At 44.3% G+C, this 115,343-nt stretch carries 92 protein-coding genes (1 of these 92 running past the window's edge); 44 read left to right on the top strand and 48 right to left on the bottom strand.

Going from position 1 to position 115,343, the window contains the following annotated elements:
- Positions 1-798, bottom strand: the 5' end (the start) of a protein-coding gene (gene thrS, locus MSG35_RS21645) for a threonine--tRNA ligase (RefSeq protein ID WP_016768282.1). 1,131 nt of this gene lie to the left of the window's left edge; the window shows 798 of its 1,929 coding nt (coding positions 1-798); it begins with the start codon at positions 796-798; its stop codon lies beyond the left edge, outside the window.
- 461 nt (positions 799-1,259) lie between these two features.
- Between thrS and MSG35_RS21640 the strand changes: the two genes are divergently transcribed.
- Complete coding sequence (locus tag MSG35_RS21640) at positions 1,260-2,183, top strand: DUF3187 family protein (RefSeq protein ID WP_050651889.1); 924 nt, start codon at positions 1,260-1,262, stop codon at positions 2,181-2,183.
- 114 nt (positions 2,184-2,297) lie between these two features.
- Here the strand turns inward: MSG35_RS21640 and MSG35_RS21635 are convergent, their stop codons facing one another.
- Positions 2,298-3,041 carry a sporulation protein gene (locus MSG35_RS21635; protein ID WP_248384989.1) on the bottom strand — a complete coding sequence of 248 codons (744 nt, stop codon included), beginning with the start codon at positions 3,039-3,041 and terminating at the stop codon, positions 2,298-2,300.
- 447 nt (positions 3,042-3,488) lie between these two features.
- Here MSG35_RS21635 and hutC point away from each other — a divergent pair, with 447 nt between their 5' ends.
- The 6 genes from hutC (at position 3,489) to MSG35_RS21605 (ending at position 10,868) form a co-directional block, all read left to right on the top strand.
- Complete coding sequence (gene hutC / locus MSG35_RS21630; protein ID WP_052879113.1) at positions 3,489-4,202, top strand: histidine utilization repressor; 714 nt, start codon at positions 3,489-3,491, stop codon at positions 4,200-4,202.
- A 113-nt stretch (positions 4,203-4,315) separates the two neighbouring features.
- Entirely contained in the window at positions 4,316-5,566 is a 1,251-nt protein-coding gene (hutI, locus tag MSG35_RS21625; protein WP_248384988.1) for an imidazolonepropionase, read from the top strand.
- Complete coding sequence (gene hutG, locus MSG35_RS21620; RefSeq protein ID WP_248384987.1) at positions 5,553-6,602, top strand: formimidoylglutamase; 1,050 nt, start codon at positions 5,553-5,555, stop codon at positions 6,600-6,602. The genes hutI and hutG overlap by 14 nt, the downstream gene beginning before the upstream one ends.
- Positions 6,603-6,674: 72 nt before the next feature.
- A complete protein-coding gene (gene hutU / locus MSG35_RS21615) occupies positions 6,675-8,369 on the top strand; it encodes a urocanate hydratase (RefSeq protein ID WP_248384986.1) in 1,695 nt (564 codons plus the stop codon).
- 14 nt (positions 8,370-8,383) lie between these two features.
- Complete coding sequence (gene hutH, locus MSG35_RS21610; RefSeq protein WP_086969618.1) at positions 8,384-9,916, top strand: histidine ammonia-lyase; 1,533 nt, start codon at positions 8,384-8,386, stop codon at positions 9,914-9,916.
- A gap of 226 nt (positions 9,917-10,142) precedes the next feature.
- A complete protein-coding gene (locus tag MSG35_RS21605) occupies positions 10,143-10,868 on the top strand; it encodes a DUF3581 domain-containing protein (protein ID WP_010438254.1) in 726 nt (241 codons plus the stop codon).
- Between the two features lie 99 nt (positions 10,869-10,967).
- Here the strand turns inward: MSG35_RS21605 and MSG35_RS21600 are convergent, their stop codons facing one another.
- Both MSG35_RS21600 and MSG35_RS21595 read right to left on the bottom strand, forming a co-directional pair.
- The gene (locus tag MSG35_RS21600; RefSeq protein WP_048607122.1) at positions 10,968-11,429 is read right to left on the bottom strand and encodes an isoprenylcysteine carboxylmethyltransferase family protein; all 462 of its coding nucleotides are present in this window, start codon (positions 11,427-11,429) and stop codon (positions 10,968-10,970) included.
- A gap of 66 nt (positions 11,430-11,495) precedes the next feature.
- A complete protein-coding gene (locus MSG35_RS21595; RefSeq protein ID WP_248384985.1) occupies positions 11,496-14,531 on the bottom strand; it encodes an FAD-binding and (Fe-S)-binding domain-containing protein in 3,036 nt (1,011 codons plus the stop codon).
- Between the two features lie 222 nt (positions 14,532-14,753).
- On the opposite strand from MSG35_RS21595, the gene MSG35_RS21590 reads away from it, so the two are divergent.
- The 7 genes from MSG35_RS21590 (at position 14,754) to MSG35_RS21560 (ending at position 20,790) form a co-directional block, all read left to right on the top strand.
- Positions 14,754-15,437 (top strand): DUF3334 family protein, encoded by a 684-nt coding sequence (locus tag MSG35_RS21590; protein WP_050635104.1) that lies wholly within the window; start codon positions 14,754-14,756, stop codon positions 15,435-15,437.
- Positions 15,438-15,646: 209 nt separating this feature from the next.
- Complete coding sequence (locus MSG35_RS21585) at positions 15,647-16,336, top strand: DUF2786 domain-containing protein (RefSeq protein WP_017059769.1); 690 nt, start codon at positions 15,647-15,649, stop codon at positions 16,334-16,336.
- A 113-nt stretch (positions 16,337-16,449) separates the two neighbouring features.
- Positions 16,450-17,115, top strand: coding sequence for an OmpA family protein (locus MSG35_RS21580; protein WP_048607125.1), 666 nt, complete (start codon positions 16,450-16,452; stop codon positions 17,113-17,115).
- 156 nt (positions 17,116-17,271) lie between these two features.
- Entirely contained in the window at positions 17,272-18,357 is a 1,086-nt protein-coding gene (locus MSG35_RS21575; RefSeq protein ID WP_248384984.1) for a tetratricopeptide repeat protein, read from the top strand.
- A gap of 165 nt (positions 18,358-18,522) precedes the next feature.
- Positions 18,523-18,711 (top strand): hypothetical protein, encoded by a 189-nt coding sequence (locus MSG35_RS21570; protein WP_004733419.1) that lies wholly within the window; start codon positions 18,523-18,525, stop codon positions 18,709-18,711.
- Positions 18,712-19,054: 343 nt separating this feature from the next.
- Positions 19,055-19,462 carry a SulA-like leucine-rich domain-containing protein gene (locus MSG35_RS21565; protein ID WP_017055178.1) on the top strand — a complete coding sequence of 136 codons (408 nt, stop codon included), beginning with the start codon at positions 19,055-19,057 and terminating at the stop codon, positions 19,460-19,462.
- A gap of 224 nt (positions 19,463-19,686) precedes the next feature.
- Positions 19,687-20,790 (top strand): phosphoribosylaminoimidazolesuccinocarboxamide synthase, encoded by a 1,104-nt coding sequence (locus tag MSG35_RS21560; protein WP_017055177.1) that lies wholly within the window; start codon positions 19,687-19,689, stop codon positions 20,788-20,790.
- Between the two features lie 167 nt (positions 20,791-20,957).
- On the opposite strand, the gene MSG35_RS21555 is transcribed toward MSG35_RS21560, so the two are convergent.
- Both MSG35_RS21555 and MSG35_RS21550 read right to left on the bottom strand, forming a co-directional pair.
- Positions 20,958-21,335: a hypothetical protein gene (locus tag MSG35_RS21555; RefSeq protein WP_019821854.1), complete on the bottom strand. Its 378-nt coding sequence runs from the start codon at positions 21,333-21,335 to the stop codon at positions 20,958-20,960.
- 203 nt (positions 21,336-21,538) lie between these two features.
- Positions 21,539-23,917, bottom strand: coding sequence for a helicase-related protein (locus tag MSG35_RS21550; protein WP_248384983.1), 2,379 nt, complete (start codon positions 23,915-23,917; stop codon positions 21,539-21,541).
- Positions 23,918-24,101: 184 nt separating this feature from the next.
- Here MSG35_RS21550 and MSG35_RS21545 point away from each other — a divergent pair, with 184 nt between their 5' ends.
- The 3 genes from MSG35_RS21545 to MSG35_RS21535 all read left to right on the top strand — a co-directional run bounded on the left by MSG35_RS21545 (position 24,102) and on the right by MSG35_RS21535 (position 28,310).
- Positions 24,102-25,790: an NAD-dependent malic enzyme gene (locus MSG35_RS21545; protein ID WP_019821850.1), complete on the top strand. Its 1,689-nt coding sequence runs from the start codon at positions 24,102-24,104 to the stop codon at positions 25,788-25,790.
- Positions 25,791-25,941: 151 nt separating this feature from the next.
- The gene (locus tag MSG35_RS21540) at positions 25,942-26,742 is read left to right on the top strand and encodes an ElyC/SanA/YdcF family protein (RefSeq protein WP_248384982.1); all 801 of its coding nucleotides are present in this window, start codon (positions 25,942-25,944) and stop codon (positions 26,740-26,742) included.
- 197 nt (positions 26,743-26,939) lie between these two features.
- Positions 26,940-28,310 (top strand): DASS family sodium-coupled anion symporter, encoded by a 1,371-nt coding sequence (locus tag MSG35_RS21535; RefSeq protein ID WP_048607137.1) that lies wholly within the window; start codon positions 26,940-26,942, stop codon positions 28,308-28,310.
- 222 nt (positions 28,311-28,532) lie between these two features.
- Here the strand turns inward: MSG35_RS21535 and MSG35_RS21530 are convergent, their stop codons facing one another.
- Positions 28,533-28,883 (bottom strand): GlpM family protein, encoded by a 351-nt coding sequence (locus MSG35_RS21530; protein WP_048659546.1) that lies wholly within the window; start codon positions 28,881-28,883, stop codon positions 28,533-28,535.
- Between the two features lie 123 nt (positions 28,884-29,006).
- Entirely contained in the window at positions 29,007-30,302 is a 1,296-nt protein-coding gene (locus MSG35_RS21525) for a GGDEF domain-containing protein (protein WP_248384981.1), read from the bottom strand.
- Between the two features lie 302 nt (positions 30,303-30,604).
- On the opposite strand from MSG35_RS21525, the gene MSG35_RS21520 reads away from it, so the two are divergent.
- Entirely contained in the window at positions 30,605-31,429 is an 825-nt protein-coding gene (locus MSG35_RS21520; RefSeq protein WP_017063586.1) for a DUF2797 domain-containing protein, read from the top strand.
- A gap of 132 nt (positions 31,430-31,561) precedes the next feature.
- Here MSG35_RS21520 and MSG35_RS21515 read toward each other — a convergent pair whose 3' ends face one another.
- Both MSG35_RS21515 and MSG35_RS21510 read right to left on the bottom strand, forming a co-directional pair.
- Entirely contained in the window at positions 31,562-32,812 is a 1,251-nt protein-coding gene (locus MSG35_RS21515) for a sensor domain-containing diguanylate cyclase (RefSeq protein WP_248384980.1), read from the bottom strand.
- 349 nt (positions 32,813-33,161) lie between these two features.
- Positions 33,162-34,046 (bottom strand): LysR family transcriptional regulator, encoded by an 885-nt coding sequence (locus MSG35_RS21510; RefSeq protein WP_248384979.1) that lies wholly within the window; start codon positions 34,044-34,046, stop codon positions 33,162-33,164.
- 213 nt (positions 34,047-34,259) lie between these two features.
- Between MSG35_RS21510 and MSG35_RS21505 the strand changes: the two genes are divergently transcribed.
- Entirely contained in the window at positions 34,260-34,931 is a 672-nt protein-coding gene (locus MSG35_RS21505) for a type 1 glutamine amidotransferase domain-containing protein (protein ID WP_048669269.1), read from the top strand.
- A 196-nt stretch (positions 34,932-35,127) separates the two neighbouring features.
- Here MSG35_RS21505 and MSG35_RS21500 read toward each other — a convergent pair whose 3' ends face one another.
- The 4 genes from MSG35_RS21500 to MSG35_RS21485 all read right to left on the bottom strand — a co-directional run bounded on the left by MSG35_RS21500 (position 35,128) and on the right by MSG35_RS21485 (position 41,281).
- Complete coding sequence (locus MSG35_RS21500) at positions 35,128-36,363, bottom strand: cysteine desulfurase-like protein (protein WP_248384978.1); 1,236 nt, start codon at positions 36,361-36,363, stop codon at positions 35,128-35,130.
- Entirely contained in the window at positions 36,347-37,003 is a 657-nt protein-coding gene (locus MSG35_RS21495) for a 2OG-Fe dioxygenase family protein (RefSeq protein WP_048607150.1), read from the bottom strand. The genes MSG35_RS21500 and MSG35_RS21495 overlap by 17 nt, the downstream gene beginning before the upstream one ends.
- A 910-nt stretch (positions 37,004-37,913) precedes the next feature.
- Complete coding sequence (aspT, locus tag MSG35_RS21490) at positions 37,914-39,806, bottom strand: aspartate-alanine antiporter (protein ID WP_248384977.1); 1,893 nt, start codon at positions 39,804-39,806, stop codon at positions 37,914-37,916.
- 89 nt (positions 39,807-39,895) lie between these two features.
- Entirely contained in the window at positions 39,896-41,281 is a 1,386-nt protein-coding gene (locus tag MSG35_RS21485) for a glutamate decarboxylase (RefSeq protein ID WP_017110925.1), read from the bottom strand.
- A 749-nt stretch (positions 41,282-42,030) separates the two neighbouring features.
- On the opposite strand from MSG35_RS21485, the gene MSG35_RS21480 reads away from it, so the two are divergent.
- The 5 genes from MSG35_RS21480 to MSG35_RS21460 all read left to right on the top strand — a co-directional run bounded on the left by MSG35_RS21480 (position 42,031) and on the right by MSG35_RS21460 (position 48,959).
- Positions 42,031-42,882, top strand: coding sequence for an HlyD family secretion protein (locus MSG35_RS21480; RefSeq protein WP_102280523.1), 852 nt, complete (start codon positions 42,031-42,033; stop codon positions 42,880-42,882).
- Positions 42,879-44,708 (top strand): FUSC family protein, encoded by a 1,830-nt coding sequence (locus MSG35_RS21475; protein ID WP_248384976.1) that lies wholly within the window; start codon positions 42,879-42,881, stop codon positions 44,706-44,708. The genes MSG35_RS21480 and MSG35_RS21475 overlap by 4 nt, the downstream gene beginning before the upstream one ends.
- Before the next feature lie 398 nt (positions 44,709-45,106).
- On the top strand, positions 45,107-46,117 hold the full coding sequence (locus MSG35_RS21470; RefSeq protein ID WP_248384975.1) for a phospholipase A: 1,011 nt from the start codon (positions 45,107-45,109) through the stop codon (positions 46,115-46,117).
- A 28-nt stretch (positions 46,118-46,145) separates the two neighbouring features.
- Positions 46,146-47,003, top strand: coding sequence for a pyridoxal kinase PdxY (pdxY, locus tag MSG35_RS21465; protein WP_248384974.1), 858 nt, complete (start codon positions 46,146-46,148; stop codon positions 47,001-47,003).
- Positions 47,004-47,297: 294 nt separating this feature from the next.
- Complete coding sequence (locus tag MSG35_RS21460) at positions 47,298-48,959, top strand: winged helix-turn-helix domain-containing protein (RefSeq protein ID WP_145568973.1); 1,662 nt, start codon at positions 47,298-47,300, stop codon at positions 48,957-48,959.
- Positions 48,960-49,048: 89 nt separating this feature from the next.
- Here MSG35_RS21460 and MSG35_RS21455 read toward each other — a convergent pair whose 3' ends face one another.
- Complete coding sequence (locus tag MSG35_RS21455) at positions 49,049-49,453, bottom strand: glycine zipper family protein (protein WP_248384973.1); 405 nt, start codon at positions 49,451-49,453, stop codon at positions 49,049-49,051.
- Positions 49,454-49,943: 490 nt separating this feature from the next.
- On the opposite strand from MSG35_RS21455, the gene tolC reads away from it, so the two are divergent.
- The 4 genes from tolC to MSG35_RS21435 all read left to right on the top strand — a co-directional run bounded on the left by tolC (position 49,944) and on the right by MSG35_RS21435 (position 53,109).
- Positions 49,944-51,266, top strand: a complete 1,323-nt coding sequence (gene tolC / locus MSG35_RS21450; protein ID WP_248384972.1) for an outer membrane channel protein TolC — start codon at positions 49,944-49,946, stop codon at positions 51,264-51,266.
- Positions 51,267-51,356: 90 nt separating this feature from the next.
- On the top strand, positions 51,357-51,722 hold the full coding sequence (locus MSG35_RS21445; protein WP_248384971.1) for a hypothetical protein: 366 nt from the start codon (positions 51,357-51,359) through the stop codon (positions 51,720-51,722).
- Between the two features lie 514 nt (positions 51,723-52,236).
- On the top strand, positions 52,237-52,602 hold the full coding sequence (locus tag MSG35_RS21440) for an HdeA/HdeB family chaperone (RefSeq protein WP_248384970.1): 366 nt from the start codon (positions 52,237-52,239) through the stop codon (positions 52,600-52,602).
- A 9-nt stretch (positions 52,603-52,611) separates the two neighbouring features.
- Positions 52,612-53,109 (top strand): DUF1269 domain-containing protein, encoded by a 498-nt coding sequence (locus MSG35_RS21435; RefSeq protein WP_248384969.1) that lies wholly within the window; start codon positions 52,612-52,614, stop codon positions 53,107-53,109.
- A 443-nt stretch (positions 53,110-53,552) separates the two neighbouring features.
- Here the strand turns inward: MSG35_RS21435 and MSG35_RS21430 are convergent, their stop codons facing one another.
- Positions 53,553-53,939 carry a DUF6575 domain-containing protein gene (locus MSG35_RS21430; RefSeq protein ID WP_248384968.1) on the bottom strand — a complete coding sequence of 129 codons (387 nt, stop codon included), beginning with the start codon at positions 53,937-53,939 and terminating at the stop codon, positions 53,553-53,555.
- Between the two features lie 310 nt (positions 53,940-54,249).
- On the opposite strand from MSG35_RS21430, the gene trxB reads away from it, so the two are divergent.
- The 4 genes from trxB (at position 54,250) to MSG35_RS21410 (ending at position 60,498) form a co-directional block, all read left to right on the top strand.
- Positions 54,250-55,209, top strand: a complete 960-nt coding sequence (gene trxB, locus MSG35_RS21425; RefSeq protein WP_050052961.1) for a thioredoxin-disulfide reductase — start codon at positions 54,250-54,252, stop codon at positions 55,207-55,209.
- 161 nt (positions 55,210-55,370) lie between these two features.
- Positions 55,371-57,155 carry a cysteine/glutathione ABC transporter permease/ATP-binding protein CydD gene (gene cydD, locus MSG35_RS21420; RefSeq protein WP_248384967.1) on the top strand — a complete coding sequence of 595 codons (1,785 nt, stop codon included), beginning with the start codon at positions 55,371-55,373 and terminating at the stop codon, positions 57,153-57,155.
- Entirely contained in the window at positions 57,148-58,869 is a 1,722-nt protein-coding gene (gene cydC, locus MSG35_RS21415) for a cysteine/glutathione ABC transporter ATP-binding protein/permease CydC (protein ID WP_102416836.1), read from the top strand. Before cydD ends, cydC begins: the two co-directional genes overlap by 8 nt.
- Positions 58,870-59,094: 225 nt before the next feature.
- On the top strand, positions 59,095-60,498 hold the full coding sequence (locus MSG35_RS21410) for a hypothetical protein (RefSeq protein ID WP_248384966.1): 1,404 nt from the start codon (positions 59,095-59,097) through the stop codon (positions 60,496-60,498).
- Positions 60,499-60,579: 81 nt separating this feature from the next.
- On the opposite strand, the gene MSG35_RS21405 is transcribed toward MSG35_RS21410, so the two are convergent.
- The 9 genes from MSG35_RS21405 to MSG35_RS21365 all read right to left on the bottom strand — a co-directional run bounded on the left by MSG35_RS21405 (position 60,580) and on the right by MSG35_RS21365 (position 72,617).
- A complete protein-coding gene (locus MSG35_RS21405; protein WP_248384965.1) occupies positions 60,580-62,463 on the bottom strand; it encodes a methyl-accepting chemotaxis protein in 1,884 nt (627 codons plus the stop codon).
- 321 nt (positions 62,464-62,784) lie between these two features.
- A complete protein-coding gene (locus MSG35_RS21400; protein ID WP_048607163.1) occupies positions 62,785-64,356 on the bottom strand; it encodes a BCCT family transporter in 1,572 nt (523 codons plus the stop codon).
- Between the two features lie 271 nt (positions 64,357-64,627).
- On the bottom strand, positions 64,628-66,226 hold the full coding sequence (locus MSG35_RS21395) for a BCCT family transporter (RefSeq protein WP_048607166.1): 1,599 nt from the start codon (positions 66,224-66,226) through the stop codon (positions 64,628-64,630).
- Positions 66,227-66,395: 169 nt separating this feature from the next.
- Positions 66,396-67,034 carry a response regulator transcription factor gene (locus MSG35_RS21390; RefSeq protein ID WP_017060961.1) on the bottom strand — a complete coding sequence of 213 codons (639 nt, stop codon included), beginning with the start codon at positions 67,032-67,034 and terminating at the stop codon, positions 66,396-66,398.
- Positions 67,027-68,382: a cache domain-containing protein gene (locus MSG35_RS21385; RefSeq protein ID WP_248384964.1), complete on the bottom strand. Its 1,356-nt coding sequence runs from the start codon at positions 68,380-68,382 to the stop codon at positions 67,027-67,029. The genes MSG35_RS21390 and MSG35_RS21385 overlap by 8 nt, the downstream gene beginning before the upstream one ends.
- Before the next feature lie 104 nt (positions 68,383-68,486).
- The gene (locus tag MSG35_RS21380; protein ID WP_019821215.1) at positions 68,487-69,770 is read right to left on the bottom strand and encodes a TRAP transporter large permease subunit; all 1,284 of its coding nucleotides are present in this window, start codon (positions 69,768-69,770) and stop codon (positions 68,487-68,489) included.
- Positions 69,771-69,779: 9 nt separating this feature from the next.
- Positions 69,780-70,325 (bottom strand): TRAP transporter small permease subunit, encoded by a 546-nt coding sequence (locus MSG35_RS21375; RefSeq protein ID WP_248384963.1) that lies wholly within the window; start codon positions 70,323-70,325, stop codon positions 69,780-69,782.
- Positions 70,326-70,576: 251 nt separating this feature from the next.
- Entirely contained in the window at positions 70,577-71,671 is a 1,095-nt protein-coding gene (locus MSG35_RS21370) for a TRAP transporter substrate-binding protein (RefSeq protein WP_017060957.1), read from the bottom strand.
- 553 nt (positions 71,672-72,224) lie between these two features.
- On the bottom strand, positions 72,225-72,617 hold the full coding sequence (locus tag MSG35_RS21365) for a hypothetical protein (protein ID WP_017060956.1): 393 nt from the start codon (positions 72,615-72,617) through the stop codon (positions 72,225-72,227).
- 220 nt (positions 72,618-72,837) lie between these two features.
- On the opposite strand from MSG35_RS21365, the gene MSG35_RS21360 reads away from it, so the two are divergent.
- Positions 72,838-73,638 carry a DUF2982 domain-containing protein gene (locus MSG35_RS21360; protein WP_248384962.1) on the top strand — a complete coding sequence of 267 codons (801 nt, stop codon included), beginning with the start codon at positions 72,838-72,840 and terminating at the stop codon, positions 73,636-73,638.
- 111 nt (positions 73,639-73,749) lie between these two features.
- Here MSG35_RS21360 and MSG35_RS21355 read toward each other — a convergent pair whose 3' ends face one another.
- From MSG35_RS21355 to nrfB, 15 genes are all read right to left on the bottom strand, one after another.
- Positions 73,750-74,403, bottom strand: coding sequence for an MBL fold metallo-hydrolase (locus MSG35_RS21355; protein ID WP_010438163.1), 654 nt, complete (start codon positions 74,401-74,403; stop codon positions 73,750-73,752).
- Positions 74,404-74,623: 220 nt separating this feature from the next.
- On the bottom strand, positions 74,624-75,172 hold the full coding sequence (locus MSG35_RS21350) for a YcbK family protein (RefSeq protein WP_102432394.1): 549 nt from the start codon (positions 75,170-75,172) through the stop codon (positions 74,624-74,626).
- Between the two features lie 198 nt (positions 75,173-75,370).
- On the bottom strand, positions 75,371-76,909 hold the full coding sequence (locus MSG35_RS21345; RefSeq protein WP_248384961.1) for a L,D-transpeptidase family protein: 1,539 nt from the start codon (positions 76,907-76,909) through the stop codon (positions 75,371-75,373).
- 80 nt (positions 76,910-76,989) lie between these two features.
- Positions 76,990-78,078, bottom strand: coding sequence for a DUF1513 domain-containing protein (locus MSG35_RS21340; protein ID WP_248384960.1), 1,089 nt, complete (start codon positions 78,076-78,078; stop codon positions 76,990-76,992).
- Positions 78,068-79,129, bottom strand: a complete 1,062-nt coding sequence (locus tag MSG35_RS21335) for an imelysin family protein (protein WP_248384959.1) — start codon at positions 79,127-79,129, stop codon at positions 78,068-78,070. Before MSG35_RS21335 ends, MSG35_RS21340 begins: the two co-directional genes overlap by 11 nt.
- A gap of 159 nt (positions 79,130-79,288) precedes the next feature.
- On the bottom strand, positions 79,289-80,677 hold the full coding sequence (locus MSG35_RS21330) for a di-heme oxidoredictase family protein (protein ID WP_248384958.1): 1,389 nt from the start codon (positions 80,675-80,677) through the stop codon (positions 79,289-79,291).
- A gap of 111 nt (positions 80,678-80,788) precedes the next feature.
- Positions 80,789-82,048 carry an imelysin family protein gene (locus tag MSG35_RS21325; protein WP_017063566.1) on the bottom strand — a complete coding sequence of 420 codons (1,260 nt, stop codon included), beginning with the start codon at positions 82,046-82,048 and terminating at the stop codon, positions 80,789-80,791.
- 177 nt (positions 82,049-82,225) lie between these two features.
- Positions 82,226-82,822, bottom strand: a complete 597-nt coding sequence (ribA, locus tag MSG35_RS21320; protein ID WP_017632055.1) for a GTP cyclohydrolase II — start codon at positions 82,820-82,822, stop codon at positions 82,226-82,228.
- A 249-nt stretch (positions 82,823-83,071) separates the two neighbouring features.
- Positions 83,072-83,248, bottom strand: a complete 177-nt coding sequence (locus MSG35_RS21315; protein WP_017632056.1) for a hypothetical protein — start codon at positions 83,246-83,248, stop codon at positions 83,072-83,074.
- 89 nt (positions 83,249-83,337) lie between these two features.
- Complete coding sequence (nrfF, locus tag MSG35_RS21310; RefSeq protein ID WP_248384957.1) at positions 83,338-83,778, bottom strand: heme lyase NrfEFG subunit NrfF; 441 nt, start codon at positions 83,776-83,778, stop codon at positions 83,338-83,340.
- Positions 83,775-84,329: a DsbE family thiol:disulfide interchange protein gene (locus MSG35_RS21305; protein WP_052879084.1), complete on the bottom strand. Its 555-nt coding sequence runs from the start codon at positions 84,327-84,329 to the stop codon at positions 83,775-83,777. Before MSG35_RS21305 ends, nrfF begins: the two co-directional genes overlap by 4 nt.
- Positions 84,310-86,226 carry a heme lyase CcmF/NrfE family subunit gene (locus MSG35_RS21300; RefSeq protein WP_248384956.1) on the bottom strand — a complete coding sequence of 639 codons (1,917 nt, stop codon included), beginning with the start codon at positions 86,224-86,226 and terminating at the stop codon, positions 84,310-84,312. The genes MSG35_RS21305 and MSG35_RS21300 overlap by 20 nt, the downstream gene beginning before the upstream one ends.
- Positions 86,227-86,354: 128 nt before the next feature.
- A complete protein-coding gene (gene nrfD, locus MSG35_RS21295) occupies positions 86,355-87,329 on the bottom strand; it encodes a cytochrome c nitrite reductase subunit NrfD (RefSeq protein WP_048607198.1) in 975 nt (324 codons plus the stop codon).
- A gap of 2 nt (positions 87,330-87,331) precedes the next feature.
- On the bottom strand, positions 87,332-88,018 hold the full coding sequence (gene nrfC / locus MSG35_RS21290) for a cytochrome c nitrite reductase Fe-S protein (protein ID WP_048607200.1): 687 nt from the start codon (positions 88,016-88,018) through the stop codon (positions 87,332-87,334).
- 3 nt (positions 88,019-88,021) lie between these two features.
- The gene (nrfB, locus tag MSG35_RS21285; RefSeq protein ID WP_019822323.1) at positions 88,022-88,606 is read right to left on the bottom strand and encodes a cytochrome c nitrite reductase pentaheme subunit; all 585 of its coding nucleotides are present in this window, start codon (positions 88,604-88,606) and stop codon (positions 88,022-88,024) included.
- Positions 88,607-89,087: 481 nt separating this feature from the next.
- Here nrfB and nrfA point away from each other — a divergent pair, with 481 nt between their 5' ends.
- Together nrfA and MSG35_RS21275 are read left to right on the top strand one after the other, a co-directional pair.
- Complete coding sequence (gene nrfA, locus MSG35_RS21280) at positions 89,088-90,518, top strand: ammonia-forming nitrite reductase cytochrome c552 subunit (protein ID WP_170930195.1); 1,431 nt, start codon at positions 89,088-89,090, stop codon at positions 90,516-90,518.
- 125 nt (positions 90,519-90,643) lie between these two features.
- A complete protein-coding gene (locus MSG35_RS21275; protein WP_248384955.1) occupies positions 90,644-90,988 on the top strand; it encodes a rhodanese-like domain-containing protein in 345 nt (114 codons plus the stop codon).
- A gap of 39 nt (positions 90,989-91,027) precedes the next feature.
- Here MSG35_RS21275 and MSG35_RS21270 read toward each other — a convergent pair whose 3' ends face one another.
- Both MSG35_RS21270 and gyrA read right to left on the bottom strand, forming a co-directional pair.
- Complete coding sequence (locus tag MSG35_RS21270) at positions 91,028-91,657, bottom strand: tetratricopeptide repeat protein (RefSeq protein ID WP_048607205.1); 630 nt, start codon at positions 91,655-91,657, stop codon at positions 91,028-91,030.
- A 200-nt stretch (positions 91,658-91,857) separates the two neighbouring features.
- The gene (gene gyrA / locus MSG35_RS21265) at positions 91,858-94,518 is read right to left on the bottom strand and encodes a DNA topoisomerase (ATP-hydrolyzing) subunit A (RefSeq protein ID WP_048607208.1); all 2,661 of its coding nucleotides are present in this window, start codon (positions 94,516-94,518) and stop codon (positions 91,858-91,860) included.
- 291 nt (positions 94,519-94,809) lie between these two features.
- Between gyrA and ubiG the strand changes: the two genes are divergently transcribed.
- From ubiG to yfaE, 4 genes are all read left to right on the top strand, one after another.
- Positions 94,810-95,520 carry a bifunctional 2-polyprenyl-6-hydroxyphenol methylase/3-demethylubiquinol 3-O-methyltransferase UbiG gene (ubiG, locus tag MSG35_RS21260; protein ID WP_048613216.1) on the top strand — a complete coding sequence of 237 codons (711 nt, stop codon included), beginning with the start codon at positions 94,810-94,812 and terminating at the stop codon, positions 95,518-95,520.
- Positions 95,521-96,028: 508 nt separating this feature from the next.
- Entirely contained in the window at positions 96,029-98,311 is a 2,283-nt protein-coding gene (nrdA, locus tag MSG35_RS21255; RefSeq protein ID WP_017060992.1) for a class 1a ribonucleoside-diphosphate reductase subunit alpha, read from the top strand.
- A gap of 103 nt (positions 98,312-98,414) precedes the next feature.
- Complete coding sequence (nrdB, locus tag MSG35_RS21250; RefSeq protein ID WP_017063554.1) at positions 98,415-99,548, top strand: class Ia ribonucleoside-diphosphate reductase subunit beta; 1,134 nt, start codon at positions 98,415-98,417, stop codon at positions 99,546-99,548.
- Positions 99,548-99,826: a class I ribonucleotide reductase maintenance protein YfaE gene (yfaE, locus tag MSG35_RS21245; RefSeq protein WP_010438115.1), complete on the top strand. Its 279-nt coding sequence runs from the start codon at positions 99,548-99,550 to the stop codon at positions 99,824-99,826. The genes nrdB and yfaE overlap by 1 nt, the downstream gene beginning before the upstream one ends.
- A 172-nt stretch (positions 99,827-99,998) precedes the next feature.
- Here yfaE and napF read toward each other — a convergent pair whose 3' ends face one another.
- Both napF and MSG35_RS21235 read right to left on the bottom strand, forming a co-directional pair.
- Positions 99,999-100,514, bottom strand: a complete 516-nt coding sequence (napF, locus tag MSG35_RS21240; RefSeq protein ID WP_059020627.1) for a ferredoxin-type protein NapF — start codon at positions 100,512-100,514, stop codon at positions 99,999-100,001.
- A complete protein-coding gene (locus tag MSG35_RS21235; protein ID WP_086969568.1) occupies positions 100,514-101,080 on the bottom strand; it encodes a molecular chaperone in 567 nt (188 codons plus the stop codon). The genes napF and MSG35_RS21235 overlap by 1 nt, the downstream gene beginning before the upstream one ends.
- Before the next feature lie 198 nt (positions 101,081-101,278).
- On the opposite strand from MSG35_RS21235, the gene MSG35_RS21230 reads away from it, so the two are divergent.
- The 3 genes from MSG35_RS21230 to MSG35_RS21220 are packed head-to-tail and all read left to right on the top strand — an operon-like array spanning position 101,279 to position 105,196.
- On the top strand, positions 101,279-103,717 hold the full coding sequence (locus MSG35_RS21230) for a DmsA/YnfE/YnfF family dimethyl sulfoxide reductase (RefSeq protein WP_248384954.1): 2,439 nt from the start codon (positions 101,279-101,281) through the stop codon (positions 103,715-103,717).
- Between the two features lie 11 nt (positions 103,718-103,728).
- Positions 103,729-104,349 carry a DMSO/selenate family reductase complex B subunit gene (locus MSG35_RS21225; protein ID WP_004733360.1) on the top strand — a complete coding sequence of 207 codons (621 nt, stop codon included), beginning with the start codon at positions 103,729-103,731 and terminating at the stop codon, positions 104,347-104,349.
- Position 104,350: 1 nt separating this feature from the next.
- Positions 104,351-105,196, top strand: coding sequence for a DmsC/YnfH family molybdoenzyme membrane anchor subunit (locus tag MSG35_RS21220; RefSeq protein WP_050648578.1), 846 nt, complete (start codon positions 104,351-104,353; stop codon positions 105,194-105,196).
- A 174-nt stretch (positions 105,197-105,370) separates the two neighbouring features.
- Here the strand turns inward: MSG35_RS21220 and MSG35_RS21215 are convergent, their stop codons facing one another.
- Complete coding sequence (locus tag MSG35_RS21215) at positions 105,371-106,609, bottom strand: CinA family nicotinamide mononucleotide deamidase-related protein (RefSeq protein ID WP_086969564.1); 1,239 nt, start codon at positions 106,607-106,609, stop codon at positions 105,371-105,373.
- 210 nt (positions 106,610-106,819) lie between these two features.
- Here MSG35_RS21215 and MSG35_RS21210 point away from each other — a divergent pair, with 210 nt between their 5' ends.
- Positions 106,820-107,728, top strand: coding sequence for a DUF3943 domain-containing protein (locus MSG35_RS21210; RefSeq protein ID WP_048607221.1), 909 nt, complete (start codon positions 106,820-106,822; stop codon positions 107,726-107,728).
- A gap of 281 nt (positions 107,729-108,009) precedes the next feature.
- Positions 108,010-108,522, top strand: a complete 513-nt coding sequence (locus MSG35_RS21205; protein ID WP_017061000.1) for an ACT domain-containing protein — start codon at positions 108,010-108,012, stop codon at positions 108,520-108,522.
- 70 nt (positions 108,523-108,592) lie between these two features.
- Here MSG35_RS21205 and nspC read toward each other — a convergent pair whose 3' ends face one another.
- The 3 genes from nspC to MSG35_RS21190 form a co-directional block, all read right to left on the bottom strand.
- Positions 108,593-109,726 (bottom strand): carboxynorspermidine decarboxylase, encoded by a 1,134-nt coding sequence (gene nspC, locus MSG35_RS21200; protein WP_050621274.1) that lies wholly within the window; start codon positions 109,724-109,726, stop codon positions 108,593-108,595.
- Positions 109,727-109,898: 172 nt separating this feature from the next.
- Positions 109,899-111,149 carry a carboxynorspermidine synthase gene (locus MSG35_RS21195; RefSeq protein WP_050621275.1) on the bottom strand — a complete coding sequence of 417 codons (1,251 nt, stop codon included), beginning with the start codon at positions 111,147-111,149 and terminating at the stop codon, positions 109,899-109,901.
- A gap of 8 nt (positions 111,150-111,157) precedes the next feature.
- Positions 111,158-114,109: a pyridoxal phosphate-dependent class III aminotransferase gene (locus tag MSG35_RS21190; protein ID WP_248384953.1), complete on the bottom strand. Its 2,952-nt coding sequence runs from the start codon at positions 114,107-114,109 to the stop codon at positions 111,158-111,160.
- Positions 114,110-115,343 lie beyond the last annotated feature (1,234 nt).

The following is a 115,343-nucleotide window of genomic DNA, read 5'->3' as shown; positions in this document are numbered from 1 at the left end:
GAACACCATGCCTGGTGCTTCTTGCTGCATGTGGAATAGGTCAAGCGCTTTACCGATTTTACGGTGGTCACGTTTAGCCGCTTCTTCTAGGCGCACAAGGTGAGCTTTAAGTGCCTTCTTGTCGTGGAATGCAGTGCCGTAGATACGTTGAAGCATCTTGTTGTCACTGTTACCACGCCAGTATGCACCCGCTACGTTAAGTAGAGTGAAGTGCTGGCAGAAGCTCATGTTAGGCACGTGTGGACCACGACACATATCGATGTATTCTTCGTGATGGTACAGGCCTGGACGATCGTCTTTAGAAACGTTCTCGTCCAAGATTTCAATCTTGTAAGTCTCGCCGCGAGCTTCGAATGCGTCGCGCGCTTCCTGCCAGCTAACTTTCTTCTTAACAACCTGGTACTTGGTCTTCGCTAGCTCTTTCATGCGCTTTTCGATCTTTTCTAGATCTTCTTGCGTTAGAGAATGCTCAAGGTCGATATCGTAGTAGAAACCGTTATCGATAGTAGGACCGATCGCCATTTTCGCTTCTGGAAAAAGCTGCTTAACCGCGTGGCCTAAAAGGTGAGCACAAGAGTGACGAACGATTTCAAGGCCATCAACTTCATCTTTAGCTGTGATGATTTCTAGGCTTGCATCGTTTTCGATAAGATCACAAGCATCAACACGCTCGCCGTCTACACGACCAGCAATGGTTGCTTTCGCAAGACCAGGACCGATTGATAGGGCAACATCTAGAGTTGATACAGGGTTGTCAAATTGACGCTGACTACCGTCAGGAAGAGTAATAATTGGCATTATTTGTCCTTTACAGTGGTGTTGCACACCAAGCAACACATGAAAATGTTTAATATATGTCTTTCAATCAACGGGTACGCTGATTGGGGATATAGGCATAATAAATATACCCACATAGAAGCAAATACAGATGCCCCACTTGTGAGTAGCCGAACATTGTAACGAAATTATATGAAATGACAATGACAGAGCGAACCCGCAAGCTATCCAACCGCTTCGTTTGGTGAGGTTAACCATGCTGTGGTGACTGACCTACTCTTCTAATCCTCTTGATTACCAAGCTACACCGACTAAACAACTGCACCCTACCAGTTCCGAGTTAACTCATACAACTTACCTCTTACAAACGAGTTATTTAGAACTAAGCTATATAGAAGCAACGGAATGCAGATGAGGTACATATGGAGAAACGGGCTACTTGTATATCGCTCATACGACCTTTACCGCTAATAATAGCCGCCATGTTTTCTGCGCCAAACGCATGGGCCAACAAAGATTACGGCCCCTTAATCAGTTATACCCAAGCACCACTGCAGTCGGTTCGCCTCACCCCGTCGCTCCGTTCAGGCTTCCCTCTTGAAGAGAATAAGGTTGAAGTATTTACAGCCTTAACTGCCGCGAGTATCTGGGCCCACTCCCACGACTATCACTTAGACTATTATCAAAACCAACTTCAAACTGGCTTACGATGGCAATTAACCACAGCCTGGCAAGTAGAGCTCAATTACCGCTGGTTATACGCCGCCAATAATCATCTCGACAAAATCACCATTAACTTTCACGATCTATTTAGCATAGACCAAGCAGGTAGAGACCAGAAAGACAGACACCAATTCGACATCTATGCACCAGACCATGGCGTCAATAATCGAGACTTCTCCGGCGACACATTGACTAGCGCTTTCACGCTCTACACCCAATATCAGATCATAGATATAGAAAACCACGGCTTATCTTTTGGCGTATCCCTTTACCATAACAATGTCAGCCACGGTGCATTTAAAGGAAGCAGCACCGAACAAAGCGCTCAACTCAACTATGCATACCAACTAGACATTAATACCTTCTACACCAGCTTAGGGGTTGCGAATCAGTCCAGTCGAGAAGCGGAGAATAGCTTTTCATATAAGAAGACGACATGGTCATGGATGGGCGGCTATCAACTCACACTATTTGAAAACCATGAGTTGCACCTTGAATACCGTTGGTATGAAGGCGCGGAAGATGGTGACACTGAGTTTTCAGAAGCCGCAAATGAAATGATGTTTGGCTATCGCTATCTGATGCAACGCTCAGCAGTCGAGATATCCATAATCGAGAACATCTTCAACATGGATAATTCCACCGATGTTGCCTTCCAATTGGCCTACCGGCATCAGTGGTAAACCCATTTCAGGACGGGACAGATAGTAGAATCAAAAAAGCCGAATGGTTAAGTTCGGCTTTAGAAGTCGTATTGTCTCTATTAATAGACAGAGCGACTACTTACAGAGAGGGAACTACGCACTCATGATTCTTGATACAGCGTTACGAATGTCTGAGTCGGCAGCGTTAGCAGGTAAGCTGAATGAGATGTATTGGTCGCCACGAAAGCTCATTGAGCGGTCGATTTCTGCTAAGCAGTGAATCATTGAACCTTCAACGATGAATGACAGCTCGATCTCTTTGTTATTCATAAAGCCGCCGCTGCGAAATTCAATCTCTTGGTAACAGCCCGAGCGAGAAGCAAAGCTGTTGCCTTTCAAGAAGCCCTTCTCGACGTCTGCTTTCACCATTGCCATCCCCGATGCTTCCACACCTTGAATGATTTTAGCGACTGTTGGCAGTGGATGAACTGAAATGAAATCACGGTCTTTAGGATCAATCGCGAAGCCGATATCTAGGTTGGTTTCAACCCATACATGGCATTGGTTCATTTGTGCGTTCAACGCTGTGACTGGCGTTTCATCATTTAACTTGAGACGGAATGGCACCAATTTGGTTTCACCCGGTTGGATCACGAAAGGCTCTACCGCTTGAATACGACCTAGTGAAAAAGTTTCGTAGCTGGTGCTGTCTTCCGTTTCGACTTTTACTTCTGTGTTGAGAACCAAGTTAATCAGCTCGATTTGTTGCTCAACGTCGCCACCAACAATGTGAACATTGCCAGACAACTCTCCACCTTGGAAAACTTCAATATTATCTAAGACGGTATCAACTTTTGCTGCACCGATGCCCAACGAGGCCTTTAATTTCTTAAACATATTATTTCCCTTTCTAATTATCTGATTAGCTAGGGCGTGTTGACCTTTCGTGGTTGAGTTTTGTTCGAGATAAAAGCGTTTTAATCGCGGCGAGGGAGAAGTAGCCTAGTCATTCTAAGCAAATCTCCCTCAACAAAGAGTAAAACGCTTTTAGCCGAACCCTTCGGGCAGCGTTTGCTGGTCATTTCTACTGCGTTATCGGCTTCTCATGTAGGCTAGCTACACATCAAAGCCTCTGCCTTGTATAAATACCCAGCAACTCGCTGCAAAAACCAGCTCGAAAGATCAACATGCCCTACTAGTTATTGCGTGACAATTTGCGACACTTGCCTCACAGAATCAAGCAATTTGCCCCATCTATGTTGAATAAGGTCACATTGCCCGAGGAAATGTTGAAATCGTGAAAAATTCCGTTACTCTATTTGTATAGTCAAATAAGGTTTCATTATGTCGAAAGCGCCGCTCTACCTACAGATAAAACAGTTCATAGACGATAATATCAACAATGGTCACTGGCCAGTGGGTTACCAGATAACCACAGAACTCGAACTCACAGAGCAGTTCAATGTGAGTCGAATGACGGTCAATAAAGCCATTCGAGATCTGGTGTCTGAAGGCAAGCTCATCAGGAAACCAAGACTGGGGACTTTTGTTTGTGAACCAGACGAAAAAGCGCAATCTCCGTTGCTTGATATCAACAACATCGCGCAAGAGATCAAAGACCGAGGCCAAACGTATACTAGCCAAGTTATCAAGCACGATAGTATCAAGGCTGATGAAAGCACAGCTACACGGTTAGGTGTGATGATTAACGCAGAGGTGTTCTATAGTGAAATCATCCATTTTGCGGACAATACACCGATACAACTGGAAGCACGTTGGGTGAATTCTCAAGCCGCTCCAAAATATCTAGAGCAAGACTTTTCAACCTCTACACCCAACGAATACCTTTCAAAAAGCTGCCCGTTAAGTGCTATCGAGCATACGGTTGAGGCCATTATTCCAGACTCTCAAATCAGAACCTCACTAAAGCTATCTGAATCAGAGCCTTGCCTTCTTTTGAATAGAAGAACATGGAGCAAAGAGCGCCTCATCAGCTTTGCATTGCTCTACCATCCTGGCTCTAAGTACAAATTAAGCTCCAAGATACTTCTAGATTAAAGAACATCATCCTGATCGCCGATCACATTTTTGCAACATCAACTTGATTCGGGTCAGCGTTTAGCCTATTTATTTGTATATACATTTAATATTTAGCAAAGATCTAGGTGATTATGAATTTGATCCTCAAAAACGCACGAGTGGTCTCCATGAGCTCGGGAACCGATGGTTATCAGCCCTCTTCCGCTCAAGATATCGTTATCGAAGACGGTAAGATCGTGTCTATCTCTTGTTCAAACCATGAGGCTCGTGCTTCTGAGGTAGAACAACCGAGCACTGATGGCTCTGCGGATTACATCACCTATGATTGCAAAAACAAGCTCGTCACCCCAGGGCTGATTGATTGCCACACTCACCTCGTATTTGCAGGCAATCGCGCCAACGAATTTGAACAGCGTTTGAATGGTGTCTCTTACACCGACATCGCCAAACAAGGCGGCGGGATTCTTGCGACAGTCACTGCAACACGCGCAGCCCAAGAGTCTGAACTGGTTGAAATGGCGCTACCTAGACTCGATGGTCTGCTAAGAAGTGGCGTAACCAGCATCGAAGTAAAATCTGGCTATGGTTTAACACTTGAAGATGAACTCAAGATGCTGCGTGCAGCCAAAGCGTTAGAGAATCATCGCCGTATTAAGATCACCACCACTCTCCTTGCCGCGCATGCTGTGCCACCTGAATATAAAGAACAACCAGATCGTTACATAGATCTGGTTTGCCAAGAGATCATTCCTAAAGCTGCAGAGCAAGGGCTCGCCGATGCCGTTGACGTATTTTGCGAATCTATCGGCTTCAACCTAGAACAAACCGAACGTGTATTTGCAGCTGCCAAAGCACATGGGCTGGCGATTAAAGGTCACACTGAACAACTTTCAAATATGGGCGGCAGTGCGCTCGCAGCTAAATACGGTGCACTCTCTGTTGACCATGTTGAATACCTCGATCAAACCGGAGTAAAAGCACTGGCAGAGTCAGGCACAGTCGCCACCTTATTACCCGGTGCTTTCTACTTCTTGAAAGAGACTCAACAGCCGCCCGTCGCCCTACTTCGCGAACACAAGATTCCAATGGCGATCGCGACAGACCTAAACCCCGGCACCTCCCCTTTTGCAGACTTAACGCTGATGATGAACATGAGCTGCACCCTGTTTGGTACAACGCCTGAAGAAGCATTGCGTGGTGTAACTTGTAACGCTGCAGCTGCCATTGGTGAGTTACAAACCAAAGGCAAAGTCGAAATCGGTTATGCCGCAGATTTAGCTATCTGGAATATCGACCACCCTGCCGATCTAAGCTATCAAGTCGGTGTTCCTCATCTGCATAAACGCATTGTTAATGGCGAGGTGTGTCATGACTCAATCTAAATCCAACGGTATCCAAGAAAACACAGAAACCGTACATAACTTTGTTTGGACCGGACGTAATGATCTTGAAGATGGCGCACTCGGTACTCGCGTTCATCACATTACCAAGCAAGTACAAAGTAGTGACTTAAGTGACGAGCTGACTGACAGCGCTATCGTCTTGGTTGGCTTTGCCAGCGATGCCGGTGTTGCAAGAAATAAAGGACGCGTAGGCGCGAAACAAGCACCTAACCTGATTCGCCAAGCGCTGGCGAATATGGCTTGGCACAGTGACGCACGCATCGCCGATCTCGGTGATATCGAATGCAATGACGATCAATTAGAAGTCAGCCAAAAACAGTGTGCATCTGTGATTGCCAATGCTCTATCAACTAACAAAGTGATTACCCTTGGCGGTGGTCACGAAGTGGCTTGGGCATCTTTTCAAGGTCTCGCTGAGCACCTAAATAAAAAAACCGAACACCTTCATAAAAATCAGCCAGAACACAAACCTAAGATCGGCATCGTTAACTTTGATGCTCACTTTGATCTTCGTGAATTTGAAAGCGAAATCGCCGATGTGAAACCGAGCTCAGGCACGCCTTTTAACCAGATAAGTGATTACTGCCACATACATCAATGGCCGTTTCATTACGCTTGTCTTGGCGTTAGCGCGGCTAGTAATACCAAAGCGCTGTTTAACAAAGCTGACCAACTGGGCGTGTGGTATGAACACGACCGCGACATGACCCAAATAAACCAAGTCGCTCAACTGGTTAAGTTGCAAAAATTCATCGCTGAGTGTGATTACCTCTATCTCACTATCGACCTCGATATTTTCCCCGCTGCGACTGCACCGGGCGTAAGTGCACCAGCGGCAAGAGGCGTGAGCTATGAAGCACTCGCTCCTTTTCTAGAACAGATTTTCCAACACAGTGAAAAACTCATTATCGCGGACATTGCGGAATACAACCCAGATTACGACGTTGATGGCCAAACGGCTCGATTGGCGGCTCGTTTATGTTGGGATATAGCCAGTGCAATGGCCAGCGGCTAATCCAGCTATACCGATAACTACAACTACAACTACAACTACAACGATATAACGTGAAACAGAAGGAATTCCAAAATGACGGAACACCACAACAGTGACCCTCGTCTCGACACGACTCGCGAAATTCGCGCACCTCATGGCACCACTTTGCGCGCTAAATCTTGGTTAACAGAAGCACCACTGCGTATGCTGATGAATAACCTAGACCCTGATGTGGCAGAACACCCACATGCACTGGTTGTGTATGGCGGTATTGGTCGCGCTGCGCGTGATTGGAAATGTTATGACAAGATTGTAGAAGTATTAGAGCGTTTAGAAGACGACCAAACGTTACTTGTTCAATCAGGTAAACCTGTAGGCGTGTTCCCGACTCATAAAAACGCGCCTCGCGTACTAATTGCTAACTCGAACCTTGTTCCACACTGGGCGAACTGGGAACACTTCAATGAGCTCGATAAAGAAGGCTTGATGATGTACGGCCAAATGACAGCAGGCAGCTGGATCTACATTGGTTCACAAGGCATCGTTCAAGGTACTTATGAAACATTTGTCGCGATTGCCAAGAAGCACTTCCAAGGTGAAGCGAACGGCAAATGGGTTCTAACGGGTGGTCTTGGTGGCATGGGCGGCGCTCAACCTCTTGCTGCCACGATGGCTGGCTTCTCAATGATCGCCGTGGAGTGTGATGAATCACGAATCGACTACCGCTTACGTACTGGCTATGTAGACAAAAAAGCCACCAGCTTAGATGAAGCGATGGCAATGATTAAAGAGTCAGACACGCCAATCTCTGTTGGCTTATTAGGTAACGCGGCAGACGTGTTCCCAGAGTTAGTTGAACGCAATATCACACCTGATGTAGTGACTGACCAAACATCTGCCCACGATCCTCTTAACGGCTACTTGCCGCAAGGTTGGACGATGGAGAAAGCCGCACAAGAGCGCACCATTGATGAAGCAAAAGTGGTGAAAGCCGCTAAACAATCGATGGCGATTCAAGTACAAGCGATGCTAAACCTGCAATACCGTGGCGCTGCAACCGTAGATTACGGCAACAACATTCGCCAAATGGCACTGGAAGAAGGCGTAGAAAACGCATTTGATTTCCCAGGCTTCGTTCCTGCTTATATTCGTCCTTTATTCTGTGAAGGCATCGGTCCGTTCCGTTGGGCTGCTCTTTCTGGCGATCCAGAAGACATCTACAAAACAGACCAAAAAGTAAAAGAACTGATTCCAGACAACCCACATCTACACAACTGGCTAGATATGGCGCGTGAACGTATTCAGTTCCAAGGCCTCCCAGCGCGTATCTGTTGGGTTGGATTGAAAGATCGTGAACGTTTAGGACAAGCATTCAATGAAATGGTGAAAAATGGCGAACTGAAAGCACCCGTTGTTATCGGTCGTGACCACCTAGATTCAGGCTCAGTGGCAAGCCCGAACCGCGAAACAGAAGGCATGATGGATGGCTCAGATGCTGTATCAGATTGGCCTCTATTGAACGCTCTGCTAAATACTGCAGGCGGCGCAACATGGGTTTCTCTACACCATGGTGGCGGCGTTGGCATGGGCTTCTCGCAACACTCAGGCATGGTGATTTGTTGTGACGGTAGTGAAGATGCATCACAGCGTATTGCTCGCGTACTTCACAATGACCCAGCAACCGGCGTTATGCGTCATGCTGATGCAGGTTACGATATTGCCAAGCAATGTGCCAAAGAGCAGAAGCTTGATTTACCTATGCTAAACGAAGAACTTCGTCGCCTTTAATGTCTGGAGAGAACATGTTGAATTTATTACTTAAGCCCGGACTACTAGGCCTATCTGAACTTCGCAAAATCAGCCGTAGCCCTGTGAACCTATCTCTGGATCTTGCTGCAATCCCTGATATTGAAGCGAGCATGCAGGTTGTTGAGCAAGTGATTGCTGAAGACCGCACTGTGTATGGCATCAACACGGGTTTTGGCTTATTGGCAAACACCAAAATTGCGCCTGAAGATCTCGAAGTTCTACAAAAAAGTATCGTACTTTCTCACGCAGCAGGCATTGGCAAGTTCATGTCTGATGAAACCGTGCGTTTGATGATGGTATTGAAGATTAACAGCTTGTCTCGCGGTTACTCGGGTATCCGCCTCAAAGTGATTAACGCTCTTATCGATCTTGTGAACGCACAGGTTTACCCGTGTGTTCCACAAAAAGGATCAGTAGGCGCATCTGGAGATCTTGCTCCCCTCGCCCACATGAGTACCGTTCTGCTAGGTGAAGGCCAAGCACGCCACAACGGCAAGATCATCACTGGCTTAGAAGCAATGCAGATCGCAGGTCTTGAACCAATCACACTTGCGCCGAAAGAAGGCTTAGCGCTGTTAAACGGCACACAAGCATCGACTGCCTTTGCGTTAGAAGGTCTATTCGCAGCGGAAGACTTGTTCGCTTCTGCGACTGTGTGTGGTGCAATGTCTGTTGAAGCTGCACTGGGTAGTCGTCGTCCGTTTGACCCTCGAATTCATCGCGTTCGTGGTCATCGTGGTCAAATGGATGCCGCGCTTGCTTACCGTCATATGCTTGATCAAAAGAGTGAGATTGGTGAATCACACACTTGCTGTGAAAAGGTTCAAGACCCTTACTCGCTACGTTGTCAGCCTCAAGTGATGGGTGCCTGCTTACAGCAAATTCGTAATTCAGCGGAAACGTTAAACGTTGAAGCGAACTCGGTATCGGATAACCCACTGGTATTTGCTGAAGACGGCGACATTATTTCAGGTGGTAACTTCCACGCAGAACCTGTGGCCATGGCAGCGGATAACCTAGCACTTGCGATTGCAGAAATTGGCAGCCTTTCTGAACGAAGAATGGCACTGCTGATTGATAGCGCACTAAGCAAACTGCCACCTTTCTTAGTCGATAACGGCGGCGTTAACTCAGGCTTTATGATTGCTCAAGTAACGTCTGCTGCTCTGGCAAGCGAGAATAAAACACTGGCACACCCAGCATCAGTAGACAGCCTTCCAACATCGGCAAACCAAGAAGATCATGTATCTATGGCCACCTTTGCGGGTCGTCGACTGCGTGACATGGCAGAAAACACTCGTGGCATCTTGGCCGTTGAATACTTAGCAGCAGCACAAGGCTTGGACTTCCGAGCGCCAAACCTATCTTCACCTCGAGTTGAAGAAGCGAAACAGATTCTGCGTGAAAAAGTGAGCTTCTACGACAAAGACCGTTACTTCTCACCTGATATCGAGCAAGCGAACCTATTGCTCAAATTATCAGTGCACAATCACCTAATGCCTGAAGGTATTCTGTGTAGCTTTTAAGAGAGAAACAATCTGAACAACACCCATTAGAGTGTTATATAAACAAGGGCTATTGATTAGCCCTTGTTGCATTGAGCCAAATACCATATTCCCCTTAAAATCGTCACATACCATCCAACGTATTTATCTAATCGATTGATATATAAGCAAAGTTAACTGGATAGACCATTAGAGCGAAGTTAGTTAGCTATAATCCACCCCAGATTTGATGACTAATAGCGATACTATGTTTCTGACACCTTACTTTTCTACTGAAGACAATCAATTTCAATTCACTCGTGAACAAGCTAGCCACTTTGCTAAAAAAGTAGCCGCTGACTTCAACCCAATTCACGATGAAGACAACAAGCGCTTCTGCGTGCCTGGCGATCTTTTGTTTGCAGTTCTTCTGCAGAAAGAAGGCATCAGCCAAAAAATGCGTTTTGATTTTTCAGGTATGGTTGGTAACGGTATTGCGCTAAGCGTTGACAACAAATGTGAGAAAGAAAGCTCACTGGTTGACGAGAAAGGCAAAGAGTACCTACACATGTCTTGTGAAGGTGAAAAGAGCCACGACCAAGCATTCATCGAGCACGTAGTAACAAACTACGTTAAATTCTCTGGCATGAACTTCCCTCACATCATGGTTCCTCTTATGGAAGAACAACAAATGATGATCAACTGCCAACGTCCTCTAGTGATTTACGAGAGCATGGAAGTTGAATTTACTCGCCTAGACCTGTCTCACCCAGAAGTTGAATTCTCTGGCGCGACTTTTGATGTTGAAGGCAAACGTGGCATCGTGACTCTGAACTTCGATTTCAAAGAAGACGGCGAAGTAGTCGGTAAAGGCGTGAAGCGCATGGTAGCAAGTGGCCTTAAGCCATACGACCAAGCTTCTGTAGACGACCTAGTAAACCGCTTCAACGAACGCAAAGAGATGTTTCTAGCTCAGTTCGCAGCTGCCGCTTAATCAGCTCTAGAACAAGATCAATAAAGCCCAGCTTGATAATCTCAAGCTGGGCTTTTTTATTTCGATTACTAAGCCATTAAGCCTGCACTCAAACCATCACTAAATCCAACGCCTAACCTTTTGTTTGTAATCAACATATTCCGCGCCGAATAATTGTTCTAGTGCTCGCTCTTCGGGTTTGATTTGGAAGTAATTCATGTAGATCACGAAACCAAAGCTGAGTAATACACTAAAGATATTCTGGAAGAAGTAGCCAAAGCAAAACAGCAGGATGAACAACCCTAAGTACATCGGGTTTCGCGTGTAGCCAAAAATCCCACTGTCCACGACGGCTGAAGCGGTTTCGACTTTGATCGGGTTAACGGTGGTTTTCTGTTTTCGAAATTCCAATATGCCGGATATTCCGATCACACCACTCAATGCGACCCCGATACCTAACACTACCATTCCATAAGGTAATGCCAGTGTCCCTTGGCTCAACTGCTGAGCGCAGAAGTATGATGCTACGAATACAATAATGAACAGTGCAACCGGTGGTACTTTTAATTCTAGAAATTTCATACTTTTCCTTATTAACATTCCTTTGTTAGTTTAGAAAAAAGCCCAGCAATTGCTGGGCTAAATGTATTAGAGAATTTTTGCTAGCGCCTGTAATGGGTGAGCAAGCTTCTCACCTTCAAAACGCTTCACTTGGCTACGGCAAGAATAGCCCGTCACCAAGCAACGATCTTTTGGTAAGTCCTGCATTTGAGGCTTCCAGCTTAAACCATATATGTCTTTCGACATTTGTAGCTTATCGACTTCGTGGCCGAAAGTTCCCGCCATACCACAACAGCCGACAGGAACGCTGGTTAACGCCGCCCCAAAGTGTTTGAAGATAGTACCCCACTCTTTTTCAGCGTTCGGCATTTTGGTTTTCTCAGTACAGTGAGCAAACAAGTACCACATATCTTCACTTGCTGAGCGTGCTTCGAACTCACCTAGCGATGGCATTAACCATTCATGCACAGTAAGTACATCAAAGTCGCCGCGCTTGTCACCTAAGATCTCGACGTATTCATCGCGGTAACAAAGCACAAGAGCAGGATCAACACCGACCAAAGGAATTCCGATATCCGCCACCATCGACAAGAAATCCGAAGTCGATTTCGCCTCACGTGCAAAACGATTTAAGAAGCCCTTTATGTGCAACGCTTTACCATTCGGTTTGAACGGCAGCAGTACCGGAGTTTTGCCAAATTTTTGAGCCAGAGTGACGAAATCTTCAATCACCTCGGCATCATAGAAGCTGGTAAACGGGTCTTGAACGATCAGCACATGCTGTTTCTTCTGTTCAGAAGACAAGCCTTCTAAATACTGTAAATCGAAGAGTTGCAGCTCTTTACTCGCTAGACGATTTTTGAGCGTAGGCACCGACATCAATGGTGCATCAACATAACCGACCGTTTTAGCTGTTGCCGTTTGGATCCACTTTTGACCCAATGCAGCGTTGACTACTTTTGGCGCTTTCGCCATCAGCGGCAGCATGGTTTCAATGTTGGCAACTAGATAATCTTTTGCAGGGCGCTGGTAACGCGAGTAGTAGATGTTCAAGAATCGAGAACGGAAACTTGGTACATCGACTTTGATCGGACATTGACTCGCACACGCTTTACACGCCAAACAACCGTTCATCGCCTCATGAACTTCATGCGAGAAATCGTACTCATGGCGTTTGTTCATCGTATTGCGAACACGCTCAATCATAGTCTTAACGGGTGTGTTGTCTTTCAACGCTTCTTGCTCAAGGTCGAGAATATCAACGCCTTGTTCAGTCAGTTGACGCAACCACTCTCTTACCAAGCCTGCGCGGCCTTTGGGTGAGTGACGTCGGTCAGCCGTAACTTTCATTGAAGGACACATTGGCGAGCTAGTATCGTAGTTGAAACACAAGCCGTTACCGTTACATTCCATTGCTTGCTTGAAGCTGTCACGCACTTGTACGTCGATCTGACGGTCGTAGAAACCACGCTTGGTATCGGTGACTTTCACCAATTCAGCGTCACTTTCTAAAGGCGTACAGATCTTGCCTGGGTTCATCTTGTTGTGCGGGTCGAATGCTGCTTTAACACGTCTTAATTCGGTAAACAGCTCTTCACCAAAGAAGTCTGGGCCATACTCCGAACGGAAGCCTTTACCGTGTTCACCCCACATTAAGCCGCCGTATTTCGCCACCAGCTTAACCACTTCATCAGAGACTTCATGCATCAAGGCTTCTTGCATCGGATCACACAGATCCAATGCCGGACGAACGTGTAATACACCCGCATCTACGTGACCAAACATGCCGTAATTCAACTCTTTTGAATCAAGCAACACTCTAAATTCAGAGATGAAATCCGCGAGGTTTTCTGGTGGTACACAAGTATCTTCAGCAAAAGCGACTGGCTTAGCTCGGCCTTTCGCCGCACCTAACAGACCCACTGCTTTCTTACGCATGTTGTAGATTCGGCCAATGCTCGCCAAATCGCTACAAACTTGGAAACCAATCACGCCGGCTTCTTCGCTTTCAACCATGGTTTCAAGGCGTGCAGTCAGCGCTTGAACTTGCTGTTCAACTTCCGCTTCATCTTGGCCTGCAAACTCAACCATGTTGATGCCAAGCATCTCTTTGTTCGGAACATCAGTCAGCAAATCGCTCACGGTGTGCCAAACGATGTCTTGCTTCGCTAGGTTCAATACTCTTGAATCTACCGTTTCAACAGACAGTGCTTTCGCTTCCACCATGAACGGCGCATTACGCAGCGCAGAATCAAACGTGTTGTATTTCACGTTAACCAGTGTGCGCGCTTTTGGAATCTTGGTTAAGTTTAACTTTGCTTCCGTGATGAATGCTAAAGAACCTTCAGCGCCACATAGAACGCGAGTCAGGTCAAAGCTGTCATCTTGTTCGTTGATTGCATTCTTTAGGTCATAGCCTGTTAAGAAGCGATTCAGCGGAGGGAATTTATCTAAGATTTGAGCGCGTTTGTCTCGACAAACCGCCTCTGTCACCGCAAGTGCATGGTGAGCCAATTCACCCTCAACAGGTAAGCCGTGTGATAAATCAGATTCTAGACATGAACCATCTGCGAACACCGCTTGCAGCGACAATACATGGTCTGAGGTTTTACCGTACTTCAATGACCCTTGACCCGAAGCATCGGTATTGATCATACCACCCAAGGTTGCTCGGTTACTGGTAGAAAGGTCTGGAGAGAAAAAGTAACCATAAGGGCGAACAGCGTCGTTCAATTGATCTTTAACGACACCAGACTGAACTCTTACCCAGCCTTCTTTCTCGTTAATCTCAAGAACCTTATTCATGTATCGCGACAGGTCAACCACGACACCTTTTGTTAAAGATTGTCCGTTGGTTCCGGTACCGCCGCCACGAGGGGAAAAAGTCACGCGTTCGTAAGCAGATTTAGAAACCACTTTACCGATAAGCACAACATCTTGCGTTGTTTTAGGAAGGATGACCGCCTGCGGCAATTGCTGATAGACACTGTTATCAGTCGCCACAGCCAAACGGCTAGAATATTGAGATTCAATGTCGCCAGTAAAGCCCGCTGTTTTTAGTTCATCTAAAAAGCGTACGACAACTGGATCGACATCAGCATTGAGTTGAAGTCTTGGTAACATTTGCTTCCTGCCCCTACTTCGCTGATCCAATCAGCATTGGGTTATCTGAGATTTTTAATAATTTTCTTTGAATTTCGTCACTTTACTACTATTAAGATCATATAAAAAGGTGATCAAATCAGAATCTCAGTGCAAGAATGGAGAAATAGTCACTTTCGTCTTAATTCAGTAGCAATATACTGAATAACATTTTGTTTAAGACATCTCCACGAGCACATCACAATGAAAAAAAACAAAACAGTCACAACTGAAGATATCCTTCTTAAACTATGCCAATCAGTCTCAAGCGTACTGACTTCAGCGACGGCTTCTCAGGTGTCCTATTCAGCCATGGTTCAAAAGATCAACAAGACAAGCCTAAAGCCAGATTTTGGTTGCTTCGTTCTGTTTGACGGCGGCTTTTCTGGTCTTGTTGTTATCAATTTTACGTCCAAAGCAGCGCTAGAGATCTATACCAATTACATGCGCAATATGGGCATGCCTGAAAACGAGCTCGCTGTGCTTCATACTTCAGACGAAGTGGGCGATGTATTAGGTGAGCTGATGAACCAATTGGTTGGCGATTTCACTAATAAAATCCGCAAAGAACTGCAAACCAACATCACACAAAACCAACCGAAAATGCTGGCTCTGAACAAGCAAGTTAACCTTTCTGTTGATACTAATCTCGATCGTCCACAAGCTCGTCGTGTGACCTTCTCTACCGCTAATAACAACATTTTCTACCTTGAGCTTGCGATGGATAAGACCGAATTCATTCAATTGGAAGAATTTGAAATCGCAGAAGACGAATGTCCAGATAGCATTCTTGAGGCGACTCAGAAAAAAATGCAAGAAGCGAACAAGCCAGTTCAAAGCTCAGGCAATGATTCTGCAGCAGATCTACTCGATGAACTGGGTATCTAGATTACTAATACTCTAGTTAATCAGGAAAATCGTGTCACTAACGCCATCAATACGCTTGATGGCGTTTTTGTTTTTGTCGCCAACTGGGCTCATGCAGTTCAATGTTCACCACCTCACTTGTTCATCAAACCAGTTTTGCCTTTCTGTTACCCGCGAAAACATGTAAAATGTTGGACTTTTAAAAATTTGCGGTACTGATTAAATTGTCGATGGATAAGAAAAAAGCCCTAAAGAAAATTGCCAAGTGTCTTGAGCTTGGAAATTCTGCGAACGTCAATGAAGCTGCCAATGCGATAAAAATGGCGCATAACTTGATGCTGAAATATGGTCTCGAAAAAGACGATATTGAATTTATCAAGATGGGGAAAACTCAGTCCAGTCACCTGTTACCTGCAAATATCAGTTCTACACTGCTGCGTGTTATTCGCGGTATCAACACCAAATTTGGCGTAGAAGCCGTATTACTGAATCACAAAGGCCTCAAGCGTGTTGAGTTCATTGGTGAAGCCGACCGCGCGATCTTCGCAGCCTTCGCTTTCGATATCATTTATCGTGAACTGAATGAGCACACAGGCCAATTCAGAAACAGCTTTGCTGGCTCTGGCACAGGGTCATTAGAAGTGACACGCCGCGTAAACTCGTTTGTTTCAGGCTGGGTTGAAGGTGCGCTTGAAAAGCTACCAACCATTACCCCAGACGACGAATCAAACAACAAGATCAATAATTACATTGATAAAGAATTCAAAAATATCGACCGTGAAACGTTCAAACAGCAACTGAGAGAAGCGATGAAAAACCTCACCGCCGATTATGAAGTTGGTTTGAAGAAAGGTCGTAAATTGTCTGTTAATCGACCAGTTGGCGGTACCCAGGCAGCTAAAAAGATAACTAAATCATAGAGCCACTTTACATTACTTCGACGTATTGATAAAAACCATCAATAAGATTTACAGGACTATGTTTGTCACTCGAATTCATTCGTTTGACAGAAGTACATGATGGAGAAAATACGTTGAAAAAAATCACACTAGCCCTAGCGCTTACTATCGCTTTAACGGGTTGTCAGGCAACTCAACGCCAAAACGCGACAACTGGCGAATCTGAGACTAACTCTGCAACTCAAGGCGCTCTAATTGGTGCACTCGCTGGTGCCGTTGCTGGTGCTGCAACTGGTGACTCTAAAGATCGTGGTAAACGTGCACTTATCGGCGCAGCAGGTGGTGCGGCTGTTGGTGGTGGTATTGGTTACTACTTTGACCGACAAGAAGCAGCCCTTCGTGAAGAGCTAATGAATTCAGGCGTTCAAGTTGAACGTGTCGGTGAGAACCAACTTCTACTTCGCCTAGAAAACGGCATCGGTTTTGATTCTGGCTCTTACGCTTTAGAATCAAGCATTCACAATACCCTTCGCGGCGTTGCTCGCATCCTCGTTGAATACCCAGACACTAGCCTAGTGATTGAAGGTCATACTGACAGCACTGGCAGCGAATCAACCAATCAAATCCTTTCTGAGCGTCGAGCTGAATCTGTTCGTGCATTCTTGATCTCTCAAGACGTTGCTGCAGGTCGTGCTATTGCTCGTGGTAACGGTGAGCGTTACCCTCTATGTGACAACAACACCTCTCAAGGTCGTGCTTGTAACCGTCGCGTAGAAATTCAAATCTTGCCGCTTAAGTAGCACGATTAAAGCCCAGTCCGTCTTTATCTCTTGAATTAACCTCTATATAGTTGTTTATCAGTTATGTTACTCATTTAACGTGATAATAATAACCAACAACCATAAAGCGTATTCATACTGACATATCGATTCTGGGCTTTTTACGAGACTTATCTTTTGCTGATCCTATCCAACATTCTGTCATCATCACTTCTTAGAGCTCTATTTCTAGCCCTCATCTTTTCCACGATACAGCTGTCCACCACACGTTTCGTGCACGCAGCAAGCAGTGATGAATTTTCACTAGAATCACAACCTCAAGATCCAGTTTCTCAATACCAGTTAGCTCAAGCTTATGAATCGGGTATCGACGTTCCTGTTAGCACCAGTGATGCATTGTATTGGTACACGCAGTCAGCAGAAAACGGTAACCCAAACGCGCAATTTAGACTGGGTGAATGGTACTTGGCAGGTACAGGTGTTGAACAAAGTAACAAGCTTGCTTTGGAGTGGTTTATTAAAGCAGCGTTGCAAGGTAACCAGCGCGCGCCTATCCAGGTCGCAAAGCTCTACGAATCCTCACTTGATAAGGAGCTCCTTCAACCATTAGATAAAGCGCAGCTATGGTATGAAGCAGCCTTAAAAGATAATCCACAAGCAGAAGGTGGCTACAACCGCATTTTGGAAGCGCAATTCAACCAGCAACGTGCAAAACAGATCTCTTCAATAGAACAGCTCGATGACAGCATCGACTCTGAAATCGACAGCAGTCAGGGGCTATCTAAGCAAGTGCAATCTAGCCAAGCGACACGCTCTAACCTCTCCAGTTCTAACCTAACCAGCTCTGAATATATGATTGGTGCTGCGTTGGCCGTGTTGATTTCAATCATCAGCATTATTGCGACTCTCGTTATCTCAAGAAAAAGACAAACTCTAAAGTCGGGTGATTCACGACAGCAACAACAATCACTTGAAGCGCAGCTTAGCTCGAAGGACCTTACGATTAGGCAGCAAAAACGACAACTGCACACTATGTTTCACGAATTGAAGAAGCAGAAAAACAGCAAAGGTCTGAGTAATTTGCAGGTCGCTTGTGCTCTTTTTGGGTACACACCGAGTTCAATACCTGACCAGAAAAGCATCAAAATTCGATACAAACAACTGTCGAAAATCTATCACCCTGATGGTCATGGATGTGACGAAGAAATGAAACGTTTGAACAATGCGCTAAAAACCATTTTACAAAATGTTACAAAACCGTAAACAAACACACACCTTCATTTTCCTATATCTCAAAGATAACGATTTTATTGGTGTTGCAATCGATCCCCCTCTCAAAAACGGGTAACAAACTATTAACTAATGGGTCTTACTTGTGTCATAATTTGCGCCGAAAATACACCTGACTTAAACAGGTGAGGAGAGAATATGTTCACAATAGAAGGCGTTTGTGATTGGTGCAAAAAGCCAAGCCTAGTTAAAAAGCACGACTACCTAGATGGTAAGTGTCATCATGCATGTAAAGAGTGCAATGATATTGCAACCATTGATGTTCGCCAGTTCAATATTGGTGAAATGGAAATGAGAGCAAAACTCTCCCAAGCGACATTGAGATAAGCAACACCGTGAAATATAAGAAAGCGCCTAAGGCGCTTTTTTTGTGCTTGTGGTTTTCTCTCTTCTCTCTTCTCTCTTCTCTCTTCTCTCTTCTATACAGGTGTATACAGTACTTTTCTGTCAAAACCACTGTATACACCTGTGTAAAGCTCACATTTTTTCAACTTATGAGACAAAACAGCAAATTCATTCAAATTTAATTTATCAAATAATTTCAATAGCTTAATTACATTTCACCCATAATTCCAGACGAAATCGTCCAATAATCCCGCAAAAAACGCTTGATCTTATAAGCAACTAAAACTACTGTATACACATACAGCATGTATATAAGGACAGCAAAATGATTCAAGCACACGTTAAAGCCCAACACTCTAGCCCGCTAGTTCACTGCGCATTTACATCAGTTTCTCGTAAAAGCAAAAATTCAAACGAGGAAGCATTGTTTGCAAGAATGGCGTTGCTGTCCAATCAACACCAGTGGCTACTTTTTACGGCTCAAACACCAAGACCATCGGCTAAGCAGCTTAAGCAACATAATGTTTGCTGCGACCGTGTTATTCATATGAAAGCCTCTCATCAAATGACCGAAGTAGAGACCGTCGAGAAAGCAATCCGCTCTAAGAATGCGAGTGCGATTGTTGCAAGTGCATCGATTGATCAGTTCAGCCAACAGTACCTAAGAACATTAGGATTGCGCTTTCAGTGTGAAGTCTTCTTTATGGATGCAAATTCAGAGCGCATTCACTAATCTAACGTCACTCAAAACACAGTCCAAACATACTGCCTTCCCCTGCCCTACAATTCGCCAATTTTTTAGCGGATTGTTAGGCGGGGGTTTTTATTTAAACAACAGATTTAGCAATCGTTTGCTTTTTCTCTGGAAGCAAATAGTAGATTGGGTATAATGCCCGTCTAATCATGTGCACACCGCACTTCTCTGTATGACGTTTGATAAAAGATAGGAATGTCTAAATGAGCCTTGCTGATCAAGTTCTTGCCGTAAATGATGACCTACCAATCCGTACTGATAAACCTGTCCACAGTGGCAAGGTTCGTTCGGTCTACTGGTTAACTGAAGAAGATAGCCAACGACTAATTAAAGAGAAAGGCTACGATGTAGCACCAGATGCGCCTTTAGCAATCATGGTGATCAGTGACCGTATCTCTGCATTTGATTGTATCTGGCGTGGTGAAGGAAATCTTAAAGGTGTTCCAGGTAAGGGAGCGGCTCTGAATGCTATCTCTAACCACTGGTTCAAATTGTTTAAAGACAACGGACTTGCTGACAGTCATATTCTTGATATCCCTCACCCGTTCGTATGGATTGTACAAAAAGCTCGCCCAGTCATGATCGAAGCGATTTGTCGTCAATACATCACAGGTTCAATGTGGCGTGCATACGCAAACGGCGAACGTGAGTTCTGTGGTATCGAGATGCCTGAAGGCCTTGAGAAAGACAAGAAGTTACCTGAGCTACTGATCACGCCTTCAACAAAAGGGATTCTGAAAGGTATTCCTGGCGTTCCAGAAGCTGACGATGTGAACATCACACGTAACAACATCGAAGATAACTTCGCAGCATTCAACTTTACTCAAGCAAGTGACATCGCACATTACGAAAAACTTCTTAAAGAAGGCTTCAACGTAATCAGCCAAGCGCTAGCAAAAGTAGACCAAACCTTTGTTGATACCAAATTTGAGTTTGGCTACGTCAACGATGCTCAAGGCAAAGAAAAGCTCATCTACATGGACGAAGTTGGTACTCCAGATTCATCTCGCATTTGGGATACTCAGGAATACAACAACGGCAACATCGTTGAGAATTCAAAAGAAGGCTTCCGTCAGTTCTTGCTTAACTACTTCCCTGATGCCGACATTCTTTTGAACAAAGAACGCATGCCAGAACGTGAAGCGTTAGCTCGTGACAATGAACTTCCACTGGATTCGCTAATGTCTCTGTCTCGCACTTACCTTGATATCGCAGCGAAAATCACAGGTGCGGAGATCGTACTGAGCGAAAATCCTAAGCAAGAGATCATCGATGTTCTGCGCGCTGACTATGGTCTAATCGACTAGTCGCTTTATTGCTTAATAGCTTATTCGCTTAATCTCAAAATAAAAAGCTAGAAAGCTAATAAGCTCGTAAACACACATTTTAGATACTAAAAGGGCCTCAATATTTGAGGCCCTTTTTACGTGTACGTTTTTACTATTCCTCAAGAGAGATTATAGGCGAACTGAAGTTACAGCCTAATCGTGAACTCTTCTCCAGAATTACCCGCAATCACTAAATGACTGCGCGATTCAATATACTCGATCTGCTCTTCTTCAAGAGAATATGGCATCACCACTTTGAGTTCATTGATCCCTTCCAGCTTAGCGAGCTTGAGTAAGGTAACAATGTTCGACTCATCACTTTTACGCGTCGACATTGATTTCAATGCCATCTGCCATAAACGATCTTCAGGGCTTGCGAGCTCTTTAATGCTATCTCGCCAGACGGTACTGAACACTGGCGCAATTGTGGTGAGTGCTTCCAGAAAAGTCCATTTTTTACTGCATGAGGCGCCAAGAAATGTTGTGTAATCGAACTCTACACGCGTCTCTTCCTGTTTATCCATGATGTCCCCCGACACTTTGGCAACACAATATACTCAATATCTATCAACTCTTTCTTTATAGCAATAGGATATAGAAGAATAGTCTTTTATGACCTTTTGATTGGTTAAAAAGGCATATAAAAATCAAACTTGTAACAAAATAAGCACTGAATAATCATATATGCACCTATTTGATTAATATTTTAGAGATAAAACTTATCCATCTATTTGATATCAATTATTCGGCTCGCTTTTTTGTACTGAATACGCCAGCCAGACCATGTCGGTAGCTCCCAACGTTTTGGCGATAACTTTCGACTACCCGATTGATAGTGGACGTAAATCAGCTTTCTTGCGGGCAAGTATTCGACATCGAGTTGCAAGTCGGCAAGGCTCAATGCAAACGGATATTTTTCCGAAAACTCTGTATAGAGCCAAGTTGGAATGCCATCAAACGGTATGTCTGCATGCTCGAACATTTCCAATTCGCTGACATCAGTAACACCTAGTACTTCAAGCTGCTCTATAAACCATAGCTCAAAGTTAATGCTCTCAATTTCTGGTGTGTATTTAGTTTGTTCATCGAGACCAAGTTTCACATACAGCTGCCAGTGTTTGATTTCTTGAGTGCGAGCCTTTGCAAAACCGGGAAGCTGGTCTCCATTTAACACAAGGTCGACGATAGGTTTTAACGATAGTTGCCCTTCAGCCGCGACGAGCTTGGTTGTAATCGTGCGGCCTGCGTACACCAACGCCATCTCGGTAAAAACACCATCATCATTCACGACGGTTTCACCTTGCTCCCACTCTCCTAGTTCAGCATCAATGATAAGCTCAAGAGGAATGGGGGCCGTGACCGTCGCTAAGGTCAGTGTCTGCTTAACGCCTCTTCCCGGCAAGCTGTGAGTATCCAACACCAACATCGCTTGTGCATTATCAGGGAAACGATTCTGACGACCAAGTACCACCTCTAACACTCCATTGGCGAAAGCTTCTTTCCTTTTAAGCCGGCGCACAAACACCAGTTCAGGATGTAGATTCACAATGGTCTTGAGCAGTTCAATGCGTTGGAAACGTGACGCGACTTCTAGCTGAGGAAGTTCAAACACCTCCCGCATTTGCTTAGCCAGACCTTGAGCTTCATTCAGTGCCTGTTGGTCGATGTCTAAATGCGGATATTCTCGACCACGCACAATCTGAATCAACAAGCTTAAATCACACCCTTCTTTTTCCTGTTGCGCGAGCGCTTCAAGATGTTCTGCATTGTTTGGTAACTGATACAAGCGAGCAGGAACGGACAACGCCGCAGTGAGATCGACCATCGCCTCTTTTAATGCTTTGGTTTTGATTCGAGTAACGATATCTGCATACAAAGCATCAATCGGCAACGGATACAGCTTTTTGCCATGCTCGGTAACTTGATGGTTGGCGTTAATCGCTTCCATCGTCAGCAAGGTTTGAGTTGCACTGTTTAGTGATTTCTCTGGAATAGGATCAAGGAAGGACAAGCTCTCAAGTGGAGCACCACAACATGCCGCGGCCAACATAGGTTCGGTCAGCTCTTCACGCTGCAATTCAGGCGGTGTGACTAACTCTAACGCCGCATGCTCACCATATAGGCGTACGCAAACGCCGTCCATTACCCTACCCGCGCGGCCAGCTCGCTGTTTGGCACTCGCTCGTGATATGGATTTAAGCATCAGTGTGGTTCTGCCATTACGCTGAACGGTGCGTCTCTCTAATCCTGAATCTATCACCACGCCAATGTCTGGGATGGTTAATGAGGTTTCCGCAACGTTGGTCGCAAGGATGACCTTTCTCTGGCCATTACCTTCAGTATTGATATTCCGACCCGATAACGCTGAATCTCGCTCTCTATCACTGACCGACGCATGCAATTTAATAACTTGGATATCTGGATTTTTCGCTAAGACTTGTTCGCATTGCACGATCTCTTTTTTACCCGGCAGAAAAACCAACATATCGCCAGAAGAAGCGATCAGCTGATGATTTACTTCTTCCGCAATGCGCTGCTCTAGATGTCGAATGTCAGGCAGCGTTCTGGATTCGTTCGCTCTATGCTCAATCTCAACTTGATAAGTTCGCCCTTCACAGCTTATTCGATTCGCATCCAAATACTGAGCAAGGCGCTCACCCTCAATGGTAGCTGAAGTGATCACCAAACGATGACTCGCTTTTTGCTTCAGAATCGCCACCAGCAGATCAATGTCCCAACGTCTCTCGTGAAATTCATCCACCACGATCACATCAAAGTTAGCCAATCCATCTTCTGATAACCAACGCAGCGCGATACCGGGCGTCACAAAAACAACGTCAGTTTGCTCGTTGTATTCTGATTCAAGCTTAATCGCATAGCCCACTTTGCTACCCAACTTCTCGCCCGATTGCTGTGCAAGATATTTAGCCAGTGATGTACACGCGATGCGTCTTGGCTCCACCACTAACACTCGCCCATGTTGAGAGGCCCAAAGTGGCAGGCGCGTTGATTTACCTGATCCGGTTTCCGCCTCTACGACAAGGTGAGAATTAGCGATTTGTTCGTGGAATACATTTTGATAAGCATCGATGGGAAGTAATGACATAAAAAGGGAGCGTCGCGAAAAAGTGTGAGCAAAGTATAACGAATTATCGTGTTGAAATTCGATAAGTGTGGGACAGAGGTAAGAATATCATTTTGTTTGCTCAGATCGCGGAGAAACTATTTACAATTGAATAACTAAACCGTTATCATTTTTCAGTTACCCTTTCTCCCATATTAGGCATCCAATGAACAACGATAAACGCCCTCTATATATCCCTTATGCTGGCCCTGCTCTACTAAGTACACCTCTTCTAAACAAAGGCAGCGCATTCTCTGCTGAAGAGCGCAGTTCTTTCAACCTTGAAGGTTTGTTACCGGAAACAACCGAAACAATCCAAGAGCAAGTAGGACGTGCATACAAACAATATTGTAACTTCGAAAGTGATATGGATAAGCATATCTACCTTCGTAACATCCAAGACACTAATGAAACGCTTTTTTATCGTTTAGTTCAAAACCACATCTCTGAAATGATGCCTATCATTTACACGCCAACGGTTGGCGCAGCATGTGAGAACTTCTCAAATATTTACCGTCGTGGCCGTGGTCTGTTTATCTCATACCCGAACCGCGATCGTATCGATGATCTACTGAATAATGCGACAAACCACAACGTTAAAGTTATCGTGGTTACGGATGGTGAGCGTATTCTTGGTTTGGGAGACCAAGGCATCGGTGGTATGGGTATTCCAATTGGTAAGCTAGCACTGTACACAGCTTGTGGTGGTATTAGCCCAGCTTACATGCTACCAATCGTGCTCGATGTGGGTACCAACAACCCTCAACGTCTTGCTGACCCTATGTACATGGGCTGGCGCCATCCTCGTATTACGGGTGCTGACTACGATGCATTCGTTGAAGAGTTCATCCAAGCGGTTCAACGCCGTTGGCCTGATGCATTAGTTCAGTTCGAAGATTTCGCACAAAAGAACGCAATGCCACTGCTTGAGCGCTACAAAGATCGCATCTGTTGTTTCAACGATGACATCCAAGGTACAGCTGCCGTAACGGTTGGTTCTCTACTTGCAGCATGTAAAGCAGCGAACAGCAAACTGTCAGATCAACGTATCACCTTCTTAGGTGCGGGTTCAGCAGGTTGTGGTATTGCTGAAGCTATCATTGCTCAAATGGTGTCTGAAGGTATCAGCGATGCACAAGCTCGCTCTCAAGTTTACATGGTTGACCGTTGGGGCTTGCTACAGGAAGGCATGCAAAATCTGCTTGATTTCCAACAGCGTCTGGTTCAAACCAACGAAAACACCAAAGACTGGGAAAGCGACGGCACTGGTTTCTCTCTACTTGACGTTGTTCGCCACGCAAAACCAACAGTATTAGTTGGTGTATCTGGTGCTCCAGGTCTATTCAGCAAAGAAGTCATCAAAGAGATGAACCTACACTGTGAACGCCCTATCGTGTTCCCACTGTCGAACCCAACAAGCCGTGTTGAAGCAACGCCAAACGACATTATTCGTTGGACTGATGGCCAAGCACTTGTTGCGACAGGTAGCCCATTTGAGCCAGTCGTTCACAACGGCACAACTTACCCAATCGCTCAGTGTAACAACAGCTACATCTTCCCAGGTATTGGCCTTGGTGTATTGGCTGTGAATGCTTCACGCATCACTGACGAGATGCTAATGGAATCAAGCCGTGCACTTGCTACGTGTTCTCCACTAGCAATCAATGGCACAGGTGCTCTACTTCCACCATTAGAAGAAATCCACACGGTATCGAAGAAGATTGCTCTTGCTGTTGGTAAGAAGGCGATTGAACAGGGCGTTGCTCTAGAGATCACTGAAGAAGCACTGCAACAAGCGATTGACCAGCACTTCTGGCAGCCAGTTTACCGTCGTTACAAGCGCACGGCATTCTAATAAAGAGCGTTAACTCCTCTTCTAAGAGCCTCTGCCATTGCAGGGGCTTTTTTCTTTACACTGTCTTGTCTTTTTAACTGATTTTTCTCATTTTTATTTGGTATTATCGAGCACTCAAAAATTAATGCTCAGTCAAAGGACCATACCGAGAGTGAAATTTGATTCTCACATTATCCGTAGCTACTTAAATAAAGCTTACAAAAAACTGCAAGGTTTTCTGTTTGGCGCTTTCCTCGTGTTCTTAGTAGGCAGCGCTGCGGTTATTGCGATCGATTATTGGGTTTCATGGCAAGCGGAAGATCGCATCATCTACGATATTGATGAAGTGCCCGAGCTTGAGGTTGCAGTTGTGCTTGGCACAAGCAAATATTTGGGTAGAACACTCAACGACTATTATAAGCACCGAATTGAAGCGGCGATTGAGCTGTTCGATCGTGAAAAAGTGGACCAATTTCTACTGAGTGGCGATAACGCTCATCGCTCTTACAATGAGCCGTGGACGATGAAGCGCGACTTGTTGAAAGCCGGCGTCCCCGATGAACGTATCAATCTCGACTACGCGGGGTTCAGAACCTTAGACTCGATTGTTCGCGCCAAAAAGATATTCGATACCGATAACTTCCTGATCATCACTCAAAAATTCCACTGTGAAAGAGCGCTATTCATCGCCAATTCTTACGATATTCACGCGCAGTGTTTAGCCGTTTCAGGACCAACCCACCATTCCGGAACCACGATACGTTTACGTGAAGTGTTTGCGCGTACCAAAGCATTCCTTGATCTGTATATCATGGGGACAACGCCAAAGTTTCTTGGCCCTAAAGAGCCTATTCAACCGAGCCCAAAACCGGAATCATTTCCGATTCCAAACCCTATTACTGACCCCACTGTAAACCCTGTTGTCGACCCTACAACAAGCCCGATTGCAGCCCCTGAAGAGACCGATGTGTAGAAAACTACACATTTTGAATTTGTTGCCTCACACTTCCCCATTGTTAAGCAAAAACACACCAACACTCCTTTATTAACTTGAGTAACATTCTTCCAACAAAGTCTGACCCTACATCAAGCTATATACCTCGAAAATAATAAGCACGACTCAATGAAGTCGTGCACCAATGAAACGAGGATAAACAAAAGGAGCGTCTTATGACGGCACTTGTTACTACACTGAAACACTGGTTGTTTACCCGCAACAGCATGATATTAATTGGTAATTTCACGCTATTTGCTGTTTTGCTTAATACCCTGCCATTCGAAGCGCAAGTGAATACAGGTTTAAGTATTCTCGTGTTCGTTGCCATTCTATGGTTAACAGAAGCTATTCACGTCAGCATCACCGCTTTGCTCGTTCCCCTATTGGCTGTCTTGTTTGGTGTATTCAACACGCCCGCAGCGCTGGCTAACTTTTCAAACCCAATCATCTTCTTGTTCATGGGTGGCTTCGCATTAGCAGCCGCACTGAACAAACAAGAGCTAGATAAAGCGATTGCTGACAAAGTACTGCTGATTGCAAAAGGCAGAATGTCGGTCGCTGTGTTCATGTTGTTCGGTGTGAGTGCCGGTCTATCAATGTGGATCTCAAACACAGCCACCACTGCAATGATGCTTCCTCTTGTTCTTGGCATCATGAACAAAGTCGACCAAAGTGAAGACCGCAACACCTACGTGTTCGTACTGCTGGGTATCGCTTACTGTGCTTCAATCGGTGGTATCGCAACCTTAGTTGGTAGCCCACCAAACGCAATTGCAGCGGCAGAAGTTGGCTTGAGCTTCACAGAGTGGATGGCACTTGGCCTACCAATCTCAATGATCTTACTGCCAATCGCGATGATTATTCTTTACGTGATGACTAAGCCAAAGCTTGACCACAAATTCGAGCTAGACCATGCTCCAGTTGAGTGGACAAACAGCAAGAAAATTACACTGTCTATCTTCCTTTTAACGGTAACGCTTTGGATATTCGGTAAGCCAATCAATGCAATGATCGGTGGCTTCTCGAAGTTTGATAGCTTGGTTGCGATTGGCGCGATTGTATTGCTTGGCGCTTCTAGAGCAGTCGAATGGAAAGATGTTGAGAAGACAACGGATTGGGGCGTATTAATCCTATTCGGTGGCGGTATCTGTTTAAGTAACATTCTTAAAGCAACCGGAACCAGTGTATTCCTAGCACACTCTCTAAGCGGTTTCTTAGAAACAGCAGGCGTACTGCTAACGATTCTAGCGGTAGTAGCGTTCGTCGTATTCCTAACTGAATTCGCAAGTAACACAGCGAGCGCGGCATTGCTTGTCCCTGTATTTGCTACCATTGCTGAAGCGCTGGGTATGTCGCCGGTTATCTTGTCTGCACTGATTGCGGTTGCTGCATCTTGTGCCTTCATGCTGCCAGTAGCAACACCACCTAACGCAATCGTGTTTGGCTCAGGTCACATCAAGCAGAAAGAGATGATGCGAATCGGTATGGTGTTGAACCTAGTTTGTATCCTAGTTCTGACACTGTTCGCTTGGATTTTCTGGTAAGGATAACTCCTTATAGGTCGTTCTCCCCTAAACTGGTTGCAGTTCCCCCGTCTCAACCAGAACAAAAATGCCCGCTCAGTGCGAAGCTTTCAGTTACTTGAAGCTATCACTGAGTGGGCATCCAAAAAAACAATAAAACGCTTTTCCCTTTTGGTGGCTCTTCGCCACCTTTTTTGTATCAGATCGCCATCAACCTATCATTACCGCTCTAAGACCTGGTTCTCACGCAACACTTGGCACCAAACGCGTCCAACCTAGCAGCAACATAGATGCACACAATACCCACACTACGGTCGCTAACGAGAGTGTCGACACCAAATTGTATCGATAACTAAACACATACACAGCGCCAAGATAAGCCGCGTATGGCACAAGCGAAAACAAGCCAAACAAGGCTGTAGTGCGCAATTCCACCATGGTTTGTTCAGTGCCGACAATGTAGTGAGCAATCAAAGCAAAAGTAGGAAACAGAGGTACAAGACCAGAGATATAAAAGCTCTTACTTTTCGACAACAGCGCAATCAATAAAACAGCCGCAGCACCCAACAAGCATTTAAAGAACAGGGAAATCATTTCAATACGTTATCCAAACAAACCAACAAAAGCTTTAGAGGTTAAACTCATCTAGCGCCCATAAAAACGCCACACGTCACATATGTACGTGTGGCTTATAAACTAATCAAAACAATTTTCAGATTAGTGACTCAAGATCACCTGATTTCGACCTGAATGCTTCGCTTGATATAAAGCTTCATCGGCACGAGCTATGGTCTCAGTCACCCGCTCTTGTTTCATCTCAGCGATACCAATACTGCATGTCAGTGGATCGCCATGAACCCAAAGGTGCTGGCTAACTAAGAGTCGGATTTTCTCAGCCTTTCTTTGTGCTTCGCCAAGATCAGTCTCCGGGCAAAAAACAATAAACTCTTCACCACCCCACCTCACCAACTTGTCGGTAGCGCTGATCGAACTACCGACCACCATGCTAAACTCGCGTAAAATATGGTCACCCATTTGGTGTCCGTATTTGTCATTCACGCTCTTGAAGTAGTCAATATCGAGATACAACATACTTAGTTTTCCATGCCCCTGCTTAACCTGCTGAGACTGCATTTTTAGCCAATCACGAATCGCGTGTCGGTTTAGTATTCCGGTCAACTCATCACTGTGTGCCATTTCAGAGAATTCAAAGTTTTGCTCTCTCAGTGCTCGGTTGACGTTCTTAAGGTGATGGTGTCTTTTTTCGGCAATCAGCATACGCTTTCTTGAACTGTTTAATTCAGAAAGCAAGAACACCGTGCCGGTTCCGACCCAAACAAACAGTAAAATAAGGAACAAGCTCTCGCCTGTGATGTAAGAGCCTTCAAACTCGATGCTACGGATAACGATTCTATGATGGCCAAGCTTCGCACCAGATGCGGTAGCAAACTCAACCATATTCACATTCGAATACTCGGGCGCTGAGTGCTCTAACGCAATGTCGTTATCAGCTAACCACCATGTCATTACTTGCAGGTTTTTGATCGGAATCTCAATCACACCACCATCAACGCCCGGAGAAAACTCCATCCCGTTGTACTTATGTGTATACTCGTTATCCGGAACTGAATAAGCAGGGTTATAGTTACGTAGGTAGGTTCTCAAACGGCCGCTTGAGTCAGCCTCAGCATGGTAATCGATGTTCACTCTAAAAGTGTGATACTGGGAAAGGTCAAGACCTGTGGTTATATCTGGATCGATACGAATCGATAAGCCGCAGTAAGGCCAAGGATACTCTGATTCCTTTAGCTCACAGTTAAGAACATATTGGCCATTTTCATAGGATAATTGAGAGGTACTGACACCCCTGTCAACTTGATCGCTGGTCGCGATAAACTCATATTTATCTGGCGTAATTGCCGTTATCACACGATTTCCGCTCACACGGTAATACTGGACAATCGCCAGCGTTGCGATAACTAGAAAGATAACAATCTTATGGATCCACTTCACGTCTAAGCTTCCGGCTTATATCCCTAGAGTTGGGATGTCACGATATAAAATAAGTTACGTGAATTAGTGATCTTAATACCAATAATTCACTAAAAAACGTTATATCACGCCTGAACAAAATGTCATACTATATTTTTATGCTTACATTTCATGCTAATTATTTACGCCGAGAATCAAGTATTATTGCGTATAAAAATAGGCTCCATTTGTTATACTCATCGCATAATCATCGTTAACCGAACAGGCTGCTTACAGAGCATTCGAGTCGACGAAATAATAATCAAAATACAACGAGTAATGTCATGTCTTTATTAGCGAAAGGAACACTCAAGAAGATGAGTGCTTCCCTTGATGGTGCGGTAACCTACCGTTTGCCTGTAGGCGAAGAGTTTGTAGAACTAAATCCTCTGATTGGTAAAACCATCAACCTCACTCACACAGGCAATATTTTTTGCTGCTCGTGTGGCAAGAAAACCAAGAAGAGCTACTCTCAAGGCCACTGCTTTGTGTGCATGAAAAAGCTAGCCAGCTGCGATATGTGCATCATGAAACCGGAGACTTGCCACTACGATGAAGGCACTTGTCGTGAGCCTCAATGGGGTGAAGAGAACTGCATGGTTGATCACTTCGTTTACCTATCGAACACATCAAGCCTTAAGGTGGGTATTACTCGTCACACTCAAATCCCTACCCGCTGGATTGACCAAGGCGCGACTCAAGGTTTGCCTATCTTGAAGGTAAAAACACGTCAGATTTCTGGCCTGATCGAAGTTGAATTAGCGAAGCACATTGCTGACAAAACTAACTGGCGCACGCTGCTAAAAGGCGACGGCGACGATATGGAGTTGGTAGAAAAAGCCAAAGAACTGTTGCCGTTGGTTGAGGATAAAATCCAAGAGATCAGAGCGAAGTTTGGCGACGATGCTATCGAGATTCTGAGCGAAAACATCACTTCACTGAGCTACCCAGTTGAGCAGCACCCAGTGAAGATTGTGTCGCATAACTTTGATAAGAACCCTGAAGTGACAGGCGTACTTCAAGGCATTAAAGGCCAATACCTAATCCTAGATACAGGTGTGATTAACATCCGTAAATTTGGTTCTTACGAAGTGGAAGTGTCTGCATAACTTGTAGAACATAAGCGTTTCTTATAGTTAGAGGCGTTTAGTGAATAGCCAAAAACTAAAATGCCCTCAAGTGATGACTTGAGGGCATTTTTCGTTGTCGATTCTATTCGCTTTCGGTGACGATTTTAGGCGTTAGAGCGCAACCACATCTCCGTCTACACAATTCTTGCCGTTGGCTTTCGCGCGATAGAGAGATTGATCGGTTAAATTCACGAGTGCATCAATCGTGACACCGTCTTCACAGGCTTGGCTATCACTGATTCCGATACTGACACTCGAATTAAATCGTAACTGTTCATCAATTCTGAATTCAACTTGATTGAACTGTTGGCGAATCTCTTCTGACACTTTGTGTGCTGTTTCAAGAGACGTATTTGGGATAAATATAATGAACTCTTCGCCACCCCAACGGCCTGTGACCCCGCCGGCTTTCTCGGCACTGCGCTTGGTAATATTAGCCAAAGCACAAATGACCTCATCACCGACCATATGACCGTAAGTGTCATTAATCGACTTAAAATCATCGATATCTAGCAGCATACACACAAGGTAGTTGTTAGAGGACATGTGCTCTCTCAGCCACTCATAAATCGCTCTGCGGTTAAGTAAGTCGGTCATTTCATCGAAGTTCGCTTGGTGAACCAACTGCTTTTCCAGCATCACCTTTTGCGTCACATCTTCGAGTACAACCTGAACGGCTGGCTGACCTTTCCAAGTAATCGCATTGTCGTAAATATTGAAAAACCGATGAACGCCGTCAAAGCCGATATTTTCAACCACGGTACTCGTGCCAGACAACTCACCCGACACGATCGCCTGATAATGCTTGCTGATGCCATCGGTATTCTGTTTTGGTACCAATTCAAGAATCGAGTCCAGCTCTAATACTTGCTCGATGGAAGCCGCGCCTTGCATGTTAACCCAAGATTGATTAACCATCAGCGGCTTGAAATCTCGGTGAACCAAGATGCCCTGCCCAGATTGCATGATCATGTCGTGATACATCTTATCTTGCTCACGCACCGCATTTTGCAGCTGAATCGCAGGGGAAAGATCGATCACCGTGACTTGCAGTGCAGGTCTTCCCTGCCACTCCGTCACATGGTCGATAGAAAACACGGTGAACTCTCTGCCATTACGATCAACATTGGTATAGGTGTGAACCTGAGGGTCGCGTTGACCACTGACCGTTTCAAGGTAATTTTGATAGGCGAGAACATGATAATCTTCTGAGATTAGATCTAGAAAGCTATCGATATTAGAAAGTAGTTCTTCGGGCGATGGGTATCCATAGATGCGAGCATAGTTAGCGTCAACACTAACTACATTCATATCTTGAATAGTTATTACACCGTACGTGGATTCGAAATTTATTGAAGACATTGCCAACTCCGCACTCTAGCTACACTTCATAAACTGGAGCATAACAACACATCCTGCCAACGCTTCCACAGAATCTATCACGCGTTAGGGACATTAATATGGTATCTAGTATATCGTACTGTTGCGGGCTTCTCTACAATTCAATCGCTAACACCAGTTATCAAAAGTAGACAAGTCTCTCATTCCTATTACGCGCGTCAAAAAACAAAAAAAGATAACGTATATCTATGTAAGTATTAGCTTTTCTGTTTTCGACCTTAAAGTAGGTAGCTAGCGATAATTACGACTCTTTTCAATTCCGTTAATCATTCACTTCTATCTTGCTGGCTGTTCGCTTAAACCTCGTCGGTTACTCATTCCAATCCGAAAAGTAAGCGACTAAGAAATCGATCGCTAACCGTGCTCTCTGGGGTAAAAAACGACGATTTTGATATACGACCCAACTGCTGGTTCCTGCTCCCCAATACTCTTCAAGCACCGGGACAAGCTTTCCATTAGTCAGACCGCCATTGAAACTACTTTTGGGGAGGTAGACAACACCAAGCCCCTCTTCACATGCTTTCAGTACTGCACTCGAATTGTTACTACGCCATCGCCCGTGCACTCGCACTGCATTTAGCGGTTTGCCCTCTTTCTCAAATAGCCACTGATCACTGTTGGCGATAATGCAGCTGTGCATTTTCAACTGCTCTGGATGAGTAGGCGAACCAAATTGCTCTATATAGTCTTTACTGGCTGCAGCCGCCATTGGACGATCGACCAACTTTCTTGCCACCAGCCCTGAATCGTCTAATCGACCATAACGAATCGCGAAGTCGATACCATCTTCGATGAAGTTCACCATCTTAGTATTGAAGTTCATTTCGATAGTCAGATCGGGGTGATCTTTGGCAAATTCCATCAGCGCTGTCGCAACATGATTTTCAGCAAACGCACCCGCCGCACTGACACGTAAAGTACCGCTAAGTTGAGTCTGCTGAGAAGTCACTTGTTCGTTCGCTTGCTGAAGCCCTATTACTAAGTCTTTGCACTGTTGATAATAGGTGTGACCCGATTCAGTTAGGCTCACCATACGAGTGGATCGAGCCAGTAAAGCCACACCCACCCGCTCTTCCAACCTTGAAACTTGGCGACTGACATGGCTAGTACTGCAACCCAACTGTTTTGCTGCTGCAGAAAAGCCGTGACACTCGGCTACCGCAACAAACTCATTAATACCTTCAAAGCTGTCCATACTTAATCTACCCGTATCTTATCTTTGCTATATAGCAACAATGTTTTGCCTGTTTAGTATATTATCACCTAATTGGTTTGGAACTAGTATTAGATACAACAAGACGGCGATAGCTAAGTAACAACACGATACCTAGCGCTTAACGAAAAGCGTCAGCATCTAATTACAGGCATCGTTTCTAAATAAAAAAACAGCAGCTCAAAGGGATGAATCATGAAAAAAATACTAATTCCAGTAACTAACCACGCAACACTTGGCGATACAGACCAAGCGAACGGTACTTACGCTCCAGAACTAACCCACGCTCTGAAAGAGATCATGGCTGCTGGATTCGAATACGACATCGCTTCTATCAATGGTGGCAAAGCCCCACTCTACGGAACGGATATTGAAGGAGATGTGGTTAACGCTGATATCTTGGCGGATGATGACTTCCAGAACCGCATCAACAATACGATTCCAGTAAGCCAAATCAATACTGAAAGCTACGATGCTATCTTCTACCCAGGTGGATTCGGTTTGCTTTCAGATTTAGCAACCAATGAACAGTTCGCTAGCATCGCAGCAAAGCATTATGAAGATGGTGGTATTGTCGCGGCAGTATGTCACGGCCCTGCGGCGCTGCTTCCGATTGTTCTGAGCAACGGCGAGAAGCTACTAAGCTCTAAATCGGTGACTGGCTTTACACGTGAAGAAGAGATCGACTTTGGTACGATCAACGACATTCCATTCCTACTGGAAGAGTCGCTTGCTCGTAGCGCAGCACGTTTCAACAAGGTTCAACCTTGGCAAGAGCTTGTGATTGTTGATGAGCGAGTCATTACAGGTCAGAACCCAACCAGCGCACACGCAGTGGGTGTAGCTATTGTTGAGCAGCTGTCTTGATTAAAAGCGGTCTTAATCGAATCACTGGCGTTACGTAAATAAGTAATAAGCGCTGTGAAACGAAAAAGAGCATGCTTCCTACTCAATACTCTTGAGAGAAGCATGCTCTTTTTTCGATCTAAAGGCACAAACAGCAAAGGCCAGTGACTTCTTATTAATTACTTCATGCTAATAGCTTCTTGCTAATGGCTTCTCGCTAGTTACTTCGCAAGATCCCTTCAAGCACATTGAACAACAAGTCGATCTCTTCAATCGAGTTGTAATGCATACAACCAATACGCACCACGCCCTGCTCTTCAATACCCAACTGCTTCACCAACCCTAATGCATAGAAGTGACCATTCCACACACAGATATTATGCTCACCCAACTTCTTGGCGATGAACTCTGGAGAATGGTTTTCAAAGGTAACAGCAAAGGTTGGCGTTCTTAGGTTCGAATCAAACTCCGTCTTACCATAGAGTTTTACCCCTTCAAGATCAGACAAGCGTTTAAGGAAGTACTCACTCAGTTGGCTCTCGTGCTTATTATACAGCGCGTAGCTTTGCTCTAAACGAGAACGCAATGAGTCGGTTGGCTCACCAAACTGCGCCAAGTAATCGACCGCTGCAATCACACCGGCAAGGCCTTCAAAGCTTTGCGTACCGGTTTCAAAACGACCTGGGCCGATATTGGTTGCAGGCTCTACCTTGTAAGGCTTTAACGTGTGTAGCCATTGAGGTGCTACATAAGCAATGCCCATATGCGGGCCGAAGAACTTATAAGCTGAACACGCTAAGAAATCACAATTCAGTTGCTGAACATCGATCAAATGATGCGGTGCGTAATGCACGGCATCGACATAAACCTGAGCACCATGCTGATGTGCAAGATCGATAACTTTCGCCATATCGACAATAGAGCCTGTCGTGTTCGAAGCAAACGTCACCGCGACAAGCTTGGTTTTCTCGTTCAGCAAAGACTCAAAATGCGCCATATCCAAACTGCAATCTGATTCGTCTACACGAACTTGGCGAACAATCGCGCCTTTGTCGTCTGCCGCTTGCTGCCAGCTCGATACATTCGAATAATGATCTAACGCCGTGACGATAACTTCATCGCCCTCTTTCCAATCTCGGCTGATCGCTCGGCTCAGTTGGAAGGTCAACGATGTCATGTTCGCGCCGAACACAACGTTGCCAGAAGACTCCGCATTAAGCAGTGCTTGCGCCGCTTCTCGCGCTTGCTGCATTAAGCTTGTGGTCTTTTGGCTAGAAAAATAGTGGCCGCCTAGGTTTGAATTGAAATGCCCTAGGTATTCGGTCATTGAAGCTAAAACATTCTCAGGCACCTGAGAGCCACCCGGCCCATCAAAGAAAGTGACTGGCTTGCCATTATGATATTGGCCTAACGCGCTAAACTGTTGGCGCACATCATTAAGAGTGAAGGACATTACGCGCATCCTTAGCCGTTAGAACAAACACATCCATGTAGCCCATCTCGCCGTGGTCTATGGTACGAATCGGTTGTGCATTGTGCCAGAGCTTACTATCTGCAAGCATTGCCACTTCACCATCGCCTAACACTTTTCTAAAGAATGGTGCCTCGTGGCTATCTTGATACAGCATCACTTCACCACCAACGATGTTGTGGCGAGTAACACCAATGATCGCGATGTGGTCAAAACCATCTTGGTGAACACCTTCTGGTGCAACCTGTGTCTCTTCAAAAATAGCAGCGATGCGGATCTGATGGATTTCGATTTCTTGTCCGTCTTCAAGCCCGTTGGTTTCAATAAACAGTTCACACATCTCTTGCATGCCTTCGCTGCTTAGGATTTGTGCTTCAATCGGCTCGAATTGACGAACAACGTCACCTTGAAAGTGATTAATGTCTTCAGACTGAACAAAGTTATGTTTGTCTAGCTCAACGACTTGTCCATTACTGAATTCAACCACTGAGTACCTTCTCAATCGGAACTGGCCATCCGCATGCTCTGTGCTTGGTAGCTTAGAGAATGATGGTGACAACTCCTTAACCGCGTGGTTACTGAGGTGGGTAATATGTAGGGTATTTTCGTGAGCATGTAACATCATCGACTCCTTAATGATTGTTAATTAACTTTCGACATTTAACGTTTTGTTTACATAAAGGATACTTGAAGATCTTGCCAAATCAACATTAAACAATCATTTATCCCGTCAAATTTAATAATTCAGACGCTAAATCTAACCTGAAATTCAAAAGCAGTGTATAACACCAGAATAAAAGATGACCAACTCTTAAAACTAGCACACTCCACTAGCTAGTTATAAATCCCTACAAATTTAAATTTAACGATATTATTAACTAGCAAGTGATGTTTCATATTGTGTCAGCCCTTTCGCTTCAATACGCCAGCCTCCTTGCATGAGTTCAGCCCTCACTCTCGCCATCATTCATTTCTATGCTTTTGCACAACGAAATACGACCTACCTATCAATTGCCAAGCTATTGATTATTTACACAACAAACTGAAATTGGTTAATTTATGAGTACGCCAGAAACCAAACGCCTTTGCTTGCGCGTCTGGAACAGGTCGAGTTCGGGGGGAACTCGGCCGCCCTCAAATCAATTTGCTTCCTTTAAGATAGCGGCTTCACTGTTCTTTCTCGTAATAAGCTTTTATCTAGAGTCTTGATGACCTGAAGCGTGCTAGCGCTAGGTACCCCCTTTCTCTGACAGTTGGTTGAATAAGTTCGTTTTGCCTATACAAGCAACGTATTTAAACAAGTAGGATCACAGTAGTTACTTAGGGAAGTGTCAAGAACGTATGGATTCATGCCTCAAATGGATATCAGTCCTTATCGTTGGTTTGGTCACGATAAATCCTGTTCGATTGCAATAATTAATGACACGACCAGTGATATTTTGCCCCCGAACTTGATTGCTTACAATCTAGCTGGATGAACAAAAAAGCCTCATGCGAGTAGCAAGAGGCTTTGTTTATGAGTGCATTCTAGGTTAGTAGAACAGCACCATGAACATACCGATAAGTGTCAGTAGTGTGTTTGATACAGCGTAAGGAACGGTGTAGCCAAGCATTGGGATATTACTTTTCGCTTTTTCTCCAACCATTGCAACCGAAGCTGTACTGGTACGAGCGCCACCACAAATACCTAGGTTCAGTGCTGGATGGAACTTAAAAATGTATTTACCAATCAATGGTGCCAGTAGCATTGGGATTGCTGTTGCTGCAGCACCAATTACGAACAGACCTGCGCCAGCGTTTTTAAGGCCTGCAACAAAGCCAGGACCAGCAGAAATACCGACAATAGCAATGAAGATGTTTAGGCCGACAGAGTTCATGAACCATTGTGTCGGCTGTGGCAGACGAGCAAACGTTGGGTGTACTGAGCGCAACCAACCTAATATCAGACCACCGATTAACACACCACCAGATACTGACAAGGTCACAGGTGCGCCGTCAACATTAACCACCAATGCGCCAAGCAGACCAAAGATAACGATGAATAAACCAACCCATACCATATCTGTTTCTGTTGTTGTTCTATCAACGTGACCTACCGCTTTTTCCATACGCTCGGTATGAAGAGTGGTACCAGTCACTGACAGTACATCGCCACGATGAATATCCGTTTGAGCAAGCATCGGGATTTCTTGACTCGCCGCGCCACGAGTAATTTTGTTTAGGTAAACACCACGAGTGTAATCTTCTTTTGCTAGTTCAACCAAAGTGCGGTTAGCAAATTTTTTGTTGGTGACAACAATATCGACCGTTTCAAGAGGCAGATTATCTAGCTCATCATCAACGACTTCTGTCAAATATTGCTGAGCATGAACCAATGCGTCTGTGTGACCGGTTAATGCAATCACATCTTTTGCCATCAGTGGGCTGGTTGCATCAAACTCAATCATCTGACCATTGCGTTTAATTTTCTCTATGAACAAACGTTCTTCTTGGTGCTGAGCTTCAAAGTCAGCTACCGTTTTGTTGTTGATGTTGTCTTGAACTTCATAAGTACGAGACTCTGTGCGATGCCAAACTCGTGCAATACCTTCTTCAGGTGTGCCTTCTGACATTTTTTGTTCGTAATCTTTGCAGGCTTCTTCTAGATCAACGCCCAACAGTTTTGGCCCCACGTACGCTAGAATCATACCAGTACCAATAGTACCGAACAGGTAACAAATTGCGTAAGCCACCGGAATTTGATCGAGTAACTCTTGAGTATTGGCAGCGCCAGATGAGTTAATCGCATCGGTTGCAAGACCAATTGAAGCTGAAATCGTTTGTGCGCCAGCCCAAAGACCAGCGGCCAGACCTACATCGTAACCGGCCATTTTTGCGCCAGCATAAGTTACAGCAAAGCACAGAAGTGAAATAACCACGGCAAAGATAGCTTGTGGAGCACCATTTTTTGCAACACCTCGAACAAACTGTGGACCAACGCCATAGCCGACAGCAAACAAAAAGAGCGTGAAGAAAATTGATTTAACTTGCGATGATATCGAAATATCAAGCTGACCAATTAATACGCCGGCAATCAAAGTACCTGTTACTGCGCCAAGGCTAAAGTGACCAAATTTGATAGCTCCTATCCAGTAACCCACTGCGAGAGTCAGGAAAATAGCCAGCGCTTGGTGCTCTCGGAATACTTTCACAATCCACATTGGTTCTGCTTTTACAGATGCTTTCACAGCGGGTTTTACAGCAGTGGTATCTGTTTTTTGCGTAGATGCTTGTTCTTGTGCTTGCGCCGAATTAATGAGATTGAAAGAAGGCGTCGCTTGCGTCGCATCAATATTAATGGTGCCAGCGAGCATGAATATGGCAAGCAAGCTTAGAAATACATGTCTGACAAATTTTGTCGGGCACAGTTTGGATAAGAATGTCATGAAAACCTCAAAGATGTTGATGGTAATTTAGTTTGTTATTAATTAAGTGATGACTGGGGCTAAGTGAATAGCCCCAAATTGCGTTCGGATTAACCGTGGTTGAATGAGCTTGCGCTGTCTTCATCAACAGAGTTCACAACAGGAAACTTGTTGAACTTTTCAATCGTACGCTTAAGGTCTTGAACCAATAGATCAACCATGTCACGACTCACACCGTGGCGAATAAGCACACGCATGATGACCAAGTCTTCACGGTTAGAAGGCATTGAGTATGCTGCGATCTGCCAGCCGCGAGCACGAATTGCATCACTTAAGTCAAACAGGTTAAAGCCTGCATCAACGTCGTTTTTCAAGCTAAAGCTCATTGCAGGGATACCGCCACGACCATCATAAATAATGTCAAATAACCCTAATTTCGCGACTTCGTCCGATAGATATTGTGCTGAGTGGTAACAAGCATCGTGGATGCGTTTGTAGCCTTCTTTACCTAGGCGTAGGAAGTTGTAGTACTGAGCTACGATCTGTCCGCCAGGACGAGAGAAGTTGAGAGCAAACGTTGGCATATCGCCGCCAAGATAGTTCACGCGGAAAATCAAATCTTCCGGAAGGTCACTTGCTTCACGGAAAACAACCCAGCCCACACCAAGAGGAGCTAGACCGTATTTATGGCCAGATGCATTGATAGATTTCACTCGCGGAATACGGAAATCCCACTCAAGCTCTGGGTCACAGAATGGTGCGATGAATGCGCCACTTGCGCCATCGACATGCATCGGGATATCAAGACCTGTTTCTGCTTCTAGTTTGTCTAGGGCATCTGCAATCGCTTTTACAGGTTCGTACTGACAAGTGAATGTCACGCCCAGTGTCGGTACCACACCAATGGTATTTTCATCAGCAAGAGCTAGAACTTCTTCAGGTGTCATCAGAAGGCGGTCACCTTCCATAGGGATTTCACGAAGCTCAACATCCCAGTATTTTGCAAATTTATGCCAGCACACTTGAACAGGACCACAAATCAGGTTTGGTTTATCTGTTGATTTACCTTCTTTGCGACGCTTTTCACGCCAGCGCCATTTCATAGCCATGCCACCTAACATTGCAGCTTCACTTGAACCTGTTGTTGAACAGCCCATCGTGTTTTCTGCATCGGGTGAGTTCCAAAGGTCAGCTAGCATACGAACACAACGGTCTTCAATTTCTGCGGTTTGTGGGTACTCGTCTTTATCAATCATGTTTTTGTCGATGCACTCATCCATGATCTTATGGATATTGCCATCCACCCAGGTTTGACAAAAAGTCGCTAGGTTCTGACGAGAGTTTCCATCTAGGATTAATTCATCAGAAACCAATTGATAAGCAGCGTCTGGATTTGATTCATCACTTGGAAAAACGTGATTGTTAATAGTGCTATCAAGTAATTGATCCGCAAATACGTCATCAGCAGCTTGGTTGTTTTGTTTGTTGTTTAGCATGTTTTTCTCCGTTACATAATTAATAATCAAGGACAGGTTTGTTTACTGTTTAAAACCAGTCTTGGTTGGGACGAGATGAATTATTACCGAATCAGAATATAAAACCATCAATTAAAAATAAAAGAGTCATAATTAAAGAATCAGGAAAAACATAATGGAATAAAAATGATAAAGAAATAATTACTTGAGTTATTTCTTTGAAGTGACAATTTTTCAATTTTTAGGGAAATAGTCATGGAGATACTATTTCAAAATTTACGCCAGAACCCAAAATACAGATTCCTCCTTTGCCTACTAAAGTTAAAGAAGCTCTTAAAAATTAACATCAAGAAAATATAATACATACAAATCAACAGTTTAATATTTTTTCGCATGTTAAAATTATGAATTAATGATGTAAGTGTAATTATTTAATCTTTCCGAATAGATATACTTCTTGGCAACTTATCGAGAGTGGTCAGCAGAGTTGTCTAATATTAAATATCAGTAACACGTATTAATTACGTTTGTCCGCTCAATATCAAAACCATTATTAATGGGTGTTAAAATGAAAGACCAACTATTATTTGGCAACGTTTATATACCGAGTTTTATGATACTTGTTATTGTTAGCTTGTTTGCTCTAATGTTAGTTAAGTACTTTCTTGGCAATGTACTAAGAAAGAATAAAATCATGAACCCTTCTTTATGTGAACTATGCCTAGTAATCATTGTTGCTGGGCAGTTTTTATTATTACAGGTAAAATAAAATGAATGTATTTAAAGTATTATTGCCCACAGCTCTTGTTATTGGTGCCGGCTTGACTTGTTATACCTCTTGGGTGGCATACACAGATTCTTTGTGGACTCGTGATGCAAAAATACACGTGGAGATTGCGCAAATCTCGCCGAAGGTATCTGGAGAAATTACTCGCATCGCGGTGACAGACAATCAGTTTGTCCATGCAGGTGACTTGCTATTTACCATTGATGATACGGATTATAATAATAACGTCTCTGATGCCACGTTCTCGATGCTAAAAGCAGAATCTGAGCTCAATCAAGCGAAGAATGTGTATCGTCGTGACTCGAAATTATTGTCTGCACGATTGATTTCACCTGAGCAGGTAATGTCAGAAAAGTTGCAAGTTGATGCCAATAGAGCTGAGTATAAGAAGGCAAAACTAGACCTAGCTAAAGCGCAGTTAGACTTGAGTCGTACCCAAGTGGTTGCACCGCAAGATGGTTATGTCACTAACCTTCAACAACGCCAAGGTAACTTTATTAATACTGGCGAAACCTTTGTAGCATTGGTGGAAAGCAACACTTATTACATTCAAGCTTATTTTACCGAAAACAAAATCAAAGAAATTAAAGAAGGGGCGATTGCAACCATCACACCTTACTCTTCTGGGGACACCTTTGAAGGTACAGTGGACGGAATTGGACGTGCTATCACCGACCAAAGTGCCGATAGCTCTGGCTTGGTATCAAATGTAGATCCCACCGTCCCTTGGGTGCGTTTAGCGCAACGTGTGCCTGTTCGTATTAGCATTCCACATGAAGTCATCGTAAATGAGAGACTGATTGCGGGCACCACTGTCTCGGTTACGATTCAATGATGTTACTTAATTGGGCACGGCAGTGGCTCGATCCTGACTCTGCCATTTTTGGTTTTCGTTTTGCTGTTGCCGTAGTGTTGACTTGGGTTTTGTCACAGCTGTTTGATTCCGACTCCACTGGAACGGCAATGATGACGACAGCCATTATTCAAATCACAGGTACTCGGGGAGCTAGCATCCGAAAAGCCATGGCGCGTCTTGCAGGCACTTTTATGGGGGGCGCTTATGTGCTGCTCATCGCAAGTGTGACTTTGATTGATGCATGGCTTTTTAATAGCTTCATTATTTTGGGCATTGTAGTTAGCCTTGGCATCGCTTCTTATTTTCATCACCGAGTTTCGTACATGTTTGCCATTGTGGGCGTAACGTTATCATTGGTTGGATTTCCAGTGGCAGCGGACCCGAATATGGCAAACCTCTTCGACCACGTCCAACTACGATGTGTCGGTATCTCGTTTGGAATAGTGATGTCTATGGTAGCGAGTCTCATGATTCCGTATCCGGATGATAAGCGTGAGCTAACGTTTGTCAAAAAGCAGACAATTCATTTTATCAAGACACTTTTTCAATCGGATGCGTCCTCTGTTACTAAATCAATCCGAATTTTTTTGACGATGATTGGCCGAAAATGGCTGGCAGTGGATGATGAAATCTTTGGCAGCCAAAACGATATGGCTGCAAAAATATCAAGTCGTACAAGTTTTTACGATTGTATCAACATTGCCATAATGGGTATTGAACTGCGTAACATGGGTGATTCTGCAGGTATGACCCAAGATGCATGGCAAGCATTACAAGAGAATGACTTCATACTTGAAACAAGTTTTGCACAAGAGTGGTCACTGACAGAAAGTGACTTTTTCTCACTTTTTCATTTTCAAGTTAAGCATTTTGCTGCCCAACTTAACAACTTTTCGCAGCAAAACGGCCTAGTAAAAACTAGTGAGACACAATTTGTAGATAAAATTAGCGATTTTACCGATGGTTATTTGGTGCTAATCAATATGTTCAGGGCAGCACTAGCCCTTTTTCTATTGTCATTTATGTGGATTGAACTGCAGTGGCAAGATGGAATGGGTGCAATGATCATGGCTGGTATGGTGGTATCGGTCTTTGCGGCAAACCCTGGTGCAGAAAAAGCATTTAGTCCAAACATTTATGCCCAGTTTTTGGCCGGAGGATTTGCCTTCTTAGTCAACTTTATTGTCATGCCCATAGGCTCACCAATCATTGTCTATACGGTGGGATTTGTGGGGATTTACATCATGGCGTATTGGTTTAACCAAAGTAAATCGCTATTAAAAATCATCATGATGGTCTCGTTGTTCTCTTGGAGTAATCTTGTACCGACAACCAGTATACCTACTTTTGATTTTGCTCATTTCTTAAATACATTAGTGGCGAATATGGTGGGATTAATTGTGCTTTGGCTTTCTTACCAGTTAATACCTTCTAGAACGGCAGTAGATATTGTTAAACGTCGTGTGGCGCAACTGGTGCGTAAGGTTAAATACAAGCATAAGAGTGCCCTTAACCAATTGAATTTGAACAATCTATTTTTATCATTTTATCCTCACGTATTAGGTGAGAATGAAGATGATACGGTATTTCGGTTGCTCTACACCAAGTCCATTGTTCGTGTGCTAGCAAACGAAATGCTTGATAGCGTGGAGCGCGACGTGCTCCTTTCTTCTTTGGACAGTGGTAAAGAGCAACTCCTGAAAAACCAAGCGTTGCAGAAGCTTGTGAGTAGCAGGGTTAGTGATCAAGCACAGTTAAATTACAATTGGTTTGCGCTAATGAAATTATGCAATAGCAAACCTTAACCGTGGCGATCTATATAGAGATTGGTTCGCCAATCTCTATATAGGATAGTAGTAGCTCACAATGTAACTATACTTGTCATCGACGTTAGTTCGACAACGCTGTTCGTTTTATAAAGAGTCACATGCAGGGATAAACTAACTTGCCATGACTGTTTTATCTCCATTTTATTTTTTCGGCCAAACGGTTCGACCCAACATGGAGACCATCATAAACCACTGATTTTATTTACTTAAATGTATATTTTATATTTTTGATAGGTTTTATTTTTGTATAGCGAAGAGAAAATCATCAATGATTTAAAGGTTACGAGAAAATGAAATTTACTTTATTTATTCGCTGACAGTATCGCGCATTATTCATATCGAAACTTACTTAACGATATGAAAGGTAGCGAACAATGAACACTTACATAAACCGTATTAATCAGCCTTCTCCGCAGTCTAAAGCTTTACTACTACTTCTTTCTTTAGCTGCGTCACCGGTTATGGCTGATGATACCCGAACCGACTCTGAACAAACGTTTGATAATTGTGTATTACGTCAAATCCATATGGATGTTGAGCAAGACAGCCTAGAACAAATTAAAGCTCAATGTGAGCAAGAAAAAACAGCTGGACGTGCCAAAACCACAACGCGACATGAACTAGAAAAAGAAACGGCAGAGAACCCTTTTGTTATTACGCCTTATCGTCAGAACTACCTACTACCGATCACTCATATGAAAGCGGTCAATAAAAACCCATACAACTCTGAGGTATTCGGCGATGCAGCCGATGGTTTGAGCGATGAAGAAATCAAATTCCAGATAAGCTTTAAAGTGCCTTTGATTACGGATGATATCTTCAATGAAAGTGACGAGTTGTACTTTGGTTTTACATTAAAATCATTTTGGCAGGCGTACTCGTCTGATATCTCTGCGCCCTTTCGAGATACGAACTATCGCCCAGAAGTGTTTTACGAAACAAAATTACCTATCGAAGCTGGGGATGGCTTATGGTTCTCTCGAGTTGGTTATGAGCACGAATCAAACGGTCGTACTGATGAGTTAAGCCGAAGCTGGAACCGAATTTATGCGGGTGTGGGTTACGAGGAAGATAATTTTATGATGTACGTTGAACCTTGGTATAACCTGGGCGGAATGGACAGTGATAACACCGATATCGAGGACTACCTTGGTCACTATGAACTGACGACAGCGTATAAATATGACGTATTAGAGTTCACTGGCGTAGGTCACTACAACTTCAGAACAGGCTACGGCGGTCTTGAAGCGGGCGTCAGCTTCCCACTCTTAGAACACGTGCGTGGGTACGTGCAGTATTTTAATGGTTACGGTGAAAGCTTGATTGATTATGACTATCACAACCAACGTATTGGTGTCGGCATCTTGTTGACTGATATTATCTAATAAACTGAATTTAAAAGAGAAGCTTTCGATGACAAATATTATATCAATTCAATCACACGTTGTTTTTGGTCATGCAGGTAACAGCTCCGCCGTTTTTCCAATGCAAAGAATGGGCGTTGAGGTTTTGCCAATTCATACCGTTCAGTATTCTAATCATACTCAATATCAGCAAGGTTGGACGGGGCGAGCGTTTGACGCCTCAGACATTGACCAGTTGATTTCGGGATTAAACAATATCGGGCAGCTTGATCAGTGTTTTGCCTTAGTCTCAGGCTATCAAGGAAGTGCAGCTCAATGCGATTCTGTTGTAACGGCGGTGAACACCCTTAAAACCCGTAACTCACAAGCTTTGTATGTATGCGACCCTGTAATGGGTGACCCTGAAAAAGGGTGTATAGTACCTGATGAAGTCACCGATAAACTGGTCAACAACCTGATGCCGATCGCTGATGTGATTGTTCCTAATCAATTTGAACTGACTCAATTTACTGGGATGAAAATTGAATCACTTGATGATGCAGTGAAGGCGTGCGCATTGGCCTTGAGTAAAGGTCCGAAAGTGGTGTTAGTGAAACACTTGCATAGCTTGTCAGATGAAAATTTCTCGATGATGTTAGCAACAGCGGAAGGCACTTACTTAGCTCAGCGCCCTAAACTAGAGTTTGCCAAACAACCGGTAGGCGTTGGTGATTTGATCACGGGCTTGTTTTCTGCAGGCCTATCAAAAGGTTTATCGGCAGTCGATGCTTTTAGGCATGCACACAACGCAGCGTTTGGGGTATTAAAAATGACTCAAGATCGCGGGGAATGGGAGTTGCAAACCATTAAAGCGCAAAATGAATTTGTCCAGCCTACTTACGATTATCCTGTACAAAAAGTAGGTTAACACTCTAAAAATCCAGTGGCGGTGAGTACGTAAATCAATTGCGGATATTGCTAATGAAACGCGAGACAAATTGGGCGCTATCGCTACCACACTTCAATGAAAAGAGGCTAACACTACCAATTGTCAGTGAAGACGTTAGAAGGCTACGACGAAGCGTATTTAAGCGCAAAATAAGCTATTGATTCTAAAGAACCTCAATAATGAAAATTATCGAGGTTTTTTTGTTTTTTGTACAATTCTATCCTATAGTTTTTAACTAAATACAATAAGTTATAAAGAGTCTCGACAGAATTTATGAAGAATCAAAAAGTGCAGTATAAGTTCGACGAATGGTTGTTTGTTCCCTACGAGGATAAGTTTATCCTCGATGGAGAGACCATTGTTATTGATAATAGACTTTCCAAACTATTTCATTTCCTTTGTGAATACCCAGATACTGTCTTTTCAAGAGACGAGCTGATTGACGAAGTGTGGAATGGTTCGATTCTTTCTGATCAAGTTATCACGCAAGCTATTTTTGAGCTTCGTAAAATTCTCAAACAGCATGGGAATCACCCTCATGGATATATTGTTACGGTGCCCAAACGAGGTTATAAATTAGACGCTACTGTTGATCGGACAATCGAAGCTCCGAAAGTATTGATTGATAGTGTTTTTAGAAGTGAATCGCTAGAAACTGAAACATCGGACTATTCAAATGAAGGCGAAGTGCAACCTGAAACAGAATCTGCAGAGTCTGTTATCGCAGAGACCAAAGAGGTGGAACAACCTGAAGCTTTCAATGAAGACCCGGTTGCTGAAGAGCAGGCGCAGACCTCAACACAGTTAGTCGAGCCTACTAAACCTAGTCATCCGCCAGTACAGCCACCAAAGGCACAGACAAAAGAGCCCAAATCAACTAACGTAAAAAAAGCACCTTTGCTGATTACCGTTGCTGTGCTCTTTGCCGTGATAGTCTCTTGGTTTTTTATTAATCAGAACCAAGCCCCAAGCACACATGTAGCGACAAAAGATATCGTTGAAACACCAAGTTATTTATCTCTTGAGCCTAGATACATTCATGTGATTATTGATGATGATGTAAGAAAAGATGATTTGAAAGTCGGTGTCATCAAAACGTTATTAGACTTTTTAAAAACATATCAAGATTTTCGGATTATCTATGATGGTCCCGCTGCCAAGTTGGCGGCAAATGAGATTCACTTTAAAAGCAGTACAAATCAAAATAAAGAACGGTTAGAGATAGAGTATTTCAATCGTATATCGAAACATAAGCATTTAGACCGCAAATATGATGTATCTAATCAAGCATTGAAAAGATCTATAAAATCGTCGTTGGATGATTTACTGGATTCATTCAATCTTGATATCGATAAACAACAGATAGCGAAACTAGTTAATGAATTACCTGATGATAGCGTCGCATTAAACTCAATCTTGACCGCCTACTCGGCTACCTACCATGGTACTTCAGAGCTAGAAGCTCTTGACCTGATAAAACAAGCTGAGATTTACGCACCAGAAAATCCTTACATTGTGGCTTCGGGTTATATTTATAACCTTTCTTATATGTATTTGAATCCCAAGCAAGATAATACAACGTTAATTGCAGAGCAAAATGAAAGAGCACTAAGGAAATTTTCGTCATTCTCCGAAGAAGGACGTAATACTCCAAGAGTAATAGAGGCTATGGTAATGATGGCTTTATCACAGGATGATACTGTAGCAGCAAATTCGTTACTTAATGCGATACCTCCAAATCGTCGTTCGGTTCTTTTTTATATTCTAAGTGCTAAAAAAGCAGAGTTAACGGGTAATCGAGATGCAGCAGAAGAGCTTTATTACTATGCGGTATTAGAGGCTTCGACCACTTTAGTACTCGATCTATCTGAAGTCTTATTTTTCAACAGTGATTTATCGGATATAAAGACCAAAATAGAACTGAGCTCTCGTTAGAAACTAGCAACCAGATACACAAAAGGCACGGTAACTGAGGTTACCGTGCCTTTTGTGTTTGAGTTCATTCACCTTGTGTTCGCTTTACCTTAGTTAAGGATGGTATAACCACGTTCAGTCATACAGTTTCTCATCACTTTGTCTTTTTCTCCTGAATATTGCATAGAAGCTTGTTCTTTTTGCGCTGAACCGCCTAAAAACCCCGTCACCAGTCCAATGCCCGCGCCTATCTCTGCGCCTGTTGAACCTGAGCCACCGCCGATTGCAGCTGCGCCAGCACCTAGAGCCGCTCCTCTGCCAACATGCCTAATTGTCGTTCTGCCTGTGCTCTGTGTTTGTTGCAACTGCACCTGGCCACTCAATTGTTCACATTGATACATATCAGCACTGTATTTTTCCTGATCTAAACCTTTGGTGTCGATGATTAAGTTTTGAGAGAAAGCTTGCGGGGCAACCGCAATTGCCATTAGTGATAGTAAAAGTAGTTTTTTCATTTTCTTATCCGTTAGTTGATTAATTAAGATGATCATAACGGATGACAAATCTGAATAAATAAAGGCCGTATAAACCATATCTAATAATCTTCTACTGCAAAGCCACCATCAGATTATTATTAATTTCAGGATAAAAATCAGATAAAAATCAGATAAAAACCCAATAAAAATTAATTCTAAATTGTTGTTTTAAATGGATTATATAAAAAATAGCATAGTGTAATTAATTGATGATAACAAAGCTTGCTTAGTACCTTAATATTCTCACCACGTTAACCACACCCTATCTAGGAGAGAATATGCCAACTCGAACCAAGCTCTACCATTCAGATACATTTAATAGCCTTTCATACTATGTTGTCGCGGCCAATCAATCCGAATCCTTGCGTAATGAGGAGGGCGATACGTTAGAAAAGCTTCGTGATCTGATGGCCCCAACCGCTTTCGCTACTTCCTAATAAGAAAACTTCATATTTAATACGGTATCAAAATGAAAAATAAGATAAAAATTACTCCTCTGATCTTGTTGGCGGTGAGTGGCGCGGTAAATGCTGATTCACTGAGTGAAATCTATGGTTTAGCCAAACAACACGATCCTGAGTTACTTGAAGCGGCCGCCCAGCGAGAGAGCGCATTTGAGGCGATCAACTCAACAAGAAGTAACTTGTTACCACAGATTGACCTAACAGCAGGGTATGTCTATCAAGATACTGATCGTCATGAGGCTGACGGTAGCACTGGGAACGTTAATCTTGGATTAGTTCAGTCGATATACGATCGCAGCAGTTGGGTATCTCTCAATATTTCTGAAAAAACGGCACGCGAGGCAGATGCTCGTTATGCGGTTACTCAGCAATCTGTTATTTACAATATAACAGAAGCTTACTTTGATGTTTTATCTGCTAAAGATAATCTTCTTTTTGTGCAATCAGAGAAGGAGGCTTTAGCTAAACAGCTAAATCAAACTGAACAACGCTTTGAAGTGGGCAGTGCTCCCATTACTGATGTTCAGGATGCACAAGCGCAATATGACAATGTTGTAGCGCAAGAAATCCAGGCTCAAAACTCGGTAGAAAACGCTTTGGAAGAAGTACGAGCGATTACCGGACAGCCTGCTTCAAACCTTTCTATTCTTGATATCAAACGATTCTCGACTTCGATGCCTGAACTTTCTGTAAATGCTCTTGTTCAAAAGGCAAGCAGTGAGAATTTACAAATTCTAGCGGGGCGTATTCAAAAAGATATTGCTAAAGAGCAAATCTCACTCGCTGACTCTGGTCATTTACCGACAATTTCATTGACCACTGGTTATGAATACACAAAGAATTTTGATGAACCGAACAACCCAGTAACAGGTTATACGCAAGATGACGATGAGAACTTATTCAATATAGGAATATCGATAGATCTGCCAGTGTATTCCGGTGGACGAGTGACTTCAGAAAGTAAACAAGCGCAATATCAATATGTTGCTGCGAGCCAAGACCTAGAAAGTACTTATCGCGACGTAGAGAAGAATATTAGAGCAATCAATAACAACATTCGCTCAGCGATTGGGTCGATAAAGGCTTATGAACAATCATTGGTGTCCGCAAAGTCAGCGTTAGAGGCGACAGAGCAAGGCTTTATGGTGGGAACACGAACCATGGTAGATGTTTTGGATAGTACGCAAAACGTTTATCAAGCACAAAAGAACCTATCGGATGCTCGTTATCAATATATTTTATCAAGAGTTCAGCTGAAACAGACTACTGGTTCACTAAGTGAACAAGACATTTTTGATGTGGACGCTGGATTAACTCGAATCCATTAATTGCGCTCTCAGAATGCTATCCATGTGCTCCCAAAGCTTGGGAGCAATACAAATTACTATGGTGCAAGTCCCATTGAATAGGCAAACAAAATGAAAAATTTAACTCGAAATGTAGTTATCACGCCACAAACGCAATCAATGATTAATGAACAGTTATCAACTTTAATGCAGTTAACCGAAGGCGCTTTGCACGTTGAGTATGAAGCTAAGTTCAATATTGTATTCCAAGATTACGAGATTCAAGTCTCTGCGTTCCTGCCAAGCCAAACCTTTTATCTAAACAGCACTGATTGTGATTTGGACAAGGGACTAGAAGATGCATTTCTTGGACTCCAAAATAAACTACAGAAATATGATGATAAAAAGGCAGTTAAACAAGCCATAGCAACCAAGATAAGTCAGGTGGTTCATGCTCTGAATAGTAATAGACAAGCTTTGCTTGCCAAGATTCGTTAATCCAAACCAAAAACATCATTGCGACAAAATTAAATTTACTTACGTCCAATCCACATTACGAAAAAGAGCTGTTTGAAACTTTCTTTCGAGAGTTTTATGCGGCTCTTTTTACGTCTGTTATTTATGTTATGGCATGAGTTCGTTGTCGTGCTATCTGTAGTTGCATCGTTTACTAAGCACTAGAGAATCCTCTTCCTATATAGAGATTCTGCATAGCTATGTTTATTGTTTTAGTGATAAAAACTGTCTCGCGTAGCCCATCAGAAATTGAGTTTTGGCAAATTCATTAAGACTTAGTAATCAGTCTTTATAAATAGATAACGCACTATATAGTTGGCTATAAAACGGTGATAAAAAGTAGATAAACTAATGATAAAAGAGCAAAGCGAATTAACTCTAACCACTTGTTATAAAGGTCAAATTTAATAATTAGTTTTTGATTACCCTTGATTTATAACAATGTGTAGATGTTTCATTAGTATTTGTCTCACACCTACTCAATGAGAGAAACAACATGACAAATAAACTACTTAACCTTTCTATTGTAACGCTTGTAACATTTTCTACATTTGCTCAAGCAGCAAATGATGACATTTTAGATACAGCATCCACAACAGCAGAAATACAGGTTGAGTCAACTATTACTTGTGCCGATTTTTTGGAACTAGACCAAGAAATTATCCCTATCAGCGTTAACTATTTAATGGGTTGGGATGCAGAAACACAAAGTATTGATACTCATAAAGTTGAAGATTTTGACACTATCGATATCACTCAGATTGTGGAAGTTTGTGAACAAGAACCAACGACTTTAGCGGTAGAAGTTATTGAACAACAAACCGCAAAAACAAACGCAAAAAAAATTGAAAAAGCACTGTAGGACTAAATAATGAGCTCAAATAAAACAATCGCTATCGCACATACTCATGCTGACGCAGAGCATTTAGTCACTCAGTTAGCAAAGCAGGGGTTCCCTATTGATAAAATGTCGATTATCGGCAAAGGCTATGAAACGGAAGAGCATGCTACGGGCTTCTACAACATTGGTGACCGAGTCAAATCTTGGGGTAAAACCGGCGGTTTATGGGGCGGTATCTGGGGAGCGCTTATCGGTTCTGGCCTTTTCTGGTTGCCGGGTGTTGGTGCTGTACTTGCTGCAGGTCCATTTGTTGCTACGTTAGCAGGGGCGGTGGAAGGGGCAGTCATCACTGGTGGGTTCTCAGCATTGGGCGGTGCCTTAGCGAGTGTTGGAATTCCAAAAGACAGCATCATTAAATATGAAGCTGCAATAAAAACAGATAAGTACCTAGTCATGCTTGATGGTACTGAACAGCAATTGCTCGATGCTCAAGTATTTATTGAAGATCACCCTGGCAGTTCAATTTAATTAATACATTACTTTAGCTTATTTTTTTGAATACTCACACAGCAACTAGGTGTGAGTATTCAACTGAATAGCAAGTAGATAAAGGTTCTTTTAATATACGAAGGCCCGAATAGTTTTTGATTACTAAAGGTAACATCATGGGCTGTGGAACGACCACTAATTTACTTTCCATTCAAAAGCTTGCATTAGATTCTTGTAATCGATGTCTCCGTATTTACCTGATTGGTCGTCCTGATATGCGGTGATAATTTTCGTTGCTGTTAATAATAAAATAGTCTCTTGAAACTTCGGGCATTTTGTATCTGTTCTACCACATAAACCTTAAATACCAAATGAATCGACTTTCCATATCTATATTTATTCATAAGTCGCTAGCATTCAACTTTCCAAAACTCATTTATGTCAAAAAGCAAGCTTCAGAACCCGCAACTCGCCTGCACCCACTAAAACATACAGGCTTCTTCAAGGTCGATGTCAAAATCAACGGGCGGTAGGTTTACTAAATGCTTGTTCGTTGTGTTTAGCAGTTCGACTTTCGCGGGCTTCCCTACTTCGTTTGTATAGATAGTCGCTAAGTACAGCTTGTCTGAACGGTGGAACGCATCGTGAAAACTCACATCTTTATTTAACAAGCTGGCTAGCAAAGGCTTGGTTACCGGAATGTAAGCCCACTTAATGCACTGGTCGTTGTCATAATCCCCACTCCAATACACCATAAACCTTTGGGTGTTTTCATTCTTAACCGTGAAGCACTTCGGCCCTAAAGCGTCTTGATACACTTCCAGTAGTTCCAATTTACCTAGCTGTGTGCCTGTTGGGAGTAAGTTCATCGCTCGTTCCTCATCTTTTTAACGTTGCCTATCAAACGTGCGTGCAATCTTATAACCAAATACTGTTTTTATATACAGTTTTTGGCGTATTTTGACATGGCCGTTAGAAATCGAAAAGACGGCAGCAACAATCCTTGAAGAAGGCGTTGATTTCGCCGATCTTTAAGTCACGAAAACGTTTGTCTCCATTAAGTTCTAACGTATAACGATTAATTACACTTCAGCCCTTGTTTAACCTTTTATTGCCTCCATATTTTCCATACAATCCTAAGCGATTATAAATAAAAACAATTTCAATTTCGGAGTCCTCATGAGCGACGTAAAGCACTGTAATTTATTGATTCTTGGTTCTGGCCCTGCTGGCTATACAGCTGCAGTTTACGCTGCTCGTGCAAACCTAAACCCAGTACTTGTTACGGGGATGCAGCAAGGTGGTCAGCTTACAACCACAACAGAAGTGGAAAACTGGCCGGGAGATGCTGAAGGTTTAACGGGTCCAGCACTGATGGATCGCATGAAAGAGCACGCAGAGCGCTTTGAAACAGAGATCCTGTTCGACCACATTAACGAAGTAGACCTTTCAAACCGCCCTTTCCGTCTTAAAGGCGATTCTGGCGAGTACACGTGTGATGCGTTGATCATCTCAACGGGCGCATCGGCTAAGTACTTAGGTTTAGAGTCTGAAGAAGCATTCAAAGGCCGTGGCGTTTCTGCTTGTGCTACATGTGATGGTTTCTTCTATCGCAACCAGAAAGTAGCGGTTGTGGGTGGTGGTAACACCGCTGTTGAAGAAGCACTTTACCTATCTAACATCGCGTCTGAAGTTCACCTAGTTCACCGCCGTGACACGTTCCGCGCTGAAAAGATTCTAGTGAAGCGTTTAATGGACAAAGTCGAGAACGGCAACATTGTTCTTCACACTGACCGCACACTAGACGAAGTTCTAGGCGACGACATGGGCGTAACTGGCGTTCGTATTAAAGATACTCAGTCTGATAAGACAGAAGACATCGAAGTAATGGGCGCATTCATTGCTATCGGTCACCAACCAAACACTGAAATCTTTAAAGGCCAAGTCGACATGAAAGATGATTACATCATCGTTCAGTCAGGTCTTGAAGGTAACGCGACACAGACAAGCATCCCAGGTGTGTTCGCTGCAGGTGATGTAATGGACCACAACTACCGCCAAGCAATTACTTCTGCTGGTACAGGTTGTATGGCTGCACTGGATGCTGAACGCTTCCTAGATGGCCTTAACGATAAGTAAATCTGAGATTGCAGATTTGATTATCGGTGCTCTCGCCTCAGTAGATGCAGGGCGTCATCACATTTTGTTGTAAATCCCTAGAGCCCAGTGGTATATCCACTGGGCTTTCTTTTGTATACTAGCCGCCCTCAACAAATAATAATTATCATTAAGCCTTCATAATGGATAAGAAAAAACAACGCAGCTTGAACAAGTGGCTTAAGCAACAGAGTAAGTTAGCGAAACGCTGGCTTATGATTGCGATTAGCCTTGGCGTACTTTCAAGCGTGTTTTTAATTGCTCAAGCAGCTCTTCTCGCCTCTATTCTTCACCAGCTGATCATCGAGAATGTCGATAAGTCTGAACTGGTTGGTCATTTCGCAGGCTTGGCATTATCGGTCGTTGGCCGTGCGGGCTGTACATGGGGTCGTGAAATCGCAGGTTATCGCTGTGGTGAACAAATACGTGTCTACATAAGGCAAATCATCCTAGATAAATTACGTGAGCTAGGCCCTGCTTACATTAAAGGTAAGCCTGCAGGTACGTGGGCAACCTTATTGCTAGAACAAGTTGAAGACATGCAAGACTTCTTCTCTCGTTACTTACCTCAGATGTCTTTGTCGGTAATGATTCCGTTCATTATTTTGGTCGTAGTATTCCCTGTAAACTGGGCAGCAGGTCTGATCTTCTTGATTACTGCGCCACTGGTGCCGATGTTCATGGCATTAGTTGGTATGAAAGCAGCCGATGCAAACCGTAAAAACTTCAAAGCACTGCAACGTCTTTCAGGTCACTTTTACGACCGTTTGCAGTCAATGACAACCATTCGTCTTTTTGACCGCACTAGCTCTGAAACAGAAGTATTGAAAGGTGCATCTGAAGTGTTCAGAACGCGTACCATGGATGTATTGAAGATCGCTTTCTTGTCTTCTGCTGTGCTTGAATTCTTCACGTCTATCTCTATTGCGATGACGGCAGTTTACTTTGGTTTCACCTACATTGGTGAGCTGAACTTTGGCCACTACGGTGCAGGCATTACGCTATTCGCTGGTTTGTTTATCCTTATCTTAGCGCCAGAGTTTTACCAACCTCTGCGTGACTTAGGTACTTTCTACCACGCGAAGCAACAAGCGGTTGGCGCAGCCGAAAGTATTGTCGAGTTCCTAGAAACCGACATCACTAAGGTTAAATCAGGCGACACTCAACTCGATCCGGCTCAAGGCATCAATATTGAAGCTCAAGATCTCAAAGTATTAAGTCCTGAAGGTGTTCAATTGGTTGGCCCTATTTCGTTCGCCTTGAACACTCGTCAATCGACTGCGTTAGTTGGCCCAAGTGGTGCGGGTAAAACAAGTTTGATCAACGCTATTCTTGGTTTCATGCCTTATGAAGGAAGCTTGAAAATCAATGGCATTGAACTGCGTAATTTAGACTTGGTATCTTGGCGCAAGACGATCAGCTGGGTTGGTCAAAACCCATTGTTGCTTCACGGCAGCATTCGTGACAACGTCACTCTGGGTAAGCAAGATATCACTGACCAAACTGTTCAAAACGCACTTGAGCAATCTTTTGCTAACGAATTTGTAAACGAGCACGGCTTGGATTACATGATCTCTGACCGTTCAGGTGGCCTATCTGTTGGTCAATCTCAGCGTTTGGCCTTGGCTCGTGCAATGATTCAAGACGGCCAATTCTGGTTGTTAGATGAACCCACTGCCAGCCTAGATACTCGCAGTGAGCAGCTCGTGATGAAAGGCATCAACAGCAACATCGAAAGTCGCACTGCCCTGCTTGTGACGCACCAACTTGCTCCTCTTCAATCGGTCGATAACATTCTGGTTATGCGCGATGGTGGTCTTGTGGAACAAGGTCATTACTCTCAGCTCTCGACTGCGGGTGGTTTATTCGAAGAGATGCTAAACGCGAACTTAGCTCAACAAGACAATAAGGGTAATTTAGATGCGTGATTTACTGCCTTACCTGAAACTCTATAAAAAGCATTGGTTTGGCCTATCGCTAGGCATGCTATTGGCTTTTGCTACTTTGTCGGCTTCTATCGGCTTGTTAACGCTATCGGGTTGGTTCATTTCAGCTTCTGCGGTTGCTGGTCTTACGATTGCGCGTGAAACCTTCAACTACATGCTACCGGGCGGTGGTGTACGTGGTTTGGCAATGAGCCGTACTGCTGGTCGTTGGGGTGAACGTGTTGTGAGCCACAATGCGACATTCAAACTACTGACGGATCTGCGTATCTTCTTCTTCAAGAAGCTGGCTCCGCTGATCCCAGGTCGTATCTCAAACCTTCGTGACGCTGACCTACTTAACCGCTTAGTTGCTGACGTCGACGCAATGGACCACGTTTACTTGCGCTTAGTAAGCCCTGTGACAGTGGGTGTGTTGGGTATCTTCTTCCTGACTCTGTTCTTGATGTGGTTCGATAGCTCACTAGGTTTGATCTTAGGTTCTATCCTTCTGATCATGCTGTTGGTTTGGCCAATCTTGTTCTACAAACTGGGCAAGCGTAACGGCGGCGAACTGACACAGAACAAAGCGGATCTTCGTGTGACTACGCTAGATTGGATTGAAGGCTACAGCGAACTGACTCTGTTCGGTGCGGAAGAGCGTTACCGTAATGCGATTCTAGAAACACAGCAGAAGCTGATGGCGAATCAGTTTGTGAACGCTAACCTAACCGGTATGGCTTCAGCAGCGCTAATGCTTTTCAATGGTTTGACGCTTGTTCTTATGCTTTGGCTTGCGGCTGACGGTGTGGGTGGTAATGCACCAGACCCGTTCATCGCGCTAATGGCGTTCGCTACTATGGCAAGTTTTGAATTGTTGATGCCAATTGCAGGTGCGTTCCAGCATTTAGGTCAAACTCTGTCTTCAGCACGTCGCTTGAACGAGGTTATTCTGTCAGAGCCTGAAGTTCAGTTCGCTGAAGAGAAGCTCGACATCAACAAGCCGCTTGATATTACGTTCTCAAACGTGACGTTCAACTACCCTGACTCTGAGCGCAGTGTTCTGAACGCTGTTGACCTAACTATCCCAGCAACGAACAAGGTTGCGATTGTGGGTCAAACGGGTTCTGGTAAATCGACACTGATTCAGCTTCTAACTCGCTACTGGGATCCGAAAAAGGGTTACATCTCTATCGCGGGCATTGAGCTGACACAATGGAACGAATCACAACTTCGTGAATCTATCAGTGTGGTAAGCCAGCGTGTCGACATCTTAAACGGCACTCTGCGTGACAACTTGTTGATTGCAAAACCAGACGCCAATGATGATCACCTAGCTAACATCCTTAAAGACGTTGGCCTAGAAAAGCTGCTTGAGAATAACGCACTTGATAGCTGGTTAGGTGACGGCGGTCGTCAACTGTCTGGTGGTGAGAAGCGCCGTATTGGTATTGCGCGTGCAATCCTTCATGACGCCCCTATCCTGCTTCTTGATGAGCCAACAGAAGGCTTAGATAAGCAAACTGAGCAGAGCATCATGGCGCTGTTCGAGAAGCACTTTGAAGGCAAGACAGTTATCTTCATTACGCACCGTTTGATTGGTCTGGAATCGATGGATTCTATCGTTCTGATTGAACAAGGCGAGATTGTAGAAAACGGCTCTCACGAGACACTGTTGAACGAAGAAGGACGCTATTTCCAACTTCGTCAGGCAATCTAGCTTCTCCTTAAGCTATAAAGAAAACCATTCAAAGCCCGAGTTTATGCTCGGGCTTTTTGTGTGTCTGTGATTCTAGTTTCGAGCAGCTCAAACAGATAACCACCGCCAATCACTTATTGCTTATTTGTAAGCACTATTAATACATTACTTACAAAAGCTTACTAAGAGCAAATGCCATTTCTTGTAACATGCTGGCTTTATAGCTTGCAGATAACTTGGTCCCCTATGGTATACAAACTCACAATTCCAACTCTTGTTCTGACTACGATGCTCACTGCATGCGGCGGCAGCGACAGCAATAACACGAGCGCATCAAAGAATGTCATCGACGCATCAAGCGCTAGCTCAGTGGTTAGCTTAGGAAGTAATTACTCACTGCAATTCAGCGTGAAATCGATTGCTGCGGGTACAGACAAGAACGTGAACATTGATATTACCCAGTACGGTAATACACAAAAAGCGAGCGGCAGTTTCGCGCAAGTCCACGGCAGTCCTGAGCGCAATTACAAGACCCAAAGCGACGCAGATATCACCTTCTCTGTGACAGCAACAAACTCAGCGGGTAAGACGTTCGACGTTGAAAACTTCAGTATTTGCTACGAAGACTTTAACGCAACAAAGACACCTGAAAAGCTTGCTATCGCTGAGGTTGAAAACGACATAAACAACGTCATTCGATGGAAACAAGCGGATACCGTGACCATCAATAAGCAATTCATTATTGATGCTACTGGCATCAAATTTAATATCGACCAAATGAGGCCTATGAACCTCTATGTTCGTGTTGGTAACACTCTGAGCAATGGCATTCAATTTGTTCCATCCTTCGCTCAAAGCGCCTCAGAGACATTCTCACGTGTGCCTACAGCTGACTGTTCTGTTATCTCAAATACAACGGGTGAGCTGCTTAAAAATGGCATCAATCAACGAACTTGCGTAGAGGCTCATGGCTACAAAATCCCACTGTTGATCGAAGATAAATCTGCAAACAATTCAGAGGCAAAAGTCGCTCATGTTAAGAACATCATGGAGTACTACCTTGATAGCTTCCCCGCTGAAGTGACTAAGGCTATTTACGACAGCAAAGCAGCAATGGCATTTCTATCAGATGGAAACTGGGATAAGAGAGTTGGTGACTTCTTAGAAGACAATTACCGCTTCCAAGATCTGTTCGCAACTGAAACTACTGACACAACAACAGGCGAGAATAAACCGGATCTAGTCATTCAACGAGACGCTGCGTTCGAAGAGATCATTCACTTTGTTCACGATTACGGTGTGATGAACCTAGCGGTGCAATCATCTTCGTCGAAATGGGGTGTGATGCAGAAAGAGTTAGATGAACTGAATGAGAAAGCGATTCTTGCAGGCTCTTACTTTCCAAACGGTAAAGACTCTACGATTGTCGAAGCGGATTTAGACGCAGAGTCATACGACCAAGAGTACCTAGCCTATTCTCTGTATGCCTACTACGACCTGAACTATAAGGGTTACAACGCGCAAGAGTTAAGTTCTGCAACGTTCACAGAGCTACAAGCGAACGACCCTGCGATGGTGAAATTTATGGAGCAGTACTTCCCTAAGCGACTTGCCCTTAAAGCTAAGTTTCCAGGTTACCCGAATAACTAGTTTGGGTCACAACTCTAATTAGCACGCACAAAAAAGCCGAATGTGATATTCACATTCGGCTTTCAAATTACCTGTTAGCGATTACAGCTTGAAGCGGCTGATTTCGCTTTCTAGCTCGTGAGACAGCTCAGAAAGCTGCGCAGCTTGCTCTGCAGCTTGGTGTGCTTCGTCTGCTAGCTCGTTAGATACGTCACGGATTCCTTCAGTATTACGAGTAATTTCAGACGTTACTGACGCTTGCTCTTCTGCAGCAGAAGCAATCTGTGTTGCCATGTCGCTGATGCGTTCAACAGCAGCATGGATTTGCGTTAGGCTTGCAGCTGCTGAGTTCGCGTCATCAACACTGGTTTCAGCAAGAGTACGGCTATCGTTCATGATGTTAACCGCTTTGCCTGTTGTACCTTGCAGCAACTCAATCGTTTGTTGAATTTCTTGCGTTGAACCGTGTGTACGTTGGCTTAGAACTCGAACTTCATCCGCAACTACTGCGAAACCACGACCTTGCTCACCGGCACGTGCAGCTTCAATAGCGGCATTAAGTGCAAGTAGGTTCGTTTGTTCTGCAATACCTTGAATGTTAGACAAGATAGCGTTGATGCTGTTGCCGTGCTCTTCAAGCTCTAGAATCACGTTGGTTGCGATTTGAACTTCTTGAGCAAGGTTTTGGATAGAGCTTTGAGTCTGTGTTACTTGACCAGTACCGTGCTCACACGCGCCAACCGCTTCAGATGAGTTCTGTGCAGTGTGGTCTGCGTTACCTGCGATCTCTTGTGTTGCCGCAGCCATTTCGTTAACAGCTGTTGCTACCATGTTGATCTCGTCTTGTTGCATTTGGATACGAGCACTACGTTCTTCCGCTTGAGAAGCCGTTTGACGAGCTTGGTTGCCTAGCGCAGCAGATACTTCGCTTAGCTTGATCACCATGGTGTGCATGTTGCCCACAAAACGGTTGAAGTTTGCAGCAAGCTGACCAATTTCGTCGTCACTCTTAGGCTCAAGACGTTGAGTAAGGTCGCCCTCACCTGAAGCAATTTCTTCAAGTGCCGCTGAAACGCGGTTTAGGTCGCGGAATAGGAAGCTCACTAACCAAGACACAAGTACGATTACGATGAGCGTAATAACGACAGCAGTGATGATCAGCTGAGTAAGTAGCGTTGAGTGGTTCGCTTCTTCTGTTGCTTTGTCCATCTGAACCGCGAAGATCCAGTTAGTGTTAGGTACCTTCGTGAAGTAAAGTAACTTGTCTGCGCCGCGCTCTTTGATGATCTCGATGCTACCCGTACGCACTGCGTTTTCGATAATAGGCATAGAGATATCGTTTGAAAGCTGGCTTACCGGCTTCAAGCTTAGTGCTGAATCTGGGTGTGCTAGGAATGTGCCGTCAGAGGCATCAATAAGCATTGCGTAAGCGTTGTCACCAACATCAAGGCTGATTACATCGTTAACCAATTGGTCGATAAGTACGTCTGCCCCAACAACACCAACAAGTTGGCCGTTGTGGCGAACAGGTTCTGCGATCGTTACTAGCAGTGCTTTGGTGATTGCATCTTGGTAAGCCGTGGTAATGATTTGCTTACCTGCAGCGTTTGCTTCTTGGTACCAAGGACGTTGACGAGGATCGTAATCTGCACGATTACGTTCAGGATGTGAACGGTACATTCCACCTTCTGGAGTACCTAAAAAGATATCGTCAAAGCCACCCGCTACACGAGCTTGTCTAAGGAAAGGAACAACATCACTTTCTCGTGAAAACTCATTAAATGCTGATGCGATATCGGTACGGATATCAATCCAGTTTTTAATACCTTCAGATGCTGCTTCAGATACGCTTTCAGCTCGTAGGTATACGCCATTACGAGTCTGTTCAAATAATTGGTTTGCTGACAACCAAGTCAACGCTGTAGCCATAACGACAACAGCAGATAGGCTAGCACCTATCAACTTCTGCTTTAGTGTTAGTTTCATGTCAAAGTTTCACGAGTGGTGGGAAATCTCGCGCATACTACCCAATATCAGTATTAAATTCGAGCGATTTCACAATTTAATATTGGAATATAATTTTAAGCAAACCATAAGCTTACCTAATGTCAATTCCTTGGCTTGTCGCCAAATTTAAGGCGGTATTGTATCTACGATTATTAGAATTTTTATCGCACTTCACATGATAAAAATAGACAAAGAACACGCTAAAGAAGAAACAAAAAAGGCAGAAGAGTTTCCTCTTCTGCCTTCATAGTATTTAACGTTCTACTGCGTATAAATTGCAGTAGATTTCAGCTTAAAAGCCTAGCGTTTTTCTGTACGCATACCCATTAGCAAGCTCACACACATCAGTAATAGAATGATGGTGAATGGCAATGCTGTAGAGATTGCACCCGCTTGTAGAGCTTGTACTGCTTCAGTACCACCAACCCACAATAGAGCCACAGCAATCGCACCTTCAAGGAACGCCCAGAACACACGTTGAGGCACAGGTGTATCAACTTTACCACCCGCGGTGATGCTGTCGATTACTAGAGAGCCTGAGTCAGACGATGTAATGAAGAATACTAGAACCAATACAACCGCAATGATTGAAAGCAGAGTACCGAACGGCAGTGCATCAAACATTTGGAACATTGCTAGTGATACATCCGTTAGGCCGTCTTGACCAAGAATACCAACGTTATTCACGATTTGGTCAATCGCCATGCCACCGAATACTGACATCCAAATGATAGTCACTGTAGTCGGTACAATCAGTACTGCTGTGATGAACTCACGAACGGTACGACCTTTAGAAACACGTGCGATAAACATACCTACGAATGGAGACCATGAGATCCACCAAGCCCAGTAGAATACAGTCCAACCGTGCATCCACGTTTCATCTTCACGACCGTGAGGGTTACTTAGCGGAATGATGTTTTCAATGTATGCCATCAATGTTGTTGGGATAGAACCTAAAGTCACCGCGTAGCCGATTAGAGCCACTAAGATAAGCAGTAGGAAAGCAACCAACATGTTGATGTTACTGATAACTTTAACGCCACCATCAATACCACGAAGTACTGATACTACCGCCAATAAAGTCACCGCTGTAATCACAATAACTTGCAGACCTAGGCCCGCTTCAATGCCGAATACATGCTGAATACCACTTGCCGCTTGTTGTGCACCAAGACCTAACGATGTCGCCAGACCAAATAGCGTTGCAAGTACAGCAAGAATATCAACGATGTGACCTGCCCAGCCCCAAGCTCTATCACCTAAAATTGGGTAAAAGATAGAACGGATAGAAAGAGGCAATCCCTTGTTGTAAGAGAAAAACGCAAGTGACAGTGCTACTACGCCATAAATCGCCCAAGGGTGTAGACCCCAGTGATACATGGTTGCACCCAATGCCAGTTTTGCAGCTTCTGGTGTGTTTGGTTCAACACCTAACGGAGTTTCAAACCAACCCGTGAAGTAAGCAGCAGGCTCAGCCACACTCCAGAACATCAAGCCGATACCCATACCTGCGGCAAACAGCATCGATAGCCAAGAGATGAATGAGTAATCTGCCGTTGCATCAACACCACCAAGGCGGATTTTGCCGTATGGAGAAACAATCAAGCCCAAGCAGAAAATTACGAAAATATTACCCGACCAGATGAAAAGCCAATCAAACGAATTGATAATCTGGCCTTTAACGCCATCTAGTGCAGCCTTTGCTGAAGCGGTATCTGTAATAAGAACACCGATCAGGAACAAAGCGATAAGCCCCGCACTGATACCAAATACTGGGTTATGAACATCAAAACCCCATTTTTGGACGTTATCTTGACCGACAGTGTAATCCGTACTGTCGATACTGTATTTATCTATACCTTTAGTCATTATCCCTCTCTACGGAATACTATTAGGGTCTATTGACCTCGTATTCCTTACTTACCTGCGACTTAATCACAAACTCGAACCTACGATCCAAGTAGTACAAGCTGTTGTCACAATAATTCAAATACTTGGATGTCTGAAGTTTAGCAGGTTAACTTGTTGTTTTCAGTAAACCAGAATCGGTTCGATGGAATTTCAAACAATATTCACGTAATTACTCAAGTTTATGACGAAAAAAAGGCCGACCCTGTCGACCTTTTTATCAAAAATACTTTTAACTCAAAGCATTTTGGTGCTTAACCAATTGATTTTCAGTTCGTAAACCTAGCAATAAGCTTAGGCACATAAGCAATAATATGAAGGCAAATGGTAGCGCCATTGATACCGTTCCAGCTTGCAGTGCTTGAATAGATTCCGTACCACCAACCCATAGTAGAACCGCTGCAATCGCGCCGCCCATCAACGCCCAAAATACACGTTGTGGAACCGGAGCATCCACTTTACCGCCAGAGGTAATGCTATCGATAACCAATGAGCCTGAATCAGACGAGGTGATAAAGAACACCATAATCAAACCAATCGATACCACTGACAGCACAGAGCTCATTGGCAGTGCATCGTAAGTGTGGAAAAGAGAAAGTGTAATATCTTGCAGACCATTCATACCAATCTCGCCCACCTTGTTCGCCACTTGATCAATCGCGATACCACCGAAAATAGCCATCCAGATGATGATTACAGTCGTTGGAATGAACAATACAGCAACGATGAATTCACGAATCGTACGACCTTTAGAGATACGAGCGATGAACATGCCGACGAATGGTGACCAAGACATCCACCACGCCCAGTAGAATACCGTCCAACCTTGCATCCACGTTTCATCATCACGACCATGAGGATTACTTAAAGGAATGAAGTTTTCAATGTAGCCCATTAGCGCGGTTGGGATTGCTTTAATGCCCGCCATGCCACCAGCGATGGTAACGAAGATAAGCAAGCCCAAAGCAACCAGCATGTTCACATTACTCAGAAGCTTTACGCCACCGTTGATACCACGAACCACTGACATTGTTGCTAAGAAAGTGACCACAGCGATAACAATCAGCTGCATGCCAATCCCGCCATCGGTACCAAATACATGGTTAATACCACTTGTTGCTTGTTGAGCACCTAAGCCCAGTGAAGTTGCAAGGCCAAATAGTGTTGCAAGTACAGCGACGATATCAACTATATGACCAAACCAACCCCAAGTTCTATCACCCAAAATAGGATAGAAAATAGAGCGGATTGATAGAGGTAAACCTTTATTGAAGGTGAAGAAAGCAAGCGCTAAAGCAACAACAGCGTAAATCGCCCAACCGTGAAGACCCCAGTTGTAGATGGTTGCACCAAGCGCCAACTTAGCCGCTTCAGGAGAGTATGCTTCAACACCTAATGGCGTTTCATACCAGCCAGTGAAGTAAGCGACTGGCTCAGCCACACCCCAGAACATTAAACCAATACCCATTCCCGCGGCGAATAACATCGACATCCAAGATAGGTTAGAGTGCTCTGCTTTGGCATCATTGCCACCAATACGTATCTTGCCATACGGGGAGACAATGAGGGCAAAACAGAAAATTACGAAGATGTTTGCTGCCCACATGAAGAAACCATCGAAGTTACCAATGACTTTCCATTTGATTCCATCAAGCGCCGCTTTTGCGGTTTCAGGGTCTGCGACTAGAAGTGCCAACAGGAAGATAATGATCGCCCCTGCACTGATTCCAAATACTGGGTTATGAACATCAAAACCCCATTTCTGAACGTTATCTTGTCCTACTGTATAATCGGTATTTTCAATACTATACCTATCTTTTACAGGCTCCATGCTTCCTCTCTAATTTGCAGCGCACAGTTTGCAACATTGCATTCGGCGCTTAAATTTCGAAAAGAAGAATATCAACCTGTCGCAAAAATACTAAAAAAACCTCCATAAAGGAGGCGCAAATTACACATTTAGTAATTAAATTACACATTTAACGTAATTTAGCGTAAGATCAGTCCACAAGCCCGGAGCTGACCGCATATTTTGCAAGCTCTGCCGTAGAGTGAATATCGAGCTTATGCTTAATATTTTGCCTATGGGTTTCTACCGTTCGATAGCTGATATTCAGCGCCTTCGCGACCTCTTTACTGCTCTCCCCTTTTGCGACTAATTTCAGCACAGCCTCTTCACGTCTGCTCAATGGATTCTTGACCGATGGCGTAGGAGTAATCGGCTGAGTAAACAAATTCTGCGTGACTTTTTCACAGAAATAGGTCGAGCCTTGATTGACCGTTTTGATTGCCTGCACCATTTTTTCAGCCGAAATCTCTTTCAACATGTAGCCAACAGCCCCCGACTGCATCACCTTCATGATGTATTCACGGTTGTTATGCATGGTCAGCATCAATACCTTGGCTTCTGGATCTTCTTCTTTAATCAGATGGGTGGCATCAATGCCATTCATGATAGGCATGCTGATATCCATCAACACCACATCAGGGCGCAGAGACTTAACGACCTCTACCGCTTCTAGTCCATTGCTGGCGGTACCTATCACGCTAATATCTGGCTCGAGTTCCAATCTCGCCATAAAGCCATCCAGTACCACTTGGTGATCATCAGCAATCACAACTCGAATAACTTCACTCATTCATTAATCCCTCTAGTGTCAGTAACACTGTAATTTCCGTTCCGAGGCCAATCTCACTCATCAGTTCAAAGTCACCACCGATGAACTCCACTCGCTCTCTCATGTTACGCAGCCCGATCCCTCGTTTTTCCATCGCTTTATAGGTGTTGAAACCGACGCCGTTATCTTGAATCAATAGCTGCAGCACATTACCAATTTGCTGCGCGATAACCGTTACTTTAGTCGCTTGCGCGTGTTTCTCGATATTATTCAGCGACTCTTGTACCACTCGATACAAAGTTGTCGCAGCCTCAGATTTCAGCTTGCCCTGTTGAGTGCTAAACAAGGTTTCCACTTCAATACCCGAATGCGCCTGAAAATCTAATAACAGCGAAGATAGCGCCGCTTCTAAGCCTATGTCATCCAATGAACTTGGACGAAGTTGATGTGAGATGTGCCTCACTTCCTCGATCGCTCGCATCAGTGAATGCTGCGACTTATTCAAATGTGCTTTAAGGTCTTCATTTTGTAGCTTATTACCGAGCAGTTCTAAGTGGCAACGACTCGACACTAATAATTGGTTAATACCATCATGCAACTCACGCGCTAGATGCTTCTTCTCGTCTTCTTGGAACATCACCGTTTTGTGCGCCAGTTCCTTTAGGTTGTTATCCGCAATCCGATGTTCATGCATGTTAATGGCCAAGGTCAGCACGATGATGACAGCGACCGTCACACTCAAAATCACCACAATCGAAAAGAACGTGGTTTCAATATTCTTATTTATCGCAGCCTGCATCGAAGCCACTTCTTGGTGCACGTCTTCAATATACAAACCCGTGCCAATCATCCAATCCCAACGCTCTAACCAAGCCGCATAGCTCAGCTTAGAGACGACTTCCCCAGTCGAAGGCTTTTGCCACAAATACTGGTGAAACCCGCCTCCGGTTTGCGCCTCTCTTAGCAGAGCTTCTATCAGAAAGTCGCCATCTTCATCTTGTAATTGAAGCAGATTTTTTCCAATCAATTCCGGCTGTATTGGATGAACCAAGTTGGTCCCGTGGCGATCGTATGCGAAGAAATACCCATCAGAGCCATATCTAAGTTTAGACAATATGGTTCGAACTTTTATTTTGGCTTGGGCTTCTTGGATATTTGGATCGTTATAGATGTGTTCTATGGCGTCGAACGCGAGGTCAACCGTGTCTTTGAGGGCGTTTTCACGCGACTTGATTAGGCTATCTCTAAAGATCTCGACTTCTTTAGCGCCTAACGTCTTGGTCTGGTGCAGCGAGATCCAGCTAATACTCGCCGTTACGAGCAGCAACGGGAGCAGCGTCAGCAAAATCAGCTTGGCTTTTAGAGGCATTCCTTTCCCTCACAAAAAACGGCTTACTGAACATCAATAAGCCGTTTTACTTTAGCAATTTATAGATAGCCGTTGAAACATATCATTCACATTCTAGGCTTCACTCACATTCCATAGAAAGAAGGGAAAGCGAGAAGTGATCCAAGTACGAGGATTTGAATCAGAATGAACGGCATCACGCCTCGGTAGATGTCCTTAGTTGTCACACCTTTAGGTGCTACGCCTTTTAGATAGAACAGACTGAAACCAAATGGTGGCGTTAAGAAGGAGGTTTGCAGGTTCATCGCAATCAGGATAGCGAACCATGTCATGTTGATGCCCATCAGCTCAGCAACTGGCGCAATGATCGGCACGATGATGAAACAGATCTCTACGAAGTCGATGAAGAAACCCAGAATCAAAATCACCAACATGGTAATGATCAGGAAGCCCCATTTCTCACCTGGCAGTTGTAGCATCCACTCTTCAACCAGATAGTCACCACCAGTGTAGGTAAACGCCATTGAGAATGCCGTTGCACCCAACAAGATAGCAAATACCATCGCCGTTACTTTCACCGTCTCTTTCGACGCGTCGTAGACCATCGACCAACTAAACTGACCGTAAAGCAGAGCAAGAATCATCGCACCCGCACCACCTAATGCCGCTGACTCTGTTGGCGTAGCAACACCTGCGAAGATAGAGCCCAGAACAACAATGATGAGCGCTAAAGGCGGAAGAATCGCTTTCAGTGCATTAAACACTTCCTGCTTACGGCTGATGGAGTCATCACGTTCAATAGGTTGAGCCGCTTCAGGGTGTAGCTTTGCGTATATCAAGATATAAACGATGTACGCGCCGACCAGCATCACGCCCGGCCAAATCGCCGCTTGGAACAAGTCGCCTACTGGAACACCTAGAACATCACCCAATAGAATCAATACGATGGAAGGTGGAATGATCTGCCCTAGCGTACCAGACGCACAAATAGTGCCGCAGGCTAAGCCTTTGTCGTAATTGTACTTAAGCATTACAGGTAGGGAGATAAGCCCCATCGCCACTACGGAAGCCCCTACTACGCCAGTTGAAGCGGCAAGCAGTGAACCTACGAGTACTGTCGAGATTGCGATACCACCACGCACACCACCAAACAGTCGCCCCATTGACTCAAGCAACTGCTCAGCAAGCTTGGTCTTTTGTAGAACAAGCCCCATGAAGACAAACAATGGAACGGCCATCAGCACCGTGTTTTCCATGATTGATTGAATTCGATATGGCATGAAGGCAAACATTTCGATGCCTTCAGCCCAAACACCAAAGATTAACGCGATACCACCAAAGGTGAACGCCACTGGGAAGCCAAGTAAAAGTGCAAACAAGGCTACGAAAAACATTACTATTCCAATCATGTTCAGCCTCTACTTATTCTTTGTATGAGTATTGTTTGCATGGATGAGATGGGGATTAAAAATCTTATTCAACGAGTGCAGGATCAAACCGACTCCGCTGAGTGCCATCAAGAAAAATGAAAGTGGAATCATCGCTTTAATGATCCATCGATAAGGAAGGCCTCCGGGATCGCCCGACGTTTCGCCAAGGTTAAAACTTTCTTTCGCAACATCGATTCCAAACCAAGCAACCAGCAAACAGAAAGGCATCAGAAAGATCAGCGTGCCGAGCAGGTCAATAATGGCTTGCGCCTTGAAGCTCAGTTGCTCGTAGAACACATCCACTCGCACATGACCACCAGCCTTGATGGCATAAGGAACACCTAATAGGAAAACGGCTGAGAAAAGGTGCCATTCCATCTCTTGGAAAGCGATAGAGACATCGTTGAAGGCATATCTCATGACAACGTCATACACAACGTTGGCGATAAGTAGAATAAACAACATACTGGAAAGCCATCCCAGTGCGTCACCGATACGATTAAACAGGCGTTCAATATAAATTAGACTTCGCATTCCCGACTCCATGGAATTTGAAAAGACATCTTGCAGTACAGCTAACCCAACTAAAAACGATTCAGTTTATAGCTAGCAATAGGCACGACGTAGAAAGGGTTCTTGAGCGTAATACAGGATTTATCCTGCTTAATTATTATGTTTAAAATGAACCCGCCGCTTATCTGCTTAGATACGTAAGCCCTTAGACTTAAGCTATGTAACAGTACGTTTGCTTTGGGTTCATTTAACTTCAGTTCAACAACTGTCGATTATTTCGCTTGACTATTTAAATAAGCTCTGTGTGAAATATCCGTCCATGAGCGCACTTGCTCTAGGTAGCTTGCTTGTGAAGCTTGGATCTCTTTCGCCAGCTCATCTTTCTCAGCATGTGCAGCAAGAAGACGATCGTTCGCTTCTTTCAGTGCAGACATTACCTCTGGCGGGAAATCTTTAACTTGTACATCTGGGTATTCTGTTTTCATTGAAACCCAGTTCTTACCACTTTCGTGCGTAGCTTGTGTGTACATGTCATAAGCAGCTGTACGCATGGCAACACGCAAGATCTCTTGTAGGTCTTCAGGAAGCTTGTTCCATGTACGCTTGTTCACTAGGAATTGAAGCTCTGAACCCGGCTCGTGCCAACCTGTGTAGTAGTAAGGTGCGATTTTGTGGAAACCCATACGAAGATCAAGTGATGGACCTACCCACTCCAGTGCATCGATTGTGCGACGCTCCAAAGAGGTGTAAAGCTCACCCGGGGCAATGTTCGTCGGTTTCGCACCTAGCTCTGCAAGAATCTCACCCGCAAAGCCTGGGATTCGCATTTTCAGACCTTGTAGATCTTCAACGCTGTTGATCTCTTTTTGAAACCAACCACCCATCTGGATATCCGTGTTACCACCAGGGAAAGACATCAAGTTATGTGGAGAGTAAACCTGCTCCATTAACTCCATACCACCACCGTGATAGAACCACGCGTATTGTTCTGCTGGCGTCATACCGAAAGGCATAGAAGTGAAGTAAAGAGTGTTTGGAACTTTACCTTTCCAGTAGTAAGAGCCTGAGTGACCCATGTCGTATTGACCAGACTTAACCATGTCAAAAACGCCAAGAGGTGCTTTGTGTTTGTTTGCTGAATCGATTCTGATTTGCAGTCGACCATTCGACATCTTCTCAGCCATCGCCGCCATGTTTTTGGTTGCATCACCGAAAACTGGGAAGTTTGGCCCCCAAGTTTCCGCAAGCTTTAAACGGTAAACCTTATCAGCGGCTGTAGCACCTGTAGCGACCAAAGCTAAACAAGCCGCAGCAGTTACTGCAACGTTTTTAAAAACTCGTGTGAGGGAGTTAGAAATGAGACTCATGTTCACGTCCTTTGTTGGGTTAACACTCTTTCTATGAGCATTTTTTATGATTCAACATAAGAGTGCACCGTGATGAGGCAACAAGATATCAGGGAGAGCACGCACGACAGGCGCACACAAACTGCGTATTAGACCAAAGGATTACGTAGAACTACGTAGGAGATGATTAGGTAAAGTCGATTTTAAAGGATTGAGGCCATTCACCAGAGAAATGCTTATTGATAAATACCTAAGTATTAATAATTAAATACTCTTAACAATTGATTGCCATTTCGTGATGAAGCTCTATTCATTGCTGTATTTTAGGGAAAACAATCAAGGCTTTGCTCTCTTACTCTACCTAGCTAACGCCCTACTTTAGTGCTTGCTGATTCGAAGCTCTGACACGAGACAAGAAGCCGTATATCGAATTGGAATTGGAATTGAGATTATAGAGCCTAGGTTTAGGCTTGAGTTTAGATTTGGGCTCGGGCTTGGCATAATGTGCCAGATACAAAAAAGCCTCGAAAATCGAGGCTTAAAAACTTAACGAAGCGAATGCAATCCCACAGGATTAGATAGCTTTGTAGATAACCTTGTTACCTGCTAGCTGCTCTTTCGCTACTAGGTTTTCTTCAAGAAGTTTTTTCAATGCGCCTGTTGCCCATGAAGCTGCTTTCGCGTCTTCTTGACCAGCTTCTAGGCCGATACCTTTAGGGTTAATGCCTTCAGCATTGCTAACAACGATGTCTAGAACTTGTTGTTGCTTAGGAGTCAGTGCTACTGCAACTTCTTTAGTTGCTGCTACTGCTTTCTCTACCGCTGGTTTTGCTGCTACAGTTTTTTCTGCTACAACTTTCTCTGCGACAGGCTTCGCTTTTTTCGGCGTTGCCACTGCTTTAACTACAGCCGCTTTAGTGCGTTTCTGCAGTTTAGCCTGCACCTTACGCTTATGAGCAAGTCTCATTGAATATTTCTCCAGTTCACTGCTCTTTTCGCAGTGGTGAAAATTTGAAGCGCGATTTATACCAAAAAACAGGAGCTATTTGTAGAGTGAAGCGTCGAAAGTCGACGAAAAATACCGATATTGTCTACTAGCGTCTATTATTTAAACATCGACTTATCAATTCAGGGTCATATACACTGGTTATCCATCCAGACAAAAATATGAAAACTTGGTGTTGCCTATGGACACTCGTCACCTTACTAATTTCTCTTTGCCTTCATTCACTCGCTCGTACCGTATCCTCGCCGTTATTTTAGGCTTCGTTTGCTTGATCGTTGCGCTCTACAGTGACAATCCAAAGTTACTGATCGTGGGTGCTTTTTGCAGTATTGCCCTTCTGGGAACCGGCTACTATTTGATGCTGCGCAGCCGAGTGATGTTCACACTTACCCCGACTCATTTTCAGCAGCACTTTTACAAAGGGGGTTGGGTTTTAAAATGGAGTAACATCCAAAAAATTGGTCTTTGCACTTATGAACAAGATGGTTGGCATCAGCCCCTGCCGTGGGTCGGAATTAGGGTAAAAGATTACTCGCCCTACCTCGATTCGATTTGTCCAAAAATCACCTGTGAATTATTGCTCAGCCAACGAGCACTTTTGTACTTAGGAGCCAAACAAGCAGGTAAAGAGTCCAACTTTGAGGATATGGTTCTCGACTCATCGCATTACCATGCGCGTTGTACTGAAAGTGGCTGTGTTGAATTAAGCCAATACAAAGAGTCGAAGAATACCGACGACGTAAATTTCAACGATAACCAATCACAGGACAACCTTGATTCACCGAATGAAACAAACACTCAAAACGCGGTGATTAAAGACTATTCTGGCTTACAGGCGATGCTTGCCAACAGAATGAAGTATCAAAGAGGCTTCCACGGTTATGACATTTTCATATCAACCCATGATTTGAATATGAGTGGAGAAGAGTTTGTGGGGCTGGCTCGACGCTACTTGGCTGCCGCTGAACGCCTTCCTGATTAAGGTTTACCAGTAAGTTCACGCGCAATAAAAAAGCTTAGCTTTCAGGACAAAAGCTAAGCTTCATTTTCAATCAATCGATACGAACAATCGGTCGGTTAATCAAAGATTTAATTAGTATAGAGGCATTTCATCTGCGACGAACGGGTTTGATGCGCGCTCGCGACCGAATGTCGATTCAGGACCATGGCCCGGAACGAATGTTACGTCACTGCCTAGTGGCCAAAGCTTAGTCTTGATTGAAGCGATAAGCGTATTGAAGTCACCTTGTGGGAAGTCAGTACGGCCAATTGCGCCGTTAAACAACACATCACCCACAAACGCTAAACGAGCTTGCTCACTGAACAGTACAACGTGACCTGGCGTGTGGCCCGGCGTGTGAATCACATCGATAACTTGGTTACCAAAAGTCACTTTGTCGCCCTCTTCTAACCAAGTGTTTGGTTCAAAAGCTTTACACAGAGGGAAACCAAACATCTGACTTTGATTCTCTAGACCTTGTAGCCAGAAGTTATCAGCCTTATGTGGGCCAACAATATTCACCTTCAAGATCTCAGCAAGTGGTACCGTACCGCCAACATGATCTAAGTGACCGTGCGTCAGCACCAAGTTCACAACCTTAACACCGAGTTCTTCAATGATAGCCGCGAGTTGTTGCACATCACCGCCCGGATCGACAACGATGCCTTCCATGGTTTCATCACACCACACAATCGAGCAGTTCTGAGAGAAAGAGGTAACAGGTACAACTTGATACTTAAGAGACATATACAAACCTTAAAGAGCGAATCTGGTGAACAACTCGAATATCGCTATGTTATTGGCAACAAACCCAACAATAACAAACTAAACAGCAACAAACTAAACAGCAACAAACTGAGCAGCAATAAACCGAATTATTAGAACAAACTGAAATTTGGGCAAACTATGACATTGGATGTCTACTTTGACAAGTGCCTACGGTATCCCCCTTCAACTCAGATTCGCTCTACCAGCTGCGCACTGGACCAGTATCAATATGGATAAAGTTGCTACGCGCATAATAACCGACACCGCCTGCGTTCAGGCTTTTAGCTACATCTCTTAGCTCTTTCAGATCAACACCATCGATACGGAAATCGATCGCCTTACCTAGCATGTGGTAACTCTTTTTAGCCACACCACTCGACTTAGAACGAAGTGCTTCATTGGTCGCTGGAGAACGGTAACCAGAGATGATTTGAACTTCTTTTTGAATACCCAGTACATTTTGAATCTGAGTGATCTGATCAAACAGGTTCTTATCCATTGGATGAATCTCATTGCGGCGGAAGTCACGGCACAGTTTGCTAAGGCGTGCCATCTCGTCACCAACATAGTTAGTGCCATCGAAATAACAAGTCTCTAATCGTTCACCAGTGTGAAGATTGTTCATGCTAATCGTTCTTGGTTGATCCGGGTATGAAGCGAAAGCGATAGAAGGAGTAAGAGAGGCGACTACAGCAGTACCACCAGCGTAAGTCAGAAACTGACGGCGTGAAAATAAACTTTGAGACATACAGCAAAAAAACCAATTAGATCGAACGAAAAATGCACGATACATAATGGAATTTGCTGCGTCAACGTACAAAAACCGTGCAAAACGTTAGTATTTGTAACCTTTACACGGTTAGTTATTGATACTCATTATAATTTTATCAATAGAAGCTTGCTTGTCATTTTTCGGTCAAGATCACCTTTATTGGTCGTATTTTAATCAACCGCCCTCTTTATCATATTGGTAGATATCGCCGCGGTATTGTATACCTCCTTCTTCAAACAACACGGTTTGATAGATGATGTGCACTGGAATTCGCTTCTTGAGACGAACTTTGGTGTTCGGCGCAAGGTCGCTATTTTGGTTCGGAACCTTCCTTACCTTGGTGGCAAACAACAACTCAGCCAGTTCTTCTGCATGTTCAACACGTATACAACCTGAGCTATAAGCTCGGAAGTCGTCATTAAACAGACCTTTACTTGGTGTATCGTGTAGATAGATCGCGCGCTTATTGGGAGTGTTGAACTTGTACAAGCCTAATGCATTACGTGAACCTGCCTGCTGACGCATTCGATATGGGAAAGAATTGAAGTTGATGGTCTGCCAATCGATCTCTGTGGTGTCGACCGTTTCCATTGAACGCCAACCGTCAATCACTTGGAAGTTGTTCGTTTCAAGGTAACTTTCATCAGCTTTGACCTTAGGCAAGATGTCTTTGACCATGATTTTCCATGGCACATTCCAAGTCGGGTTTAGAATGACCGAATCTAGGTTTATCTCTAAAAGCGGCGTTTTTCGTGATTTTCTGCCTACCACGACTTTCGACTCAAACACCTCTTCGCCATCTTCCCAATACTTCATGTCGAAACTCGGCACGTTAACAACAATGAGAGAGTCTCTGTCTCTTGGCCACAAACGAACGCGTTCGGCATTCAGCGCCAATGAGGTTAATCGATCATCAAAGCCCATGTTGATCCACTTGATCGTGTCAGGGCCGATGATCCCATCGTCTGTAAGACCGTGCATACGCTGGAAGGACTTAATTGCCGTTTGCAGATCTCGATCGAACTCAGGGAAGTCGACCGCGATCATCGAGGTATCAACGCCGACCAATGCAATACGCTCAACCAGAGTGGCTTTATCTGTGAGCGAGTCTCCCAAGCGTTTCAATCCTTTTTGTCTGTATCGCTCGATATTGAGTTCAGACGCGGTTTCCAACACGGAATAGGTCGCCTTAAATTGGTCAAAGTTCCCAACAGGCGGCGCGTAAGACAACACCATCTCTAATAAGTAATCATTAGCAACGCTGCTTTTCAGTCTCATCAAAATATGCGGCGAAGGTTGAGGCAATTTAGAATGCAACTTGCCCGAGAAGTACCACTCTTTACCGGCAAGCGGCGCGTTTTCAACGTAGCTAAGATAATAGATAAAGGTATCAGTGAGTAAGATGTCTAACTCTTGCCATTGACGACGAGATTGATACTGGCGGATTTGCTTGAGTTGTCGTTCAAAAAGCGGTGCCATTTGCGCTTGTTCAAGAAGCGACAATTGGAACTCAAACGCTTTAACTAGCTCAGGAGAATCCCAAAGGATAGGCAGAGAAGTGTCTTGATAGATACTCTGTGTCAGCTCTGGATATATAAGCATGAAAGAGAGTTCTGAATCAGCCGGAATGAAGCGGCTCTCGTCAGAACTCGTATAGCTCCATGCATGCACAGAGACTAAAACTAGTAATCCACAGAAGTATTTCGCGAACATGCTTAACTCCATCATCAATCATCCCATAAGTATGGCAAAGATATAGGAGTAAGCATGTTATTTTTAAGCGGCTTTATAAATCAGATAGAACTCCAATGGTTATCCCACTGGACCGATGATTGCTGAGTTGATTTCTCATAAGGCTTGCGCTGGCTAACCACACTGCCCGCCCCAGAGCTGAGTCGAAACTCTCCATCAAGCAGCACAGCACCAGAGGCATCCGACAGCGCAGACAGCTCAACTAATTCTTTGCTCTCTTTAGACCAAATACCGTAGCAATTTCCTCTTGGCGAAGTCGCGATAATCCAATCATCTGACGCCGCAATACTTGCGATGTAGTGATTAAATCTTGCCCATTGCTCAGGCTCTGCGTTCAGTGATTCAAACTGCCCACCTTTGGTATGCATCGCCAAAAGCGAAGGATACTCGTCTGGCTCACCACGATATTGCTGACCACAAAGCACGGTTTCAGCCCCATCATGGGCTAAGTGTCGAATACTCAGCTTCTTGTCTAGCAATTCAACCTGATCAAGCAACACACCTTCAGGAGAAACATAACTCAAACTCGGTTGCATGGAGTCCAAATTTTTCGGTGTTCTGCCATCAGTATGAACGCCACCAACGCCAATCGCAAGATTACCATCAGGCATGATGATCACTTCATGTGGGCCGATACCGAAACCAGTGAACTCTTCGACCTTACGATAGCCTTGGTCGACATCGTACACACCAATCACGCCTTGGCTAGTGTCCGTTTTCCCTTCGGTGGCATACAGTAACTTGCCATCTAATGAGTAAACGCCATGACCATAGAAGTGGCGGTTGTTACCTTTCACCACCATTTTGATCTGCTGACCATTTTTATAGTCAAACACCATAAAATAGTCACCAGGACGACGGGCAAAAACCACCGCATGTGATGAGGTTGGGCAAATAGCAACGCCATGACCACGATCTGGGATCGGAAGTTGACTCAATGGCATTCCATATTCGTCAGCCACAACCGCTGAATATTGACCTCGCCCATTCAGCGCACAACCAATCAGTTGGGGATCGTTCGACGCACTCGCCTCATCCTTTCGACTCGCACAGCCAAATGGAAGTAATGGAACAGTTGCACAACCCAGTGCAGCCTTGAGTAACGTTCTTCGCGTATTATCAGTCACCATCGGTAGCATTGAATCCTATTACCACGCCAAGCTCTATCGCCACTTCTTCATGAATCAGGTACTTCAAACGTTCTAGCTTATTGTATTGGGTCAGAACTTCTCGGTAACCCTCTTTGCTCTGCAGTAGAGTAAACAAGCTAGAATCTGTCGGCCAAGTATCTAACGTTAACGTGAACTGGGCTGCAACACGATCGGCAAGGTCATTTAAGCCCTTTTCTCTCAATAAGCCATCAAGACCATTACCTTCAGCTAAGTACAATTTCTCTAGCGCCGCTACGTTCGCTTTCAACTGAGTCATTGAGGTTTGAGCACGCCATGATTCCGAGAAGTAAGGGCGGGGATGACCAATTTTAGCCATTGGGCGACTGAGCTTTTTCATGCTGTAATCAAGTTGGTTAGTTAGTAAAGCGATGTATTCAGATTCCCAACGCATCTCGTCTAACGCTAACCAAGGGTTAACCTGCCAAGCCTCAGCAATAGAGGCCGATTTCATTGCCAAGTTTTGTGCGATAGCTTGTGAAGATAGACAGCCAGACGCTTTATCTTGCAGTAGTGGCGATTGTTCGTCATAAAGCGACCATTCCAACGCACCTAGTCCTTGAACCGTCACACTCTGTTGAGCAATTTCATCTTGAGACCAAGCTTTATCTTGCTGAGTCAACTGGCGCATTTTTAGGCCGGTGGTGTTTTTTTTGTCTGGCCAGAATTGAACATTCCAGCTCTCTTCAAGTGCCGCCGTTGGGCCTCTTTCTTGTCCTTGCAGTGCCATCCAACTGTTCATGGTGAGCTGCCACTGATTTTTCAAAGCATCTAACTCAACATCATTAGTTTGGCAGTACCCTTGCATCAAGACTTCCAGCTCGTTGGCTTGCTTGGCGAATAGGACGGCAGAATCAAACTCCTGCTGATAAACACTGCGACTAATATGATTGGTTGTGTCTGCTTGATAAGAGACACCGTTAACCTCAGATGAAGCGGCTTGCTCACCCGATGATTGACAGCCTGCTATGACTAATACCGATAAAGGCATTAACAAAAATTTATGTGCCATGCTGTTACCTTACTTCCTAGTTTTTCTTTTAATTATATGAGTTCAATAAATATGAAACGACCGCTGACCTCGTATTACTACAAGTTCAGCGGTAGTCAGTCTTTTGTTAGCGGCTTTCTTAAGTAACTAAGCCGTTGGCTTAACTGAATTCAAGACAGCCTATAATGATTCCAAAAACGCTAGTAGTGCTTCGCGTTCACTGCGACTCAAAGCTAATACTTTTTGTTTTGCCATTTCTGCTTCGCCACCATGCCAAAGTACCGCTTCCATAACGTTTCTTGCGCGACCGTCATGAAGTAAGAACGTATGACCATTAACTTCTTTGGTATAGCCTAATCCCCAAAGTGGTGTGGTACGCCACTCTTGGCCATTGGCAAGATATTCTGGGCGATTGTCGGCTAAACCTTCACCCATATCATGCAAAAGCATATCGGTGTATGGGCTAATCAACTGTTTCGAAAGAGCAGGCAAGCCTTCACGCTCTGCTGTGCGAATTTCAGCTTGGTGACAGCTTTGACAACCAATCTCTTTGAACAGCTTTTTACCTTGAACAACTGTTGGGTTATCGACATTACGACGAATAGGAACCGCGAGATGCTGCGAATAGAACTCAACAAAATCTAAAATGTTGTCACTGACTTCTGGCTCTCCACCATTTGGAAAATCATCACAGGTTGATTGCGCTGATGTGCAGTTTTCATTCGGGAATAAGCGGCTTGTCAGGCCTAAGTCACCGTTAAATGCCGCCGCGTTTTGCTGCATTAAGTTTGGCTGACCAGCTTTCCAACCGAAACGACCTAGCGCCATTTCATTAGTTTGAACATCAAGAACATAGTTAGCCTTACCCGACACGCCTTGCTTGTCAGCCAATTGCTGCTCTGCAAATCCTAGAATCGTTTCTTGTGGGATACTTTCAAGCAGACCAAGACCAATCATTGGCGGCGCCACTCGAGCTGAAAACTCAGTCTTAGGATGCATCTCGCCAAAGGCAAGATCGGTAATCTTCAAAATGGGCTTACGCAGAGTAACGACAGTGCCGTCTTTGAATTCAACAGGAACATCCGTATAGCTAATATTCACTTTACCCTCTGGTTTTACACCTTGAAGCGCGAAATCTTGTAGCTGACCACCGTATGTCGGCTCAGGAATACCACCATCTCGAATAAAGGCTTGTCGCTGTTCTGGCGTTTCCGCTGGAATGCTTAAGCGAACCAACATTGAAACCGCATTCTCATCGCCTTTTTCTGGCGCGTGGCCACGACCATCTTTGATATGACAGTTTTGGCAGCCGTTGGTGTTAAACAGTGGGCCAAGACCATCACGTGCATCGGTTGATGAAGGTGCTGGTACCCAAGGGTTTCTAAAAAAGCTGTTACCTACACTGAAATCTAAGCGCTTACTCATTGGTAGGTTGGCAGCAGGAAGGGAAAAAGCGTTCGCTCCCTCTTTCTTCACGGTCGTTTTGCCACCAGAGTAGGTTTCATGGGCGTGTAGCGGAGATAAGAAAAACAGTACGGTTAATAGTGAGGCTGAGAGATACGACTTCATACATTGCCTTGCTGTGTTTTTGATTTTAGTTTTTATGTGGAAATGACTTTCTTAATTAGCAAACAATTAAGGGCTCAATCAGAGCCCTTACATTTGTGTTCGCTCGGGGTCTTAGAACTCGTGATCCGCTGTGTCTGGGTTTAGGCTATCAATGCCAATCACACCCGCAGCACGCTCAATTGCCGCTGTTTGAGACACTAGCGCAACAATTGTTTTGTTTACTAGTGCGTTACCCGCAGCGTTGTCAGCGGCGATTAGCTGATCGAAGTGCTGGTTGTTTTTCTCTGCAGACGTTACTAATTCGCCTACTTGTGCACGTGCTAGATCAAACTGCTTTTGAATCTCTTTCGCAGCTTGCTCATCTTTTTGCTCTACTAGGTCAAACAGGCTTGGACCTGAAAGCAGAGTACCGTCTTCACGCTTGTATAGACCCGTGTAAACGTTGTAGATGCCTTGCTCGTTGTAGTAGTGAGAGTTGTGCGTGTTATCAGAGAAACAGTCGTGCTCGTCTTCAGTAGAGTTTGCTTCTAATGCAACCTTCATACGCTCACCCGCTAGCTCACCTAGAGACAGTGAACCCATGCCGAATAGCATTTTACGGAGGCCGTTCTCGCTAGATTCAGAAAGCAGCTCTTGACGGTAGTTGCCTTTCTCGCCTTCAGCCCACTGCTTTTCCATCCACTCTAGATCTTGGATAAGTAGCTCTGCTGATGCTTTTAGGTATGCGCCACGACGGTCACAGTTGCCGTTAGTACACTCAGCACCAACAACGAAATCAGTGTAAGCACGCTCACCTGCACCGCTGTTTGTGCCGTTTAAATCTTGGCCCCAAAGTAGGAATTCAATCGCGTGGTAGCCAGACGCTACGTTTGCTTCAGAACCGCCGATCTCGTTCAAGTCTGCGATTAGCTCTGGAGTAATGTTAGTTGCATCAACCGTAGTCTGACCAATTTGGAAAGTCTTATTAGCCACGATGTTTGCGCTAGCGCCTTCGTTACCAAGTTCATATTGGTAATCAGTCGAAACGTAATCAATCAGGCCTTCATCTAGTGGCCATGCGTTTAGTTGGCCTTCCCAATCATCAACAACAGCGTTGCCGAAGCGGAATACTTCTGACTGTTGGTATGGTACGCGAGACTCAAGCCAAGCTTGTTTTACTTGTTCGAAGTTGCCAGCAGAAGGAGAAGCTAAGAAGGTATCAATAGAAGAGTTCAACGCTTTTGCTGTAATTACTGAATCTGCAAACACTGCATGCGCAATATCTGCGTAATGTTCTACAACTTGATCTTGAGTTACTGCTGCGAAAGAAGAAGCAGAGGCAAAAATGAGTGACGAAGTTACGGCTTTTGTCACTAAAGATTTAATGGTCATGAAGCATCCTTGTTGAGCTTTAAATTATTATTCGTAGTAATAGTGCAAACTATTATCATTTACACTACGGATTGGAATAATACAAACTTACAATTTTATTGCAAGATAAATACAAAAAAACCTCACATTTGTGAGGTCTTTGAACATTTTTGTGTTATGCGCAACAAAGGAGGCTAATCAGATATCCAGGTTATGCTTACCGTGTGAGACTTTCGCCTTTAGGTAGCTTTCATTACCCGATTTGATATGAGCAGAGGTATTCACCACTTCTTCAATCTCAATACCAAAGGATTTTAGCTCATTGATCTTCTTAGGGTTGTTGGTGACTAAGCGGATTTTTGTGGTACCTAAAGCGCGTAGCATTTCAGCAGCTTCAGTAAAATCGCGTAGGTCATCGCCAAAACCTAGGTGGTTGTTGGCTTCATAAGTGTTCATGCCTTCGCTTTGCAGACGGTACGCATCGATTTTGTTGTACAAACCAATACCACGACCTTCTTGACGAAGATAAAGGATCACGCCACCCGTCTCACCCATAATTCTAATGGTTTCGTCTAGCTGCTCACCACAGTCACAGCGAGAAGAATGGAAAACATCACCAGTAAGACACTCAGAGTGCATACGAACAAGAGGTATGTCTTGTGTCTTGTCTGCTGATTTAAATATCACAGCAACATGCTCTTTATCTGTTTTCAACCCATGAAAAGACAGAAGTTCAGCATCAATACTGCTTGTTGCCCCTACTTTGAAATCTATTCTGGCACGTACTTCCGCCATAGCTATACTCACTTGAAAATTCGATGTATTTAACGACGCTACATTATATGTCTAGGCAATATTTTGTAGCTAACTATCTAATGATAGACACTATGAGGCTGTTAACAATTTTTTTCAAGGTCGACCTTGTACAAATTGTTATAATATAACAATTATTTTTCAGGTAAGAAAAAACCCCACATTGGGATGACCAACATGGGGTTATAAAGTAAACAGTTGCGGCTAAAACTACACTTTTTTACAGAACGCTCAACTTACTTGAGTTTGCTTCCAGATGACAAGTTGCACCCAAGCATTCTCTAATTCGGTTAGCTCTTCTTGCGTAAGCGTAGAAATGCTCGACTTAGCACTGTATCTCTCTGCCCATTTATCTGACTGGACACGAGTATGGAACTCTTTCTTTAAATTTGAGATTACGTTATCCACAGATACATCCTTATATAGCAGTGCTTAGCCTTTATAATCGGTTAATGTTACAAAATACAGGTCAATTGGTAAACAGTAATACACAATTTTTATGAGCCATTCCTAACACTTTTTACTGATAAATATATAAATAAGAGAAATAATAGGCTCGGTAGCAACCAAAGTAATAGATTTGAAACCTTCATCGCCGGCTTATAAAGTACAAATTCACCAAATCTTTCCGTCATATATTGAGTGATTTCACTATTACTCTTCCCTGCTTTCACCATATTGAACACGACAAGGCGTAAGTCTTTTGCTATCGGTGAGTTGGATTCAATCAGATTTTGGTTTTGACATTGTGGGCAGCGTAACGTTTTCGCCAAGCTAATAGCACGTTGCTGTTGTTCTGGGTTGTCAAACTCAAACAGTTCAACTTGAATACTCGTCTCTTTATTACTGGCAGTAAACAGATCTTCAGCCATAGTCGGAAGGCTAATCACTAAAAGAGCTGACAGCATAAACAAGGTTTGTATTAGAGACTTCATCATCCATTCACACCATCAAAATACATCGCAAGCTCATCTTTCCATACCATTTCATTAATCACGCCCAATAGCTTCTTAATGATCTGGCCATTGGCATCGACTAAATACGTTTCAGGCGTGCCGATTACGCCCAACTCCAACGCTAACTTGCCTTGAGGGTCACTGATCACGGTTGAGTACGGGTTGCCATCGTTCGATAACACGTTAATCGCAGCCCCAGAGTTATCTCGATAATTAAGCCCAACGATGGGAATGCCTTTATCGCGAAGTTGAAGCAAAAATGAATGTTCGGTTTTACAGATCCCGCACCAAGAAGCCCACACATTGACCAGTTGGTAAGGATGTTGAGTGACATCAGCCAACGTAATTTCCTGTTTACTACTGATGCCTTCACTATTTACTAACGCACTCGATGTAAATTCTGGAAATGCCCTTTTTTGTTCAGACACAATGGTCGACTGCTGCTTATTATCAAGCGCAAAGACAAACCCCAGCACCACAATCAATGCTAAGGCAATTAGACTAATTAGCTTGTTACGAACGCTGGTATGCATATTGAGACGCCTTAACGGTTTTCTTTTTGCGATGAGTCAATGAGAGCAAAGCGCCGATAATGGAGAACAGCCCACCAAACCAGATCCAGCGCGCATACGCCTTATACTGAACACGAAATGCGTAAGCGGTGGAATCAACTTTCTCGCCCATGGTGATATAAACATCACCATGCCAGAACCATTTCATTGCGGGCTCACTCATGTTCATGACTCGAACTTGGTAATGTCTTCTTTCTGGCGCGATAGAAAAGCGCTGCTCGCCAGACTCTAGGCTGAGTATCGCTTTTTCTGCAGTAAAGTTTGAAGCGACGTACAGCTTAGTATCACGATGAGAAAGCGTCCAATCCATGAATTCGACTTCTACACCCGGGCTTAATTTATAGCTGCGCTCAAACGAGTGGTAGCTATTCATGGCAGCACCTACCGCTAACACCGCAACCCCAACATGGGCAAAGGTCATCACCCAGACTTTACGTTGAAACTTGGAACTGCGCGTTACCACCAAGCCATACACATGAGTGAGTAAAACCCAAAATGCGAGTGACCATGTCATTAGTGCCATCACTTGAATCTTCTCTACTTGCAAAGCGTAACAGGCGAACCCGAGACCAATAGATACTAGAGCGATCAACGTAATAACGCCTTTCGATGCTTGAGGCTTAATACTCAGCAATGGGGCAAGGCCGACGACAGCCAACGCAAGCAAAGCCAAAGGTGCAATCAAGAGATTAAAGTAAGGTGCACCGACCGAGATGTTTCCTAGGCCAAGCAACTCAAAGACCATAGGATAAAACGTGCCGAACACCACGACAGCAGTCGCGAGAACAAAAATAAGCACAGCAACTAAGCTCAAAAAGCTTTTGCTGGCGAAGCTAGTAATCGGAATAGATTCAAAAGACTCTCCTCTGACGATAAGCAGAGAAAATGAACTCACCAGTACCAGAACTAGTATAAGAAGCAATGCGATACCTTTGGTTGGGTCGACGGCAAAAGCGTGTACCGATGTGAGTACACCAGAACGAACAATAAAGGTGCCTAAGATACTCAAACAAAACGTAATGAAAGCGAGACTGAGAGACCATTTCAGTAACTGTTGTTTGCCCTTAGCAACGCCTAGACTGTGCAGTAAAGCGGTCGAAGTAAGCCACGGCAACAAGCTGGCATTTTCAACCGGATCCCAGAACCACCAGCCGCCCCAACCTAATTCGTAATACGCCCACCAAGAACCAAGAATGATCCCTGCAGTTAAAAAGATCCAAGCAACTAAACACCAACTGCGACAATGGGCAACCCAATCAAACTCAATAGGATCAACAAGCAAAGCGGCGACAGCAAATGCCAGCACCACAGAAAAGCCGACATAGCCAAGGTAAAGCAATGGAGGGTGGAAAATCAGACCGACATCTTGCAGCATTGGGTTAAGGTCACGCCCTTCTAGCGGCAATGTCGTGTTCATTTCAAATGGGTTTGATGCGAACAAGGTGAACCAAGCAAATATCGCGAGCAGTAGGTTCATGACCCACAACACACGACTTTGGTATTCATCCGAATAGTGTTTTTGTAAGGCGATAACGCCAGACCAGACGCTGATCGTCAGTACCCAAAATAACAAGGAACCTTCATGACCTGCCCATACGGCTGCGAGCTTAAAAAATGAGGGTAATTGAGTATTTGAATGTTCAGCGACGTATAAGATAGAGAAGTCATCACTGACAAAAGCATAGCCAAGCAACGCGACAGAAATGAGAGAAAACAGCGCACTTGAAAGAGAGAAACTGCGGATTAAACCTAGATTTTGCGTCCGTTTATATAGCATTTGGTAAAACGAATGCACACCAATAATGCTACTGAGTACAGCAACCAACACCAAACTAAACAGCCCCAAAGAACCGACCATATCACCTCAATAAGGCTCTACCTGAGCAGAGCCGATCTAAACACGCATCTCATGTTTATTAAGAACATGTTCATTAATAAGCAGATATTTAGTATCCAACATCTGCTCACTAATAAACTTGAGCGAAATTAAGCTATCGTTAACTGCCCGGCATAAAGGACAAAAGTTCGCAGCATTAATACGCCCATTAGGCTTAACGAAGTCACCGAGAAAATATACACCGAGCTATGGCGGATCGAGGTTGGTGTAACGGCATTCAGCAACAACGGTAGAACCATGCCAACACCGATAACGCCGTACCAGAACCAACTCGCCCAGAAACCACTGCCGATGGCGTTCCATACGGCTTGCTCACTTTGACCACCAGCGAAGATAAGCCCAGTAAAGAAAGTAATCAAAACAAACAACTCAAACATCACGACCGGACGTTCGAATCCGTGGATCCATGAAATACTCGGGCTATGAGGTGATTCTTTAAAGACCAACACACCAAATAAAATACACGCCGCCGCTCCCGAAGATAAGCTCGAGAATAAGAACAAAATCGGCAACACTGGGTTATTCAATAGTGGGAAAGTATTCAAAGCTGACAACAAGAATCCGGTATAAGCGGCAAGCATCAGAGCAAGAACAGCTAAGAAGATTTCCAAAGCATTCTCAAACACTTCCAATTTGCCAATCCAGTTACCGACAAAATCGAGTCGCCCTTTTAACCAAGCTTGGTCATTCAAGAACACGACAATTTGATCTCGGAATATAATGCCGATCCAAAGGAATAGGATCACCATATACACTTGGAATAAGATCACACCCATCGACATCACAGACGTTGGGTTATAGAAGATCATGATCTTCCAAAAGGATAACGGTTTTGTCAGGTGGAAAACCAAGATAAGCAGACCTGAAATGATCCCGAATGGCGCGAGAAAAGCCGTGGCCTTTAACACCCCATTATGAGCAGGATCGCCTTCAATGACCTTACGTTTTAGGTAAATGGAGATCATTACGGCACCTGCCGACATCCCCGCGAGAAATAGATAGATTGCTATAATCCAGTCCCATACCACAGTACCAGACTGAAAAGCTGTGTCCCATGCACTCATAATCAAATCTCCCCTTTTTGGTGTGGCACTTTGTAGAGTTTTGGCTGAGTGCCTAGATAAGCTTTATCTCGGTAAACCACCTCAGATTTAAGCACCTTGTTTATCTCACTCTTAGGGTCATTTAGATCGCCAAATACTAGCGCCTTGGTCGGGCAAGATTCGACACAAGCAGGCAGCTTCCCTTGTGCAAGATTGGTATCACGACAGAAGTTACATTTATCTGCGGATTTGTTCTCTGGATGGAAAAAACGCACTTGATACGGACAAGCTAACAAGCAGTAACCGCAACCGACACACTTCTCTTGATGAACATCGACAATGCCGGTTTTTTCATCTTTATAGGCTGCACCTGTCGGGCAAACCATCACGCAGGGTGCGTTATCACAATGTTGGCAAGAGTTACGAGTAAAACGGTAATCAACATTTGGATATTCGCCTTGAGGTTCGCTCTTAATAATCTCTAAGCGCGATACACCTTCAGGCACTTTGTTCACTTCACGACAAGCTTCTGTACAAGCGGTGCAACCAATACACGCGGTCTCGTCATGAATCATTCCATAACGTTTAGCCCCATCCTCTTGAACATTGGCCAACGTTTTACGACTTGTCACAGCTGCGGTTCCCGCAACACCTGTGGTAAAAATAACGGCACCCGCGCCAGCTAAAAAGTTTCTTCTTGAGCAGCTCATAGATTACTCCCCTTCTTTCTTCTGGTTGAAGTCTGAATGGCAATCCACACACAGCTTGATGGTTTGCTTCTTATCTAAGCCCAACACCTTTGCTTCTGTCGCATGAACATCATGGCAGTTTGAACACGTTAAATTTTGTGCGTGAACGTCGTGGGTCCAGCTCGCTTCGCGCAGATCATCAGGCTTGTGACAATCGATACACTGGCTATTGGCATCTAAAATTAAGCTAGGATCTAGGTAAACCTTGTCGGTCCCTGGTTGTGATTGAGCCTCACGATACTTCACCACTTTAGGCGCGCCTTCGCGGTGGTCGGGGCTAATAGAACTATGACAGTCGGTACAGTTTACTTCACGGCCAAGCAAAGCGTGTGCACTTTCACCATGTGAACCCAATACCGTTTCTTTTGAATCTTTATGGCACTGAACACACTTGTAGTCTTTGTCACGGATTAATTCGACTTCATGTCTTGTTGATTCCCCTACTGGCGTAACAGCAGGCTCAGCAACAGCATGAATGGAATAACCATAGAGGCAGAATGCTAGAAGGGATTTAAGCATTATGACTATGGCCAATTTAATATTGCCCATTTTATCCTTTCCTTATACCGGCATTATTTAACTCTCAACTAAATAATATTCCGGTTAAACAAAAGTACCCTTAAACGATATTATTACCGTTTAAATGATATCAATTCTTATTTTGGATAAGCCACAACGCTTTCTATAGTTAGAATATACCTCTAATTGGGTAATACGAAATTTCGATAGGTTAATCTGTGAACGCAATCACCCTATTTATATCATGGTCAATTTAGGTAATTGATTGTTATATATGATAATAATTCTCAGTTAAATTCTAATTAATCTAACCACCAATACCACTTTAGGGTTATATAAACTTCAACGTGATTAAGGTCACTGCCATTAATTGATCTGGGACAATCTATATCCAACACGTAACAAAATGTGTTTGTTTATGAATTAATATAAACAGGAATTCTCCAGTTCTTAATTTGAATAGCAAACTCACAACGCTTGGTATAAAAATCAGTATATTGGAGATATCACTGTGAAAAAGCATTGGATACGTAATTCGGTCACAGCACTATTAATGGTTAGCGCGTCATTAGCAAGCGCGACCAGTTTTGCTGCGTCTGAACAAAAAGAAATTGGCGATCCTCGTAACGATCAGTTCGAGCAAAACCACCCAGATCAATATCATTCATGGAGACAAACTTCAGAAAGCGAAACCATTGAAGACGCACTAAAAGAAGATCCAAACATGGTTATCATGTGGGCTGGCTACGGCTTCGCAAAAGATTACAACAAAGCACGTGGTCACTTTTATGCGATTGACGATGTAAGACAAACGCTCCGTACTGGCGGCCCAACTGACGAAAGTTCAGGCCCTATGCCAATGGCGTGTTGGAGCTGTAAAAGCCCAGACGTAGCACGTGTTATCGAAGAGCGTGGCGAAGACGGTTACTTTGAAGGTAAATGGGCACGTCTTGGCAACGAGATTGTGAATCCTATTGGCTGTGCAGACTGTCACGATACCCAAAGCGAAGGCTTTAAAAATGGTGAGCCAGCACTGAAGGTGACGCGTCCTTATGTTGAACGTGCGTTCGATGCGATTGGTAAGAAGTTTGAAGACCAAGGTCGCTTAGATCAACAAGCTTCTGTTTGTGCTCAATGTCATGTGGAATACTACTTTACAGGGCCAACCAAAGGCGTGAAATTCCCTTGGGACAAAGGGACTCGTGTTGAGCAAATGGAAGAGTATTACGATGGAATCGGCTTTAAAGATTGGACGCACAAAGTATCTAAAGCGCCAATGCTAAAAGCACAGCACCCTGGCTATGAAACGTGGCGTGAAGGCATTCACGGCAAAAACAAAGTTGCTTGTGTTGACTGTCATATGCCGAAAGTGACCAAAGAAGATGGCACCGTTTATACCGACCATAAAGTGGGTAACCCATTCGACCGCTTCGAAGATACGTGTGCAAACTGTCACACTCAATCTAAAGAAACCATGCGTAACATCGTTTCAAGCCGTAAAGCGCAAGTGTTGAACATGAAGCTGACTGCTGAGAAACAAATCGTTGCCGCTCACTTTGAAGCAGGCGCGGCATGGGAAGCAGGTGCGACAGAGCAAGAGATGGAGCCTATCCTACTGGATATCCGTCATGCTCAATGGCGCTGGGACTACGCTATTGCATCTCATGGCGTTCATATGCACGCTCCTGAAATCGCTCTAGAAGTGCTAGGTACTGCCGTTGACCGCGCAGCCGATGCTCGTACTAAGATTGTTCGCCTACTGGCAAAGAAAGGCATCACTGATCCAATCGAGATTCCAGACATCTCGACCAAAGAAGCGGCTCAAAAAGCGCTTGGAATGGACATGGATAAGATGAACGCTGAGAAACAACACTTCTTAGACACAGTTGTTCCTAAATGGGAAGAGCAAGCTGAAAAGCGTGAAGCCAACTACGAATACTAGTTTCTTCAATTAGACCATTAGGTAAAAACCAGTCACACTATTATTGTGTGGCTGGTTTTTTAGGTTTGGGGCAATACACATCAATATCTCCTCCCCAATCCACTCGCCAATTCAAGGAATAGACAATGAAAACCTTACTTTCACTTTCAGCATTATGTATCGCACAGCTCAGTTCAGGCGTTCACGCTTCTGAGCGTGCTGAGACAGGGTGGGAATTAATAGAGAAAGGCGCATTAGTGGTTGATGTCAGAACACCAGCAGAGTTCGAACAAGGGCATCTAAACAACGCCATCAACTACCCTCTTTCTGAAGTGGCTACTCACTTCGCTAAGATAGATAAAGACCAACCGATCGTTTTGTATTGCCGCAGTGGCAATCGATCAGGACAAGCCTATCAATTCTTGCGAACTCAAGGGTTTACTCAAATCCATAACGCAGGTGGGTTGATTGAAATGCAGGAAAGTAAATAACTAAAAACAAACGATTAACGACTAGCGATTATGCCAAGCTTAACGGATCATCTGTTTGGCTTGGTTGATCGAATGAATAATCGAAACGCGATCAATCCCCTTTTGATTGGAATCGAGGATTTGAGTCCACGCATCAATCGCTTGTTGATAGCGCATGCTGATGAAGTGATCGGTCGCAATCAGCATCAATGCCGTACGATCATTAGGATCAAGCTGCATTGAGTGAGCCAATAACGCATTCACGTCATCGCTCATCGCTTGTGAACTAAGATAGTAAAGTGCCGTTGCTTTGGCTGCATAGAGCCCGGAAGGTGCTTGAGGATCTAATCGAATCGCGTAGTCGTAACAGGTGAACGCTGCATCAAATTCCCCTTTCTGCATATACACACCACCAAGCTTAAACCACAAATCGGATTGATTCGGATCTTGTTTGAGGCTTTGCTGAAGCTCATCTTCGAAATCTGTTGCCGTGTAACTATTGTTATCATCTAAAGGAAGTTGAGGTATCTCTTGTTTCAGTTGAGACCAAACAAACACGCTCAAAGCGACCGCAGTAATCGAAATCACTACATTGCTTTTTAGATGACCGCTGTTTTTGTTCGCCGCGATGACGACCACAATCAAAAACAAGCTCATTAGTACCAACGCAACCAACAACCAGATGTCCATTTCACACTCCTTTCTATTCACTCCCTACTCTATCGTTTTCATCTCTCCTCTATATTGATCAAGGTTTAGCTATCGAGATTTTAGCGATCACAGCTCTGCTATAAAGTCATACCAAGTTTCACAAATAACAGGCAATAAAAAACCGAGCACTTAGGCTCGGTTTTTTCAATGGTAAGCTTAATTACTTAGCGTAATTGAGATTACTCAGTGTCTTGCTCGCTATCACTTTCAGAGTCAGAAGCATCTGATGCTTGCTCTTCACTTGATTCAGCAACGTCAGCATTGATAGTTTCAGCACCAGCTTCTTCAGCTTCGCCTTCTACAATCTCAGCTTCTTCTACTTCGTCGATACGTTGTAGACCTACAACATTCTCGTCTTCAGCAGTACGAATCAGTGTTACACCTTGAGTGTTACGACCAACTTGGCTAACTTCCGCTACGCGAGTACGTACTAGCGTACCTGCGTCGGTGATCATCATCATTTCATCGCCTTCTTCAACTTGAACAGCGCCAACAACTGGGCCATTACGTTCAGAGACTTTGATAGATACTACACCTTGCGTTGCACGGCCTTTCGTTGGGTATTCAGCTAGCTCAGTACGCTTACCGTAACCATTTTCAGTCACAGTTAGGATATCGCCTTCGTTAGAAGGAACAATCAGTGAAACTACTTGATCGTCTTCTGGAAGCTTCATACCACGAACACCAGAGGCAGTACGGCCCATTGCACGTACTTTGTCCTCGTTAAAGCGAACAACTTTGCCCGATTTAGAGAACAGCATGATGTCGCTATCACCGTTAGTGATATCAACGCCAATCAGTGAATCGTCGTCACGTAGGTTAACTGCGATTAGGCCGTTAGCACGTACGTTTGCGAATTGATCCAGTGATGTCTTCTTAACTGTACCGTCACCCGTTGCCATGAAGATGAATTTCTCGTTAGAGAACTCAGAAACAGGCAGGATAGCCGTAATACGTTCACCTTCTTCTAGAGGAAGAATGTTCACGATAGGCTTACCACGAGCAGTACGACTTGCTAATGGTAGTTGGTAAACTTTCAGACGGTATGTCTTACCACGAGTAGAGAAACATAGGATGTTATCGTGAGTATTAGCAACAAGCAGACGCTCAATGTAATCCTCATCTTTCATCTTAGTTGCACTCTTACCTTTACCACCACGACGTTGAGATTCGTAGTCGCTTAGGATTTGGTACTTAACGTAACCTGCGTTAGAAAGCGTTACTACAACGTCTTCTTGAGCAATCAGCTCTTCCATGTCGATGTCATGAACTGCCGCTGTGATTTCTGTACGACGCTCGTCGCCATAGATTTCACGTACCGCTTCAAGTTCTTCACGGATAACTTCCATCAAACGCTCAGTGCTTGCAAGAATGTGCATTAGCTCAGCGATTTCTTCTAGAAGTGCTTTGTACTCGTCTAGAATCTTCTCGTGCTCAAGGCCAGTTAGGCGGTGAAGACGAAGTTCTAGAATAGCTTGTGCTTGTGTTTCCGTTAGGAAGTATTGGCCATCGCGGATGCCGTATTGGTCTTCCAACCAATCAGGACGAGCCGCATCAGTACCAGCACGCTCAAGCATTGAAGCAACGTTACCAAGATCCCAACCGCGTGCAACTAAGCCAGCTTTTGCTTCAGCTGGTGTTGGAGCGTTACGGATAAGCTCAATGATTTCGTCGATGTTAGCAAGTGCTAGAGACAGTGCTTCAAGGATGTGTGCACGATCGCGCGCTTTCTTCAGTTCGAAGATAGTACGACGTGTAACAACTTCGCGACGGTGGTCTACGAAGCACTTAAGCATGTCTTTGATGTTGAACAACTGTGGTTGACCGTTGTTCAACGCAACCATGTTGATACCGAAAGTCGTTTGCAGTTGAGTTTGAGCGTATAGGTTGTTTAGAACCACTTCGCCTACTGCATCACGCTTACATTCAATAACAATACGCATACCATCTTTATCAGATTCGTCACGCAGTGCACTGATGCCTTCGACTTTCTTATCTTTAACCAGTTCAGCAATCTTCTCGATCAAACGAGCTTTGTTTACTTGGTAAGGGATCTCAGTAACGATAATGGTTTCTTTACCATTCTTCTCTACTTCGATATCCGCTTTTGAACGCATGTAAACCTTACCGCGGCCAGTCTTATAAGCATCAACGATGCCTTTACGACCACTGATAAGTGCTGCTGTTGGGAAGTCAGGACCAGGAATGTAGTCCATTAGCTCATCAATAGTGATCTCTTCATTATTGATGTAAGCCAAACAGCCATCAACAACTTCACCAAGGTTATGCGGTGGAATGTTGGTAGCCATACCTACTGCGATACCAGAAGCACCGTTTACCAATAGGTTAGGAATTTTTGTAGGAAGTACTGCTGGAATTTGTTCTGTACCATCGTAGTTCGGTACGTAATCCACAGTTTCCTTATCAAGGTCAGCCAGTAGCTCGTGAGCAATTTTCGCCATACGAACTTCGGTATAACGCATTGCAGCCGCGGAGTCGCCATCGATAGAACCAAAGTTACCTTGGCCATCAACTAGCATGTAACGCAGTGAGAACGGTTGAGCCATACGAACAATTGTATCGTATACAGCACTATCACCATGCGGGTGGTATTTACCGATTACATCACCTACTACACGAGCAGACTTTTTATATGGTTTGTTCCAATCATTACCTAGTACATTCATCGCGAACAAAACGCGGCGGTGTACTGGTTTTAGGCCATCACGCACATCTGGAAGGGCACGACCAACGATGACGGACATCGCGTAGTCTAGGTATGAACCTCTAAGCTCATCTTCAATATTTACGGGCGTGATCTCTTTCGCTAGATCGCTCATAGAGCCATTTTCCCTCTATAGTCAGATCGTATTTTTGAATACGTATAAGACCGAAAAATATAACACAAATTTACCTACGGAGGCATCACTTTCCCTCTCCTTTTACCATCTTGTGACCCTTGTAGCCAATCAATTGATGAGAAATTGCACCTCCGCATCATATCTTGCTGAAACATGGTCACTTTACATCCAATAAACTAGCAAAATTGTAGATCTTCTGGTCAGCACGAAAAGGCAAGTTATAATGCCTGCAATTTCATGGATGCATTATTTAACTTGGAAATGCCGATTATGACTAAATCACAGAACGTAGACCCAGCAGAAATCAAGAAATTCGAAGACATGGCGTCACGCTGGTGGGATCTAGAAGGCGAATTTAAGCCGCTACATCAAATCAACCCACTGCGCCTAAATTACGTATTAGAGAAGACGGAAGGCCTGTTTGGCAAGAAAGTCCTCGATGTTGGCTGCGGCGGCGGTATTCTTGCAGAAAGCATGGCGGTTGAAGGTGCGATAGTAACAGGCCTAGACATGGGTAAAGAACCGCTAGAAGTTGCACGCCTTCACGCATTGGAAACTGGCACCAAGCTCGATTACATCCAGAGCACTATCGAAGACCACGCAGAACAGAACCCACAGATGTATGATGTAGTAACGTGCATGGAAATGCTTGAACACGTTCCTGACCCGCAATCTGTTATCACTGCCTGTTCAAAATTGGTGAAACCGGGCGGCCACGTGTTCTTTTCTACATTGAACCGTAACTTCAAATCTTACTTGTTTGCGATTGTTGGTGCAGAGAAGCTATTGAAGATCGTTCCAGAAGGCACTCATGAACACGAGAAGTTCATTCGCCCTGCTGAACTTATCAAGATGGTCGATAACACTCCGCTGCAAGAATTAGGCATTACAGGCCTGCACTATAACCCGTTGACGAACACCTACCGTTTAGGCCAAAAAGTCGATGTGAACTACATCGTTCACACACAAAACTTTGGCTAAAAAATATCGGTAGCCCTACCGTAAAATCTTTTGTAAAAAAGACGAATGAAAAGAGTTGCAATTACCATAACTTTGCGACTTTTTTCAGTCTAAATTTCGTGCGCTAGCTTCCATTTTGACCACCTCGATTTAAATTTAATCGCCCAAAATCCATCGCCCATTTTGGCCAAAGATCAAGGGATTTTTTTTTATGGGCGTGCAAAAATAAAGCATCATTAAAAGCCGGCTTTTATACAATCAAGTCACATCTAACCTCATCAGTTAGTGGTCACTTACAGTTTTTTTTCAATCCACCACTTATCCACAAGCAACCCCATTTCTTTACCTTGAAAAATATCAGTTGTAGCACTATCTTGTAACCCAACAAACAAATGACCCCTATATGTTGTGTTTGAACTACAATGTATGGGTAGACCAAGATCACAAAGCCGAAACGTAATTTACAAAAATTACAAAGAAATACACAAAAACACGGCCTTGTTCAGTTTTGTTAGGGAAATTAAGCAGAATGAACCAACAACTTACTGTTACCAAGCGTAACGGGCGCAAAGAAACGATCGATCTAGAGAAGATCCATCGCGTGATTACATGGGCAGCTGAAGGCTTGCACAATGTTTCTGTATCACAAGTAGAATTGAAAGCTCACATTCAGTTTTACGATGGCATCACCACTACTGACATTCATGAAACTATCATCAAGTCAGCAGCGGATTTAATCTCTGAAGAGACTCCTGATTACCAATATCTAGCAGCACGTCTGTCTGTATTCCACCTACGTAAAAAAGCGTACGGCGAATACGAGCCGCCTGCACTGTATGACCACGTTGCAAAACTGGTTGATATGGGTAAATACGATAGCCACCTTATGGAAGACTACACGAAAGCTGAATTCGAAGAGCTTGACGAGTACATCGACCACAAACGTGACTTAGACTTCTCTTACGCAGCGGTTAAGCAGCTCGAAGGTAAATACTTCGTGCAAAACCGTGTAACGAAAGAAATCTACGAGAGTGCTCAGTTCCTTTACATTTTAGTTGCTGCGTGTCTATTCGCTAAATACCCGAAATCGACTCGTCTTGACTACATCAAACGTTTTTACGACGCATCGTCTACGTTTAAGATTTCTCTACCTACACCGATCATGTCTGGTGTACGTACGCCTACTCGTCAATTCAGTTCTTGTGTACTGATCGAGTGTGGTGACAGCCTTGATTCAATCAACGCAACAGCAAGCTCAATTGTTCGTTACGTATCTCAACGTGCTGGTATTGGTATCAACGCAGGTCGTATCCGCGCACTTGGTTCTGAAATCCGTAATGGTGAAGCGTTCCACACGGGCTGTATCCCTTTCTACAAATACTTCCAGACAGCAGTAAAATGTTGTTCTCAAGGTGGTGTTCGTGGCGGTGCAGCAACAGTGTTCTACCCACTATGGCACGGTGAAGTTCAGTCTCTATTAGTACTGAAAAACAACCGCGGCGTTGAAGAGAACCGTGTTCGTCACATGGATTACGGCGTACAACTGAACAAGCTTATGTACTCTCGCCTAGTTCAAGGTGGCAACATCAGCCTGTTCTCACCTTCAGACGTACCTGGCCTTTACGATGCGTTCTTCGAAAACCAAGACCGTTTTGAAGAGCTATACGTTAAGTACGAAAACGATCCTTCAGTGAAGCGTGAAACGGTTAAAGCCGTTGAGCTGTTCTCTCTGCTAATGCAAGAGCGTGCTTCTACTGGTCGTATCTACATTCAGAACGTTGACCACTGTAATACACACAGCCCGTTTGATTCTGAAGTTGCACCTGTTCGTCAATCGAACCTATGTCTAGAAATCGCGCTTCCTACTAAGCCACTTTCTAACGTAGAAGATGACGAAGGCGAAATTGCACTATGTACGCTTTCAGCATTCAACCTTGGCGCAATCAATGAACTAGACGACCTAGCAGAGCTTTCTGAGCTGGTTGTTCGTGCTCTAGATGCACTGCTTGATTACCAAGACTACCCGCTTCCAGCTGCATACAAGTCGACAATGAACCGTCGTACTTTAGGTGTAGGTGTAATCAACTACGCATACTACCTAGCTAAGAATGGTGTTAAGTACTCTGATGGCAGCGCGAATGGCCTGACTCATCGTACTTTTGAAGCAATTCAATACCACTTGCTAAAAGCATCTGTTGAACTAGCGAAAGAGCAAGGCCGTTGCCCATCTTTCCACGAGACCAACTACGCGAAAGGCCTACTGCCAATCGATACTTACAAAAAAGATATCGACTTAGTATGTGAAGAGCCACTGCACTACGATTGGGATTCTCTACGTGAAGAGATCATGGAGCACGGTCTGCGTAACTCTACGCTAACAGCGCTTATGCCTTCTGAGACATCGTCTCAAATCTCGAACGCGACTAACGGTATCGAGCCACCACGTGGTTACGTATCAGTGAAAGCATCGAAAGACGGCATCCTGAAGCAAGTGGTTCCAGATTTCCTAAATCTTAAAGAGAACTACGAGCTACTTTGGAACATTGGTTCTAACGACGGTTACCTACACCTAGTGGGTATCATGCAAAAATTCGTTGACCAAGCTATCTCTGCAAACACTAACTATGATCCAAGTGTTTACGACAGCGGTAAAGTACCAATGAAGAAGCTGCTTCAAGACCTACTAACAGCGTACAAGTACGGTGTTAAGACGCTTTACTACCATAACACTCGTGATGGTGCTAAAGACGACCAAGGCGATGCAGTTCAAGTGCCGGAAGAAGATTGTGAAGGCGGCGGTTGTAAGATCTAAACCGCAATAAACATTAAGACCCCAGAGAAGAGTTATCTTCTCTGGGTTTAAAGCATTAACAGGGTCCGTTTTATTACGGGTCTTTAAAGGATTTGAGGCATTTATGGCTTACAGTACTTTTTCTCAGCAAAAAAATGACCAACTAAAAGAACCAATGTTCTTGGGTCAGTCGGTAAACGTTGCACGTTACGACCAACAAAAATTCGAAATCTTCGAAAAGTTGATCGAGAAGCAGCTTTCTTTCTTCTGGCGTCCAGAAGAAGTAGACGTGTCTAGCGACCGTATCGACTACAACAAGCTTCCTGAGCATGAAAAGCACATCTTCATCTCTAACTTGAAGTACCAAACGCTTCTAGATTCTATCCAAGGCCGCAGCCCTAACGTTGCCCTACTTCCACTGGTATCTCTACCAGAAGTTGAAACTTGGATTGAAACTTGGTCTTTCTCTGAAACGATTCACTCTCGTTCTTACACGCACATCATCCGTAACATCGTGAATGATCCAGGCGTAGTATTCGACGACATCGTTGAAAACGAAGAGATTCTAAAGCGCGCTAAAGACATCGCTTTCTACTACGACGACCTAATCAAGCTAACGGCTGACTACCACCGCTACGGTGAAGGCAACCACAGCATCAACGGCGAAGACGTTAAGATTTCACTTCACGACCTGAAGAAGAAACTTTACCTATGTCTAATGTCTGTAAACGCACTAGAAGCGATTCGTTTCTACGTAAGTTTCGCATGTTCATTTGCATTCGCTGAACGTGAGCTAATGGAAGGTAACGCGAAGATCATCAAGCTAATCGCTCGTGATGAAGCACTTCACCTTACTGGTACACAGCACATGATCAACTTGCTACGTAACGGTCAAGATGACTTCGAATTCATGCAGATCGCTGAAGAATGTAAGCAAGAGTGTTTCGACCTATTCAAAGAAGCGGCTGAGCAAGAAAAAGAGTGGGCAGAATACCTATTCAAAGATGGCTCTATGATTGGTCTAAACAAAGACATACTTTGCCAATACGTTGAGTACATTACCAACATCCGTATGCAGGCTGTTGGTCTAGGTACTGCTTACCCAGCAGCAACGTCGAACCCGATTCCATGGATCAACGCTTGGTTGTCTTCAGATAACGTTCAAGTTGCTCCACAAGAAGCAGAAATCAGTTCTTACCTAGTTGGCCAAATCGACAACGAAGTAAAAGCTGACGACTTTGAAGGATTTGAGCTGTAATGCCAACAATCAAAATCAACAAGCTGACTTCTATTGAATCTAACCCTTCAAACACTCTATTGGAAACAATGGAACAAGCGGGGTTAGAGCCAGAATACAACTGCCGAGATGGCCACTGTGGCGCTTGCCGTTGCACGTTGGATTCTGGAGAGGTCGAGTACGTTGGTTTTGCTATGGCTTACACGCAAGGTAATGAAATATTGCCTTGCATCTGTAAAGCAAAGACTGAGCTATCGCTGAGTAACGTTATTCATAGAAACAAGCAAAAACGCGCATAAGCCAACTGGCTTTAGGTCGCTTTGTTCGAATATCTTCAATAAGAATTAAAAAGGGTCCGCTTCCTTTAGGAATGCGGACCCTTTTCTATTTATGTCTTTAGATATCTGAAACAACTCATACAGCACTCAGCCAAAGTCTTCCTGTTGGCTTGCGTCATACAAAGCCAAACGTTTATTGCCGAGTCAGGTTAAGAGTCACAGAGCCAATATAACAAGCGCTTCGGCACTCTCCACAGCCGTTACACTTATCTTTGTCCACTGTAGGCAACTCTCCTACTTCGATGTGTATCGCACCTGCTGAACACGCAGTTTGGCATGCTGAACAATCCATTTGCATGTAATTATTGCAGCTATCAGCAAAACTCGGCTTGAGGTCGATATAAGGTGTGACCGTTGGATGAAGTGCGCCAGTCGGACACACTTCAGTGCATTTGTTACACATAGAACAACTGTTGTAATCCAAATTCAGCAGCGCACTGCCCTCTAGCATTTCAATAACGCTATTCGGACACGCTTGCTCACACAGCTCACAACCGTCGCAAAGACGCTCAAACAGCACCTCGTCGACCGCTCTTGGCGGCCTTGCGTGCAAGCGCTGTGATATCTCTTCATAATTCGCGGCTGCTTTAACCGGTTTAGAAAGTCGAGTTAAAAAACCGCGTCTATTTGAATTTATTTGTTCAGACATTAGTCGATATATAACTTTTTAGTAGCAACGTTTAAATTATATTCAGATGTTAAGTACTTAAACCAATCTATTACATCAACCGATAGCTTTTTATAAAAAGATAGCTCTGATGCTTTATTTAATTTTTCTAAATAAGCAGAAGACCAAGTGAATAAGTGACTCTCAAGTAATTCACCAGCTGAATTGATATTTTTATTTTCTAACAAATACGCATGAGCGAATAACATTAAACCAAATTGATCTTCCGGCTCTCTTAACCCAGTGTCTAATTCAATCTGATTCAATTCTAAAAACTGGCGATACTCTACAGTAGAAGCACCGAACACAACGCGATCTTTATCTAAGTACACAGACCCCCAAGGCGGAGCAGGCATGTCTCCAACGCCTTCAAACAGGCGACTGAACTCTGCAGCGAGCGCATCTTCGTCTTCGCCTCTCAATGCCTGCAAGCATTCCTCAGAGAGCACTTCGCTCTCAACCAAAGCTTCAACAATGGTGACCAACTGTTCTTTACTTGTCGCTTGATAAAATAGCGAACCCAATAATTTATGCGTATCGATAATCATTATTATTTATACCGTTATAGGTTTAAAGATAATTATATTAATTAATCCATTTCATTCTTTGATCTATTTTATACATTCGATTTATAAGATTTAAATTTCGATCTTATTTGATGTTAATCAATCAACATTTATATATTAAAAGACAAAACCAAAACTACCTATAAAGTGCTAGTCATCAATAACAATAGGCATCTTAGAATGACGAATAAGAAAGAATCTGGGGTAATGAATCTTACTCGAAGAGGCTTCATGAAAGCTTCTTCTGCGGTAGGTAGTGCAGCCGCACTTGCGGGCGGTATCGCTTTACCTTTCAAATCCAAACCTGTAGCGGCTGCAGTTGCTGAGAATGTGGATGAGAAAATCGTATGGAGTGCATGTACCGTAAACTGTGGCTCTCGCTGCCCGTTACGTATGCATGTACAAAACGGTGAAATCAAATACGTAGAAACCGACAACACAGGTACTGACGAATACGGTCATCACCAAGTTCGTGCATGTCTACGTGGTCGCTCAATGCGCCGCCGTGTTTACAACCCAGATCGCCTAAAATACCCAATGAAACGTGTGGGCAAACGTGGTGAAGGCAAATTTAAACGCATTAGCTGGGAAGAGGCTTACGATGAAGTCGCTGGCACCATGCAACGCCTTATCAAAGACTACGGCAACGACACTATCTACTTAAACTACGGTACAGGCACACTTGGCGGTACGGTTACTAAATCTTGGCCACCAGCACAAACGCTAATTGCTCGTCTAATGAACCTAAGTGGTGGTTACCTAAACCATTACGGTGACTACTCAACAGCGCAAATCGCGAAAGGCTTGAGCTACACCTACGGTGGTTGGGCGAACAACAACTCTTTCTCTGATTTAGAGAACACTAAGCTTAACATCCAATTTGGTAACAACCCTGCTGAGACTCGTATGTCTGGCGGCGGTCTGATCCACCACTACGTAGAAAGCAAAAACAAATCAAACGCTAGAACGATCATCATCGATCCACGCTACACCGATACGGCCGGTGGTCGTGAAGATCAATGGATCCCAATTCGTCCTTCTACGGATGCTGCATTGGTAGCAGGTCTTGCACACGTGATGATCACTGAAGACCTTGTCGACCAACCGTTCCTAGACAAATACTGCGTAGGTTACGACGAGAAGACTCTGCCTGCATCAGCGCCTAAAAACAGCGACTACAAATCTTACATCCTAGGTTTAGGTGAAGATGGCGTAGAGAAGACACCAGAGTGGGCTTCTAAGATCACTGGTATTCCAGTTGATACCATCGTTAAGCTTGGTCGTGAAATGGGCACAGCAAAACCGTGTGCTATCCACCAAGGTTGGGGCTTACAACGTACTGCGAACGGCGAGCTAGCGTGTCGTGCAATCGCAATGCTGTCGCTACTCACCGGTTCTGTGGGTGTATCAGGTGGTTCTACAGGTGCTCGTGAAAGTGACATCAACATTCCGTTTGTGCGCTTCCCTACTGTGCCAAACCCAGTTGAAACGTCTATTTCAATGTTCATGTGGACAGACGCGATTTACCGTCACCATGAAATGACCGACATCACTGATGGTGTTCGCGGTGCAGAGCGCCTTAAGAACCCAATCAAGATGATCTGGAACTACGCAGGTAACTGCATCATCAACCAACACTCAGACATCAACAAGACTCACGCGATTCTTCAAGATGAAAGTGCGTGTGAAATGATTGTCGTGGTTGATAACCATATGACTTCTTCAGCGAAATACGCCGATATCATCCTGCCAGACTTAACAACGTCTGAGCAAGACGACTGGTGTATGGACGGTAAAGCGGCGAACATGCCTTACTTCATCTACGCGCAGAAAGCGATTGAGCCTCAGTTTGAAGCGAAATCGATCTACGAGATGTGTACTCAGCTTGCGAAACGCATGGGCGTAGAAAAAGAGTTCACCGAAGGCCGTACTCAAGAGCAATGGATTGAGCACCTTTACGCAGAAACTCGTAAGAACGATCCAACACTGCCAACCTTCGAAGAGATGAAAGAGCTGGGTATCTACAAACGTAGCTACGACCACCACTACATCGCTTACGAAGACTTCCGCAAAGATCCTGAAGCGAACCCACTGACTACACCAAGTGGCAAGATTGAGATCTACTCAGAGCAACTGGCTGATATCGCGAAGACTTGGAAGCTGAAAGAAGACGAAGTGATTCACCCACTTCCGGTTTACGCGGACTCTTTTGAAGGTCATAACGATCCACTTGCAGAGAAGTACCCACTTCAGCTAACCGGTTTCCACTACAAGGCTCGTACTCACTCAACTTACGGCAACGTTGCAGAAATCAAAGCAGCCGCACCGCAAGAGTTGTGGATCAACCCAATCGATGCAAAAGAACGTGGTATTGAAAGCGGCGACATGGTGAGTATTTTCAACGACCGTGGCGAAGTACACATTCCAGCGAAAGTGACACCAAGGATTCTTCCTCGAGTTGTCGCACTAGGCGAAGGTGCATGGTACGCACCAGATGGTCAGAAGATCGACCATGCAGGCTCTATCAACGTGCTGACCACTCAGCGCCCGAGCCCACTTGCTAAGGGTAACCCTCAGCATACAAACCTAGTTCAAATCAAAGCGCTAAAGAAAGCATAAGGTAGGTTGGAATGAAACAATACGGCTTTTACATTGATTCAAGTAAATGCACGGGTTGTAAAACCTGTCAGCTTGCTTGTAAAGATTATAACGATCTAGACATCAAAACGAACTACCGTCGCGTATACGAATACGCCGGTGGTGGCTTCACTCAAGATGGCGATACCTGGGTTCAGAAAGATGTCTTTTCTTACTACCTTTCTATCGCTTGTAACCACTGTACTAACCCTGCGTGTGTGAAAGTGTGTCCTTCGGGCGCGATGCACAAACGTGATGAAGACGGTTTGGTTGTGGTTGATGAGAGCGTATGTATTGGTTGTCAGCACTGTAGCAATGCGTGTCCTTACGGCGCACCACAATACAATGCTAAGAAAGGTCACATGACGAAATGCGATGGTTGTTACCAACGCGTTTCTGAAGGCAAACAGCCTATCTGTGTTGAGTCTTGCCCACTTCGTGCATTGGAGTTTGGTGAAATCAATACACTTCGCGAGAAGTACGGCTCTGGTGCGGATGTGGCTCCACTGCCATCTTCAACAGAAACGCTACCAAACATCGTGATTAAGCTGAACAAAAACGCGAAACCGACTGGCGATACCAGTGGTCACTTAGCAAACCCGAAGGAGGTGTAAGATGATTTTTCATGAGTGGTCTTTAATCTTCTTTACGGTGCTAGCGCAAACTGCGGTTGGTGGTTACTTACTGATTGGTGCACGAGCACTGGTACTTGGTCATGACGAAGAGAAGCTGAACAGCTACAAGGTTCCAATGTTCATCTTATGGGCACTGATGGGTCTTGGCTTCATGTTCTCGACAACGCATCTTGGCTCTCCACTGCGCGCGTTTAACGCTTTTAATCAACTAGGTTCGGCTTGGTTGTCTAACGAAGTGTTCTTCGGTGCGGCATTCTTCGCTGTCGGTGGCCTGCAATGGTTACTGTCGGTAGTTAAGAAAGGTGGCGTTGCTATCCAGAAAGCACTGATGGTTGGCGCGATGGTACTGGGTGTTATCTTCATGTACGCGATGATCAACGTATACATGATCAACACAGTACCGACGTGGGACAACATCTACACACCACTGAGCTTCATCATGACGATGGTTGTGGGTGGCTTGCTGTTATCTCAGTTCGTGATTGTATTCGCAAACGACAGCCGCTTTACGGTTGACCGTAACATCACCATGCTGGCTGTTATCGCTGTTGCTATCAGCTTGCTTGTGACAGTAGGAAAACTGAACCTAATCGGTGACATCCAAACTTCAGCGGCAAAAGCGTCTGAGTTAGTCGATGGTTTAGGTAGCTATGTGATTCTTCAAGTGGCACTGCTAATGGCAAGCTTGTTGATTTGGATTCTACCTATGCTGAATAAAGCAAAAGTGAACCCAGTTAACCTTGGCTTAGCACTAGTATTGTTCTTGGCTTCAGAGTTAATCGGCCGTGGTTTGTTCTACAGCCTACATATGACAAGCGGTTTGTAATCGAGTTCTTACAGACATGAGTTGCGTGTAAACATCGCTGCTTGTTTGGTTATCTAGAAGGCTAGATAACCAAAAGGCCCAACACCTATTTAGATGTTGGGCCTTTTTATTTCGTTTTTTCTAGCGTTTTTAATACAGACTTAGCGAGTTCGCTTACATCGTTAGCTTACATAGCTACTTAATGATAGCCGCTGGAATAAACATGTCTTTCAATCGCTTAACCGAAGAATAAGTACCAAACATCGGTTTGTTGTCTAAATGCCTTCTCAGCATATCGGCGGCAACGGTCTTAATCACGTTGCGTTGGTCTTTACGCGAGTACTGACGATAAAACTCAAGTACCTGCCCCCACTCGCCTGCTTCAGTCGACAATGCAACGCTGAATGTGTTGCCTTCCAGCTTACCAGTCACCAAAGCCAATTCAGTTCCGCACTTCTCTCTTGTTGCTCCAGCCAGCGCAAAGGTCGCGGCTAATGGATCGCTCTTTTCAAGTTCGCTCTCTTTTGGCTCAGCCATCACCCATGAGTGTCCGAAGCAATCTTCTATCTGCTCATTCAATTGCAGCCACGCTGACAGTGAACCTTTGGTCGACACTTCAGACACCGATAACGTCTTCTTTTTTTCCGCCATGATGTGTCCAATATGGTCAATCATCGGCTCATCAACACTCACGACATTACTCTCTAGCAGCTTGTAAACCATCTGCAGAAGCTTAACGCGAGTTTCTAAGTCTGCCTTAGGACCAAACAGTTTGACCTCAATGAACGGCAGATAAGAGCGGTAACCAAGTTCATAACCTTCTGGCAGCTTTAATTGGTCCAAAACATCAGAGATACCGGATTCAGACAAACCAAACGTAAACAGTCGACTGCATTCAGAGGCAACCACTTGAGGGTAGGTACGCGACAAGTCAGGAAGAATCTCAAACGTCACCATGCGTTTGAACTCACTCGGTACACCCGGCGTGAAATAGAAAGTCGCATCGTTGATTTTCAGTTTGAAGCCACAAGCCGTCCCCACAGGGTTATCGACAATCTCTGAGCTCGCAGGTAACAAAGCTTGTTTAAGGTTGCTGTCTGGCATTGGCATGCCACGTCCAGAGAACATCTCTTCCATACGAGCAAGCCATTCAGGGAACATGACGAGTTTCTGCTCGGAAGCAGCTGCAGCGGCTGCAGCACTCATATCATCGGTTGTCGGGCCTAAACCACCATTAACGATAACCACATCATAGTTAAAGCTCAGCATCAGTAGTTCTTCAACAAGAGCATTCATTTGATCACCCACAGTTGAGCGCTTAGCAAGCGCAAAACCATGCTGATAAAACTCAGCAGACATCCAAGCTGCGTTTGTATCTACAATGTCTCCATGAAGAACTTCTTCACCTGTGCTTAACATTGCGATTTTCGTCATATTTCTATCCCTTGTTGTCATAAAAAGACACTGCATTATTTACAAACTGGTCTATGGTTGAATTTGGAGCAATTCGCCTTTTCACTAATATTAATAATGTTAAACCTAAGGTTTTCTTAGGAAAAGCTATAAATTATTAGTTCCCTAAATCAGGCATTTAATAGATAATTGTGACCCTGATCAATTCCAAACTTTCTCATGGAGACCCTTGTGGCCAAATCACCGTTACTAGCAAAGGTTACTGCCGCATTTTCAATGCTAATGTCAGTTAACTCGGTTGCAAGCCAATACGACTTCGACCAGCCAATCAACCTTTCTTACTCGGATGAATGTGCTCAAGATTACTGTTTTAATGACAACTTGTACACCTACAAGCCTAGTACCAATTACGCACTGAGCGAATCGAGTGATGAGTACGACTTCTCAATCCAACAACCAAAACACATGTTGGTAAGCCAGGAGAAAGATTGGGATTACCTAATGGGTCAAACCTACACCATTCTTGGCTTAAGTGTCGCGACAGTGGGTCTAATGACTCTACTCCCTGAAAGTATTACTAAGTGGGATGATGACCAACGTGATATCAGTTCATTAGGTAAAAAGTGGAAAGATAACGTTTCTGAAGGCCCAGTATGGGACCGTGACGAACACTTCCTAAACTACGTAATGCACCCATATTTTGGTGGTGTTTACTACACCGCAGCCCGACACGCAGGTTACGACGAGTTTGAGTCATTCTTATACTCTTGGACTATGTCGACGTTCTTCTGGGAATACGGCGTAGAAGCGTTTGCTGAAGTACCTTCATGGCAAGATCTCTTCATCACACCTTTCTTCGGTGCGGTTGTCGGTGAAATGATGCTAGAAGCAGAGCAAGATATCATTGCTTCAGGTGGTGAAGTGATGGGCTCTCAAACCATGGGTGATGTGTCGCTATTTTTCCTTAACCCTGTTGGACACATTCACTACTGGGTAAGTGACGCATGGGGCGGTGATGCAGAAGTGAACCTGAATACTAACCCTTGGTGGGATAACCAAGACGCTGCACGTTTTGCTTACGATGCTGGCGCACCATACGACTCTCAGTTTGTTGGTATGAACTTCAAAGTAACGTTCTAATTCGTCTCTAGTACTACTCAATATAAGTTATTGAATACAAGTTACTGAATATAAGTTGCTGAATCATCAATCACAGTGACAACTCTTCTAAAAAGCGGCTCTCTAGCCGCTTTTTTTGTGCCCTACTCTTCATTCTCTTTTTTTGCATCGAAGCTTAGTTTCAAAAATTGACCTAGGTCAAACATTGTTCGATGTAACCTTCTACACTGAAATTAAAGAACTTTATCGCGTGATATCAAACATTTAATTAGCAAAGAATAATTGAAACCTTGGGGGCTGATATGAACAGTACATTTATCGTAAACTTTATCGGAAAAGCATCACCAGCAACAATTAAACAGCTTGCTGCGGTTACTCACGAAAACGACGGCAAATGGCTCATCAGTAAAGTGAACTTTATTGAAGACCAAGTCGCTGGCGTACTAAAGGTTCAACTTCCAGCCATCAACGAATCGATTGTCAAAGAAGCCTTTAGCGCCAATCCGGATCTCATCGTGCAGTTTGTCGATTCAGACCATACGCACAATGTTCAAGACACGGTCCATCACTTAAGACTCGACTCTAACGACCGAGCAGGTATCGTCAACGAAGTGACTCATGTATTGGATAGACAAGGGATCAGCATTCTCGATATGGACTGTCATCGTGTCTTTATCGCAGGTGGCGGTGGTGTTAGCTCAAGCCTATTCACATCAAAAATCGCCGTTAAACTGCCAATCGAAGTACAGATCGACGACGTAGTTAATGAACTCGAAACGCTCAGTGAAGATACTCGAGTGATGATTGAAAGCTAAATAAACAAAATTGAACAAAAAAGAGCAGCTCATTGGCTGCTCTTTTTATTGCTCTGAAGATATGATTCAGTTACTTAACTGACCATTGTGATAATGAGCGTTTGAAGTCTTCATAACCGAATTCATTTAGCTTCTGAACTTCACCACTGCTACGTTCGCAGTAGATTGATGGCATTTTCAGACCATTGAACCAGTTCAGTTTCACCATGGTGTAACCCGCGCTGTCTAACAGATGCAGCTTTTGACCAATCTTAAGTGGCTCATCAAAGCTCGCTTCGCAGAACTGATCGCCCGCAAGGCATGAACATGAGCCAATCACATAGTCGTGACTGCCTGTTTCTGATGCTTCCAATACAGATGCTGGCTCATTGTAGATAAGCGTGTCTAAACGGTGTGCTTCGGTTGCTGAATCGACAATTGCTGTTTTCTTCACGTTCTCAACGATATCAACCACTGTCACAACTAGATCGGTTGTTTTAGTGATGATCGCTTCACCCGGCTCAAGGTACATCTGCACGCCGTGTTTCTCAGAGAAGGCTTTTAGCGCAAGACCGAGTTTTTCGATGTCATAGCCAGGCCATGTAAAGAACACACCACCGCCCATGCTCACCCAGTCCAACTTATCTAAGTGCTCGCCAAACTGTTCTGAGATTGAATCAAGTAGGCCGATAAATGCATCGACGTCTTTGTTCTCACAGTTCATGTGGAACATCACACCATTAATCTCATCGAAAATTTCTGGTTTGATATGGTCAGCTTGCACGCCCAAACGCGAGAATTGACGCGCTGGGTTAGCCAAGTCTTGCCCTGCGTAGCTCACGCCCGGATTTAAACGTAAACCCAGTGAAGCTTTACCTTCAACAATATGACGGTAAGCAGCAAGTTGGCTCTGAGAGTTGAAGATCATCTTGTCGCAGATGTCAGCAACTTCTCTCACGTCATCTTCGCTGTAACCGACACTGTAAGCGTGCGTCTCACCACCAAAGGTTTCGTGGCCAAGCTTCACTTCGTATGGACCAGAGCTTGTCGTGCCATCGAGGTAAGGTTTGATGATGTCAAACACACCCCATGTCGAGAAGCACTTGAGAGCCAATACCAACTTCACACCTGAAATCTCTTTCAGCTGCTTGGCTTTCTCTAAGTTCGCAATCAACTTGTCTTCGTTGATCATGAAATAAGGCGTTTTTAGTTCGTTGTTTTGCATGTTAATACCTTGCGGCCCTCGAGTTCACGAAGGCACATGATAATCGAACAAAGCCGACGCAACAGCATCGGCTTGTAATTATACGTTCTCGTCAATCATATGACTTTGAATGGAATTCGCAGAGCTTTGACCTTGTCACTAGGACAACGCGACGAGGGCAAAGAGCCAGAAATTACTTCAAAGTGTGGATCAGAGGTAAACCAGCTGTCGGCTCTAGCTCTTGAACGTGCCAATCTAGACCGATTTCCGGCATAGTTGCTAGGAACGGGTCTGGGTTTAGCTGTTCCATGTTGAACACACCTTTATCAGCCCATTCGCCACGGAAGAACTGAAGTGCAGCCGTAATCGCTGGAACACCTGTTGTGTAAGAGATCGCTTGGTGCTCTACGTCTTCGTAAGCCACTTCGTGGTCTGCGTTATTGTAGATGAACACGCTGCGCTCTTTACCGTCTTTCTTACCTTGAACCCAAGTACCGATACACGTTAAACCAGTGTAACCCGGAGCTAGAGATGTTGGATCTGGCAGTAGTGCTTTAAGAACATGCAGAGGCTGAACCACAGTACCATCGTGCAGTGTTAGCGGATCAGGGCTAAGAAGACCGATATCACGCATGCAGTTGAAGTAGTTCAAGTATGCATCACCAAAGCCCATCCAGAATTCGATGCGCTTAGCTGGGATGAACTCTTTCATTGAACGAACTTCATCGTGCGCCATTGAGTAAACTTTGTGAGAACCACAGTTCGGGAATTCAAACTCAAGCATACGAGAGTGACAAGGTACTTGTTTCCACTCTTCATTTTCCCAGTAGAAAGAGTCGCCTTGGATCTCAAGCATGTTGGTTTCTGGGTCAAAGTTTGTCGCAAACTTCTTGCCGTGGTCACCAGCATTCACATCCATTACATCAATTGAGTCAATCTCATCGAACAAGTGCTTAACCGCGTATGCAGCAAAGATTGATACCACACCTGGATCAAAACCAGCACCAAGAATACCTGTGATGCCCGCTTCAGCGAACTTCTCACGGTAGCCCCACTGCCAATCGTAAGCTTGTGGTACTTGTTGGCCTTCAGAACATAGGTCAACCGCTACCGATGTATCTAAATAAGAAACTTTAGATTGGTAACATGCTTCCATGATTGCCATGTTTACCCAAGGAGGACCAGCGTTGATCACTAGATCCGGCTGAACTTCTTTAATCAAAGCAACAAGCGCATCAACATCATCAGCGTCTACTGAACGTGCTTCTAGTTTCTTGGTTGAATCTTTAAGGTTGTTTTTTCCCTTGATAGATTCGATGATTTTTTCACACTTCGCGATTGTGCGAGAAGCGATTGTGATATCACCCAGAACTTCGTTATTTTGTGCTGCTTTGTGTGCAACAACCCAACCAACGCCGCCTGCACCAATTTGTAGAATAGCCATAGTTTTAATTACCCTTGTTGTTCTGCTAGCTCAATAGCTAAAGTTTGAATTTTGTTTATTAGAGATTTGAAATCTGATGTCGTTAAGCACGGATTCAAGATAGTGAATTTAAGCGCGCTTTTACCGTCGACGACCGTTTCGCCAAGCACGGCAACACCACGAGTCAGTGCTTCCAGTCTTAACGTTTGATTCAGTTTGTCTAAATCTAGCTCACCGTTTTCTAATTTCCCATTGCGAGGCACCGATCGGAACAGCACAGTAGACAGTGACGGCTCAGCAAGCAGTTCAAAATCGTCATGCTTCTGAATCAGGTCGGCGACTTGAAGCGTCTGCTCTAGGAGATGATCGTACATATCACCCAGCTGCTTTGGCCCAACGCTTTGCATCGTCATGAAGACTTTCAGTGCATCAAAACGCTTGGTGGTCGCAATAGACTTATCGACAAGATTTGGCAGCTCATCGTGCTCGCGATTCAAGTAGTCTGCGTGATGCAGTAGGAACTTAAAGTTCGCTTTGTCTTTCAGCAACACAGCACCACAGCTGATTGTTTGGAAGAACAGCTTGTGGAAATCAACGCTGACAGAGTCCGCTTTCTCAATGCCTTTCAGACGAGCTTTATGGCTACTTAATATAAGTGCGCCACCGTAAGCACTGTCGACATGGAACCAAAGATCTTGTTGGTTTGCGATATCAGCAATCGCTTCAAGGTCATCAATTGCTCCGTGGTCGGTAGTACCCGCAGTACCGACAACAGCAAAAGGAATTAACCCTTGAGCTTTAAGCGCTTTCACTTCTGCGTCTAGCAAGTCAGGCTTAATAGTGCCGTTTGCATTAGTGTCAACACAGCACACTGCCGCTTCGCCTAGCCCTAGTAGAGAGGCTGACTTTTGAACCGTAAAGTGAGATTTCTTTGAACATAAGATACGCAGCTTGCTCGCGTATTCTGGTAAGCCAAGCTTTTGGATAGAATAACCATTGTGCTTATCCGCAACCCAGTCTCTCGCAAGCAATAAACCCATTAGGTTACTTTGCGTGCCACCACTGGTGAAAACACCGTCTGCTTGTGCGCCAAGTTGGTATTTGTCGCACATCCAATCCACAACGCGCTGCTCAACGTAAGTCGCAGCAGATGCTTGGTCCCATGAATCCATTGATTGATTCAACGCAGCGATAATCGATTCCGCTGCTACCGAAGCCATAAGAGGAGGAGTATGAAGGTGTGCAATACAATCTGGGTGTTGCACGAAGATGGAGTTTGCAGCGACAAGATCTGCAGTGCTATCTACAACATCAACCAAAGCGTGTTGATTGTTATCAAGGTCGACAGCATTGATAGCTGCTTCTAGCACTTTTGGTTCTAAACCCGAATAAGGGGTTTCAACCTGTTCAAAAACCGCTTTCATCGCTTGAGTGGTTTGGTTCATCACGTTAGCAAATTCGTCGCTACCGCCTAAACCTGTCTGGATGAAATGCTTGTTCCATTCTTGGTTTGCTTGTTCGCTTGAAGCTGGGTCTTGTTGTAAGCCACCACCAGCTGCGATGATCGCTTCTTCCATTACGCGGAGTGCAAAGTCAATCTGCTCAAAAGAGATAATCATTGGCGGAAGGAAACGAATTACCGAGCCATCACGACCACCCTTTTCAACCATCAAGCCACGCTCTAACGCTGCTCGTTGAATCGCTAGGGTTAACTCGCCGTCTGATTGTGGTTCGCCAAACTTGTTAAGCTCACCATTTGGTTGCTTGATCTCAGCGCCAAGCATCAAGCCTTTACCGCGAACTTCGGCAATACAGCCAACGCGTGATTGAATCTTCTCAAGCCCGTGACGTAAGTATTGACCTGCGATGTTCGCGTGCTCAACTAAACCATCTCGCTCGATGATTTCCAACGCCTTAGCGCCAGACACCATTGCTAACTGGTTACCACGGAATGTACCGGTGTGCTCACCTGCTTTCCATGTATCAATGCTCTTATCGAACACAAGCAGCGACATAGGCAGTCCGCCACCAATCGCTTTAGACAAGCACAAGATATCAGGGTTAACGCCTGATTCTTCAAACGCAAATCGATGACCCGTTTTACCCACACCACACTGAATTTCATCAAAAATCAGTAGGATACCGTGCTCGTCACAGATGCGACGTAAGCCTTGTAACCAAGATGCTGGAGCAGGAATCACACCGCCCTCACCTTGCACAGGTTCAACGATCATCGCGGCTGGTTTCATGATTCCAGACTCGTCATCGTTCAACATACGCTCGATATAACGAATGCTCGCGTTGGCACCCGCTTCACCACCAATGCCAAACGGACAGCGGAGGTTGTATGGGAAAGGCATAAAGTGCACATCAGACATCAAGCCGCTACGACGCTCTTTAGTGCCGAGGTTACCCATCATGCCCATGGTGCCGTTGGTCATGCCATGGTAAGCACCACGGAAAGCAAACATGGTGTTGCGACCTGTGGTTTGCTTAGCAAGCTTGATCGCCGCTTCCACAGCGTCAGCTCCCGATGGGCCACAGAATTGAAGAACCGAGTTATTTGAAAAGTCTTGAGGAAGAAAAGCTTTAACTCGATTGATAAACGTCTCTTTTGCTTGGGTCGTAATATCAAGAGTTTGGTATGGCAAACCAGAATCGAGCTGGTCTTTCAGTGCTTGGTTAATCTCAGGGTGATTGTAACCCAGAGAAAGTGTACCTGCACCGGCTAAGCAATCGAGAAAGAGTTGGCCACGAGTATCTTCAACTAAAGCGCCACATGCTCGTTTAATAGCAATAGGCAGGCGTCTTGGGTAAGAGCGAACATCCGACTCATGCTGTTCTTGCTCTAGCAAAATAGCGTCAGGTGTTAGGTCGTACGTTCCCTCTAAGATAGGAACCATAGTTGAAAATGAATTTGCGATAGTATTAATATCGACTTCAAAGGCGGTAGTCATAAAAGTCCCCTTGAATGTGTTCATACTCACCTCCATCAGACGCAATTACCCACCAACTCTCGTTAAATTTGGAGAGAGTTCATAGTGAAGCACGCGTATTGTCTAGAAATGAGATATAGCTGTACGCTCGCATAAGTCAAATGACGAATACGAAATTAAGCCGTCTTAAGACAGCGATAAATTGTTAGCGTGAGCTCAAGGTTCAGTTATGCTACTGTTTTGAAGAATTGGACATTTTTGCAGGATCGGGCAGCTATGAGGAGCTGGTCCCTTTGGAAATGCAGAGCTGATTAGCAATGTTGTAATTAGTGTGTTCAATGTTGGGTTTCCCATTAACATGGCGAACTGCGCCATAAGTATCCCGTCTATCAGCTAAAGGACTAGCCAATACCTACCCTACGTAATGTCCCAATCAGCAAGAATGGTCACTACGCGTATCCCCCAGAAGCAATCGTTGCTCTTCTTGAACATTGTTCATTCCGAGATTGCGCGGGAAAGTAACATAAAGTGAAATGAACGACCAATAGTTTTTAATAATAGCTTGATAAATAGCAGCTGCGGCTAAGGAATTGCTGTAAATATCGTCACACTATCGTTTAAGAAAGAGATCCCCGGTTCGCTCGTTCCTCACGCCCGAGGATGACGACGTGGGACTATAAACGTTGCTAGAGAAGCTTGGAGGTCATGGCGTCACTCCCTAGAGCGAGGAATGAGTTCATAGGGAGTCCCGAACAACATGTCGATGTATGGCTTTATTAAAGAAGTTACCTGATGCAATAGATTAAACTGAAGTTAATCAGCAAGCGGCAAGAGATCCCCGCTTCAATCGTTCCTCACGCCCGAGGATGACGACGTGGGGTTATAAACGTTACTAGAGAGACTTTGAGGTCAAGGCGTCACTCCCTAGAGCGAGGAATGAGTTCATAGAAAATCTCGCACTGAAAACAAAGTTCACTACACAGATAAAGGAATGAAAAGTTAATCATCTGTCCGTGTCTACGTCATTCCCTAGCACGAGGAACGAGTTCATAGGGAATCTCGCTTTTAAAACGAACTTGATTGCGAAATTTTGAGGCAAAATAGAAATGAATTTTTAGCGCGGATTCGAACAACAAGAGTTCTTAAACGTAAAAGCTAAACGCCAGAAACCAAAAAGCCCGAACATTTCTGTTCGGGCTTCTTAATTTGGAGCGATACATCGGGTTCGAACCGATGACCTCAACCTTGGCAAGGTTGCGCTCTACCAACTGAGCTAGTA

The organism is Vibrio sp. 1CM23M, assembly GCF_023161755.1.
Classification (GTDB): domain Bacteria; phylum Pseudomonadota; class Gammaproteobacteria; order Enterobacterales; family Vibrionaceae; genus Vibrio; species Vibrio coralliirubri.
This window is presented reverse-complemented; position numbering and strand designations above follow the sequence as displayed.

Coding starts and splice junctions, on each gene's coding strand:
- MSG35_RS21640 (WP_050651889.1), top strand. CDS start 1,260: ATGTTTTCTGCGCCAAACGCATGGGCCAACAAAGATTACGGCCCCTTA.
- MSG35_RS21635 (WP_248384989.1), bottom strand. CDS start 3,041: ATGTTTAAGAAATTAAAGGCCTCGTTGGGCATCGGTGCAGCAAAAGTT.
- hutC (WP_052879113.1), top strand. CDS start 3,489: ATGTCGAAAGCGCCGCTCTACCTACAGATAAAACAGTTCATAGACGAT.
- hutI (WP_248384988.1), top strand. CDS start 4,316: ATGAATTTGATCCTCAAAAACGCACGAGTGGTCTCCATGAGCTCGGGA.
- hutG (WP_248384987.1), top strand. CDS start 5,553: ATGACTCAATCTAAATCCAACGGTATCCAAGAAAACACAGAAACCGTA.
- hutU (WP_248384986.1), top strand. CDS start 6,675: ATGACGGAACACCACAACAGTGACCCTCGTCTCGACACGACTCGCGAA.
- hutH (WP_086969618.1), top strand. CDS start 8,384: ATGTTGAATTTATTACTTAAGCCCGGACTACTAGGCCTATCTGAACTT.
- MSG35_RS21605 (WP_010438254.1), top strand. CDS start 10,143: ATGTTTCTGACACCTTACTTTTCTACTGAAGACAATCAATTTCAATTC.
- MSG35_RS21600 (WP_048607122.1), bottom strand. CDS start 11,429: ATGAAATTTCTAGAATTAAAAGTACCACCGGTTGCACTGTTCATTATT.
- MSG35_RS21595 (WP_248384985.1), bottom strand. CDS start 14,531: ATGTTACCAAGACTTCAACTCAATGCTGATGTCGATCCAGTTGTCGTA.
- MSG35_RS21590 (WP_050635104.1), top strand. CDS start 14,754: ATGAAAAAAAACAAAACAGTCACAACTGAAGATATCCTTCTTAAACTA.
- MSG35_RS21585 (WP_017059769.1), top strand. CDS start 15,647: ATGGATAAGAAAAAAGCCCTAAAGAAAATTGCCAAGTGTCTTGAGCTT.
- MSG35_RS21570 (WP_004733419.1), top strand. CDS start 18,523: ATGTTCACAATAGAAGGCGTTTGTGATTGGTGCAAAAAGCCAAGCCTA.
- MSG35_RS21565 (WP_017055178.1), top strand. CDS start 19,055: ATGATTCAAGCACACGTTAAAGCCCAACACTCTAGCCCGCTAGTTCAC.
- MSG35_RS21560 (WP_017055177.1), top strand. CDS start 19,687: ATGAGCCTTGCTGATCAAGTTCTTGCCGTAAATGATGACCTACCAATC.
- MSG35_RS21555 (WP_019821854.1), bottom strand. CDS start 21,335: ATGGATAAACAGGAAGAGACGCGTGTAGAGTTCGATTACACAACATTT.
- MSG35_RS21550 (WP_248384983.1), bottom strand. CDS start 23,917: ATGTCATTACTTCCCATCGATGCTTATCAAAATGTATTCCACGAACAA.
- MSG35_RS21545 (WP_019821850.1), top strand. CDS start 24,102: ATGAACAACGATAAACGCCCTCTATATATCCCTTATGCTGGCCCTGCT.
- MSG35_RS21535 (WP_048607137.1), top strand. CDS start 26,940: ATGACGGCACTTGTTACTACACTGAAACACTGGTTGTTTACCCGCAAC.
- MSG35_RS21530 (WP_048659546.1), bottom strand. CDS start 28,883: ATGATTTCCCTGTTCTTTAAATGCTTGTTGGGTGCTGCGGCTGTTTTA.
- MSG35_RS21520 (WP_017063586.1), top strand. CDS start 30,605: ATGTCTTTATTAGCGAAAGGAACACTCAAGAAGATGAGTGCTTCCCTT.
- MSG35_RS21515 (WP_248384980.1), bottom strand. CDS start 32,812: ATGTCTTCAATAAATTTCGAATCCACGTACGGTGTAATAACTATTCAA.
- MSG35_RS21510 (WP_248384979.1), bottom strand. CDS start 34,046: ATGGACAGCTTTGAAGGTATTAATGAGTTTGTTGCGGTAGCCGAGTGT.
- MSG35_RS21505 (WP_048669269.1), top strand. CDS start 34,260: ATGAAAAAAATACTAATTCCAGTAACTAACCACGCAACACTTGGCGAT.
- MSG35_RS21500 (WP_248384978.1), bottom strand. CDS start 36,363: ATGTCCTTCACTCTTAATGATGTGCGCCAACAGTTTAGCGCGTTAGGC.
- MSG35_RS21495 (WP_048607150.1), bottom strand. CDS start 37,003: ATGTTACATGCTCACGAAAATACCCTACATATTACCCACCTCAGTAAC.
- aspT (WP_248384977.1), bottom strand. CDS start 39,806: ATGACATTCTTATCCAAACTGTGCCCGACAAAATTTGTCAGACATGTA.
- MSG35_RS21485 (WP_017110925.1), bottom strand. CDS start 41,281: ATGCTAAACAACAAACAAAACAACCAAGCTGCTGATGACGTATTTGCG.
- MSG35_RS21480 (WP_102280523.1), top strand. CDS start 42,031: ATGAATGTATTTAAAGTATTATTGCCCACAGCTCTTGTTATTGGTGCC.
- MSG35_RS21475 (WP_248384976.1), top strand. CDS start 42,879: ATGATGTTACTTAATTGGGCACGGCAGTGGCTCGATCCTGACTCTGCC.
- MSG35_RS21470 (WP_248384975.1), top strand. CDS start 45,107: ATGAACACTTACATAAACCGTATTAATCAGCCTTCTCCGCAGTCTAAA.
- pdxY (WP_248384974.1), top strand. CDS start 46,146: ATGACAAATATTATATCAATTCAATCACACGTTGTTTTTGGTCATGCA.
- MSG35_RS21460 (WP_145568973.1), top strand. CDS start 47,298: ATGAAGAATCAAAAAGTGCAGTATAAGTTCGACGAATGGTTGTTTGTT.
- MSG35_RS21455 (WP_248384973.1), bottom strand. CDS start 49,453: ATGAAAAAACTACTTTTACTATCACTAATGGCAATTGCGGTTGCCCCG.
- tolC (WP_248384972.1), top strand. CDS start 49,944: ATGAAAAATAAGATAAAAATTACTCCTCTGATCTTGTTGGCGGTGAGT.
- MSG35_RS21445 (WP_248384971.1), top strand. CDS start 51,357: ATGAAAAATTTAACTCGAAATGTAGTTATCACGCCACAAACGCAATCA.
- MSG35_RS21440 (WP_248384970.1), top strand. CDS start 52,237: ATGACAAATAAACTACTTAACCTTTCTATTGTAACGCTTGTAACATTT.
- MSG35_RS21435 (WP_248384969.1), top strand. CDS start 52,612: ATGAGCTCAAATAAAACAATCGCTATCGCACATACTCATGCTGACGCA.
- MSG35_RS21430 (WP_248384968.1), bottom strand. CDS start 53,939: ATGAACTTACTCCCAACAGGCACACAGCTAGGTAAATTGGAACTACTG.
- trxB (WP_050052961.1), top strand. CDS start 54,250: ATGAGCGACGTAAAGCACTGTAATTTATTGATTCTTGGTTCTGGCCCT.
- cydD (WP_248384967.1), top strand. CDS start 55,371: ATGGATAAGAAAAAACAACGCAGCTTGAACAAGTGGCTTAAGCAACAG.
- cydC (WP_102416836.1), top strand. CDS start 57,148: ATGCGTGATTTACTGCCTTACCTGAAACTCTATAAAAAGCATTGGTTT.
- MSG35_RS21410 (WP_248384966.1), top strand. CDS start 59,095: ATGGTATACAAACTCACAATTCCAACTCTTGTTCTGACTACGATGCTC.
- MSG35_RS21405 (WP_248384965.1), bottom strand. CDS start 62,463: ATGAAACTAACACTAAAGCAGAAGTTGATAGGTGCTAGCCTATCTGCT.
- MSG35_RS21400 (WP_048607163.1), bottom strand. CDS start 64,356: ATGACTAAAGGTATAGATAAATACAGTATCGACAGTACGGATTACACT.
- MSG35_RS21395 (WP_048607166.1), bottom strand. CDS start 66,226: ATGGAGCCTGTAAAAGATAGGTATAGTATTGAAAATACCGATTATACA.
- MSG35_RS21390 (WP_017060961.1), bottom strand. CDS start 67,034: ATGAGTGAAGTTATTCGAGTTGTGATTGCTGATGATCACCAAGTGGTA.
- MSG35_RS21385 (WP_248384964.1), bottom strand. CDS start 68,382: ATGCCTCTAAAAGCCAAGCTGATTTTGCTGACGCTGCTCCCGTTGCTG.
- MSG35_RS21380 (WP_019821215.1), bottom strand. CDS start 69,770: ATGATTGGAATAGTAATGTTTTTCGTAGCCTTGTTTGCACTTTTACTT.
- MSG35_RS21375 (WP_248384963.1), bottom strand. CDS start 70,325: ATGCGAAGTCTAATTTATATTGAACGCCTGTTTAATCGTATCGGTGAC.
- MSG35_RS21370 (WP_017060957.1), bottom strand. CDS start 71,671: ATGAGTCTCATTTCTAACTCCCTCACACGAGTTTTTAAAAACGTTGCA.
- MSG35_RS21365 (WP_017060956.1), bottom strand. CDS start 72,617: ATGAGACTTGCTCATAAGCGTAAGGTGCAGGCTAAACTGCAGAAACGC.
- MSG35_RS21360 (WP_248384962.1), top strand. CDS start 72,838: ATGGACACTCGTCACCTTACTAATTTCTCTTTGCCTTCATTCACTCGC.
- MSG35_RS21355 (WP_010438163.1), bottom strand. CDS start 74,403: ATGTCTCTTAAGTATCAAGTTGTACCTGTTACCTCTTTCTCTCAGAAC.
- MSG35_RS21350 (WP_102432394.1), bottom strand. CDS start 75,172: ATGTCTCAAAGTTTATTTTCACGCCGTCAGTTTCTGACTTACGCTGGT.
- MSG35_RS21345 (WP_248384961.1), bottom strand. CDS start 76,909: ATGTTCGCGAAATACTTCTGTGGATTACTAGTTTTAGTCTCTGTGCAT.
- MSG35_RS21340 (WP_248384960.1), bottom strand. CDS start 78,078: ATGGTGACTGATAATACGCGAAGAACGTTACTCAAGGCTGCACTGGGT.
- MSG35_RS21335 (WP_248384959.1), bottom strand. CDS start 79,129: ATGGCACATAAATTTTTGTTAATGCCTTTATCGGTATTAGTCATAGCA.
- MSG35_RS21330 (WP_248384958.1), bottom strand. CDS start 80,677: ATGAAGTCGTATCTCTCAGCCTCACTATTAACCGTACTGTTTTTCTTA.
- MSG35_RS21325 (WP_017063566.1), bottom strand. CDS start 82,048: ATGACCATTAAATCTTTAGTGACAAAAGCCGTAACTTCGTCACTCATT.
- ribA (WP_017632055.1), bottom strand. CDS start 82,822: ATGGCGGAAGTACGTGCCAGAATAGATTTCAAAGTAGGGGCAACAAGC.
- nrfF (WP_248384957.1), bottom strand. CDS start 83,778: ATGATGAAGTCTCTAATACAAACCTTGTTTATGCTGTCAGCTCTTTTA.
- MSG35_RS21305 (WP_052879084.1), bottom strand. CDS start 84,329: ATGCATACCAGCGTTCGTAACAAGCTAATTAGTCTAATTGCCTTAGCA.
- MSG35_RS21300 (WP_248384956.1), bottom strand. CDS start 86,226: ATGGTCGGTTCTTTGGGGCTGTTTAGTTTGGTGTTGGTTGCTGTACTC.
- nrfD (WP_048607198.1), bottom strand. CDS start 87,329: ATGAGTGCATGGGACACAGCTTTTCAGTCTGGTACTGTGGTATGGGAC.
- nrfC (WP_048607200.1), bottom strand. CDS start 88,018: ATGAGCTGCTCAAGAAGAAACTTTTTAGCTGGCGCGGGTGCCGTTATT.
- nrfB (WP_019822323.1), bottom strand. CDS start 88,606: ATGGGCAATATTAAATTGGCCATAGTCATAATGCTTAAATCCCTTCTA.
- MSG35_RS21275 (WP_248384955.1), top strand. CDS start 90,644: ATGAAAACCTTACTTTCACTTTCAGCATTATGTATCGCACAGCTCAGT.
- MSG35_RS21270 (WP_048607205.1), bottom strand. CDS start 91,657: ATGGACATCTGGTTGTTGGTTGCGTTGGTACTAATGAGCTTGTTTTTG.
- gyrA (WP_048607208.1), bottom strand. CDS start 94,518: ATGAGCGATCTAGCGAAAGAGATCACGCCCGTAAATATTGAAGATGAG.
- ubiG (WP_048613216.1), top strand. CDS start 94,810: ATGACTAAATCACAGAACGTAGACCCAGCAGAAATCAAGAAATTCGAA.
- nrdA (WP_017060992.1), top strand. CDS start 96,029: ATGAACCAACAACTTACTGTTACCAAGCGTAACGGGCGCAAAGAAACG.
- nrdB (WP_017063554.1), top strand. CDS start 98,415: ATGGCTTACAGTACTTTTTCTCAGCAAAAAAATGACCAACTAAAAGAA.
- yfaE (WP_010438115.1), top strand. CDS start 99,548: ATGCCAACAATCAAAATCAACAAGCTGACTTCTATTGAATCTAACCCT.
- napF (WP_059020627.1), bottom strand. CDS start 100,514: ATGTCTGAACAAATAAATTCAAATAGACGCGGTTTTTTAACTCGACTT.
- MSG35_RS21235 (WP_086969568.1), bottom strand. CDS start 101,080: ATGATTATCGATACGCATAAATTATTGGGTTCGCTATTTTATCAAGCG.
- MSG35_RS21230 (WP_248384954.1), top strand. CDS start 101,279: ATGACGAATAAGAAAGAATCTGGGGTAATGAATCTTACTCGAAGAGGC.
- MSG35_RS21225 (WP_004733360.1), top strand. CDS start 103,729: ATGAAACAATACGGCTTTTACATTGATTCAAGTAAATGCACGGGTTGT.
- MSG35_RS21220 (WP_050648578.1), top strand. CDS start 104,351: ATGATTTTTCATGAGTGGTCTTTAATCTTCTTTACGGTGCTAGCGCAA.
- MSG35_RS21215 (WP_086969564.1), bottom strand. CDS start 106,609: ATGACGAAAATCGCAATGTTAAGCACAGGTGAAGAAGTTCTTCATGGA.
- MSG35_RS21205 (WP_017061000.1), top strand. CDS start 108,010: ATGAACAGTACATTTATCGTAAACTTTATCGGAAAAGCATCACCAGCA.
- nspC (WP_050621274.1), bottom strand. CDS start 109,726: ATGCAAAACAACGAACTAAAAACGCCTTATTTCATGATCAACGAAGAC.
- MSG35_RS21195 (WP_050621275.1), bottom strand. CDS start 111,149: ATGGCTATTCTACAAATTGGTGCAGGCGGCGTTGGTTGGGTTGTTGCA.
- MSG35_RS21190 (WP_248384953.1), bottom strand. CDS start 114,109: ATGAACACATTCAAGGGGACTTTTATGACTACCGCCTTTGAAGTCGAT.